Source organism: Pseudomonas paraversuta, from assembly GCF_904063065.1.
Classification (GTDB): domain Bacteria; phylum Pseudomonadota; class Gammaproteobacteria; order Pseudomonadales; family Pseudomonadaceae; genus Aquipseudomonas; species Aquipseudomonas paraversuta.
This window is the reverse complement of sequence record NZ_CAJFCL010000007.1, coordinates 1-114,898: the sequence shown is the minus strand read 5'-3', so window position 1 is coordinate 114,898 and position 114,898 is coordinate 1. Positions and strand designations below refer to the sequence as shown.

Below are 114,898 nucleotides of genomic sequence, written 5' to 3'. Positions count from 1 at the left end.
AAGCGGCGGTGAGGCCTTGATCACCCACTTCTACCGCATGATGCTCGCGGAACATCCCGAAGTCCGCTCGATGTTCAATCAGGCCAACCAGGCCAGTGGTGACCAGCCGCGGGCGCTGGCCACCGGGGTTTTGATGTATGCACGGCACATCGATCAGCTAGACCAGCTGGGCGATCTGGTGGCCCGCATCATCAACAAGCATGTTGCTCTGCAAATCCTCCCCGAGCATTACCCGATCGTCGGCAGCTGCCTGCTGCGGGCCATCGAAGAAGTGCTGGGCAGCGACATCGCGACTGCCCAGGTTCTGGCGGCCTGGGGCGCAGCCTACAACCAGCTGGCCGATATCCTGATCGGCGCCGAGGCTGCAATTTACGACGAAAAGGCTGCTGCGCCCGGCGGCTGGAGAGGCGGGCGTGAGTTCAAGCTGGTGTCCCGGGTTGAAGAGAGCTCGGAAATCACCTCGTTCTACTTCCGTCCGGTGGATCAACAGGCGATTCTGGATTGCGCCCCCGGCCAGTACATAGGCCTCAAGCTGATCATCGATGGTGAGGAAGTGCGTCGCAACTACTCACTGTCGGCCCTGGCCCGGGTCGGACGCTATCGCATCAGCGTCAAACGCGAGGCCGGTGGTGTGGTCTCGAACTTCCTGCATGACCGGCTGCAAGTCGGCGACACCCTGGAACTGTTCCCGCCGGCAGGCGAGTTCACCCTGACCCACAGCGAAAAACCGCTGGTATTGATCAGTGGCGGCGTGGGTATTACCCCGACCCTGCCGATGCTGGAAGCCGCGCTGGCCACCCGGCGCCCGATCCACTTTATCCACTGCGCGCGCAATGCCGATGTGCATGCATTCCGTACCTGGGTCGACGAGCTGGCAGCGCAGCACCCGCAGTTGCAGCGCTTCTACTGTTACGCCGAGCAGCATGCTGCGGCGGATCATGTCGGCCTGTTGACCGAAGACGTGCTGGCCCAGTGGTTGCCTGCCGATCGCGACGTGGATGCCTACTTCCTGGGGCCTAAAGGTTTCATGGGCGCGGTCAAGCGTCAGCTCAAGGCCCTGGGCGTGCCCCAGAGCCAAAGCCGCTACGAGTTCTTTGGCCCGGCAGCTGACCTGCAATAACCCTGGAATCGCGAAAATCTGCGGGAGCGAGCATTTGCTCTTGAAACAGCTCGCTCCTGCAGGGTGTCAGGGCGGGGCAGGGGCTTAACACTGGATTAATCTGCCTGCGCCACCGTCGCCGCTCCGTTCAGATACCTCCAGGCCGCAGGTCTGGGTGTAAACTGCGGGTTTTACACACTCAGGCTAAGGGAAGCGGGATGACGGAAGACATGATGCGATTGGGCCCGGAAAAGCGCTTTCTGGTCTTGTTGGGGCTGATCTGCCTGGCACTGATCGGCGGCGCGCTGTACATGCAAATCGTGCTCGGTGAGGCCCCTTGCCCACTGTGCATCCTGCAACGCTATGCGTTGCTGCTGATCGCGATCTTTGCCTTTATTGGCGCGGCGATGCCCACCCGGCGCAGCATGACGGTGTTTGAAGTGCTGGTGGTGCTCAGTGCCATTGGCGGAATCGTCGCTGCTGCACGCCACGTCTTTATTCTGGCCAACCCGGCGGTGAGCTGCGGGCTTGATGTGCTGCAACCGATCGTCGATGGCCTGCCCCTGGCGAGCATTTTCCCGCTGGGCTTTCAGGTCGACGGGTTCTGCTCCACGCCATACCCGCCGGTGCTGGGCCTGTCCCTGGCGCAATGGGCGCTGGTGGCCTTTGTGCTGACCGCGGTTCTGGTACCCCTGGGGATTTATCGCAATCGCAACAAGGCCGTTTGAATTAAACCCGCGCCGCCCCGTACTTCGGTCTTGAAGTGCGGGGCGTTTTTTGTCGCCGCTCAAATGTCAACAGCCTGTGATGAAGCCCCGCAAACAGGGGGTGCGACACTGCGACATATTGTCACGGATAAGTGGTCGCAGCCTGTGGCCGGAACTGATTCAGCGCTGAAAAAACCCTGCGCCGGGTACAACTGGCAACCGTCGATTTTCTGAGCGCGGGGGGGCTTGAAAAGGTCCCTTGGTGGCTCCATGAAAATCGCCTGTAGCCCTTTTTATTTGGGCGTTCAGGCGGGTTGGCAGTCATGGGGGCATGCGCTAAAAAGGGGCGCGTATCGACTGTGGCAATGACGTGCTACATGCCGCCGCAAAGGAGGTTTTCCGGCTCGCAGCGTAACAATAAGTAGGGATTGTTACCGTAGCCGAGAAGAATTATTTCTGGATGAGACATGGTTTATAGGGAGCTACCTAACTACAATCGCCCGCACTGAACGTCCAGCCTGCTCGTCCCTGAGCCCAAGCGGGAAGTTGAAGGGCGACTGGGCAGTTCATGACAGGCGTCCCATGCGACTCCCAGGTACTGGCAACCCTTCTAAGTTCCGCACCAAATGGAATTGGTCTGTAACAAGGCCATTGACCACGTATCGAATAAGAAACCACTGCTAACCCGGAATTTGCCTATCTGCCTGATGGTGATAGAGCAGGGCGACATGCAATTCCGGAAAAGAGCCAACCCTTGGCAGGGCGAAGTGTTGGCGAAAAAAACCAACTGCATTGTGCAAGCTGTTTTAGAGGTCGTGAGATGACTAAAAAAAGGTACCCCAGACTCCTTGGCTTATTGCCACTTTTCGGCACGTTGCTGCTGGGAGGTTGCAATTGGACATTGCTCAATCCGGTGGGGCAGGTCGGGATCGAAGAGAAAAATCTGATCATCACCGCAACACTGCTGATGCTTCTGGTCGTGGTTCCGGTCATTGCGATGACTTTTATCTTCGCCTGGAAATACCGTGCGTCGAACACCAAGGCGACCTACGCACCAAAATGGTCTCACTCCACCAAGATCGAAGTCGTGATCTGGACTGTACCTATCCTGATCATCATCGCCCTGGGCATCCTGACCTACAAGTCGACCCACGCGCTGGATCCATATCGTCCGCTCGAATCTGACGTCAAGCCGATTACCATCGAAGTGGTGGCAATGGACTGGAAGTGGCTGTTCATCTACCCGGAACAGGGTATCGCCACTGTCAACAAGATCGTGTTCCCGGCTAACACCCCGGTTAACTTCCGCGTCACTTCCGACACGGTCATGAACTCGTTCTTCATTCCAGGCCTGGGCGGTCAGATCTACGCCATGGCCGGTATGACCACCAAGCTGCACTTGATTGCCAACCACAACGCTGAGCTGGAGGGCATTTCTGCCAACTACAGCGGCGCTGGTTTCACGGGCATGAAATTCAAAGCGATCGCGACTTCTCAGGCTGACTTTGATGCCTGGGTAAGTGAAGTCAAAGCATCACCTAAACAGCTTGAACAAGCTGAATACGAAGCTCTGTCCAAGCCAAGTCAGAACAATCCCGTTGAGCTCTACTCCTCGTTCACCCCGAACCTGTTTCAGAAAATCGTCGACAAGTACGAAGGTATGAATCCAGGCAAGCCGGTGAAACACGAGAAGAAAGAAGTGGCCGGGACCGATGGGTTGGACACGAGTTCGAATTCAGCTGCCGGGGCAGAGGAGTAAACGATGTTTGGTAAATTAAGTTGGGAAGCGGTCCCGTTCCACGAGCCGATTGTCATGGTCACTATTGCCATGATCGCGCTCGGTGGTCTGGCACTGTTTGCAGCAATCACCTATTTCAAGAAGTGGACCTACCTGTGGACCGAATGGCTAACGTCAGTCGACCACAAGAAAATCGGCGTGATGTACATCATCGTCGCCATGATCATGCTTCTGCGCGGCTTTGCCGACGCCATCATGATGCGTACCCAGCTGGCCATGGCCACCGAGGGTTCGCCTGGCTACCTGCCGCCTGAACACTATGACCAGATCTTCACCGCTCACGGTGTGATCATGATCATCTTCATGGCGATGCCATTCTTCACCGGCCTGATGAACCTTGCAGTGCCGCTGCAGATCGGCGCGCGTGACGTGGCCTATCCGTTCCTTAACTCCCTGAGCTTCTGGCTGCTGGTGTCCGGCGTTGTGCTGGTCAACCTGTCGCTGGGCGTCGGCGAGTTCGCCAAAACCGGTTGGGTTGCCTATCCGCCACTGTCGGGCCTGCAGTACAGCCCTGGCGTGGGGATGGACTACTACATCTGGGCGCTACAGCTATCGGGGCTAGGTACGACGTTAACCGGGGTTAACTTCCTGGCGACCGTGCTGAAAATGCGTGCTCCTGGCATGAAGCTGATGGACATGCCGATCTTCACCTGGACCTGCACCTGGGCCAACGTCCTGATCGTGGCTTCGTTCCCGATCCTGACCGCTACCCTGGCACTGCTGACACTTGACCGTTACATGGATTTCCACATTTTCACCAGTGAACTTGGTGGCAATCCGATGATGTACGTCAACCTGTTCTGGGCGTGGGGTCACCCTGAGGTATACATCCTCATTCTGCCGGCATTCGGGATCTTCTCTGAAGTCATCTCGACCTTCACCGGCAAGCGTCTGTTCGGTCACCACTCGATGGTCTACGCCAGCGGCGCGATCTCGATCCTGGGCTTCATGGTCTGGCTGCACCACTTCTTCACCATGGGTTCGGGGGCCAGCGTCAACGCCTTCTTCGGCCTGGCGACGATGCTGATTTCGATCCCGACGGGGGTGAAGCTATTCAACTGGCTGTTCACCATCTATCAAGGTCGTCTGCGTTTCACCAGCCAGGTTCTGTGGACCCTGGGCTTCATGGTGACCTTCGCCATCGGCGGCATGACCGGCGTACTGCTGGCCATTCCGGGTGCTGACTTCGTACTGCACAACAGCCTGTTCGTAATTGCTCACTTCCATAACGTGATCATCGGCGGCGCAGTATTCGGCTACATCGCAGGCTTCAGCTTCTACTTCCCTAAAGCGTTCGGCTTCAAGTTGAACGAATCCTGGGGCAAGGCAGCATTCTGGTTCTGGATCTCGGGCTTCTTCGTCGCGTTCATGCCGCTCTATGCACTGGGCTTCATGGGCATGACCCGTCGTCTGAACGCCAGCACCAACCCTGAGTGGGTGCCTTACCTGTACGTGGCTCTGTTCGGCGCTGTACTGATCGCTATCGGTATCGCTTGCCAGCTGATCCAGCTGTACGTCAGCGTGCGTGACCGCAAGCTGCCACAGAACGCCTGCGAACACGGCGATCCATGGAATGGCCACACCCTGGAATGGTCGACTTCGTCGCCACCTCCTTTCTACAACTTTGCTGTCGTGCCACGCGTTGACACTATCGATGCGTTCACCGAAGCCAAGGAAAACGGCACTGCTTACCAGGCTCCGGCCAAGTACTCGCCGATCCACATGCCTAACAACACCGCTACCGGTGTGTACATGGGTGCTTTGCTGACCGTGTTCGGTTTCGCAATGATCTGGCACATCTGGTGGCTGGCCATCGTTGGTCTGGTTGGCACTGTCGTGGTCTTCGTTGCCCACGCTGCCCGTGACGACCAGGGCTATATGGTGCCGGTTGAGACCATCGAGCGTATCGAGGCCGAGCAGCACAAGCGTCTGGTAGCCGCCAAAGCAATCCCGGCTACCCGTGTTGAAACCAAGTTGGAACAGGCTTAAACCATGTCGAACTTAGCGACCACTGCTGGACACGCTCATGGTCACGACCATGAGCACGAGGAACACCACGACGCGGGCGAGACTACCGTATTCGGTTTCTGGCTCTACCTGATGACCGACTGCATTTTGTTCGCGTCGATCTTCGCGGTATATGCAGTTCTGGTTAACAACGTAGCGGGTGGCCCGTCGGGCCACGACATCTTCGAGCTGCCTTACGTACTGGGTGAAACCGCCCTGTTGCTGTTCAGCTCGATCACCTACGGCTTCGCCATGCTGGCGTTGTTCAAGGGCAAGAAACAGCAGGTATTGTTCTGGCTGGCCATGACGTTCCTGCTGGGCGCCGGCTTTATCGCCATGGAAATCAACGAATTCCATCTGTTGATCTCCGAAGGCTACGGCCCTAGCCGTTCAGGCTTCCTGTCCGGGTTCTTCACCCTGGTCGGTACCCACGGTCTGCACGTGACCAGCGGTCTGATCTGGATGGCGATCATGATGTATCAGGTGCAGAAAAATGGCCTGACGTCGACCAACAAGACCCGTCTGAGCTGCCTGAGCCTGTTCTGGCACTTCCTGGACGTGGTCTGGATCTGCGTATTCACCGTTGTTTACCTGATGGGGACTTTGTAATGGCTAACGCACATTCCGACGGCGCCAACCACGGCAGCGTGAAGTCCTACGCAATTGGCTTCATCCTGTCTGTAATCCTGACTGTCATTCCGTTCGGCCTGGTGATGTACCCAAGCCTGCCGAAAATGACCACCCTGGCGATCGTGCTGTTGTTCGCCGTGGTGCAAGTAGTTGTTCACCTGGTGTACTTCCTGCACCTGGACCGCTCGGCGGCACAACGCAACAACGTCACGGCGCTGGTATTTGCCGCGATGGTTATCGTTCTGCTGGTGGGCTTGTCCCTGTGGATCATGTTCAGTATCCACACCGAAATGATGGCGAAGTGAGGTAAAACCCGATGTCCTTCAAGCACTTTATCCAAATCACCAAACCGGGGATCATTTTCGGTAACGTGCTTTCTGTGGCAGGCGGGTTTTTCCTGGCCTCGAAGGGGCATTTCGATCTTGCCCTCTTCCTGGCCGCGGTAATCGGCACCTCCCTGGTGGTTGCGTCCGGTTGCGTGTTCAACAACTGCATCGACCGCGACATCGACATCAAGATGGACCGCACCAAGAACCGGGTACTGGTACAAGGTTTGATCTCCCTCAAGGTGGCATTGATCTACGCCACCTTGCTGGGGGTTGCCGGCCTGGTACTGCTGTATCGCGTGGCTAACCCGCTGGCGGCATTGTTCGCCGCGATCGGCTTCGTGATCTACGTCGGTCTGTACAGCCTGTACTTCAAGCGCAAGTCGGTTCACGGCACGCTCATAGGCAGTCTGTCGGGTGCAATGCCGCCGGTTATCGGCTACGTCGCAGTCAGCAATAACTTCGACATGGCCGCGCTGACCTTGCTGGTGATGTTCAGCCTGTGGCAGATGCCGCATTCCTACGCCATCGCGATCTTCCGCTTCAACGATTACCTGGCCGCATCGATTCCGGTGTTGCCAGTGAAGCGCGGGATCAAGGTTGCCAAGAAGCACATCCTGCTCTACATCCTCGCGTTCCTGATCGCGACCCTGATGCTCACCCTTGGCGGTTACGCCGGCATGAGCTACATGGCCGTGGCAGCTGCGATGGGCATGTACTGGCTGTACATGGCGTGGACCGGTTACAAGGCGGTCGACGACAAGGTCTGGGCACGCAAGCTGTTCGTGTTCTCGATCTTCACCATTACCGCCCTGAGCGTCATGATGTCCCTGGACTTCAAAGTGCCTGCTGAGTTGTTACTGACTTACGCGCACTGAGTTAGCCAGATCAAAAAAGCCCCGCCTTCGAAAGAAGAGCGGGGCTTTTTTTTGCCGCCGATTCCTGTGGCTCAGGGGTTTAACCGGGTTGCCGCATTATCGGCATAAGGCCGCAGCACGCTCAGCAGCAACCCGCTGGCCAGCAGGTAGCTGCTGGCACAGATCACCAGCGACCAGCGCAGCGCATCCACCCCCAGGGCGGGCGTCAGATGGTCGCTCAGTACCCCCACCGCCAAGGGCCCGAAACCCGCACCCAGGGCCATGATCCCGAAGTTATACAGGGCAATCATGGTCGCCCGGCGCTCAGGGGCGACCAGCTGGGCGATGGCGGTGTAGCTCGGTGCCATCCACCACATGCCGAACACTGACATGCCGAACATGAAGACAGCGGCTTGCGGTACTTGCAGCGCCCCCAGCGACCAGGGATTGCCCGCCGGGTAAAGGGCAAACGCAATGGCCATAGGGCAGGCGATCAACGCCCCGACAATGGGCACACCCAGTTGCCAGCGGCTGTCATGCCGGGCCAGGCCTGCGCTCAGCCAACCGCTGGAAAGTGAACCGATAACGGCCCCCGGCCCGGCAGCGAGGCCCATGATGATCCCGGCGTCCTTGAGGCTCAGGCCGTGGCTGCGCACCAGAAAGGCAGTGCTCCAGATGCTGAAGGCGTAACTGGCAAAGGCCAGCAGGGCTCCGGCCATGGCAATCCGGACAAAGGTTGTGCACTGCCAGGCGGCTCGCATCACCTGCATCAGGCTTTCATGGGGTAAGTCGGGGCGTGACTGGCTGGCTTTTTCCCAGAGTCCGCGCAACGGCTCGGTCGCCGTAAAGCGCAGCAGCACGGCGGCAATGATCCCCGGAACGGCCATCCAGATAAACGCTTCGCGCCAGCCGTGGTAATACGCAATCCAGGCTCCCAGGCTCATGCCCAGCAGGGCGCCGATGGGAGCACCGAGCATGAACACGCTGATGGCCTTGGATCGCTGCTGCGGTGGATACAGATCCACGATCATCGACATCGACGCGGCACCGCTGCCGGACTCGCCTACAGCGACACCGATGCGGGCCAGTGCCAGGCTCAGGAAGTTCCCGGAAAACCCGCAGAGCACGGCCATGACGCTCCAGAAAGCACAGCACCAGCCAATCAGATTGCGTCGGTTGCCACGGTCGGCGTAGCGTCCCAGGGGGATCGCAAACACACAGTAGATCAACGCAAAAGCCAGGCCGGTGAGCAGACCGATCTGGGTGTCGGAAACCTGAAACTCGGCCTTGACCGGTTCAATCACCACGCCCATGACCTGGCGATCAATCAGGCTGACAGCCGAAATCAGGAACAGCACAAACAAGGTGTAATGACGGCGAAATCCGCTGACCTGGGTGTTCATCATTTCAATCCTGTGCGGCAGTGTTGATGGTTGAGGGTGTTACAGCTGCGGGCGCCGACCGGCCCAGGGGCTGGCCAGTTCGAGTTGTCCGGCCAGTTGCAGCAACAGGTCTTCGCGGCACAGGCCAGCGGTAAACATCATGCCCACGGGCAAGCCCTCAGGGCTGGTGCCCAGCGGCACCGACATCGAAGGCTGGCCACTGACATTGGCCAGCACGGTGTAGCCGATGCTGGCGACGACACCCTGAATATAATCCCCATAGTCCTGGTCCAGGCTGGCGAGCCCCAGCTCGGGGGTGACACTGCTGGTGACCGGGCTGAGCAACAGATCGTAGTCGTTGAATACATGCTCCATGCCACTGCCGATCAGTTCAAAGGCGCGTCGCGCACGGTACAGGCTTTCAGCGCTGAGGGCGGTGGCGTCCGTCAGTAAATGACGACTGATACGCTCCAGCTCATGGGGGTGAAAGCTGCGGCCCAGCACCGCTTCGCGATCACGTACGGCGGCCAGCAGGGTTGCCGCACCGACAGTCCCGTGGGCGCTGTATAGCTGTTGTGAATCAATCGGCAGCGTCAAAGGCGTAACCCGGTGTCCGAGGCTCAACAGCAATTCAACAGTACTGTGCAGAATCGAGCGGATATCGGGGGCCAGTTCAATGCCGGTCATGGCCTGATCAACCACGCCAATGCGCAACGAACCGGGGGCTCGCCCCACGGCTTCGCTGAAACTCCCGGTCTGCGGTGCCAGCCAGTACGGGCTGCCATATTCGTGACCGTGGCTGGCATCCAGCAACAGCGCCGAATCGCGCACGCTGCGTGACACCACATGCCCGCAACTGGCACCGAACCAGCCTTCAAAGGCCTGTGGCCCCTGGGGGTTGCGGTAGCGGGTGGGCTTGAGGCCAAACACCCCGCAATAGGACGCCGGGATGCGGATCGAACCGCCGCCGTCGGTGGCGTGGGCCACCGGCACTATGCCTGCCGCCACGGCCGCTGCCGCCCCTCCCGACGAGCCACCGGCACTGTGGGCCAGGTTCCACGGGTTACGGGTCTGGCCCCACAGCGACGACTCGGTGGTGGTGCTCAGACCAAATTCGGGGCTGGCGGTTTTGCCGAAAATCAGCATGCCTGCGTCCTGATAGCGCTGGACGATGGTGCTGTCAAAGGTGGCAGGCGGGGCGTCTGCCAGTAGCCGCGAGCCATTGCTGGTCAGGGTGCCCCGCAGGTGGGTGTTCAGATCCTTGAGCAGCATCGGCACCCCGGCCAGAAGCCCCGAGCGTTCTGTACCGGTGGCACGGCGTGCCTGCAGGATCGTCGCGGCATGGTCGTCATGGCGCATGTTCACGGCGTTGATCTGCGGGTTGACTGCATCACAGCGGGCTTGCGCCCCATGGAGCAGTGCCTGGCCCGAGAGTTCGCCGCAGCGGACCGCTTCGGCCATGGCCGTGGCGTCCAGCGACAAGTAGTCAGCGGCGGATAATTGATTCACTTCAGTGCTCATGTTTTCTGGCCTCGCGAAAGGATTTCGCCCTGCAGGTGACGGGGCGAAATCAGGCTGCTATGGGCTGCGGTCCGGGTCTTAAAACAGGAAGTTCAGCGATTCCTGCCACAACAGGGCATCGGAATGAATCGGGGTAAATACCGGGTTTTTGGTATAGGTCAGGCCGCTGATCAAGTACACCCCGGGGATCAGCCGGGCGGCATAGGAGGCGGTCACGGCCAGGGTATAGGGCGCGCTTTCCTGGCCGTAGGCCCGGGTGGCTTTGCGTAAATCGTCGCTATAGTAACTTTTGGTCAGTCCCACGGCGGCCATGTCTGCGGGGCGGCTGGCGAACGGGCCGATGTTGAAGGCGCTGATCTGGAATGCCTTGTTGATGGCGTTGACCGAGTCGGGGGAGTAATCGATTTTGCTGTCCAGGTACCAGCCCCGTGCATCGCCGTAGGGCTTGCTGACCTGCACCGTTTCGGCCAGATACACCCCGTAGTTGTTGTCCGACTTCCTGGTGCTCAAAAACTCGGTGTACTCACTGCTGTTGTACATCGCTCCGGCCCGCAGCCACATGCCGTTGGTGGTCGGGGAGGCGGCCTGTTTGTAGCCGGCCTCGTTGATGAACAGGGCGCGGGCATCCTGCACGCTCAGGCGAAAGCCGCTGGGGTTGAGATCGATGTCTTTTTGAATGCCTTCGGGGCTGACGCTGCGGGTCACGGCGGTACTGTTGTAAAAGTGCAGCGACGGGTCGCGGACGATGACGTTGAAGGTGGGCGTCGGCTCGGTGGCGGACATTCCGACCTGGAACGGCACCACACTGCTGGGCCCCAGAGCGGCGGTGGACGCACTGCCACCCAGGGCCATGCCGTAGAACAACCGCACACCGGGGATAAAGCCGTATTCCAGCTCCAGCTGGTGGTCGAAAAAGGACTGGTTGATGGCAAACACCGACATGGTTTTGACCCGCGGGTTGGCCGGGGTGTAGGTCGAGTCCACCCAGTTGCCCGACAGCGTCAGCTGGGCATCGTTGGCAAAACCGATGCGGGTCAGGTCGTAGGTCAGGTACAGATTGACCGAGGTGTTGTAGCTGGGGTTCTGGCCGTTGTACACCTGGGGTTTTTCATTGTGGCCCAGCACGTCATAGGTGTAGCCGTTGTACGAGGTGGCGGTGAAGCCGATGCCGTGCTCGGCCAGTTCCTTGCGCAGCCCCCACAGTTCGGGGTTGATGCGTGCACAAACCGGCACGTTCTTGAATGACAGTTCGGCGCGGGTCAGGGTTTTTTCGTATTGCGCGCACGCTGGCGCTGCTGGAGTGTCAGCGGCCAGCGCGTGATGAGCAAAGGCTGTCGCGGCAACGCAGACGGCTAACGAAGACTTGGAGCACATAGTGTGAGGTTCCCATCCTTAAAATGTTTTCAGGACGACGCCAGGTGTGTGGTGGTCAGCATTAGTACTGCATTTTCACAACCAGCGGATGGGGCCAACGGTGAGTATCGATGAGGCCAGCAGCCAAGGCAAAATCTGTAGCCGCTGACCAGGCACGAGCCTGCGATAAGGGCCGCAGGCCCGGCAAAATTTCAGGGTCGCTGCGTAACCCATCGCAGCCTTGTGCCTCGTCAGCGATCAGCGCTGGGGAAAGTGTTGTTGTGGTGCAAGTCCCTCAGGAGCGCACAACCCCGGGGCGCCGGGCGTGGCTGTTGATGACCTGGCCCAATAGCTGGATCCCGGGCGCAATCAACTCCTGGGCAATGGAGCCAAATCCCAGGCGAATGCTCGGCCGGGTCAGGGTGTCGGGATCAAGGCAGAACGCATTGCCCGGATCAAACAGCACGCCTTTGGCCACGCCTGCGTAGTACAGGCTCAGCAGGTCATGCCGGCCCGCCAGTTTCAGCCACAGGGTAGCGCCGCCACTGGGCATGGCGAACTCGGCGTCGGGCAATGCTTCACGCAGTGCCCGGGTTACCGCGAGGGCGCGCAGCTGCAGGTTCTCCCGGGCCTGCTGCAACAGGCGGTCGTAGTGGCCTTGCTGAATAAACAGCGCTGCGGTGATCTGATTGTTGCCGGGGATTTGCCGAATCATCAGGCGTTGCAACTGACGCAACTGCTCGATGACGGGGGCGGGTGCCACGATGTAGCCGATGCCCAGCCCCGGTGACAGCAGTTTGGACAAACTGCTGAGATAGATCACCCGCTGCGCCGGGTCGATGGCCTTGAGGGCCGGCAAGGCGTGGCCGTCATATTCGGTTTCGGGGTCGTCATCGTCCTCGAACAGCACCTGGTCATGCCGTTGCGCATGTTCGAGCAGGGCCAGGCGTCGGGCCTGGCTCATGGTCACCCCGGTGGGGCACTGGTAGGCCGGCGTGCAGTACAGGTAGTCGCACTGTGCCAGGGCCGGGGAAATTTGCAGCCCCTGCTCGTCGACAGGCAAGGGCAGCACCTGGGCGCCATCGTGGGCAAAGGCATTGCGCGGATCGCGATAGCCGGGTTCTTCAACCCCGATGACGCTGCCCGGTCGGGCAAATAATCGCGCCAGCAAGTAAAAGCTCTGCTGACGGCCCAGGGTCAGCAGCACTTGATCGTGGGTCGCAGCGATTCCGCGGCGGGGCAACACGCGGCGAATCAACTGGTCGATCAACTGGCTTTCACCAACGTTCTCGCCTTCTTGCCACCAGCGATCCACCGCTTTGACCTCCAGGGCCTGACGGCTGCACTGGCGCCACTGCGAGAGCGGAAACTGCTTGGGATCGAACTGGCCGTAGATGAAGGGGTAGCGCACTTCGCGCCAGATCGGCGGGCGATCGGCCCACACTATTTCAGGCCCGGCGCGGTGCATGCGGGCAGACCAGTCCGGCGGCTGCGCTGTCGGGGCGGGCGAGGCCCGGGCCTGTTGCGTCGGGGTAATGGCCCCGCAAACAAAGAACCCGTCGCGGGGGCGTGAATCCACATACCCCTCGGCCACCAGTCGCTCATACACCAGCACCGCGGTGTTGCGCGAAACCCCGGTCAGCAGCGCCAGATCCCGACTCGACGGCAGGCGTGTACCGGCGGGCAAACGTCCCTCCAGCATGGCTGTGACAAAGGCGGTGCACAGTTGAACCTGCAGCGGTTCATCATGCTTGCGCACTTTGGGCAGCAGCTGGCGCCACATCAAATCATGCTGGCTGGAGCGCATGGGTAACCCTGGATCATTCGGCGGAACGCCACCCTAACCCAAGACTCTTTTGCAGCGCTATGGAGTCTTTGATCAGTTGCCCGTCACTGTGCACCCGGGCCTGCTCTGCGCGGTACCGGGTACGGTTTTCAGCGGCTTGCGCGAGTGATGCCGTTGAGTTGGTCGGTCAGCCGGCTGATGTACGGTCATGGTGGCCTGAATTGTTAGCCGTTGAATAATTACTGCCTTCGGTAAAGTTATTTCTATCGATATAAATTGAGGCACACTCGCCTCCTCATCGATCAAGGAGAAACCCATGAGCACCATTCACCGGCGCCGATCAGCCAGCGAAGGCGGTTACCCCTGTGGGGATGAAACCAGTGCGCGGATTATCGAAGCAGCGTTGAAGCTGTTCGGCGAGCAGGGTTACGAGGGTGCATCGACACGGGAAATTGCCGAGTTGGCAGGGGCCAATGCGCCTGCGCTCAATTACTATTTCAAAAGCAAGGAAGGGGTCTATAACGCCTGCATCGAACATATGGTCGAGCACATCTGGGACTTCCTGGCGCCGACCATCGAAGAGGCGCAGGCGCAACTGGGTGGCCGGCCCGACACTGAGCAGCTGATTGAAACCTTCTGCTCGATCCAGAGCAGAATTGCCGAGTTCATGCTGGTTTCCAACCGCACCAGCAGCTGGCGCAAATTTTATGCGCGCGAGCAGTCCGGGTTGGGGCCGAATGCAGGTGAAGAGGTGATCAACCAGCGCATTGGCCAGCGCATTATCGGTGTGACCAGTGGCATCATCTCGCGGTTGATGGGGCCGCAGGCGAGTCAGGAGGAGTGCATCCTGCGCTCCATGACCCTGACCGGGCAGTTGCTGCCATTCCACCTGACCCGTGCCAGCTCGCTCAGGGCGCTGGACTGGGATGTGCTGACGCCGAAGCGCTACGCCCTGTTGATGAAGATAGTGCACGAGCAGACCGTGGCCCTGTTGCGCGGCTTGGCGCGATAAAACCGCTGCAAACAAACGGGCATGCCCGCGCCGTCCTCTGCAGGAGCGAGCTTTTATCGAACCGATATTGATTGGCAAAAGAATGCAGTCTTCTTGAGACGCTCGCTTGAGCAGGGTTACAGGAATGATGTGGCGCTTACCCCCGGCCTTTCCACGGCACCAGTCTGCGCTCTAGCCAGCGCATCCCCAGGTCGAACAGCAGCGCCAGTACGCCGATCATCAGGATGCCCATGATCACCACGTCGGTGGCCATGAACTTGGACGCTGTGAGTACCATGAACCCCAGCCCTGCGGTGGCTGCGACCATTTCCGCCGCCACCAGGGTGGTCCAGCCAAAACCTATGGCGATGCGCATTCCGGTGAGTATTTCGGGCAACGCGGCGGGCAGGATCACGTACTTGAGCACCTGCCCCCGGCTGGCGCCCATCGAGTACGCCGCATGGATTTGCTCGATGGCCACCGACTTGACGCCGGCCCGGGCACTCAGCGCCAACGGGGCGAACATTGCGAGGTAGATCAACAGCACTTTCGAGCCTTCGCCGATGCCCATCCAGATCACCACCAGCGGCAGGTAGGCCAGCGGCGGCAAGGGTCGATAAAACTCCACCAGCGGGTCGAACACCCCGCGGGCGACCCGATTGACGCCCATCAAAATACCCACCGGAATCGCCGTCAACGCGGCCAGTGCAAAGGCGCCAAATACCCGCAAGGCACTCCAGCCTATGTGGGTCAGCAGGCTGGCATCGGCAAAACCGTCGCGACTGACATCCACGATTTGCGCCCATACCGCTTGCGGTGAGGGCAGAAACAACGGTTTGATCCAGCCGTTACGGGTGGCCAAGAACCACAGGGCGACTATCACGCAGACGGTGCCGAAGCTGAGCAGCAGACTTGAGCCGTTACCCGGGGCACCGTATTGCTCGCCCGGTCTGGCGGGAGCTGCGCGGCGCAGTTCGTTCAGGGTGCGCAGTACGGCATTGCGTTGTTTTTCATCTAGCAGGCTCATTACGCCGCCTCCTCATCACCGTGGATGATGCTCAGGATCTGCTCGCGCAGGGCAATAAAGTCAGGGCTGGATTTCACCGCGCGGGCATCCCGGCATTCGAGAAAACGCTGGCCGAAATCCACCGCGAATTCATGGGTGATACGCCCCGGACGCGGTGACATGATGATCAGGCGGGTGGCTATGAACAGCGCTTCTTCCACATCGTGGGTGATGAAAAACATCATCTTTTGCGTGCGCTGCCAGATCTCCAGAATCAGCTCCTGCAAGCGTTCCCGGGTCAGGGCATCCAGCGCCCCCAGGGGCTCGTCCAGCAACAGCATTTTCGGATCGTTGGTCAGGGCCCGGGCGATCCCGACCCTTTGCTGCATGCCGCCCGACAGTTGATACGTGGCGTGGTCGCGAAACTCCGCGAGCCCGGTCAATTGCAAAAAATGCATGGCCCGCTCATAGCGCTCGGCGCGGGCAATACCGCGCAACTTGAGGCCGAAGGCGACGTTGTCGATCACATTCAGCCACGGCAACAGCGCGTGCTTCTGGAACACCACGCCGCGCTCGGCACCGGGGCCGGTGACTTGATCGCGCAGCTCGGCGCCATGGATCCGTGCCGGCACCAGGCCGTGATAATCGCCCAAAGTAATCACGCCGCTGCTGGGTTGAATAAACCCGGCCATCAAATTCAGCAGCGTGGTCTTACCGCAACCCGAGGCGCCCAGGGCGACCACAAAATCTCCGGCGGCGATGTCCAGGTTGACCCCGGACAAGGCACGCACCGGCTGACCCTTTTGCTGTCCCGGATAGAGCACCGAAACATCATGGATTTTAAGGCTGAGGCTCATGGTGGATTCCTCTTTTGTTCGCTGAGTCATGTGGGAGCCGGCAAGCGCGCTCCCACAATCGGGTGACTGGTTTATTTGATGTTTTGCACAAATGCCGGGTTGATCGCCACGCTGTAGTCGGGCAACAGCGCCGGGATCTTCTTTTGCGCCTTGAGGAAGTCTGCGGTGGCTCCCAGGGCCTTGGCGGCCCCGCCGCCCAGCCACGCGGTACCTGCCTGTTCGCTGGCCAGCGGGAACCGGTACAGCGCCAGTACCTGCGGCACTTCTTCAGGTTTGGCACCGGATTGTCTGGCCACGTTGATCACCTGCGGCGAATCGGCGGTCCAGGTTTTTGGCGCGTTGACGTAACTGGCGGTACTGTCTTGCAGCACCTGGGTAAAGGCCTGCATGCCCGGGCCGTTTTCGGCAGCGAATTTTTTGTCCACCACCAGCCCGTCAAACGTGGCCTTGCCCCAGTGGGTCAACTGGCCGGACGTCAGCAGTACATGACCGCTCTGTTTGAGGCGGCCCAGTGCCGGGTCCCAGATAAACGCCGCATCGATATCCCCACGTTCCCACGCGGCCGGAATGTCCGAGGGTTGCAGGTTGATGACCTTGACCTTGCCGGTCAGGCCGAACTGCTCAAGGGCAAACAAGGCGTGAAAGTGGGTGGTCGAGACGAACGGCACCGCCAGGGTTTTGCCCGCCAGATCCTGGGGCGCGACGATGCCGCTGCCATTGCGCACCACCAGCGCCTCGGCGTCGGCGATGTTGTCGAGAATCCAGAACAGTTGCGCGTCCACGCCGCGACTCAGCGCCGCGGCAATCGGGCTGCTGCCGGCCACCCCGATCTGCACATCGCCCGAGGCCATGGCCAGCATCACGTCGCCGCCGCTGTCGAAGTTGCGCCACTTGATGTCCCAGCCGGTGGCCTTTTCGAAAGCTTGCCGGGCGATGGCGTCCTTCCATGGCGCAAACATGCTTTGCACGCCGATGGTGACGGTTTGCGCCTGGGCATTGACCGCCATACCCAGGGTCAGGGCGGTGAGCGGCAGCAACACCGCGCGACGAATCCATTTATTCAGGGGCTTGAGCATGGTGAGGCTCCGGGAAGGGGAAGGCGTTGTTTGAGTCAGCCCGATCTTAGGCGGCGGCCCGAAGCTTGCTTTAGATCCAGTTGCTGCAACCTGTGGTGCCAGAGGTCGTTGCAGGCCTTGCGGGGCAAGGGCTGTAGCGTATCGGGTGCGTCATAAGGGTGCGCCGGGGCAGGAGCTTGAGCCATGTTGGAGCGTTATTTCCGGCCCTTTGAAACCGGGCGCGGGTTACAGGAGCAACTGCGTGAGAGTCTGGTCAGCGCGATTCTGGACGGCGCCATGCCCCCCAGTGAGCCGATGCCGTCGTCGCGCAAACTGTGTGAACTGCTCAAGGTGTCGCGCAACACCGTGGTGCTGGTCTACGAACAGTTGGTACAGGACGGTTACCTGATCCCCTCGGATCGGCGCGGCTACTTCATTAACGAGAAGTACCTGCGTCAGCAACTCAACCTCAGCCTCAAGCCGGCCACCCGCAAGATTTTCGAGCGCCCCGATCACGCGCCGGACTGGGAGGCCCGCCTGCAAAGCAGCTCGTCGCGTTTGCGGGCCATTGTCAAACCGCGCAACTGGCGCGAGTACCGTTACCCGTTTATTTATGGCCAGGTCGAGGCTGACGAACAAACGGCTGCCCGCTGGCGTGACTGTTCGCGTATCGCCAGCACCGGCGCGCATATGCGCAGCTGGGTCGATGATCAGGTGATGCTCGACGATCCATTGCTGGTGGAACAAATCATCCAGCGGGTACTGCCCAGGCGCGGCATCAGCGTCTCGGCGCAAGAAATACTGGTGACCATCGGTACCCAGAATTCGCTGTACATGCTTGGACAACTGCTTGGCCGCCCGGGGTTGGTGATGGGGCTGGAAGAGCCGGGCTATGTCGATGCGCGCAATATTTTCGGCCTCAGCGGCTGTGAGCTGAAACCGCTGTGCATTGACCGTCAGGGATTGGTGGTCGATGCACAGCTGGATGGCTGCGAGATGCTGTTCTGTACCCCCAGCCATCAATCGCCCACCGGCGTGACCATGCCGCTGTATCGGCGCCTGGAGCTGATGGCCAGCGCCCGGGAGCGGGACTTTTTGATCATCGAAGACGACTACGAAAGCGAGCAGAATTTTTTGGGCAGTAACCATCCGGCGCTCAAGAGTTTTGATGACAGTGGCCGGGTGATCTATCTGGGCAGCCTCACCAAAAGCCTGTTGCCGGGGCTACGTTTGGGGTTTATTGCGGCCGATGCGGAGTTGATCCATGAGCTGCGTGCGCTGCGCCGCTACATCTACCGGCATCCGCCGTCGAATAACCAGCGTGCGCTGGCGCTGTTCCTGTCCATGGGCCATTACGATGCCCATGGGCGGCGCTTGCGTGACCGGCTGGCGCGTAAATGGCGGGTAATCAGCCGGGCGATGGCCGAACACCTGCCCGAGTTCAATGCCACCGGCATGGCGGGCGGGTCATCGTTGTGGGTTCGTTGCCCGCCGGGTGTCGATGCCTGGGTCCTGCAACGGCTGGCGGCCAGGCGCGGGGTATTGATCGAGCCGGGGGATATCCACTACCTGAGCGAACATCGCCCGCGCAATTGTTTCCGGCTGGGGTTTGGCGCGATTGCCCAAGAGCTGATCGAACCCGGGATTACCGCCCTGGGCGCGGCATGGCGGGAGATGAGCAGGAGCGAGCTTGCCTCGCGATGACGGCGGCGCGGTTTTGCAGAGGCAACGAGGTGATTGCATCGCGAGGCAAGCTCGCTCCTACAGGATGGGGGGGTTACAACTGCTCGCGGCCGAGGGTGCTTTGAGCACCGCGAACATCGCATCGGGGGGTGGTTTTGACATGCAGGCCGGCGTCATACAGCGCGCCCTGACTGTAGGAGCGAGCTTGCTCGCGAGCTCTTCGTTGCCGGCCTGAAAGGCTCGCGAGCAAGCTCGCTCCTACAGGGTTTAGGGTTACAACTGCTCGCGGCCGAGGGTGCTTTGAGCACCGCGAACATCGCATCCAGATCCACCCGCGAAGTTACGGCCGGCGTCATACAGCGCGCCCTAATTGTAGGAGCGAGCTTGCCTCGCGAGCTCTTCGTTGCCGGTCTGAAAGGCTCGCGAGCAAGCTCGCTCCTACAGGGTGGGGGTTACAACTGCTCGCGGCCGAGGGTGTCTTTGAGCACCGCGAACATCGCAGCCAGATCCACCCGCGAAGTTACGGCCGGCGTCATACAGCGCGCCCTGACTGTAGGAGCGAGCTTGCTCGCGAGCTCTTCGTTGCTGGTCTGAAAGGCTCGCGAGCAAGCTCGCTCCTACAGGGTGGGGGTTACAACTGTTCGCGGCCGAGGGTGTCTTTGAGCACCGCGAACATCGCATCCAGATCCACCCGCGAAGTTGCGGCCGGCGTCATACAGCGCGCCCTGACTGTAGGAGCGAGCTTGCCTCGCGAGCTCTTCGTTGCCGGCCTGAAAGGCTCGCGAGCAAGCTCGCTCCTACAGGGTGGGGGTTACAACTGTTCGCGGCCGAGGGTGTCTTTGAGCACCGCGAACATCGCATCCAGATCCACCCGCGAGGTCACCAGCGCCGGGGCGAAGATGATTGCATCACCGGTGGTTTTGACGTGCAGGCCGGCGTCATACAGCGCACGCTGGACCCGCGCGCCCTTGGCCCCTGGGGCTTCGCCTGGGGTCAGCTGAATGCCGCTGAGCAACCCGTAACCACGCAAATCGCTGACCTGGGGCAAGCCGCGCAAAGCGCTCAATGACTCCAGGAAATAAGGCGTCAGCTGCGCGCCTTTATTGAACAAGTCCTCATCACGGTAAATATCCAGCGCCGCCAATGCCGCCGCACAGGCCACCGGGTGCCCGGAGTAGGTATAACCGTGAAACAGCTCCGGCCCGGCGCCTTTGCTGGCGTTGATCACGGTGTCGTAGACCTGCTCGTCGACCGCCACTGCGCCCATCGGAATCGCGCCGTTGGTCAAGGCCTTGGCCATGGTGATGAGGTCGGGCCTGACCTCGAAACTCTGCGCCGCAAACCCTTGCCCGGTACGGCCGAAGCCGGTGATGACTTCATCGAATACCAGCAGGATTGCGTGCTTGTCGCAAATCTCGCGCAGGCGCTTGAGGTAGCCGGCAGGCGGCACATACACCCCAATGGAACCGGCAATCGGCTCAACGAAACACGCGGCTATGCTGTCGCCGCCATGCATGGCGATGATCCGTTCCAGATCGTCTGCCAGGTCTGCACCATGCTGCGGCTCGCCCAATTGATAGCGCTGATTTTCTTGCCAGGTATGACGCATATGACTGACGTGGGGCAGCCCGCCCGCCGCGAATGCCTGACGGTTGCGCATCATCCCGGACAGCGCCACGCCACCGAAATTTACCCCGTGATATGCCCATTCGCGGGACACAAAACGCGTGCGCTGGGCCTCGCCGCGAGCACGGTGATACGCCAGGGCGATTTTCATCGCGCTGTCCACCGACTCGGAGCCGGAGTTGGTGAAAAACACTTTGTTCAGGCCTTCAGGCAGCAGTTCGCTCAAGCGTTCGGCCAGTTCAAAGGACAACGGCGAAGCGCGCTGAAAGTGCGGGGTGAAGTCCAGGGTCAGCAACTGTTTGCAAACGGCTTCGGCGATCTCGCTGCGGCCATGGCCGGCGGCACTGCAGAACAGCCCCGAGCTGCCATCGAGCAACGCGCGACCTTCGCTATTCCAGTAGTGCACACCCTCGGCGCGGACAAACAATTGCGGGGCCCGCTGGAACTCGCGGTTATCGGTAAAAGGCAGCCATTGGTGATTCAGATTCATCGTCATGCGTATCACTCCTGAGGGGCAGTCCGGGTGTTCCAGTTGCTCGCAGACTAGGCACCGCAACAGCCGGTGACTTAGATCCAGACGGGCTTTTCGATGGAGCCAGTTCTGGCACCATCGAAAGCGCCGGCTGGCTCTAAGCCTGTGGGGGCGTGCTGACTACAGTGGCGCCATCGAGCACCCCGGAGCGGCGCATGAACCCTGAAACGAGTTGGGCCTTGAGCGCTCTCTGTGTGTTGGTGGCAGCGGTGGTACGCGGGCTGACCGGCTTCGGCTTTGCCGCCATCGCGGTGGTCGGGCTGGCGATGCTTGGATCGTTGCAGCAGGCGGTGCCACTGGTGTTGTTCCTGGAGGTCGCATCCAGCGTGATGCTGTTACGCAGTGCCTGGCGCGGGGCCAATTACCCCTTGCTCAGGCGTCTATTGCTGGCGGCGGCCTGCGGTGTGCCTTGCGGGATTTTGCTGTTGACCGGCAGCGACAGCCGCGGGCTGACGCTGGGGGTTTACGGGCTGGTGGGGTTGCTGGCGGTTCTGGGGCTGGCGCGGGTTCGCCTGCCAATGGGCGAGGGGCGGGCGGGGGCCTGGCTGGTGGGTGGCAGCAGCGGCGCGTTGATTGCCGCGTTCAGCATTGGCGGCCCACTGGTGGTGGCGTGGCTCAGCCATTGCGGGCTGCGGGCACAGGTGCTGCGGGCGACGCTGATCATGTTCTTTTTCGCTGTGGATATTGCTGCACTGGCGGGACTGGCGATGGCCTCGGCTATCCCTTCGGATACAGGCTGGCAAGCGCTGCAGATGTTGCCCGCATTACTGCTCGGGCTGTGGCTGGGCCAGCAATTGTTTTTGCGTATCGAGGCCGAACAGGCTGCCCGTTTTACTCAATGGCTATTGCTGTTACTGGCAGGCACAGGCCTGTTGGGGCGGGCGTGGTCCTGATTTTTTCCAGGGGGAAATTTATGCGATCGAGTGTTTTTATCACGGGTGCCACTTCCGGTTTTGGCGAAGCCTGCGCCAGGCGTTTTGCTGCCGCTGGCTGGGCGCTGGTGCTGACCGGGCGCCGCGCCGAGCGATTACAGGCGCTGGCGGATGAGCTGGGGGCGCAGACCGAAGTCCTGGCACTGGTGCTCGATGTCCGCGATCGCGACGCCATGCAACAGGCCATCGAACAACTGCCGCCGGCCTTCAACACCTTGCGCGGTCTGATCAACAACGCCGGTCTGGCCTTGGGCACCACCCCGGCCCAGCAATGTTCGCTGGATGACTGGGACACCATGGTCGACACCAATATCAAGGGCCTGCTGTACAGCACGCGCTTGCTGTTGCCGCGTCTGATTGCCCACGGCGCCGGAGCGGGAATCGTCAATCTGGGTTCGATCGCGGGTAACTGGCCATACCCCGGCAGCCATGTGTATGGCGCGAGCAAAGCCTTTGTCCGGCAGTTTTCCCTGAGCCTGCGTTGTGACCTGCAAGGCACTGGTGTGCGGGTGACCAATCTGGAGCCGGGGTTGTGCGAGAGCGAGTTTTCCCAAGTGCGCTTTGCCGGCGACCAGGCCCGGTATGACGCGTTATACACCGGCGCCCAGGCCATTCAGCCAGCAGATATTGCCGAGACGATTTTCTGGCTGCTCAACCAGCCGGCGCACATCAACATCAATAGCCTTGAACTGATGCCCGTCAGCCAGTCGTGGAGCAACTTTGCAATTGAGCGCGCTCAGGGCACGTGACGCTGGCCCCGGGGGCAATACAGCACTATGCCCAAGAGCCGTTTTGCTACCTGTCCGGCATCAGGAGTTCAACTAGGAAATATCCTAAAGACAGCCAGGAGTCCTTGCCATAGTGTGCCCGCAGGCTGGTTTCATTCAAAAAGCGGCACAGGTGGCAAACCACTCTGGAAGAGTGTTTGCAAACTTACCAGCCCGTCCCGTCAAGGAGGTACTTGCTTCAGTCAGCAGGTGCCGCTGTTGGTTTTTTTATCAATAAACAGCAAAGACATTGACGGATTAATTGCCTGTGAAGTCCTGTCTTATTCCTGGTCGTGGAGATAAAAAAATGTACGGATCCCTGGCAGAACAAGTACGTGAAACAGCGCAAACAGAACAATCAAAAGAGGACATGTTATTTGCCATTCTTGCTGGAATGACCGGTGTACATCCGGGAATGTCGGCCATAAACCTTGCACGAAGCTATATGAAAGTCTGTGCCGTCAGCGGGTTGAAGCTCAACCCTTACTTTGTCAAAGACGGCAATTCCCGACCCTCCCCTAAAACCGCAAGAATGCTTGCCAATCGCAATTTCAAGGGGTTGGGCGTTACGTCTACCAGTCTTGGACTGGCTGCATTGGCTCCTGCCATCTCGCCCGTTCCGGCTCCCTTCGCGGCCATCCGTCACGCGTCTGCAACCGCCTCGACCACCCTGCATCTACACCGGCTTTCAAGATTGCTGGCGTCCTGCCAACCATTTGCTGTTGGCGACGAACAGGTCGCCCATGCAATCAAATGGCTGCAACTGGCCATAGAAGTAAAGTTGGTAAAACTGGCATTTCGGGGAACAGAAACCGCATTGTCCACCACCTCGACTCTGCTCTCGTTTACCGGCATCGGGCTGGCTGGAAAGATCCCGATGATCATGATCAGCGTGCAACTTGAACTGGCCAGACAAGGGGTCAGTAATAAATATGCCGCCCTGTGCAAGATCGCGGCAATGGAACTGCAATGGGCCGCATTTCTCGAACAAAACAACAGTAACGCCGGTCTGCCGGAATTCAATTTCAACGCATCATCCCCGGCGGCCATGATCGAAAAACTCGAGCAGAGAAAAATGCTGCTGGGTGCGGCAATAACCGGCCAGGTGCGCAGCAGTGCGCTGGACGCCCGTACCGGCAACACCGGGTTAGGACCGGCAACTCTGATCATTAAAGAAATCATGGCCAAATACACCCTGCAAGGGCAGTTCTGCTCGGGGCACGACTATATGGCCATGATCAATGAGCCCGCAGGCTGGAATGCCATTGCGGCAAAGCTCATGAACATTTAAGACCGGCTTTCCAGGGTGTGTATTCAACCCCCTTGAACGTGCTGGTCATGCCTTGGGTGTCAGGGGTGAAGCCCGGCATGGGCCTGCAGGCGCGCAACGCGTTCCTGCAGGCAGTGCGGTGGTGAATCAGAACAGCCATTGAGCGCCGAGGGAGTAGCCGGTCTGGCTGCCCTCATCATTGCCAAGGCGGCCATTGATTTCGGCGTAAAGCCCCAGTTGCGGGGTGATCGCCAACTGGCTGCCGACCTGGGCCCGACCAAAGCTCTTGTCGACGCTGCCCAGTTTTGCCTCTCGGGCTTTTCCGTCCGCGAGGCTGGTCAACAGGATGTCGTCCAGACCTCCGTCACCCATTTCCCTGACCCAGGCAATGTCGCCGTACGGCTGCAGGCTCATGCCGGCCGGCAGGTCGAAACTGCCCCGTACACGCCAGCCGAGGCTGGCCTGCAGGGAGTCGAAACTTTGCTCCTCATAGGTAAGGGCAGTACGCAGCTGCTGTTTTTCGTGAAACTTGTCGATCCGGTAATGGCTGTAATCAAGCCCGGCGAAAGGACCGCTTTTGATTGGGCCGACGTCGAAGTCATAGCCGCCGATCACCCGCGCACCGAGGCTGAGGGCATCGGTTTCACCGGTCTGCTTCTGACTCAGCAGCACCGGGCCGCCGTTGGCCTGGATCAGCAGATTGCGCTTGCTGTCGAAGCTGCTGTGCCCGGCGCTCAGGTCGCCTGCCAGCCATGCCGGGCCGCCGTCGTTGAGCAAGGCATAGAGCGCCGCCTGCCAGCTGTCATTGTCGAGCTTGCCGCCATGCTCCAGCTTGTCGCGGCCATTGAGGTAACTGAGGCTGGCGCCCAGGGTCAGGCTCGGGGTCAATTGATAATCTCCCAGAGCATGCAGGCCCAGTCGACGGCCTTCGTGGAAGGGGCCACTGTCTGCGGTGTACTCGCCATCAATGCCTATTTCGCCATCAAAGGTGCCCGCCTCACGACTGGCCGACTGCAAGGTCAGCCAGCGCCGGTCCAGCAGGTTTACCTGAGTCTGGTGCTGACGTTGCAGGCTGTCCTGCATCGCACGGGCGACGGCCCCGCCAGACGCCGTTGACGCCATGAGGTCGGCATTGGTCAGCTCCAGCACCAGACGGCTGAGCAGGCGCGAATAGTCGCGCAGGCGCTGCTCGATACGTTCCTGGCCAAAGGCATCGGTGAGCACGGTTTCATTGTCTTTTTTGGGATCATGCCAGGTCGCTCCGCCCGGGATTGCCGGGTTGTCGGTCTGGGTGTAGCCGTCCATGTCCCCCAGTTCCCAGTTGGTGGCTTCGACGTAGAGCACCGGAATATTCAGTTTTTCAAAGGATTCGCCATCACTGCAGCAACCGGTGCCGGCAGGATAGGCCGCGTCCAGACCGGGGTTGGTGTGCAGGTCGATATTGAGCTCTTTGGCCAGCTTGAACGCATGTTCGCGCAGTGCCGCCAGCCCCGGATTGGTCGCACTGTTCTTGCCGGAGTGGGCATACATCATGTCGCCGGTGATCAGGCTGTCGAGGTTGATCATGGCCAGCATGTTGTTCTTCTGGCTGGTACTCAGGCTGTTCACAAAGGCCTTGGATCCTTGCAGGCCTTCTTCTTCGGCGCCAAAGCCGATCACCTGCAGCCCGTACTCCAGCGGCAGGCCGTTGAGATTGCGGGCGATTTCGGTGAGCACGCTGGCGCCCGAACCGTTGTCGTCGACCCCTTGCAGGGCAGGGCGACCGAAGTAGGTATCAAAGTGGGCGCCGACCACCACGTATTGCGGCAGTGTGCCCGGGGCATAAGCCACGACGTTTTGCGAGCTGCGACTGTTGTCGGCGCCCCAGGAAAAATCCTGGCGGGAGATGCTGTAGGCGTCGCCCATCCGGCTTTGCATCCAGTCGGCCGCCCCGGCGAAATTGGCCGTGCCCCGATAGCGGCCCGGGTAGTCATGAATCAGCGTGTCGAGGGTGTCACCAGCGTATTCGCCGTAGTCATGGGCCTGGCCTGATGTTGACAGCAGGGCGCCGGCAACGCTGACAGCGAGTGCGAGAGGTTTGATCACAACGTCTTCCTTGAGTTTTTCTTTTTGGATTGAGGCAATACGTCTAGACCATTTGCATGATGTGCGCCCTTTTATCGACTTCTTGAACAATTGACGCCCAGCGTTAAGGGTTCGTCGCCAATATGTAAAAGAGAACCGGTTTTGAATTGAAACCCAGCGCTGCGGCGGGCCGCGAATGCCCCGCAAGCGGGCAGCCCCTGGTGCAAGTGCTGCGAAAAGTAGCACGTAGATATCGATGCTTATCTGAAGGAGCTGGCTTGAAGACCGCGGCGCTGCCATCGCGGGCAAGCCCGCTCCCACAGGGGGATGGGCAGATTGCGATGCCTTTCTGTAGGAGCTGGCTTGCCAGCGAGCTCTGCCTTGAAGTCAGCAGCGCTGCCATCGCGGGCAAGCCCGCTCCCACAGAAGGAGGGGGCAGATTGCGATGCTGCTTTTCTGTAGGAGCTGGCTTGCCAGCGAGCTCTGCCTTGAAACCAGCGTCGCTGCCATCGCGGGCAAGCCCGCTCCCACAGTGGGAGGGGGCAGATTGCGATGCTGCTTTTCTGTAGGAGCTGGCTTGCCAGCGAGCTCTGCCTTGAAACCAGCGTCGCTGCCATCGCGGGCAAGCCCGCTCCCACAGGGGGAGGGGCGGGTTGCGATGCCTTTCTGTAGGAGCTGGTTTGCCAGTAATTCAGGCTGCGAGGTCTGGGATCTGCACTCAGAAATCTGCCTTGAGCGACATCACGAAGTTGCGCGGCTCGCCGTAGAAGTTGCCGAAGCCTTCGGTGCCGACGGTGGCGTAGTAGCGCTTGTCGAACAGGTTGTTGCCGTTAAGTGCCACGGACCAGGTGTCATCGATGCGGTAGCCGATGCGGCTGTTCCAGATCGCATAACCGGCCTGGCTGATGTCGATGCCGCTGATGGGCGAGACCCGGTAGTTGCTGCTCTGGGCATTGACTCCGGCGCCGACAGTGATGCGGTCCAGTGAACCGTCCAGGGCATAGTCGGCCCACACGCGCAGCAGGTGGCGCGGCACATAGGTGTTGTAGGCCAGACCATCCTGGTCGTCATTGGCATCTTCCAGAACCTTGGTCTGGGTGTAGGTGTAGCCGGCCAGCACTTGCAGGCGCTCAATGACTTCGCCACTGACTTCAGCTTCGAAACCTTGAGCCTGCACCTTGCCGGAGTTCTGTGAGCAAGTACTGTCCGGGCACAGCGGATTGTCCTGGGCCGCGTCTTTCTGAATGGTGCGGAACAGGTTGAAGGAACTGTTCAGGCGCCCGTCGAACCATTCGCCCTTGATCCCCACTTCATAGCTGGTGCCGATCAATGGCTTGAGGGTTTCGCCGTTGAGGGTTTTGTAGCCGCCCTGCGGGGTGAAGATGTCCGTGTAGCTGGCATAGGTGGTCAGGTTGTCGTTGAGGTCGAACAGTACGGCCGCGAACGGGGTGACCTGGCCGGTTTCGGTCGCTCTGGAACTGACTGGCGTGCTTTCGCCCTGGTACCAGGACTCGCTATCGCTGTCGGACTTGTACCAGCTCACGCGGCTACCCAGCACGAAGGTCAGCGGCTCGGCCAGCTTCAGGCGGGCCGTGGAGTAAAGACCGTATTGTTTGATCCTCATGTCCATCGGCCCGCCACGTGAGGCATTACTCAGGTAGTAGCTGTCATCAGGTTTGGGCAGGTGATGATCGGGGTTGAGTACATTCTGGCGCTGGGGCAGGACGGCCACGGCGTAAAAATCATCCTTGTGCGAACGGCTGGCGTTGGCGCCGATGGTCAACTCCTGCTCCAGGCCAAGTGCGTCGAATTTGCCGTTCAGGTAAGCGTCGAAGCCATAGTCGGTCTGGTCATAGTCATAGATGCTGCCCAGCATCAGGGTTTTGGTGCTGGTAGCGCCGACCGGTACCGAACCGCTGGGGAACGCGTATTCCATGTCCTGGGTGTTTTTTGAATAGACCCCCGCGACCTTCAGTGACCAGTCGTCATTGAGTTGCTGCTTGAGGTCGCCGAACCAGGTGGTGCGCTTGCTGCGCTGGTTGTTCCAGGCGGTGTTCAGGCAGGTTGAACGTTTGAGTTTCAGGTCGCTGCCATCGGCGTAGCGCGGCAGCCCGCCCCAGCAGGGGGTGGCGTCCACATCTTCATAAGCCAGGCCCACACCGAGGGTGGTATCGGGGCTCAGGTCAAAATCCAGGGCGCCATAGTAGATCTGGTCTTTGCGTGCGCCGATGTCATAGAAATACTGCCGGGTCTGTTGGGTGAGTACCGCCCGGCCGCGCAGGGTGCCGGAATCATTCAAGGGGCCGCCGGTATCAACCTGGCCCCGATAGTTGTCCCAGGTGCCTGCAGACAGTGACAGCTGGGTGTGAGGGGTGGATTCGCCGCGTTTGCGGATGAAGTTCACCGCCCCGGCCGTGCCGCCCGCGCCTTTCATCATGCCTGCGGCACCGCGCAGTACCTCGACCCGGTCGTAGATCGCCATGTCGCTGTTGAAGCTGTCGGCCTGGACGTAGCTGCTGCCGATGTCCAGCGGCACGCCGTCGTACTGGTACTGGCCGGTCATGCGAAAGCCCCGGGAGTAGAAGTACTTGCCACCCATGGGCGAGTCATAAACGGTAATGCCCGGAGTCTTTTCCATGACCTGTTCAATGGTGTTCAGGTTCTGGTCATCGAGCATTTTGCGGGTAATGACGGTAACCGATTGCGGGGTCTCTTTAAGGCTGTGTGAACCCTTGCCGATGGTCACCGCCTGTGCGGTGTAGGAGCCAGAGCCTTCGGTGGTGGCGTCGGTGCTGCGCTCGGTGATGCTGGTGACCCCCAGTTGCAATGCTTCGCCGGTTTGCGGTGCCGGTTCGACACTGAAGTTGCCTTGCCCGGTGATACGCAATTGCAAACCGCTGCCCCGCAGGGCGGCCTCCATGGCCTGTTCGGGCGACATGTGGCCGATCACCGCCGGCGCCTGTTTGCCCTGCACCAGCGCGGGTTCCAGCGACACGATCTGGCCGCTCTGACTGGCGATGGTGTTAAGGGTACTGGCCAGGTTGCCGGCCGGCAGATTGAAGCTCAGGTCTTGCGCCAGGGCAGGACTGGCCATGGTTGCCAGAGCAACGGCGAGGCAAAGGGTGTGGGGCCACGGGTTGAGCACGGCATTCTCCTGATCGTGTGAAAGTCTCAGGAGATAGGTGCGCCGAGAAAACAAAACCGGACACCGATGCGAACAATTATCAAAAAAAACTTTCCACGGCCGTTATACCGCCCCGATCAGAGTCAGCCATGGACTGTAACGATCCACACGAATTGGCAGGGTTTCAGCCAGTGCGGTGAAGGCCCGGTCGGGATCGTTGAGCGGGTACACACCCTGCACCCGCAGGCCGCGAACCTGGGGAGCAACCCGCACCAAACCACGGGTGTAAGGGCGCAGGGCCGCGACCACTTGCTCCAGAGGATCGTCCAGCACGTTCAGTTTGCCGTTAAGCCAGTCAGCGCGACGGCGCTGGTCACCCTCCACAGGGACGATTTGCCTGGCATACAGCAGGGCCGACTGACCTTCGTCCAGATTCAGGGACATGCCGTTGAACAGCTGTGCCTGCACGGAGTGTTGCAGCACCACCACCCGGCTTGCTGCAGGCTCCTGAGCCACCAGGAAGCGACTTGCCGAAGCGCGGATTTCACCTTCTGCGGTGCGTACGCAAAAGGGCCGGCCCGCATCCGCGGCCACCTCAATCACCAGCTCGCCGTGACGCAGAATCAGCAGCCGTTGCCGGTTATCGAACCTCAGGTCCACGGCACTGTTGGCGTTCAGGCGCAGGCGGCTGCCGTCAGCCAGGTTGAAGTCCTGGCGCTGACCACGGCCGGTGGACAGATCGGCCAGCAGCGAATTACCCATCGGGCTGCGCGCGCCTAGCCACAAACCGCCACCGAGCAGGCCCAGACCGGCAATAGCGCGCAGCGTGTCGCGCCGGGTTGTGTGGGGTTGCAAGAGCAACTGACGGGCTTCACCGGCTTGTCCGGGCAGCCGATCATCCAGTGAACGCAGAGGGCTGAAGGAGCCGCTGAGGCGCTGCTGCAATTTGTCCCAGGCCTGAGCATGTGCGGGGTCTTTGGCCAGCCAGGCGTTGAAGCGCTCTTGCAGCATTGCGTCGGGAGTGCCGGCGCGCAGTTGCACCATCCAGTCGATGGTCTGTTCGCTCACCGGGTCCAGCCGCTGCTTGCTCACAGGCCGGCCTCGCTCAGGTAACACTGGCGCAATGCCTGTTTCATGTAGCGGCTGACCGTGCGTTCGGACAGCCCCAGTTTTTGCGCAATTGCCACGTAACTCAGGCCGTCCAGCTGGCTGTAAAGAAAGGTGGCTTTGACGATCATCGGCAAGCCGTCGATCGCCCTGTCGATGGCAACCAGAGCTTCGATCAACTGCAACTGTTCTTCGGGGGACGGCGCCACGGCCTCGGGCAGCAAGGCCAGGCGATCGAGATAGGCGGTTTCCAGTTTGCGCCGACGGTGGCGGTCGAAAATCAGGCGCCGGGCAATGGTGGACAGGTAGGCCCGGGGCTGCTCAATGCTGTCCGGATCTACCCGCGCCGCCAGCATCTGGCAAAAGGTATCGGCGGCGGTGTCCTCTGCGTCGGCGTGATTACGCAGGCGGCGCTGAATATGTTGCAGCAGCCAGCGATGGTGGCTGCTGAAAAAGAAGCCCAGTTTTTGGGTCGCGAGAGGGTGCACCGGTCGGGTTTCCAGATGTGAGTGCGAATAGTTCTCAATATTAGCGGCCACATGATGGCCACTGCAATCGCAGACTTCTGTCAGGCAATCCAGAAATGGGTTGAGGGGGTGATTCAGGCTGCGATGCTTATCTGTAGGAGCTGGCTTGCCAGCGAGCTCGGCCTTGAAGACAGCGGCGCTGCCATCGCGGGCAAGCCCGCTCCCACAGGGGGGAGGGGCAGATTGCGATGCCGCTTTTCTGTAGGAGCTGGCTTGAAGTCAGCGGCGCTGCCATCGCGGGCAAGCCCGCTCCCACAGGGGGATGGGCAGATTACGATGCCTTTCTGTAGGAGCTGGCTTGCCAGCGAGCTTTGCCTTGAAACCTGCGGCGCTACCATCGCGGGCAAGCCCGCTCCCACAGGGGGAGGGGGCAGATTGCGATGCTGCTTTTCTGTAGGAGCTGGCTTGCCAGCGAGCTTTGCCTTGAAGACAGCGGCGCCGCCATCGCGGGCAAGCCCGCTCCCACAGAAGGAGGGGGCAGATTGCGATGCTGCTTTTCTGTAGGAGCTGGCTTGCCAGCGAGCTCTGCCTTGAAACCAGTGGCGCTGCCATCGCGGGCAAGCCCGCTCCCACAGTGGGAGCGGGCAGATTGCGATGCTGCTTTTCTGTAGGAGCTGGCTTGCCAGCGAGCTCTGCCTTGAAGTCAGCAGCGTCGTCATCGCGGGCAAGCCCGCTCCCACAGGAGGAGGGGGCAGATTGCGATGCCTTTCTGTAGGAGCTGGCTTGCCAGCGAGCTCTGCCTTGAAACCAGCAGCGCTGCCATCGCGGGCAAGCCCGCTCCCACAGGAAGAGTGGGCAGATTGCGAGGCTTATCTGTAGGAGCTGGCTTGCCAGCGAGCTCTCAGGGGGGCGAGGTGCTCAATAGGCAAAAGCGCTGCGGTGCTTTTGCACGAAATCTTCCCAGGTCACGGGCTGGCGGCCGGTGATGGCGGGGAAGTTGTCGAAGGTCTCTTCAACCCCGGGAATCTGCCGGGCCGCCATGCGCGTGAAGTTGTCGTGCACACAGGTCATGTAGGCCATTTCGGCTCCGGCCGCGCGCATGTTTTCCAGGAATACGTCAGGTGAATTCGCGTCGTAACGGAACGGCTGGCCCAGGACTCGGGTCATGATGGCGGCGATGTCGCCGTAGGACTGCACGTCGTAGCCCAGGCGGTAGGTCTTGCCGGCATGTTTGTGCGGGTGCAGCAAGGTTTGTGCGGCGACGCGGGCGACGTCTTCGCCATCCACCCAGCTGAAGCGTGCATCGCCGGTGTATTGCTCGATAACCCCCGCTTTCACTGCCTGGGTGCCGTCGTAGCTGAGCAGGTTCTGCATGAAGCATTCGGGGCGCAGGTGGGTGAACGAAAAGCCTGACCACTCGATGTAGCGCTCCACGAACTGGTGCCAGGCCCAGTGTCCGATGGTGGTGTCGTCCCGTCCGCAGGCACCCAGGTGAACGATGTGTTGCACGCCGGCTTTTTTCGCCTGGTCCACGAAGGCTTTGCTCTGGCGCAGCATGTCCACGGTGTAGCCCGTCACCAGGAACGCGCGATCGATACCTTGCAGGGCAGGGGCCAGGGTGTGTTCCTTGTCGAAATCCATAATCACCGTGCGAATGCCTTGGGCCTCGAAGGGTTTGGCCTTGGCCGGTGAACGGACGGCGGCCACCAGGGTGATGCTGTCGTCGGCCAGAAGGTTGCGCAGGGTGTCGCCGCCGATCTGGCCGGTGGCACCGGTGATCAGCACCGTTGGTTTTTGCGGGGTCATGGGAGCGCCTGTAGGTTGAGGAGTGGCATGGGCTCCAGTTTACTGGGGAAAAACGGTCGTATTTACGATACCTTTTACCGAATGACATGAATTCAGTTCACGAATACGAGGCGGGTATGTTTACTTCCGAGCGCCTGAAGGGCATCGATGTGTTTGTCTGCGTGACCGAAGCCGGCAGCTTCAAAGCTGCTGCCGAGCGCCTGAACCTGAGCCCTTCGGCCATCAGCAAAGGCATCGCCCGACTGGAGAGCCGGCTGGAGGTGCGCCTGTTCAATCGCACCACCCGGCGTTTGTCGTTGACCGATGCCGGGGCCGCGTTCTATCGGACCTGTACCGGGGTGCTGGCCGAACTGGAAGAGGCCGAGTTGTCCATGCAGGCGGAAAATACCGAGCCGCGGGGCCGACTGCGAATTGACCTGCCGGCAGCGTTCGGGCGTCTGCAGGCGTTGCCGGTGGTGCTGAAATTTGTGCAGCAACATGCGCTGTTGCTGCCGCACATTTCGTTTTCGGACCGCTTTATCGACCCGGTTGAAGAGGGGGTTGATATCGTCGTTCGGGTCGGTGGTTCGGATGTCTGGCCCGGTGCACTGGGGCATCGTTACCTGGGACGTGAGCGGCATGTGTTCTGCGCCGCCCCGGCTTACCTGAAGATTCACGGTACGCCGGTGACGGACCGCGACCTGGAGCATCATCAGTGTGTTGCCTATGGCCGGGCCGATGGCACGGTCAGCCCCTGGAGTTTTTCCGGCAATCGGCCCGGTGAGACCGAGCGCCGGGTGATGCCGGCCAAATACATCGTCGGTGATGGCGAAGGGCAGGTCATGACGGTGCTGGCGGGTTGCGGCATTGCGCAATTACCGACCTGGCTGATCAAGCAACAGCTGGCCGACGGGTCTTTGGTGCAGGTGCTGCCGCATCTGGCCAGCGACGGCCTGGCGATCAATCTGGTGTGGCCGAAAAGCCGCCAGGCTTTACCCAAAGTCAGCGCTTTGCTGGATGCCCTGGCGGCCGGGCTGATGCCCCTCGACCGGTAATGGCGGCAGCGACTACCGGTTTTCGGCTACAGCGGCAGCACCCTGTCGTGGATCACGCTTTTCATCACCAGGGTCGAGACCAGCCGTTGTACGTTGGGCAGCGAGGTCAGGCGCTCGTCGTACAGCTGCTGAAAGGCCTGCAGGTCTTTGGCGATCACTTGCAGCAGGTAGTCCGGGTCGCCGAACAGTCTTTGCGCTTCGATAATCTGTGGAATCTGCGGCAAGGCCGCCTCGAAGTCGGCGACGGCCTGGCGGGTCACTTCGCGCAACGTCACAAACACAATCGCAGAAAAGCCCAGGCCCAGTTCTTTCGGCGCCAGCAGGGCCCGATAGCCCAAAATCACCCCCGACTCTTCCAGAGCCCGCACCCGCCGATGACAGGGCGAGAGGCTCAGCCCGACCCGGTCCGCCAGTTCGGTGAGAGAAAGACGGCCGTCCCCATGCAGCTCCGCGAGAATCTTTCGATCAATTCGATCCACCTGGAAGAACCTTCTAATCTGGTCACTAATGATTGGGATAAACGAAAGATAATCCTATCAGCAAATCTCTAATCTTCTACTGAGCGCATTCGCTTCATTCGGCGCATTGCACAATCCCCCCGGCTTCGTAGAAGGCAGACACTCCGTGACTCTCAGCATCCTGGCCGCCTTTTGGGCGGTGTCGTTCCTGTTCATCATCACCCCCGGCGCCGACTGGGCTTACGCGATTTCAGCCGGTATTCGCGGCCGTCGGGTTGCGCCTGCGGTCGCGGGCCTGCTCTCGGGCCACTTGCTGGCGACCCTGGTTGTGGCTGCAGGGGTCGGCGCGTTACTGGCCAGGAGTCCGTTGATCATGTCGCTGCTCACCCTCGGCGGGGCCCTGTATTTGCTGTGGCTGGGCATCAGCATGATTCGCCAGCCGTCCACCCCCGAGGCCGGGCAGATGCAGGTGGCGGATTCATGGTTTCGCTGGGCCTGGAAGGGCACGTGCGTCAGTGGCATGAACCCCAAGGTATTTCTGCTGTTTCTGGCCCTGTTGCCGCAATTCACCGACCCGTTATCGACGTGGCCGATCCCGGCGCAAATCATCGCCCTGGGTTCATTGCATGCGGTGAGTTGCGCAGTGGTTTATCTGCTGGTGGGGTTCAGCGCCCAGGCGGTATTGCAGACCCGGCCGGGGGCGGCGAAAAAGGTCAGCCGGGTGTCCGGGACGGTGATGATCCTTATCGCGCTGGGACTGCTGGCGGAGCAGGTTTTGCGTTGAGCCTGTAAGATTGCCGGCGAGCCCGACCCTGACCCCGGAGTGTGGAACCGCCCATGAAACAAACAGCATTACTGAGCCTGGCCCTGATCCTCGCAACCGGATTCACCGGCACCGCTGTGGCGGCCGGGGATGCCGAGGCGGGAGCCAGACTGTTCAGCAAAACCTGTGGCGGCTGTCACAGCATTGGCGAAAACGCCCGGGGCGGGTTCGGGCCGCAGCTCAACGGCATAATCGGCCGGCCAGCCGGGACCACGGCGGACTACCAGTACTCCGAGGCGATGAAAAACTCGGGTGTGGTGTGGACGCGGGACAAACTGGCCGCGTACATCGAAGCCCCGAAGAAAGTGGTGAGCGGTACGCGGATGATTTTCTGGGGCATCAGTGACCCCGAGAAGATCGACAATTTGCTGGCGTACCTTGAGACCTTTCAGGGGCAGTGATCACTGAATATCTTTGAGGTAGTCCCTGAGGGTCAGCAGCGGGGCGTCGAGTTGTTCCAGCGTGCGGGCGTTTTTCACATCCAGGGACAGGCGCTCGAGCTCGCGGCCCATGGGCTTGTCGGTGCCGCCCAGGGCGTTCAGGGCCAGGCCCAGGCAGGCATCGAGCTTGGCTTGAATGGCGCCGATATCGCCCTTGCGCACCAGCAGGGCAAAGACCTCGCGCTCGTAGTCCGCCATGACCAGGTCGTCACGCAATATCGGGCTTGAGCCTTCGGTCTCGTAGGCCAGTTTCAGCGCGAAAAGGGCGACTGTTTCCAGTGGCAATTCCATGAAGCGGGTTCCTGTGCTGTGGAGCGGGGCGGCGATCATCGCTGTTCTGCCGGCGAAAAAAAAGCCTTGGCCCTGCGCACCCCTGAATCGGGCAGGCCCTCAGGGTGCGCCAGCCTCGGCCGGCTGCGAGCTTAGCCCCCACAACACATCCAGCACATGTTGCGTGGCCCGCTCGACATCGCCGTCACGGTGGGCAATCCCCAGTTGGCGCCACAACAGGGGCTGTAACGGGCGCATGGCGATCCGGCTGTCAGGCAGCGGGGTGCAGGCTTCATGGGGCAACAACGTGGCCCCATAACCGGCCGCCACCAGGCTTTTGATTGCATCGTTGTAGTTCAGTTGAATACGCGCTGCGGGCTGGTGCCCATCGCTGGCGAACCACTCCGCGGTGAGGCGTGAAAGCCGGGTGGTGTTGTCATTCAGGATCAAGGGCTGCGCTGCCAGCCAGGCGGGGGTCACTACCTGCGGGCATTCCCCGCGCGCCGGCAGGAAGGCCATGACCGGGTCGCGCCGCCAGGGCTTGATCCGCAATTGTTTGACCGGGGTCTGTGGCAGCGCCACCAGGCCGATTTCCAGAGAGCCTTCGGCCAGCCTGTGCAAGGTTTCCCGGGAGGTGAGCACGGCGACCTGCACATCGATAGCGGGATGATGTTGGCTCAAGGTCTCCAGCGCTTGCGGCAGCAATTGGGCGATGGCCCCGGTGGAGGCCCCCAGCCGCACGCGTCCGGCCAGCCCCTGCAGCTGTCGCTGCACGTCCTCAAGGGCCTGCTGCGCATCTGCCAGCAGACGCCGCGCGCGTTCCACCAGGGTGGCGCCAATCGCCGATGGCTGGACCCGGCCCCGGCTGCGGGATAACAGCCTGGCGCCTACTCGCGATTCCAGGTCGGCGATATGCAAACTGACCGTGGGCGGGGCCAGGTTCAGCACCCGGGCCGCCTCGGCAAACGAGCCCAGGTCGGCAATAGCCACCAGCGTGCGCAGCCGGTCCAGGCTGATTTCGCGCATGGATCATTCCTTGTTCAGAAAAACTGAAGTTAATCGTTTGGAAATTCAACTTTTCCTATCTTAGCCCCTGGCTGAAGATTGCCGCTCCTGATTTCCTGAGTTCGAGAGCATTCCATGGCAAGTCCTCTGATCTTCATCGACGGCGACCAAGGCACCACCGGGTTGCAAATTCATCAACGGCTACGGGATCGCCCCGACCTGCGTTTGATCAAGCTCGATCCCGAGCATCGCAAGGATGCCCGGCGTCGCGCCGAAATCATCAACGCCTGCGACATCGCGATTCTGTGCTTGCCCGATGACGCGGCACGGGACGCTGTAGCCAGCATCGAAAACCCTGGCGTACGGGTAATCGACGCAAGCTCGGCGCACCGTACCGATCCGCACTGGACCTATGGTTTCGCCGAGATGAACCCGCAACAGGCCCGGCGTATTGCCACGGCGCGGCGGGTCAGTAACCCGGGTTGTTATCCCACCGGGGCAATAGGGCTGCTGCGTCCGCTACTGGAGGCCGGTTTACTGCCTGGGGACTACCCGCTGACCATTAATGCCGTGTCGGGTTATTCCGGAAAGGGGCGGGCCGCAGTGGAGGAGTTTGAAGGGGAGGGTGCCACCGCAGGGGCAGCATTTCAGGTGTATGGCCTGGGGCTGGCGCACAAACATGTGGCGGAGATCCAGCAGCAAAGCGGCCTGCTGCAGCGGCCGGTATTTATCCCGGCCTATGGTGCTTTTCGCCAGGGCATCGTGCTGACCATACCTTTGCAACTGCGCTTGCTGGCGCCGGGGGTGGACGGGTTGCGGTTGCATGAATGCCTTGTGCAGCACTACGCCGCTGCGGCCCATGTTCAGGTGATGGCGCTGCAGGAGGCCAAAGCCTTGACCGGACTTGATCCGCAGGCGCTGAACGGAACTGATGATTTGCAATTGGTGGTGTGTGAAAACCAGCAGACCGGCCAGGTACTGCTGGCTGCCGTATTCGATAACCTAGGCAAGGGCGCTGCCGGAGCGGCGGTGCAGAACCTGGATTTGATGATGGCGGGGGACTAACGGAGGTTACCTGCAACTATTTTACGAGAGCGGAATGATCAACCCGGTGTCTGGATCACAGATTATCCTTCCTGTATTTATGCCCGGGATTGATTACCAGGTCTTTCGTCTGTTCGTCCAGTTCGCTGCTGTGATAGAGGTCCAGACATTTCAGAAAGTCGAAACGTACATCCTTGATTTCCGGTTCGACTAACGGGTTGTGGTAATTGCGCGCCAAATAACTATCGACCAGGGACTTGATAGCATCTGGCGCCCTTTCCAAGTCGTATTCGGTCCAGTCGCGTAATGCACTCACACTACTGCCGGCATCAATAGCAGCACTCTTGTTATTTTGGTAGGCGTTCGCGACACAGGTGGCCAGGATCATGTCTTTATAGTTCTGGGCATGGGGACGTGCCCCAGCGCCAGGAAAGCTAAACTGGCTGTTCTGTGCATGGCAAACTGACAGATAGAGGGCCAGGGCCGAAACAGTCAGGCCACCTCTCCAGATTATGTTCATGGCAAATTCCAAAAGTTAGCGCGGTCGGTGCTGTATCTCGCTTCTGGTTCATTGAAGTAACACTGGTCGTAGCAGATATTGCCATCGAATAGTGTTGCGTGGCCTTGAGCATCTGACCAGCCTGTAACTTCAAACAGGATCAGCCCCTTTCTACCGGCAAGGGATCCTCCACCAGTGGGCGGGTATTTCAGGATATCAGGTTGCCCCCAACGCTCCTCGAGGAATGCAACAAGATTCCTTACCCGGAAAAAATATTGGCGATTGTCCGCTCCTGATACTGTCTGTCCTGGAGTTTTTGGAATGTTCATGCCAGATTAATTAAAATTATAACTAATTCGAACGGCACAGGTATTACTCCAGCGCTGCTGGGGTATGGGGTTGTTGATATTCTTTTCAATATATCCACCAATTATTTGTGCAACTTTTGCGCCGGAGTTGACAGGGTCGTAAATTCGCTGTGAATCAGCCCAGGCAACAGAGAAAAAAGGTCGAGTCATTTGTTATCCTTGGTTTTTATTTGGTCAAGCCATGCGCAATGGCAATAGCTTTGTTCATTGAGGAAGAACCCTGTGTCGGCCGCTATTTATTGTTATGTAACCAGTAGATTCGGAGTCTAAATCAGCGGGATTTAACTTTATGTCGGTCCTTGTTTTCAACGCTTATGGTGGCGATGTATTTAAAGTTAAAGTCCATAGCGCTACTTGGCTTTCTGTCGGGTAAAGACATCCGCTGCGAATAACTCACTCTCTGCGCAATATGTAGAACAGCATTTCCAGGTGTGAATAAGCCATACATCAGGCTGATCCTATCTTTGGCTCGCTGTCGCTTTGTGCAGGGCGAATTGTCAAGTGTGCGCAGAGTTTCAGGGGCGAGTGGGTGGGGATAAAGCGCGGGCAGCGATCCATTCATGTTGTTGCTCCAGGGGTGTCAGCAGCGCTGCACCTTGATGCCGTAACCGTCGAAAATAAATCAGAGCCCTCTGAAAAATAGTCGTCCATTAAAAATTGCCACTGCGCTCCTCCAAGCCCTGATCAAAGCCATGTTCCAAGAGCATCAAGCGCTCTCGGCGACCACTCGCACCTGATTGCAATCTGGTAAGGCCAATTCATATTTTTTATAAATTGGTCTTGCCAATGTATTTTGCCGCGTGTAGTTTTCGAGCCGTGATCATCCAGGCGGCACTCACGCTGCACACAATAAGAGGAGATCCCCATGCCCTGTCTCCATCTCCCGTTGCTGCCGTTCCCCGCCCCCTGTCTCGCCTTGCCCATACCCCGTAGCCCGCGTGCTATTGCCGGAGAATAAAAATGCTGACTGTGATTTGTAACGAGCCGCGCTCGCTCACTGCTGTCCAGAGCCCGATACCCGCCCGCCAGCCCGGCGAAACCCTGATCCGGGTCAAGCGGGTGGGGGTGTGTGGCACCGACCTGCATATCTTCACCGGCAATCAGCCCTTCCTTGAATACCCGCGGGTCATGGGCCATGAGTTTTCCGGCATCGTTGAAGCCAGCGATGAAGGCAGTGGCCTGGTGGCCGGCGACGTGGTCTACGTGATGCCGTATATCTCGTGCGGCACCTGCATCGCCTGCAGCAAAGGCAAGACCAACTGCTGCACCCGGATCCAGGTACTGGGCGTGCACTGCGACGGCGCCTTTACCGAATACCTGAGCGTTGCCCATCAGTTCATCCACAAGGCTGACGGGGTGTCGCTGGATCAGGCGGCAATGATCGAGTTCCTGTCCATCGGGGCCCATGCCGTGCGTCGCTCGAACCTGCAGGCCGGGCAGCGGGTGCTGGTGGTCGGCACCGGGCCCATTGGCATGGCGGCGGCGATTTTTGCCGGGTTGCGCGGGGCCAGAGTCACGGTGCTCGACACCCGCGACGACCGTCTGGATTTTTGCCGCCAGCACCTGGGCATTCACGCCGCGGTGAAAATCGGTGAGGGCGACAAGGACGCTCTGGCCGACCTCACCGAAGGCGATTTTTATGACGTGGTGTTCGACGCCACCGGTAACGCCCGGGCCATGGAGCGCGGCTTCGAATTTATCGCCCACGGCGGCACCTACGTGATGATCTCGGTGGTGCGTGACTCGATCACCTTTTCCGACCCCGAGTTCCACAAGCGCGAAGCCACCCTGATGGGCAGCCGCAACGCCACCGTCGAAGACTTCCGCTATGTCGAGCAATGCCTGCGCGACGGCTTGATTCCCGACCGGGCCCTGAACACCCATCGCATAGCACTCAGCGAGGTGGTCAATCTGTTCCCCACTTTGCTGGACCCGCAGCAAGGCGTGGTCAAAGCCATTATCGAGTGCTAGGCGATGAGCGATAACCAATTCCCGCCGATCCTGCAGTTTGGCACCAGCCGCTTTCTCCAGGCCCATGTCGATCTTTTCGTGTCCCAGGCGCTGGAGCGTGGCGCGGCCCTGGGCCGTATTGCCGTGGTGCAGACCACCGACAGCCCGGCCAGCACTGCCCGCACCGCGGCGCTGGCCAGCGGCAAGCCGTACCGGGTGCTGATCCAGGGCATCGACCGGGGTCAGGTAGTCGAACAAAACCTCCAGGCTTCGGCGATCAGCCGCGCAGTGCATGCCGCCCAGCAGTGGCCGGCGCTGCGCCAGGGCTTTGTCGAACAGGTCCGGGTGGTGATTTCCAATACCGGTGACCGCGGTTATCTGCTGGACCCGCGGGACACTCCCGTGCTGCTCGGCGCCCAGGCCCCGGCGCCGATCAGCTTCCCGGCCAAACTTCTGGTCTTGCTCCACGATCGCTGGCAGCACAACCCGCACTCCACGCTGTCGCTGTTCCCCTGTGAACTGGTGGCGCGCAATGGCGATGTGTTGCGTGATCTGCTGGTGGGCCTGGCCCGCGGCTGGGCACTGGGCGACGCATTCGAGAGCTACCTGACGCAGAACTGCCGCTGGGCCAACTCGCTGGTGGACCGCATCGTTTCCCAGGCCCTTGAGCCGGTGGGCGCGGTGGCTGAACCCTATGCGCTGTGGGCGATCGAGCGTCAGGAGGGGTTGACGTTGCCCTGCAGCCACGAAGCCATTGTGCTGACCGATGACCTCGATCATTACGAGCGGCTAAAACTGTTCACCCTGAATCTGGGCCACAGCTATCTGGCCGAGCGCTGGCTCAGTGACGGGCGCCCCGAGCACGAGACTGTGTACCAGGCCATGCATAGCCCGGCACTGCGCGCCGATCTGGAAGCACTGTGGGCCAGCGAAGTGCTCCCGGTATTCGCCGCCCTCGGTCAGCTGGATGCCGCGCGGCGCTATGTCGACAGCGTGCGCGAGCGCTTCGCCAACCCGTTCTTGCAACATCGTCTGGCTGACATCGCCGCTAACCATAAAGACAAGAAACAGCGCCGCCTTCTGCCCCTGATCGAGCTCGCTGAGCAGGTTGCGCCAGGCCTTGAGCAACCGATATTACGGGCCGTCCTGCTCAGCCAGCATGAGCGGCGCACCAGAACCGTTGAGGATCCACCATGAACCTTGCAAGCTCATCCTTACTTGTACTGACCCCGGGAGATGACGTCGCCGTTGCCCGCGGCGACATCGCCAAGGGCCAGGAACTGTTCGCCGACGGCCTGGGCGTGACGGCGCTGGCCGATATTGCCTCGGGGCATAAAATCGCCCTGCGCGGTGTCGCCCAGGGGCAGCCGGTGCGCAAGTACGGGCAAATCATCGGCCAGGCCAGCGCTGCCTTGCGACCTGGCGACTACGTCCATGTGCACAACCTGCAGATGCCTGCGGCCAGTTCCACCCAGGCGCTGGCCAACGTCTATCAACCCACGGTTTATCACGCCGACGAGGCCCGGTTTGCCGGCTATGTACGTGCAGATGGCCGGGTCGGCACGCGCAACTACATCGGGGTGATTTCCAGCGTCAATTGCTCGGCCACGGTGTGTAAACAGATCGCTGCGACATTCGACGCCGGGCGTCTGCGCGATTACCCCAATGTTGACGGCGTGGTCGCCATCACCCATGGCAGCGGTTGCGGCATGGGCGCCAAGGGCGAGGGCATCGAGATCCTCCAGCGCACCCTGCGCGGCTATGCCGACCACGTCAATTTTGCCGGGGTACTGGTGATCGGCCTGGGCTGTGAAGTCAATCAACTGGCCCCGCTCATGGAGCAACTGGCCGATCGCCCGGCGTTGCTCAAGGCCAGCCTGGTGATCCAGGACGCCGGTGGCACCCGGGAAACGGTGCAGCGCGGGATAGTGCTGGTAGAGGCGATGCTCGACGGAGTCAACAGCCAGCAGCGCAGCAGCGTGTCGGCCAGACACCTCACCGTGGGTCTGCAATGCGGTGGCTCAGACGGATATTCGGGGATCAGCGCCAACCCGGCGCTGGGTGCGGCGGTCGACCTGGTGGTGGGCCATGGCGGCACCGCGATCCTCTCGGAAACCCCGGAAATTTATGGCGCCGAGCACCTGCTGACCGCCCGTGCTGCATCTGCGCAGGTTGCCGACAAGTTGATGAGCCGCATTCATTGGTGGGAAGACTATGTACGTCAGCATGACGGCGACATGAACAACAATCCGTCCCCGGGCAACAAGGCCGGGGGCATTACCACCATTCTCGAAAAGTCTCTGGGGGCGGTGGCCAAGGCCGGCGCGACGGGGCTGATGGCGGTGTATCAGTACGGCGAGGCGATTGAACAAAACGGCCTGGTGTTCATGGACACCCCGGGCTACGACCCGGTGTCGGCCACCGGTCAGGTGGCGGGCGGGGCGAACCTGATTTGCTTTACCACCGGACGCGGCTCGACCTATGGCTGCAAGCCGACACCGTCGCTGAAAATCGCCACCAATACCCGGCTGTTTCAACGCATGTCGCTGGACATGGATTTCAATGCCGGGGCGATTGTCGACGCTGAAGAGTCGGTGGCCGAGGCGGGGGCGCGTCTGTTCGAGCTGATGCTGGCAACGGCCTCTGGTCGCAAAACCTGCAGTGAAGAAAACGGGCTGGGCGACAACGAGTTTCTGCCCTGGCAAATCGGCGCGGTGATGTGACATGGGCCAACTCACCGAATCGATTGCAGTCGTTACCTGCGGCGAAGCCATGGGTCTGTTCAGCGCCCGGGATGACGGCAGCCTGCGCGAGGCCAAAGATTATGTGCGCGGCGCTGCCGGCGCCGAGTTGAATGTGGCCACCGGCCTGGCACGTCTGGGTTTTGGCGTCGGTTATATCAGCCGTCTTGGCAATGACACCCTTGGCCACTGGCTGGGCGATGTCATGGCCCGCGACGGCATTGATCACCGTTACACAGTGCTGGACCCCGCGCACCCCACCGGCCTGATGTTCAAGTCACGCCGTTCGGACGGCGGCGACCCCGACATCGAATATCACCGCAAAGGCTCGGCGGCCAGTCATCTGAGCCTGGCCGATTACCCCGGCGATTACTGCCGTGGCGCCAGGCATCTGCACATCACCGGTATCAGCCCGGCGCTGAGCGACAGCGTGCGCGAACTGATTTTTCATATGGCCGGCGATATGCGCGCGGCGGGCCGCAGTGTGTCGTTCGATCCGAATTTGCGCCCGCGGTTATGGCAATCCCAAGCCAGCATGGTGGCGTGCCTGAACGATCTGGCCGGTCTGGCTGACTGGGTCTTCCCCGGCCTGGCGGAGGGCCGGCTGCTGAGCGGCCTTGAACACCCGGCCGATATCGCCGGCTTCTACCTGGCCAAGGGCTGCTCGCTGGTGGTGCTCAAGCTGGGTGCCGAAGGTGCCTATTACGCAACCGCCAATGAGAGCGGCTACTGCCCCGGGTACCCGGTGAGCCGGGTGGTGGACACCGTGGGCGCGGGTGACGGTTTCGCCGTGGGCGTGATCAGCGCCTTGCTCGAAGGTCTCGGCGTCGCCGGGGCTGTGGCCCGGGGCAATCTCATCGGCGCCCGGGTGCTGGGCTTCCCGGGTGACAGCGATGGTTTACCCACTCGCGCTGAACTCGAGAGGTTTGCAGAACAGTTCTGACACCCGCAGTAAAGATGCCTGCAGGCATCCTGGATAACACCTACTCCAACAATAAGAAGAGGTACGCTCCATGAGTTATCAAGACCTGTATGACTCGCCCGCGCTGGCGAGTGGTGTAAAGAAAGCCGCTATCCGGCTCTTGCCGTTTCTCGCACTGATGTACGCACTGGCATTTATCGACCGGGCCAACGTCAGCTTTGCCAAGATTGCCTATCAGGCCGACACCGGTATCGGCGACGCGGCCTTTGCCCTGGGGGCGGGGATCTTTTTTATCGGCTATGCGCTGTTTGAAGTGCCCAGCAACCTGATCCTGCAGCGCGTTGGCGCGCGAGTGTGGATGGCGCGAATCATGGTCACCTGGGGGCTGGTCTCGGCGTCGATGATGTTCGCCAACAGCGAAACTTCGTTCTACGTGATCCGCTTTTTGCTGGGGGTTTCTGAAGCCGGGTTCATGCCCGGGATCATCCTGTACCTGACCTACTGGTTCCCGGCCAAACAACGCTCGCGGGCCATTGGCCTGTTCTACTTCGGGGTGCCGGTAGCGATGTTGATCGGCAGTCCGCTATCGGGCTTTATCCTCGATACCCACAACCCGTTCGGTCTGGCCAACTGGCAGTGGATGTTCGTGGTTGAAGGCCTGGCCGCCTCGGTGGTCGGGGTGATTGCGTTCTTCTATCTGGCGAGCCGCCCCGGCGATGCCAAATGGCTCAGCGCCGAAGAGAAGCACGCCATGAACACCGTCATCGAAGCCGAGGAAAAGGAGAAAGGCTGCAGCAGCCACAGCTCGATTTTTGGTGTACTCAAAGACAAGCGCGTGCTGATGTTTATCGCCATCTACTTCTGCGTGCAGATCGGCAACGCCCCCCTGGCGTTCTACCTGCCGGCCAAACTGGCTTCGACTCTGGACGGTCACGTCAACACCTCGGTCGGGCTGCTACTGATGATTCCCTGGCTGTGCACCATTGTCGCCATGCGCATTGCCACGGTGTACGCCGACAAGCACAACAACCACCGGCTGGTTGCCACCTGCATGCTTGCCGTAGGCACGCTGGCCTTCGCGTCGATTTCGGTGATCAATACGCCGGTGCTGACCCTGCTGGCGTTCTGTATCGCCATTCCCGGGCTGGTGGCCAGCCAGCCGGTGTTCTGGAGTCTGCCGACCCGCCATCTGGGCGGCACCAGTGCGGCCACCGGGATCGCCTTTATCATTTCCATCGGCAATCTGGGCGGCTTTGTTTCGCCGCAGATCAAGGCCTATGCCGATAGCGTGACGGGGACCAGCAGCACCGGCTTCCAGGTGGTGGCGGCGCTGTGTTTTGTCAGCGTGTTGTTGCTGATGTTGTTGAAGCGCACTCCGTCCCGGGTAGCGACTTACCCGGCGCCGGCGGATCTGACATCTAGTCGCTCGTAATCACGCCTTGACCTTCAAGGCCGGCCTGCACCCGCAGCTCGGCCTTGACCACCTCCATGGCCGCAGTGGGTACCCGGCCCTTGCGGCTGATCAGGCCGAATGGCATCAGGCGCGCCGAAACCGCGACCGGCAGCGCTGCCAGCACCCCCAGCTTGCTGTAGTACTCGACCAGCGACAGCGGCATCAAGGTAATCATGTCGGTCTGCTGGAGCAGCGCCACGGTCAGCATCGTCGAGGCTGTTTCGAGCTGGCTGGCGGGTGCCTGCACCTGGGCCTGGCGGAAAATCTGCTGGTAGATTTCCCGCAGCGGTGCCGGCTGCGATTGCACGATCCAGGGATAGCGGGCGAGTGTCTCCAGGTTCAGCCCGGTGCTGTGCTGCAACGGATGGCCGGTGCGCGCGACGATCTGAATCAGCTCCTCATCGAACTCCTCGAAGTTCAGTTCGTCGGTGGGCCTGCCCTGGGCGACACGGGCCACGACCAGGTCCAGCTGGTCGAGACTCAGGGCCTGCAGCAGTACGTCGCTGGTATCGATCACCACTGTGATGTTCAGCTTGGGGTGACGTCGGGTCAATTGCGCCAGGGCCCTTGGCAGCAGGTCGCCCGCCAGCGAGCCCATGGCGCCCAGGCGCAGGGTTCCGAGGTTGCCCGATTGCAGTGCGCTCATTTCTTCGTGCAGGCCGCTGAGATCGGCGAACACCAGTTGTGCATAACGAATCGCCGCCTCCCCCAGCTTGTTTGGCAGCAAGCCCTGATGGGTGCGGGTAAACAATGCCTCGCCCACCAGGTTCTCGAGCTCGTGCAGTGCCTTGGTCACCGCTGGCTGGGTCAGCGCCATGATTTGCGCGGTCTTGCGCAATGAGCCTTGTTCAGACACCACAAACAGCAACTGCAAATGGCGCATTCGCAGGCGGCTGCGCAACTGCTCGAGGGAGTTGATCATGGGGCTATTACCTGAGGTGATCGGTGTAGTCGAAACATTCAATTTCGCGTACTGGCAGCGCAGGACAGACTGCGCCCGCGGCACGAAAATAACATGAATAAGCCTGCTGCCAGCGGCAACGGCGCAGCCGGCTTCAATTTCAGGATAACCCCATGTCTACCCTCATTACCCAGGTCGCTGTACGTGACATTCGCTTCCCCACCTCCAAGAGCATGGACGGCTCGGATGCGATGAACTCGACGTCCGACTACTCCGCGACCTATGTCACCTTGCACACGGATTCGGACGATGGCCTGCAAGGCCATGGCCTGACCTTCACCATCGGTCGCGGCAACGATTTGTGCGTCGAAGCGGTCAAGGCCCTGGCCAAATTGTTCGTCACCGGCCGCACCCTGGAAAGCATCACCGACAACTTTGGCGCCTACTGGCATGAAATCGTTGCCGGTGACTGCCAGCTGCGCTGGGTCGGCCCGGAAAAGGGCGTGGTGCATCTGGCGACCGCGGCCATCATCAACGCGCTGTGGGACCTGTGGGCGAAGAAGGAGGGCAAGCCGGTCTGGAAACTGCTGGTGGACATGAGCCCCGAAGAGCTGGTGCGCTGTGTCGACTTCACCTTTATTACCGACGCGCTGACGCCCCAGGAAGCCATCGCAATGTTGCGTCGGGCGGCGCCGGGCAAGGCCGCGCGCGAACAGCAAATGCTGGATGAGGGTTACCCCGGTTACACCACCGCCGCCGGCTGGCTCGGTTACTCCGAAGAGAAAATGCGCCGCCTGGCCCGTGAAGCGGTCGAGGCCGGCTGGACGCATCTCAAGCAAAAGGTCGGGGCCGATATCGAGCAGGACATGCGCCGCGCGCAAATCCTGCGTGAAGAGCTGGGCTGGGATCGCAAGTTGATGATGGACGCCAACCAGACGTGGGACGTGGATCAAGCGGTGACCAACATGCGGCGGCTGGCCGAATTCGATCCCTGGTGGATTGAAGAACCCACCAGCCCGGACGATGTGCTTGGCCACGCAGCGATTCGCCAGCGTATCCATCCGATCGGTGTCGCCACCGGCGAGCACGCGCACAACCGGGTGATGTTCAAGCAGTTCTTCCAGGCCGCTGCCATGGATTTTTGCCAGCTCGATCCGGCGCGTCTGGGGGGCCTGAACGAAGTGCTGGCGGTGGTGCTGATGGCGGCCAAATTCGGCGTGCCGGTATGCCCCCATGGCGGCGGCGTCGGCCTGTGCCAGTACTCGCAGAACATTGTGCTGTTCGATTACATAGCGGTGTCGGCGTCCCTGGAAAAACGGGTACTGGAGTATGTCGACCACCTGCACGAAAACTTTCTCGAGCCGATCGTGATCCGCCGCGGGCGCTACATGCCGCCACAACAGCCGGGGTACAGCGTGACCATGAAGGAGTCCTCGCTGGAGCACTTTGAATACCCCAATGGTCCGCAGTGGCAAGACCAGCAATAGGCTCTGTACCCAATGCCGGGAAATGACTGTCAGGCTGGCGGCGAGGTTTCTGCTGCCCGCAGCGGGCTGTGTGATAGCCTTTGGCATCATTTCCCGGACTCTGCCTCGATGGTCTCCTCGTATCCTCCTTCAGAGCGCAAGCTCTATCAGAAAATTGCCGACCGGCTGCGTGAATACATCGTCCAGGGCGACTTCAAGGTCGGCTCGCGCTTGCCTCCCGAGCGCGATCTGACCCAGTTGCTGGGGGTGTCGCGGCCGTCGCTGCGCGAGGCGCTGATTGCCCTGGAAATCGAAGGCAGTATCGAAATCAGGATGGGTTCCGGGGTCTATGTGGCTGCGCGCCTGCAAGAGGGTGGCACACGCACCGTAACCCTCGGCGAGAGCCCCAACGAGTTGATGCAGGCCCGGGCGCTGATCGAAGGCGAAGCCGTGGTGCTGGCGTGCCTGCACGGGAAAAAAAGCGATTATCGCTACCTGCAGGACTGCATCGATGCCATGCGCGCGAGCATCGAAGCCAATCGTCCGCCCCTGGCTGACGACCGCAAGTTTCACCATCGGCTGGCAAAAATGACCGGCAACTCGGCGCTGGTGCGGATCATCACCTCGCTGTTCGATGAGCGCCACAGCCCGATCTCATCGCACCTCAGCGAGCATCTGGAAAACCCAGGCACCTGGGACGCCGCGGTGATCGAACACCAGGCGATCCTGCGGGCACTGGAATGCAAAGACGTGATCGCTGCCCAGACAGCCATGCGCCAGCATTTGCTGCGCTCCGAAGCGCGCTGGCTGGTGGCGCTGGAGGCGGAGTAAGCAGGCACTTCCAGGGTTTGCCCGGTGGTTACTTGAGTCCCCCATGCTGGTTGTGAGCGTTCCTCGTTACCAGCACGGATAGGGTTGGGAACCGGACCCTGCGCCAGCATTCAGCCGATCGACCTGTCTCCAGGTATTAACCCACCATGCCAATGCCTTCAGAATGACTGAGTTCATGGACACCCTTAAAATATTGGCTTGTTCATTTATTTGATGGACTTGTCCTTTTTTAAACTTGCAGGGCAGATGTTTGATGTTGTCGGGCGGGGTGCGCAGATCAATACGAGTGACCTCGGCTTTATGTTCATTGCCATAACGGGATGTTAAAAGTGCCAGTATCACCTTGAGGTCAGACAACTGGTCGGTCCATTGCACCCAGGCTTGTTTGATTTCGCCGTTGATACTGCGGTCATGGCGGGCGGCCAGAAAAGCCAGCGATTCATAGAGGTTCTGCGGAATACTCAATTCGAGTTTGTCAGCAGGTTCAACGTTAAATGCAGGGCTGGTATTCATGGTGCTTCTTCCTCCTTGAGTGTGGGGTATATTCCTAAGGCAACATTGTTTTTATTGGCGTCGCGGGTTAGAAAAGTCCGTTGCTAAAGCCGATAAGCAGCCGTCACCAACCCTTAAACTATCGAGTTTAAGGGTTGGTTTAAAATATAGTTAAATCAGTGTTATCGGTGTCGCCCATGCCCGTGCAAGGGGGCTGATTTTAGTTCTATTTTTATAACGGTTGTCCGGTTTTAGACTTGACTACTATAACTTAAGCCAAATAGTTAATCCAAACCTATCCATTTTTCTTGAACGGGTCGAGTCACTGTAGTTACCTGTCTGAGGCGCAGGGTTCAATGGCTTATTTAAAGGTAACATCAATATTCGCAGAGGCTCGAAAGGGGCCGACTTTCGGATTGGTATTAAGCCATTTCAAGCTCGCCAGAAAGTTTTTCCTGACGCTGGAGCCATTCACCAGTCCCATTTCCACGGGGGTATTCATCGGGATGAAGGTCATCGGCGTGTCTTGTTGTGACAGTAAAATTCCGAAGCCGCTGTCGCTGGTCGGCAGAATGGTCGTGGTGTCCTGCACGGGGTAAGTCGAGCTGAAACTGGCGTTCAATACCTGGCCCTGGCAGTCCTGGCCACTCTCCGGGCCCGAGGTGTCGGCAGTCACGGAAAAGGGCACCTGTTTCTCTATAAAACCGACCCGCGCATTCTGCCGCGGGATGCTGCCAAAGTTTACCGCCGAGCCATTATTGGCACTGACCGTTATTTTCGGATTGCAGGAGATGAAACGGATATTGCCCAACCCGGAAATATAAGCGTTGAAGTTACTGTCGGCGACATTATTAAGCCCGCCTACACCGTCGACCTGAAACAAGGAATAAGCACCGGTGTTGGTGATCTTGCCGCCCGCAGGCGGCGGTGCTCCCGTGGCCTTGATATAGATTGAATACGACACGGTAATACTGAGCGACTGTGCCGGGGATAAACATCGGCTGCCCTGTTTGCGGCAGCGGGTTCCGGGGCCGACATCCTGTCTCGCGGAATTGACCAATTTGTAATCGATGCTGTTGTAGTTGACCCCGACTTCAATTGAATTATGAATATTCTTCAAATTCATTTTAGGGTCCCAATACAGATAGGCATTTTCCCCGGCGGGTTTGTTTCGGTCATCCGTACACTGGAAAGTTGAAGTGAATGTCGGGGAACGCCACAACAAGGCGCCCGCTGCTGTATTGGCAGTCGAGACCCTGATTAACTGGGCCAGCACAATATCCTGGCGAATATTGCCGTTTTCTTTACATGACAAGGCATGGCTGCTCTGCGAGAACAGTCCCAACATGATCATCAACCCGGCAGCGAGCCCCGGACGGTTATGCTTCAACAAGAAAAACATGGACTTTCCTTTTATGGTGTTACGCAGACCAGCGAAAGTTCTTGATAGCCCGTGGCCTTTTCGCCCATGGGTTTCAACTCAGGCACCTGTAACGAGCAACTTTCGCTTGGGTCTTCTCCCCACTTGACCATCAACCGGTCACCTGCAGAGGCACCCGAGATGTAAATATCTCCGTTGGTGCCCACGGTGCCGCTGTTCTTGCCTGACGCGCTGAAAATACTGGCGCCCAGGGGCGGGGAGTCAGCGTCATTGATCTTGCTGTGTACCAGCAGGCTTTGGCCGGTATGGGTTTCAAACTTCACATGGGAAATGGCGCCACGTGTGGGCACTACATCTTTGGAGGCCAGGGGAATATCCAGGCCACTGCCAATGTCTTCGGTGCGCAGCGCAACACGGTTGTGGCGATACGGGGTGGCAGAGGTCATGACCGCATACCCGGAGCCGTCGATCGCCACGCCGGGCTGGTTTTCCAGACGCACGCCCTTGGCATCTTCGGCTTCAATCAACACGAAGGTGTTCTGCAGCGGTTGGGTCAGCGTGATCCCTCCCGGGTGGGCGACGATGCCGCCGGACACACCCAGCGAAGTTTGCTGATATTCGTTGCTGTAGCTGTAACCCGCGTTGATCAGGCCCTTGCTCCCCTGATAGCCGATGTTGGCCGAGGACGTCTGCCCGGAGTATTCGTCGTGTCCGGTCTGCACCACGTAATTGAGCCGGTTGTCGTCCAGTGCAGAACCACTCAGGCCAGTGCTGTAGGTGTTACCCGACTGCTTGCTGTGACCGACACTGAAGCTGGCATTCATGTCGGACGATTCCTTGCGCAAAAAGCTGAACGGAATCGAGACGGTCAGGTTGAGGCTGCGGTCCTTGTAACCATAGTTACTGCGGCTGTCCTGATAAAAAACCCCATAGCTGGTGTTTTTGTAGCTGCTGTTAAAGCCCGCTTGCAGGGTTCGATCCTCACCGCTGCCGCCCCAGTAAGACTGGTTGCTCAGGTTGGCATACAGGGTCGAACTGCCCCCAAGGCGCTGATTGACCGACAGTTCCACACGCTGGCGTTTATTGCCGAAGGTATCGGTGTAATAGGTGCGGCGACGGGACTCGGCCCAACCCGGAACGCCCAGGTTGTCATTGTCGTTTTCGTCGTAGTACTCGTTGCGGTAAGCCCCGTTTTCATAACGGTCGCGTTCGGCAACGGCGTCAGTGAAATCGTAATAACCCGAGGTCGAGTAACGGTAGCCGGCTATGCGAAACTCAGTGCCCAGGTTGTTCAGCGACTTGGAGTACAGGAAGCGCACGCTCTGCCCCTGCTTGCTGTCACCACTGGCCAGGTCGGTATCGGAAAAAGACGCGTCGACCGACACGGCGCCCCAGTTACCCAGGTTTTTACCCAGGCCGGCGACGGCCGAACGATAGTTCTGCGCCATCATCAGGCCGCCGTAGGGCGTGATGTCGTACGCCATCCCGGCGGACAAGGTGCCTTGTACAAAGTTGGGTTTATAGCGGGTGGTGCCATCGTGATACTTGCCCGCTGTCAGCTGATAGTCCCAGATCCCCTCCCGCAACATATTGGGTACTGAAGAAAAGGGCAGGCTGAAACTGCTTCTGGAGCCATTGGCTTCAATGACCGTGACATCCAGATTGCCGCTCAAAGTGCTCGGGTAAATATCGGTCAGGGCAAAGGGCCCAGGAGGCACATTGGTGCTGTAGATGGTGTAACCGTTCTGCCGGACTTCAACCCGGGCACTGGTCAGCGCTACGCCATGTACCACCGGGGCATATCCGCGCAGGCTCTCGGGCAACATGTCATTGGCGCTGGACAACTGCACGCCACGGAATTGAACACTGTCAAAAACGTTATTGTCGGTGTTGGTCTGACCGATCACCAGGCGGCTGCGCAAGGACACAATATCTGTTTGTGCCCAGGTCGAAATGTTATCGAAACTGGAGCCCGCACCCGATTGCTGGCTGAGCGTCGAGTTGTTGCGCAAACGCCAGTTGCCGAGATTGACCCCGCTGTTGAGGCTCAGGAACGAGTAGTCAGAGGTTTTGTCTGCCTGATTATTGCCATAGCGGTTGTGGCTGCCGTTGAAGTTGTAGTTAACAAAACCGGCATTGATGCCGCGGTCATACACCTTGGGTGAAATGGAGCCTTGTGCCCGTGGCGCCAGATACAGCTGCGGCACATCGATATCCAGGTGCTGCAGTGCCGCGTCATAGTTCAGCTTTGTGCCCGGAACTTGCTGGTTCAAGGCAAAGCAATCGCTGGCATCCTGCACTTGGCGGTCGCTGAGCTTGATGCCATAGCCCTGGTAGTCCTGTGCTGACAGGCACGGCACTATGGGCTGGTCCGGGGCCGCTTTCCTGAATTCGACATCGCGATGGTCAACACGCTGGCCATTCAAATAAATATCGAACGGATAGTGCCCGGGAAGGATGTCATCGCTGCCGGATAAAGCGCTGACCTGGGCGATAGAGTCGTTGCCACGGATAAAGGAGGTATTGAACTGTTCGGTGGCCATGGCAGCAGGAGAAAGCAAAAATGGCACAATAAAAAAATAACCTGCGCTGTGACCCATATTGGTGTTGCGTGCCAGCGTGGACGTTGCTGTTTTGTTGTGTACCACTTTGTGTATCCCCTGAATAACCTGACTCAATTTAACGAGACATTTTTAATCTCGGTATGGCCACCATAATTATTGATATAGGTAAACGACAGGCCATTGGCGGACTGAGCATCGGGTGGCAGTGTTATATTCAAACTGTCGTAAGGTTTCACCATGTCGGCATTGACTTTCCAGGTCTTGTCACCCTGGTTAAGTGTCAATACACCCAGGGTCACGTGCAGGGGGCCGTTATTAGTCACGATTAACTTCTGCCCTTGATGCTGCCACTTCAAGGCTTGCGCCTCAGCCTGCAAGTTGGTTTTTAACACCTCAGGGCGATAAAACAATTTAATCCGGGTGCGAATTGCAACTTGCAGCACGTTCTCCTGTTTCGGCGCCGGCGGAATTTCCTGTACGTTGATCCAGAACAACGATTCGCGATCCTGCGGTAATCCTTCGCCTGAATAGATAAAGCGCAAAATGGCGTCTTTATCCGGGGCCAGCTTTAAAATAGGGGGTGTCACAATGATCGGTATATTCTGCGGTACGCGACTCGCATCCCCCGTATCCAGCCAGCTTTGAACCATATAGGTCGCGTCGCTGTCATTATGGATAGAGAGTGATGTCGATTGATTTTCACTGTTATAAATAACCCGCGTTGCGTCCACCTGAATGCCAGCAAACGTGTTCGCGGAACAGGCGAGCAAAGCACACAAGAGTACTTTTTTCATAAAGGTTTCAGCGCTCGGAAATAGGCCGTCCTTGGCCAGTAATGCTCCAGCGGGTTTAATTACTTGTATTCGATAGAGAAGGTAGCGGTCGAGTTCGCCTGGCCGGCAGTCACCACGTCCTGGTAGGACTTGTAGCGGGCGCGCAGGTTGAATGTGGCAGAACCCGGGTTGGCGCCGTCAGCGGCAACAGTGACCAGCGCCGGGCTGGTAACATCCTGGCTGATTGGCAGCGTGGCGCCATTGTGGTCCAGGACTTCAATACCTACACCGGCTGCACCGCCGGTAACGGCCAGCAACTCAGGATGACCGGCAGGGGTGTTGCCATCAAAGCGCAAGGTGTAATCACCGGCTTCACACTTTTCCAGATTGATATCGAACGCTTTGGCACCGCTGGTGGAGCCTGAAGTCGGGAATGCTGTCGTCGGGTACTTGCCCAGGTAAACTTGCTTGTTTTGGTCACGATCTGAAACTTTACAGGTGGACTGTACGATTTCACCGGTAAAGGCAACATTGCCACTTGCAGCCACTGCAGTGTAAGCAGTAACGGACAGGCTCAGTGCAGCCAGGGACACTAGAATTTTTTTCATGTTTTATTACTCATCAAATAGAGAATCAAGTAAACAGCCAGCAGAACTGCCCGGAACAAACTCGTAACTAAGCGGTGATTGAATTCACAGAAAAACCAATAATCACCATGCGAGCGCGTTCAGCAATGGCAAGGGCCATTGCTTCCAGGAACTATCGATTACGCTGTGTGAGGTCGTTTAATGTCGAATAACACACTTCTGTGTGCTGATGGCATCAACATGTTTTATGACCGGGGAAGATTATTACCGGGGGCAAACTGTCGTGTCAATACAATGGCAGAGTTGCGGATTGTTTGAGGGGTTGTCGTTTTTTTGACGTTATATGTAATGCTGGATAATAATTTTTATCGGGAAGTTATAATTAAGACTCTTTTAAATCCCACATTGCATGAGCGTGATAAACAGAAAATCGTATGCTGGATAAGGCATTAGCTGCGGTGTTGGAACGATAGTGCAATTTGCCTGCAAGGTGCCGGATCGCCAAAAAATGGGCAGCTTTGAAAATTTGTTTGAGTGATTAATCGCTTTCAGGAGCGGTAATGGACGGCAATATTTTTTTCGCGGCCCGACAATAAACCCTCCAGACATGCAGCGCTGGATGATTAACCCTAGGTGCATTTGCGCGGATTTTCACGGGGCGTGCAGAAATACGCCAAGTGGCGCGGGATCAATCCTGGCCACGCAAGCCTGGCTGCATCGTAGAGGGTAGCGTTATCAATGCCATTCAGGGGTGAGGCTCACTGAGCCGCTGTGCATCTTCTTTTTTTCCGCAGGTACAGTCCACAAGCTTTTATCACGGTCGACATATATTGATTCTATCCCGCTCCGATCTAACAGCATTAAGCGTGCGCGACGCCCATGATTTGTGCGAACTGAAACGCCTCAATGCCCGGGTCAGCGGATACCTGAGTTCAGCTTCATCCCGGTGGTCAGCGATGAACAGGCAGCATAGGCCCCCGATGGTGGAGTCGATCAAAGACTCGCTACAGGGCGCAGGCGCAGAGCTCGGTGCCGCTGCACAGCAGTGTGAGTCCTGCTTGAACTTGATTGGCGGTTTCAGCTGGGGATATAGGGAGGAGGGGGGTACAGCGGATAGGGGCAGGCAGGGGTAGATCGTCAGGCACAAAAAAACCGGCTCGGGGGCCGGTTTCTCTGTGCTGCAAGTCCTGTAAGAAACTTGCAGTTGCTGCTGTTTGGTGCCCGAGGGAGACTGTAGTGTTCCAGTAAACTCAAGGCCTCCAGAGAGGTTTGCTGTTTCGGGATACACGCAGGGATACATGATCACGTTTGCTGCCCTAGTATGAGTCGTCTCGACAGCACCATTCAAACCTGTCTTCAAACTCTACCCTGCATCGTCTGACTGGATTGCTATGCCAGGGCAGGGGATATGCGGGCGACGACGCGTGTTAAGTATCCGCAATCAAGGCTGCATTCAGTGCCTGTCCAAGACTTATTATCAAACGCGCTTGTCGGGTGTATTCGGCCTCTAACGTAGGCCGAACCCACCGCTCGGTAAAATTTTCACCGTCATACTCAAAAGCAGAAAACTTCAAACCATGTGATGACGCGGCTTCGCCCGTGAGATCCAGTGAGTAGGGGGTAGTGACGATGCTGCGATGCTTCGAGTGATTTGTTAGTGCCGAGAGGTAGACGAAAGACTCGTGTTCAACCAGCTTTTTTAGTTGCTCCTTGACCGTTCCTTCTGGCAGCCGTTGGGAGACGGTACGGATCCCAATACGATGTGCGTCCAGAGTCTTTCCCTGATCTAGATTCATGCCGTATGCGTAATACAGGGTGTGGGCAAGGATATCGGCAACGCTGTGCATGCTCTGAACGCAGGCTGTGACGTGAGCGGCAGCTTGAAAACTCGCCCACCTGAACTCGCTGCTTGCATCTTCATCGGCCCCCATAATAAGGAGCATGATTGCCAGGTCACCATCATGTGCGCTTGTTGCTTCCTTCATTACGCGGAGGAATTCGTGATAGTGATAACTGGCAAAGTTTCTTCGCTGCTCAATTGAGTCAACTGACGGCGATATCGCTTTGCGTTGGCTTCGTCCATGACGGCTTTCAACTGCTGCCCTCAGCTGATTCAGATCCCATTTAGGCATGTGGCAAATCCTTGCAGTGTGATGTGTGATCCATATTGCCCGTTGACGATGGCAGATCCCAAATATCTGCCGGGGCCCCTGGAGGAAAGCGTCGCACACGGGGCAGGAAACCCGCGGGATTTTTTTAGCAGCAGGGCGCCCAGCTTATTGAAATTTCAATCGTTGAAGTTGAAAGGTATTGAAGAAAAGAGGAGGGGTAGGTCTTGGCCCGCAGCAGGGCATTGGATGTGTTGATGATAGTGAACACCTAGGTGGGTCAACTGGGTCAACCGGTCAAGTGTGGTCAACAAACTTTGGAACCCAGCCACTAACGATTTCGTGCGGGTTTCCTGCCCCGTGTCTAGTACTAAGAATCAGGGGCCCCCCGATTCTTTTGATGGATCGGGAAGGGCCTTCGCCCCTATCGCTGGAGGAGCCCTCGATAAGGGGCAGGGGGCTCTCAAAAACTATGTTACGAGTGTTACGGGTGTTACGACCATGCATAGGTAGCTGATTTTTAAGTGATTTCTATTTGTTACACAGCTCTGGGGCTTACTCAAAAGTAATGTTACAAGAGCAGCAGGTGTTACATTCGATTGCCACTCGTAATGGTTGCAATCGACCCGAGCCTGTTGTAGGCCTGAGCCGGTAATGTGCCAACAGTAATCTGTTGAAAGTCACCATTACCCAACTGTGTTTTACTAACGAAAGATGCACCTTCAGGGATTTTGCTGCCTGCGAATGTTGAAACTTGCGCGATTTCTAAGGGGCTTTGAAGCGTCGGCTATTTAGGTCACTATGCTTTCAACAATCGAGAGCTAAGGGCAGCATAAGCTGAGTATGATGGACGAGAACCCACCCGCAGGCACCGCAGGCGTTGAGGCACTAGCGACCGGTGGCGTCGCCGATATCCTGCAGACGAAGCCTCGAGAGGCACTACTGCCAGGTAATCGGGAGGTTATAACTGACCTATACGTCAGCAGAAATGTCGAAAACGAGCCTAAAGACTATGCGTTCAAGGTGTACGTTAGACTAAACGCGAAGAAACAAACGCTACGGAAGGTTTCCTTCCAGCACAGCGTTTTTGACGCTTGCTACTTCAATAACTGTAACTTCGATTCATGCGACTTTACCGGCTGCCGGTTCGTTGGCTGCAATTTTCATCAGTCCGCATTTTCCGGATGCAAGTTTGAATATGCGATCTTCGAGCGTTGTCAAATCGACGACGATATTCTTGAGAGAGAGGCACCGCGTGAGGAAAATTTGAAAATGCGGTTTGCCAGATCGCTTCGAATGAATTTCCAGCAAATCGGTGATGCCAAAGCTGTAAACAGGGCAATTTCGCTGGAGTTAGAGGCTACATCGAGATATCTGAAAATGTCTTGGTCATCCAGGGAAACATATTATCGTGATAAGTATCCGGGCTGGAAAAAGGTGCCACAGTTTATTAAATGGCTTGAATTCAGGGCGCTAGATGCGATTTGGGGTAACGGCGAGAATACACTTAAGCTGTTGCGGGCAATCGTAGTGGTTCATCTTCTAATAGCTTTCTACGATACCTATCAGTTCGGTAACCCTTGGGATCTGACGTCCTATTTAGCTAGCCTGGTGGCGTCACCTGGGGTGTTTTTCGGCATAGCCACACCACACTCTTACCCAATCTGGTTCTCCTCAATTGTTGCTGCTTCGCGCTTGGTTGGATTCGCCTTTCTCACAGCTATTCTCGTAAAACGGTTTGGACGGCGATGAATATGCACATTTACGCCTTCGGATCCGTCTGCCGAGGCGAGATCGACCTAGGGTCGGATATTGATCTGCTAGCCTGCGTCGACTGCTCAGCAGAGCAGGTTGATCGCGAAAAATATTCGGTGTATCGATATGAACGAGTTCAAGCTTTGTGGGAAGAGGGCAATCCATTTGCTTGGCACTTACATCTAGAGTCAAGGTTGCTTTTCTCGCCGGATGGTACGGACTTTCTAAGTGACCTTGGTAAACCCGCGCGTTACATCGGAGGTGACATAGACTGTATCAAATTCCGAAAGCTTTTCGACCGCTCTTATCACGAACTGAGCCAGTCTTCCAATAGTGCGACTTTTCACCTCTCTTGTATGTTCTTAGCCATTCGAAATTTCGCGACCTGTCATTCGCTTTCGCTTGGACAACCCATCTTCTCTAGAAAGTCTCCTCTGATGACTCAGCCATGCCTCGATATTGATTCTCAAGCATTCTCCATATTAATACGTGCACGATTATTATCGACAAGAGGTTATGGAGTAAATCTCTCGCATGAAGAAATTATTACCGCTACCAACGCAGTCTCGAATGTTCCACGTTGGATGGAAGCGTTACGGAGCAAGCATTCACCATGACTGAATTCAACAATCGAATTGACGCCCAGCGTGTAATTCTTAACCTTGTTAATCGAATTTTTTGGAAGGAAGAACTTTATGGCCTTTCTACTGGCGCAATCGATCGTTGGGTTCGTGTCAATGGAATTGATCCTCTAGACGATCTTCCGCGTGCAGTTCGTGAGTCGGCCACTAAGCTTTTTTTTCTAGCTAACAAAAGTCAGGAACAAGTTACGGATGAGTATCGTCTTCTGTCTGTTGAGGTTTTCGATTTGACTGAGCGAATCACTAGGTTTGTAGATGTTAAATTAGCACTATAGGCCAATTTACTTTGTAGTCACGAATAGAAGTAGGCCAGCTCCTGCCATTTAAGTATCAATTTGTTGTCTATAAAAAATAGTTCTCTAAAAAGGATTCTGAGGATGAAAGTCATAAACAGTCAGCGCATTTTTCGCTTTGCTGACAAAAGTGTAATACATATACCGTTTGGCTTATCAGGGTTCTATAAGTCTGTATTGGCAAATGAAGGTGCCGTTTTGGTTGTGAATGCAGACAAGGTAGTATGCATTAAATTAAACGATGCAGTAATTCAGGTATATCCTTACTACTGTAAAGCAATCAGTATTCCAGAACTTCCTCCCCTAACATTCTCGGTTGTGGTATCGGAGAAAGACAAAAAAGCGTGTACTGCCTTGATATCTAGGGTTCATTATCTCACCTCTCCTAATAGGGGGTTTTTTTTTGCTCTTAAGGATCGTGACGAAGTTGTTGCCTGCTGTATTCTCGATACTCTGAAGTTTGGTAATCCTAAAGGCAGGTACTATATAAACACATCGCTATGCGAAGATTTAAACATAAGTTTTGAAGGCTGGGGTGGTACTACTTCTGAAATCCATAATGCACTACAGAATCAGCTAGAATTGATTTGGGTTAGTCGTATTGCAAAAGCGCAAAAGTACAGTGATCACCATATTGGAACCCGTCTGATACAAGAGACATTAAAAGCTATCCCTGCAGTGCTACCTTTTCCAGTGAAGCATGTAGAAGTTATTCGTACCTGTGGAGTCGAAGACTCGCTATCACGTGACTTTTTAGAGTACGCAGGCTTCAACAAAATTAAGCTTAGAAATCAAAGTACGGTATCTTATAGTTCTAATGGCGATCTCTTCCCAAAACTTAAGCCTTGCGTAAAAATGTATTATTGGAAAAAAATAGAAAGTACGTCGGTCGTTGAAAACGCACGATTGTTCGTACCTTTATCACAAGATCCTTTTTTATGGTTTGCGAATAATAAAAAAACTTGGGAGCTACGCCGTGCACGTGGGCAATTCACGGAGCGTCATATATACCCGGGTAGGCCAGTAGAGCTGAGGCTGGGTTATAGCACAAATAAAAAACTTTGGGGTATGATTAATAAAGTAATTACAGGTGAATCCATTGAGTCCGTACTTGCAAAAATCGGAGACTTCCAAAGTGTTATACCTATAGCCTCTTCTCTAGCGGACGCCGCAGAGAAGGCGCGTACTATATTAAAAACCCCCAGTGATTCGTACATTGCATTTGAAATCACAGCCTTATTTAATCCGGATAACCTGACATGCCACGTATAATAATCAATGGATTAATCGAACTGTCCGAGGAATCAATCACTACAATTGAGAGTGTGTTTCTGTCAATTAGGCAGAATATCCTGGCCGGCAGTTTTGATAGCTACTCAAAAAAAATCATTGACCGTTTAAGTCCTGATATTCGTTATACTTTAGATCCGAGGTTTTTAGAAAATAAGTTTACTCACATTAGAGGGAAAGAATATTTTTTCGAGTTGATTATTCCTTCTCGCTACTTCCCCATCGGCTCTGGCGGAGATACACATCTCATTGACTCCATTGTGGGAGATATGTTTAGCATTTCAAATGCATCAATAAAGCGAATCCACATTAATGATGTTCAATGGAAAGAACTTGAGCATAACCTGATTTTAAAACGTACTCAGCCGCGCTCAATTCGAAACAATTTTAAGCTGGATGACTTTACCCCATTGCTAGGGTTTTCGGTAAAGCCCAGGCTTGGATTATCCAATGAAGACTTCAGAGTGCAGTGCATAGAAGCAGCGAAGCTTGGTTTCAATATAATTGAACCCGATACAAGAAAAATGCTTCTAAATGAGTACGACCTAGATTGGCATATCGAGCTCGCTAGTGAAGTCGCCAAACTCTACAAGCCGAGAGGTAATATATCGACATACTCTGTGAACTTGAGTAACTACTCGGGTAATCTGGAGCGCGCTATAGCGAAGCTGTCAACGGCTGTATCCAATTACCCTGTGACAGTCAAAATAGATGCTGGGCTTGACGCAATATCCAAGATAAAAAAAGTAAAAGAGCTGAACCCGGATATAATAATCACATCCTACCCGCTAATCAAGAAAGCCCTATCTCAACGTATTCCGGATGTTTTCTTCGATAAGTATTTATCTCAGTGCGGCGTAGATATAATGTACCCTGGTGGTTTTGTTGCCCTTCCAGGAAATAAGAGACACTACAATGCGACTGAGGACTTAACACTGTTGGCAGAATCTATAAATCGCTTTAGTAGTCACATTCAGAGGTCTCGCTTTATACCAACTATATCAGGTGGTATATCTACGGGTCTTTTACACTTGTATTACGAGCTTTATGGGCCGAAAGTTAGCCTCTTTCTTGGTGGTGCAGTTGCCACTAACAAAAATGGAGTGGAAGCCGGTGCTGAACTTTGTATGAAGGTTCTAGATTACGCTATTGACTGCAGAAAAAAGCTAGCAGCATATAACCTTAAATTGTCCAGCAAGAAAGACAAGCCGGCATACAAAACGCTTATGGATTTCCCTCTTTTAGATGCTGAAACGGTCAAGCAAATAAAGGATGAAACAGATTCGGAGTACATAATTCCAAGAGAGTTCATGGCTGCTAATAAGCTCAGTAACTTCACGCAAGCGAACTGGAACTACTGGACCGCAGACGATTCCGAGTTTGTTTAGAGGTTACTTATATGTTTGAAGCAATTGCCTCATATTTTGATTTTATGTCGAGTCAGCTTTCGCTCTTCGTAAATCCTTACCGAATTTGGTGTTTTTACGAACAATTTGGTTTGCGTACAATAATAATTCTTGTGAATAGCGGGATAGTCGCTTTCGCCTTGCCCAATATACTTGATCAGTCTGAATGTAAACTTGATAGAGATGCTTATATTAAGTCTCTCTTTGAGAGAAGACATCTCTGGATGATACGCAATAGCTGGGCTATGCTGATTTTTTCTACTTTTACAGTTTTAACGTATTTAGCAATTTGGAGCGCGGTTTCGGATTATAATATTTGTAATGCTAAAATAGTTAGACCTGATAGTCCTGCAAGATTTTCAGGCTTTCTAGCTGTTACGAATATCCTGGCCATAGTTATCGCTACGTTTGCATTAAGTCAAAAAATATTTTGTATGAAACATAAGCAATAGGTTTGCTTTGAGTAGGACCGCTCGTACATGCGCGGTCCAATGATTACTAGTGTCAGAAAGCGCCTATTTTAGGGAGTTAGCTTCCGGTCACAAGCTTTCATTTTAGACGCATATATGATACCTCAGGAGCATAGATTGTGATGAGTGAATAGAAGAACACTTCGAAGAGCGAGTGACTGAGGTGAAGCGCACAGTTAACATCAAGCATCGGGCAAATGGATAAGGAGTGATTTAAAATGGATTCGCGATTGATAAACATTGATTTTGATAAAAAACTTGTGCGAATTACTCCTGATGAGGTGCCGCCAGGAGTTAAAAGCTGGTACACGATTTTAGTCGGAAAAAATGGAATCGGAAAAAGTCGCCTTTTATCCTCTATCGCGCAAATTTCTATCGTGACCGAAGATTATTCTAAGGTTATCGCGGTATCTACTAGTCCCTTTGATAAATTTCCTAGTCCACGAAATAGATCCAATAATACTACTAAGGCTAACTATAGATACGTCGGAATGCGAACTGAGGGTATTTATCAGAGCTCTAATTCTGTATCTCTAATTTCATCTGCTGCAAAAGGACTGCTGGAGAAGCTAACTTCAGAAGATGGGACTCATAATCTCGCGGCAGTTTTTGACTCACTAAGTTTTCGTCCTGTTGCCGATTTTATTTTGAAGCCAGGTTATCTACGGAATAGTCGGGATACTTACGATATATCTAGAGTTGAGGGGACTAGCCTGGCAATTGAGCTTAGACGGCTAGAGCGCGAACATTCAATAGAGGTTGACGAGCGTTATTTTGAACTTCTGGAGAATTTACATTATGGTCGACTACTTGAAGTCCTAGACGCAATGGTTACAGTTAATAATATTTTGACTAAAAGAAAGGCAATTGAGCTAAAAGCTGATTTTTCCAAATCTACACTAAATTTTGGTAACTATCAGGCTAGTAAACCCATAATATTATCCGTCTTGGTCCTTCTTGAAGTAGGGCTGATGCGGCTGATGGATTTTACATTAGATAAATTTGGTTTTGGCCAGCTATCTCTAAAAAAAGCCAGTTCGGGCGAACAATGTTTGTTGGTGCTAATTTTGGGTATTTCGGGGCACATAACGGATAACTCACTAATTCTTATTGATGAACCCGAGATAAGCCTGCACCCGAGATGGCAAGAAGAGTTCATGGAACTGCTCACCTCATCCTTCGCCAGCTATCATAACTGCCAGTTCATCATCGCAACTCACTCCCCTCAGATAATAGCTAGATTACGAGGTCGCGGTTGCTACATTGCTTCCTTGTCTCGCGGTGTGCTATACGACGCAGAAGAGTTCCACGATAAGTCAGCAGATTTTCAACTGGCAGAGTTATTTGATGCTCCTGGTATTATGAATGAGTATATTTCTCGTCTTGCTTTTAACCTTCTAGCAAAAGTAAAGCACAGTAAAGAAGTAACGCTATCCTCTCAGGCGGATTTGTCACGACTTTTACAATTTAAAGAACAACTCGATGAGAGCGATCCGGTAAAAGAATTAATTCTATCCGTTGCTATGCTATGTGAACACTATGCCGTTAATTGAAAAGCCCTTAGCATTTAGCGATGCATCGTCTGTGATCGTCGAACAGAAAAAAGCTTCGCCTAACTACTCGCATACAAGTTGGGGCGATGATGTGCTACAGCCCGTTCGAAGAGAAATTCGAGAGTACTATCGGACTGTTCAGCGGCTTACGTGCGTCTACTGTTTAGGGCCGATCTCATCATATTCAGCATTTGGAGCGCAAATTGAGCATATTGTTCCAAAATCCCAGTATCTTGATTTTATGTTTGAACCTAAGAATATGTGTGTAATATGTCCTGACTGTAACGAGTTCAAGTCCAGTCGAGAGGTATTAGTAAAACCAGTATTGGCGGCGAGCAGAGTAAATTATCCTAAAAATCCTTTGTTGTTCAGAATTGTTCACCCTCATTTCGACTCATATGAAGAGCATATTGCCAAGTTCAATCGTCTCTACGTGGAATGCTCAGACAAGGGTGGTTACACAATTTACATATGTAATTTAAACCGTTTCTATAGAAAGTTTGGGCGCTGCGACGAACTAGTTGACGATGTGAGCTTGGCAGAACAATCTGAAAGTTTCTTTGAAAAAGGCATTGTTCCTGAGTCTCCCCCTAATGGTAGTTAATTTTTTCTGAGAAGTGATCTCAGGCAATCGAGCCATTTGATCATTAGCTAGAGTATTTCGACGTCAAGAACACATTCGCCCATTGCGTCCACTCGCCAAAACAGGTGGGCGCATAAAGTTTTTCCACTCCCGTCTGGCGCTCAAGCTGGCGGTTTTTCAAGCCGTGGAGTCTCTCTCCACCGGAGGTCCGTATCCATATAACTCACTACCAGCTTGACTTAATCAGAAGGGAAACTCACCGTTAGATAAGACCCGAAACCCCGATGGATTTAGTAGCTTCGAGCTCCGTGCCGAAACATGAAGGTCGCCAGTGCATTGAATCGCTGTTTTTTGCTTATGCGCATTTACAGCATGCATGTACTCGTCAGGCCCCACTTGAATAGACACATGCTTTTCAGTATCTCCAATCATCGTCGTTACTGTGATGGTACCCGCCTCGTCATTCAATGGCCTGTCCAATCGTTTTATAGAGCCTATGATAGTTCGCGCTGGCAGTACATAGTTATCTTTGTAATAGGCTGACGCGTCCGCGATTTTGGCGATGGTCTCACAATCAAATCTATATTTTTTTATTCTTGAAATGGTTTGATGGCAATGTGATGGGGTAATTGAAATTTCAAAACCGCGCTTCTTTTCTGCACCACTGAGTCCTATAAGTGCATCACACATATTGGAGCTTGCTCCGCTAGCAACTGCTGCATCAAATACGGTGAGGTCCCCAATTGTCGAAAATTTATCGACTGCAAGGGTCAGAGCCTCAAGACCAGACGCCAAATTAGAAGTGACGATATTTGACAATGGAACATCTTCAAAAGACTTCTGGTCGCTCTGTATTGGCCCAGTCGGAGCGATTATATTCACAATATAGCTACCAACTTCTGTTTGCCCCAAGCGGAGCGAATCAATGTATGCCTTCACTTCTGGCGATCGTTTCCCCATAAAGTGCCGTCTCTTAAACGCTGTAGACATCACCGCAGAAGCCATTAGATCACGTGCGCGTATATTTAAGAGTACACCATCATTAATTGGAATAGTTCCAGCATCAACATCATCGTGAAATACACGTATTCGGACTAGATCGGAAAAGTAACCCATAACCTCTTTTAATACAGTTATAGGTGATCGAACCTCAAATATTGACATGGAAATTACTGCATCTACCATGCGATCTGCGAAGTCTTTAGAAGTAGCGGAACTAGGTAGTAAGATTTCCGCATCGGCTTGGTCGGGGCTGGATCTATGCCATATTGACGCTAGCCCTTTGAAGTCTCCGTCGCGAAACCAGCCATGGGACAGCATGTAAGACTCCATTTGTGCTGGAGTTATATCGCGAAGAAGCTTGGCAAGTTCATCCCGTATCATGCGCTTTCCCCGTCGCTAGCCAGCGTTAACAGGTGTCGCAAGCTTGTGGTGGTTAGCCGCTGTGAAAGTGGTATCTCAACGGTAACGGATGAGATGTTGTTAGTGTTCGGGAAATCCCTGAGTGAGAGCCAATAGCAGATATTATGCAGAGCCATGTGCGAGGAGTGATGTTTCACCCACAACTCATCGTCTTCCGGTATCAATAGCACAACGAGGTAACGCGGACAAATCACGTTACCGCCGCGAAGATCGTCAAAATTTTTGCGAGATAGAGGGAATTTTATAACATTTCCAGAAACCAAGTTCTGAGAGGTACATTTCAGCTGCAACTGGACCATGGGGTTCCGAAGCATGCCAGTAAATCCCTTACCCGAAAGTTGGATATCGATACTGTCGTCATCAACCATAAGCTGACTTGGGTTAAGTCCAGCTTGGGCTGCCATTGCGTGCAAATACGCAATATTGAACTGCTCTTTTTTCTTGCCTGCATCCATACGATATCAACTCTATCATTAGTACCCCGAGGGGTGAGCTTTCCTTTTCCTCAGACTTTAGCGGAAACAAACTAGATCGGCTTCGATTTTTCAGACGCTCCTGTTCGATTGAGGCCAGTTGCAAAGGCCTTGAATCGGAAAAAATCGCCGTTTTAAAAAATTTTCCAAAAGTATGGAAATTTTTGGTGAAGGATTGTAGGGCTGTTGGCAGATATTTGAAGCTCAGGCTAAGGCGGAAGCCTAGGGGCTTCCACCTTAGTGTTAGCCCCGTTTTTTCAGTTGTTTTTCTATGATACTAATCTCTGCGTTGATTGCTGCAATCGTCATGGTTTCTATGTTTGTAGTCTTCCCAGACTTCGGTTTTACGAGATTGATCAGTCCGTTCAGGTGGGATTTTCTTGCTTTCAGGGTATCTGAATAACTGTTTTTGCTTTGTATTGCAGCGTTCATGGTTGAGCCTCTTGGGGGATCGAAACGGCCCTGGATTAGGCCGTTTCGGGAGATATGAGGGGTTACATTGCAAGGACGTCCTGGACGGTGTACTTGTAAGAGCGTTCCGACAAATCACTACTATCCCAGCTATAGAATCGTTCGCCTTCTTCAGGAAGCTGTAGCTTCCTTAGGCTGATTTGATCGCGATCTATCAGTCGATACGCAGCCCAGAGCTTGCCTCCCATATCCAAAAGCTCCTTGGCTTTTTCGTTCCATTGTTCTTCCAGCACTGTATGAGCTAGGAGCAGGGCCTGCCTTTCAATCGCCTTATATTCCCTTTTTGCCTCGACGATGTGTTGATCAACGATGATCAGCTCCTGCTCCAGTGCGGCAATAATCAGATGTTGGCGACGATTATGCTCGGCTGCAGTTGCGAGGTTTTTTGCATGCTTTTGCGCGTCCGCATCGGCTTTTTTTTCACCCTCGGTGTCGCCCCATGCCACGGCCTGAGCATAGGCGGTTGCTGCATCGGTTTCTGCTTGACGGGCTTTTGCCATGTCCTCGTTTGCTTGCTGTTGAATTTGTTTCAAACGGGTACTGAGGCTGTCCCGTTTTTCATTTAGTTCTTGCTCGTCGGCTTTCCAGTTATCCATCGACTCGGTGTAGCCCGCCATCAGGGTTTCGTGATTAACGAGCTTCTCGCGACGAGCAATCTGATTGCTCAGAATGTTGGCTTGAAGCTTTCGAGAGTCATAAGGGATTTTCAGTTCGTTGTACTGCTTCCGGATTTCATATTCGCGAGCAGCGTCCATTACCTCGCTGCCCTCCAATAGCACTTCCAGAGGAGACATACCTGTATAGAGTTGTTCGGCTTCGCTCAGGTGTTCGTCGCGGTAGATTTTCAGCTTTTCGATTTCATCCAGCAGATGACGTCTTTTTTCGCACTGCTCAGTTTTTTCACTGGTGTCAGAAATAGGCTCTGCAAGGTTTGTGATCTCAAGGCTTTCCTGTTTATTGCTCTGTAGTTCACGTTGTTGGGTGGATGCTTGGAATTCGTTCACGTCTCTAGTTCCTTTCATATTTGATTTGGGATTGGATGAGCGGCTGGCGAGGCCGGGAATGAGCCGGCGCTACCTCGAACAATGGGTTGCCGTCAGGCAGCCCTGGCCTCGCTCTCATCCGTCCCCGGAACCGTATTTACGATGTAGCAGCGCTGCGGCCCTAGGCCCGGCAGGCGGACAAGGCTAGACGCCTTACCGTCGCTTCCCGGCTCGAGCACGCCACGACGCAGCAGCTCCTTGTTCACGGCATTGATGTTCATGCCTTTAAATACTTCGGAGCGCCACGCCTCGGGCAGCACGTAGTAGGTGTTGGTGGTATGCAGCTCGTCGCCCAGGCCATGCTCCAACGATTTGCGAAAGCCCAACCGGTCGATGGTGCGCGGGCCGTGCTCGTCGATCTTGGCGGCGGCGGATTCCCAGCGCGTGAAGCGGCTTTCACCGAAGCGTTCGATGACTTGGCGCAGCCGAGCAACGATGGCATCGCCTTCATAGTTACCGGCGCCGCCGCGTTCATTCAGCCATGCGTTGAGGCAGACACGGGCTGCTGTGGTCGCGGTGCCGTCAGGCCAACCGGTGATGCCCAATGCGGTAGCGAGCTCACCAGCTGCAGCCGCAAGGCCAAAGCGAAGGGCTGCGCGATGGGCCTGACCACTCGCTGAGGCGGGCAGGGATTTGGCAATAAACCCTTCAAGCGTGCGGCGCAGGATGATCGCCCAGCCGTGCATTTTTCCGGGCTCGCACAGCGCTGCTAGAAAGGCTGTGAGCGGTGTGCCGTAGTATTTGGCCACTCGGGCTTTGAGTGCGTCAGAAAGGGCGGCAGCGTCCTCAAAACCATTCAATACGTCGAACATGCCGAGCCCTTTACTAGCATCTGCAGGCACCGCGAGCATGCGTACTTCCATGCCTGCTTTGAGCTCTTTGTTGGCTTCGGCCATGTGTTGCGCCAAAGTTTTTTCGCCTGTGGATAGAAACAGTAGGCGCCACTCCTGAACCTGTCGGCCCGCTTGGCCACGATCGTTAGCGCGGGCTTTCCCGGTGCCGTTGCCGAGCATGTACACGGTTTCGCCAATGATGCGGGGGTCACACATGCCGATTTCGTCGAGTACCAGGAGGCCGTCCGAGTGCGCGGCTGCTATGGACTCCAGTGCATTATCGGTCGAACGCCATGACCGCACCAAGCGGGGCCCTCCGTAGATCGAGGCAGCGACTTGCAGGTGTGTCGTTTTACCGCCCGAGCTGTCGCCGTACAGGTGAAAGCCGCCTGATTCATGACCAAGCATGTGCAGCAGTGGCCCAGCAAACGCCACGCTGGCCACAAATGCCAAGCGATGATTGCCAACGCACAAGGCGCCGATTTGCTCTTGCCACTGCTCCAAGGTGCCTGCCTCACTTATAGGCGGCAGTTGGGCGCCTGCTTCATAGAAATGTAGGTGCTCAGCGTGGGAACCAACTTGCTGCTCTGGCAGTAGAAAGGCGCTGTCGTGCCAGCCCAGTCGTGTGACCAAGCGTGCGCGCTGTGCGCTGTCGAATCCTTGGAAGTAGCTCTGCAGATCGTTACGCGCATTGCGGCTGGAGCGTGTGCCAGCAAGGCGCAACCCCATATCTACCAGAGGGCCTAGAACGTCTTTTCCGAAGTCGCCGGTCATGGTGCGCGCCGGAATGTTCCAGCGTTTTTTTGCGCCATCGGGGTCGTCAAACTCGACCAGCAATCCCCAGTTATGACCTTTGGCATCGCGGGTGCGAGCGAGGATTTCCAGTGGTGAGCAAACAGGGCGTGACTCGCCATCTTCACCGGAATAAAACACCCCTTCGTGAGTCAGGCGAAAGCCGCTGGGTAGAGTGTCGGTTTTGGGTTTCGAGGCACGCTTTGCCGGTGTTTTTACCTTGGGTTCTACAGTCGGAGCAGGCGCAGTACCAAACAGTTCGCCAGTGCACTCCAACTCGGCAATGTGGCTCGACGTCCAGCCTTTGGCGAGTGCGTCCGCGGCATCGTCGCCTTGCTCCCACATGCCGCCCTTGGTGAAACCGGGCAGGCCATTTTTGAGGGTGGGTTTGCGTTTGAAGTTTTCCAGCGCAATTACGCGAACTGACTCGGCGCCAATTGCTTCCAGTTTTTTAGCAACGGCATCCATGCAGGTTGTACCGCTCGGGTCGTTATCGGGCCACAACACGACAGTGCGATTTTTGAGAGGGGACAGGTCAACTTTGTGCCAGGCATTCGAGCCATTTGGCCAGCAGGTAGCCACGTAAGCTGGGAAGAGTTCGGCGGCAGCATCTGCAGCCTTTTCACCTTCGCACAGCACCACTGTTGCACCTGCTTGCAGGCTGAGTTCGTGCAGTCGAAGCAGTGGGCGAGGTTCGGCCAAGCCTTGCCAGCGCCATTGAGTAGTTTGGGTATCGGAGCTCTGGCACCACGTTAGCGGGGCGAAGACTTTCTTGGGCTTGCCGTCTTCGTCTGTGCCGAGGTCAAAGCGATAAAGCACCATAAGGGGCTGGCCCTGAGTATCGCGATAGATCCAGACTTTGGATGGCGCGTCGTGCTGCCGATGCTTGGCAGGGCACTTATTCATGGCCTCCGCTGGGATCGGTTGAATTGCTTTCCACTCAGGTGCTGGGCTTTTAGTCGGTGCTGGTTTTGATGGCGAATCCTCAGCGTTCAGCCGAAGCAGATCCGCAAGTTTGTTGCAGGCCTCTACGTCCGTGCCGCCATCCAGGTAGCGCACCAAATCAATCAGATCGCCGCCTTTATCGCCGGTCGCAAAATCAGCCCAGGTGCCTTTGCTCAGATTGATTTTGAGTGAGCCTGCGCGCTTGTCGGTGCGGGTTGGATTGGGTGCTGTGTATTCCTTACCGCCGTCTACACGCTTGCCGTTGGGTAGCCATTGAGTGAGTACGCGATCAATGTTGCGCAGAGCTGCGGCTTTGACTTGGGCAAAAGTTGGGCGGCGTGAATTACCTTTTGGGGGAGTATTCATTTTGCACCCCCAGAGGAATCACTCTGGTTCGATGCCGTATCAGCATGCATGGCCAGCGTTCTGATTAAGCCAAGCGTGCCGCGAACATCCCAAAGCACGGACGCGATGATGTGGTTGGAGAGGCGAGGGGTGTCACCTTCAAAGTGATCTTCCAGTAGGGTCAGCACAGACGAGGCGCGATCAATGGCGCAGGTGATGGCGTCAATCGGGATACCGGCTTCGGCCTCTTTGCTGACGCACAGGAGGTCTTCGGGCAGGGCGAAGCTCAACAGGCTTTTCATCGAGCACCCCCTGCAGATTCGAGGGAGCGAGCTTTGGACATGTGAGCGTTGTAGCGGGCGAGACGTGTAGCGAGGCTGGAGTTTGCGTGTAAAGCGGCGAGAGCCATTGCTCGATGAGCTGCGGCGCGATTTTTGAACGGATTGAGGGCGTGCATCTGGCGAAACTCCTATTGTTGAGGAGCTGCCACGTTCGTTACCAAGCGAATGGGTGGCAGCTGTACGCAGGTTGGTAAACCGGGACAATAGGAACCCGGCAGACCCGAAGGTCTCCCACGCACAGCCGCCATAAAACGAATATGCGGACGCAAAAAAAGCGCCTGCAATCGAGATGGGGGCGCTGTTGCGCCTATTGTTCAACGGGTTACCAAGCCCGGTCACTGATTTTGCAGCGACGGCGAGAGAGTACCGTCCCATTTTGGAAAGTGCAACCGTGTGGAGGTCTTGCGCATTTTTTCGAAGCGGCATAAATTGAGCTGGCATGTAGATATACCTCAACGCCTCCGGATCGCTCCCGGGGGCGTTTTCGTTTCAGGCATGGATTTCGTGACGCAGATGCAGAATTGGAACGATGCTTTCACTGACCATTTGGCGAGCTTCGTGATAGGCGTAAAGCTTCTCTGGCTCATCAAGGGCGACTGCGCCAAAGCGTTCTGTGTGCAGGATCAGCACGCACCAAACACCGTCGGGCCAGCTCACTACTATCAATGCACGGCCCAGTGCTTCATGGCGTCGACGCAACCGTTCAAAACGAGTGATAAGGGATGCCGAAAAGCCGATTTTTCGCAGCACTCGGAATGGCCAGATGGTTACTTTTAGAGGATGGCCCATATCTATGCGGCCTCACCGTCACGAGCAGCGATACGGGCGCGAGTCCAGCTCTGAACTTCCCCTAGTACCCAAGCAACAGGTGCGCCGCGGGCATTGCTATTACTTAGTTTTACTGGAGTAGGGAAGCCGCTTTCGGGTTGCTGCATAAGCTTGTAGATGGTGGGGCGAGCAAGGCCTACGATGGCCATTACTTCGGTGATTCGGATCAAGGTTGTCCCTGGATCGCGGAGAGAAAGGGCTTTTGATTTTGGAGTGAGATAGTCCGTCATAGCTGTGCCTAGCAAGTGAGAGTCAGCACAGGGTACGAACGCAACGGAAAGCAAACATGGTTTGCTTTCCTGGCTATTCATTTTAATTTAGGAAAGAAATTACCCTCGTCGACGTACTTTCGAATAGTCGGTTTAGATGCAATGCCATCCGCATGAAGGGCTTTCACGAGTTCTGTTTTTGTGCTTTGGGCATTGGCTTGAAGGTGCCGCTTGGCTGACTTTATGATCCTGTCCTTTAAATCCTGAGATTCTTGCTGTTTCACAGAGTCAGGAGATTTATTGCCTTTGCCAGCTGCACTTGACCGTAACGAGGCTTTGGAAGAGAACGCAGTGCTTACGATGTCGTGCAGTACGCTTGAAACATTGAATCCCTTAACCGAAACATCGATGTTTTCAATTTGCTGATAAAGGCCAGCCAATTGAAGGGCGTTTTCAGCATCCCCTTTTCTGATGGCGAATTGTTCCCGGGCATAGATTTCCAGGCCGCTGTTGAGATCTCTTTGTCTCTCAACTAGGTCTAGGTATTCCCGCGAAGGCATCATTTTCAATTGTTCAATTAGCTCTGCGTCGATCCCCTCGACGATGATTTCGAGGTTGAAAAGCCAGTTGGCCAAGATCTCCACTGCTTCCACGCTGTAGACCAGTGCCACGGTTGCAGTGAGCTGTGAATCAGTCGCAGGGTGATCAACGCCTATGACATTGCGAACAGTCCTTGGAAGGGATGCTGCCTGCATAAAGCTGGCTTCTTGCACGATCACGTCGCGAAGATGAAATACTGATTGGATCGTGGACTCGGCATATTCTGTATAGCTTCCTTCGTCGAGCCAGAACGAGGTGGCCATGTTGATTACATCAAATGCCTCATAGAAGTGATCGTAGAATTGGGGGTAAAGCGCTAGCTTGTGCACAGCTGCTTCAGCTTCGTCCATATCCCAAAGTAAGTACTTCACGTTGTAGCCTGCAATCTCTAGATCATCAGTATCCACGCCAAATTCGAAATTCATTCAGATTGCCCCGAGCCCCATTTTTGAGCATGAAACCAGCGATAGAAGTGTCGGGGTGTGAGCACCTGCAGGTAGGTTTGTGAGCTGCTGCTGTTACACAGATTGGGCGCGTTACACGTTGCTGAGTTTGTGTGTGTAGAGAGTGTTACGAATAAAAAATCCTTTATTTTCATGTGCATGGTTGTTTTCGTTACACGAGTTACACACGTAACACCGGATTTTATGGAAGGTAGGGGTTGTATATTCATATCGCTTTCCCGAAGTCTGCGTGCACCACATTCCCAGCGCTCAGCTCTTCAAGGTGGTCGGCGTACCACTGCATCATTTTGATTCGGTTATCGAGATACTGGGCCTTGTTGTAAACCCCGGAGATGCCTTGTTCTTTATGTGCCAGTTGAGCCTCCACATGCTCTTTTGGCCAGCCATGCTCCCTCAGGAGTGTGCTCGCGGTGTGTCGAGTGCCATGACCTACAAGACGACCTTTGTAACCAATAGTGGAGAACACTTTGTTAATAGTGTTTTCGCTGATGGTCGGGTTCTTCGCGCCGACTCCTGGGAATAGCCACCTACTACGACCTGTTAATGCCTGTAGCTCCTTCAGTGCCTCTATAGCTTGCTTGGGTAGAGGGCTGACAAAATCCCTGCGCATCTTCATTTTCTCTGCCGGTGTGGTCCACAGGGCTTTTTCAAGGTCGATTTCTTTCCACTCAGCAAAGCGGACCATGCCCGGTCTTGAGGCTGTCCACAGGCAAAGCCATGCCGCTGTGCGAGCGGTGAGTCTGCTGGGGGTGTTTTTGAGTGCCTGAACAAACTCACCCAGCTCGTGCTCGAGGAGGTGAGGGTGTTGCTGAGTCTTGGGAGCTTGCGCGGCAATATCCCGCAAGCGGCTCCCCGGATCGTTCTCTGTCAGTCCCAAGCCGATGGCCCGGCCAAAGATCTGATTGATCCAGGTGCGGCATTTCTCGGCAACGTTGTGGGCGTCACGAGCCTCAATGCTGGCCTGCAGCTCGGCGCAATCGGTGCGGGTGATGTCGTCGAGAGGTTTGTCGCCAAGTGCCGGGAGTATGTCTTTGTCGAGGTAGGTGCGGATCTTGTTGAGGGTGGAGGGTGCCAGGCCTTTTTCTTCTTTGGCCTTGAGCCATGCGTCAGCGGCTGCGCGAAAAGTGCGGGCTTTGGCAATGTCGATGGCAGCTTTGGCAGAACGTTTCTGTTCCAGAGGGTCGGCACCGCTACTCACTACTTTGCGTAGTTCAGCAGCTTTCTCTCGTGCCACGGCACCACTGACCTCTGGATAACCCCCGAGCCCCATCCAGGCCCAATTGCCCGCCGGACGTTTGTAGCGCAGTTGCCAGGATTTGCCGCCGTCAGGCTTTACCCGGAAGTAGAGACCGCTCCCATCAAGCTCTCGATATTCTTTTGACTCTGCCTCCAGCCCGGCCAGCGTGGTATCGGCCAGAGGGCGGCGCTTGATGTCTGCGCGCTTCATCCTTGTATCCCAAAGTTCGGTATTTTTCTCAGGATACAAGTGGGGATACAGGGATACAACGGATAGGGGTAGACAGGGGTAGATCGTCAGGCACAAAAAAACCGGCTCGGGGGCCGGTTTCTCTGTGCTGCAAGTCCTGGTAGAGACTTGCAGGTACTGCTATATGGTGCCCCGAGGGAGACTCGAACTCCCACTTCTTGCGAAAACGGATTTTGAATCCGCCGCGTCTACCAATTCCGCCATCAGGGCTCAATGGCGGCGAAGTATAGAGATGAGGTTTAGGTCGGTCAACAACTTATTGGTCTATTTTTACTAAGTCCGTTAAACTTCCCGGCCCTGCTAGACGAAACCTATCATGCGCGTTGCTGACTTTACTTTCGAGCTCCCTGATTCACTCATCGCACGCCATCCTTTGGCGGAGCGCCGCAACAGTCGCCTGCTGACCCTGGATGGGGAGAGCGGGGCACTGGCACATCGTCAATTCACTGATTTGCTTGAGCATTTACGCCCGGGCGATCTGATGGTGTTTAACAATACCCGGGTAATTCCTGCTCGCTTGTTCGGCCAGAAGGCCTCGGGCGGCAAGCTGGAAATTCTGGTTGAACGGGTGCTCGACAGTCATCGGGTACTGGCGCATGTGCGCTCCAGCAAGTCGCCGAAACCAGGGTCGAAAATCCTGATTGATGGCGGCGGCGAAGCCGAGATGCTGGCGCGCCACGATGCGTTGTTCGAGCTGGGCTTTGCCGAGGAGGTTTTGCCTCTGCTGGACCGCGTCGGGCATATGCCGTTGCCACCTTATATCGACCGTCCGGATGAAGGTTCGGACCGCGAGCGCTATCAGACGGTGTACGCCGAGCGCCTCGGTGCGGTCGCGGCACCGACGGCGGGGCTGCACTTCGATGAGCCGTTGATGCAGGCGATTGCCGCCAAGGGCGTCGAGACTGCGTTCGTGACCCTGCACGTAGGTGCCGGTACGTTCCAGCCGGTGCGGGTCGAGCGTCTTGAAGATCACCATATGCACACTGAATGGCTGGAAGTCGGCCAGGATGTGGTGGATGCCGTGGCGGCGTGCCGTGCACGGGGCGGGCGGGTGATTGCGGTGGGTACGACCAGCGTCCGTTCGCTGGAGAGTGCTGCCCGCGATGGCGTGCTCAAGCCGTTCAGTGGCGATACCGATATCTTTATCTTCCCGGGCCGGCCGTTCCATGTGGTCGATGCCCTGGTGACCAATTTCCATTTGCCTGAATCCACGCTGCTGATGCTGGTTTCGGCGTTCGCCGGTTATCCCGAAACCATGGCGGCCTATAAGGCTGCGGTTGAGCATGGGTACCGCTTCTTTAGTTACGGTGATGCAATGTTCATCACCCGCAATCCTGCGCCGACGGCTCCTGCCCCGGCCCCTGAGGATCAAGCATGAGCAACTGTCGTATGTCTTTCGAGCTGCTTGCCACTGATGGCAAGGCTCGTCGCGGTCGTCTGACCTTTCCCCGCGGTGTGGTCGAGACCCCGGCCTTCATGCCGGTCGGTACCTACGGCACGGTCAAGGGGATGCTGCCGCGCGATATCGTCGATACCGGCGCGCAGATGATTCTGGGCAACACCTTTCACCTGTGGTTGCGTCCTGGCACTGAAGTGATCAAGAAGCACGGCGACCTGCACGATTTCATGAAGTGGCAAGGTCCGATCCTGACCGATTCGGGTGGTTTCCAGGTGTTCAGCCTGGGCGCCATGCGCAAGATCAAGGAAGAGGGCGTGACCTTTGCTTCGCCGGTTGATGGCGCCAAGGTGTTCATGGGGCCGGAAGAGTCGATGCAGGTCCAGCGCGATCTGGGCTCCGACGTGGTGATGATTTTTGACGAGTGCACGCCGTACCCGGCCGATGAAGACGTGGCGCGTGTTTCCATGGAGCTGTCGTTGCGCTGGGCCCAGCGTTCCAAGATTGCCCATGGTGACAACACGGCGGCCTTGTTCGGCATCGTTCAGGGCGGCATGCACCAGAACCTGCGCGAGCGTTCGCTCGAAGGCCTGAACAAGATCGGTTTTGATGGCCTGGCCATCGGCGGTCTGTCGGTGGGCGAGCCCAAGCACGAAATGATCAAGGTGCTGGATTACCTGCCCGGGATGATGCCTGCTGACAAACCTCGTTACCTTATGGGAGTTGGCAAGCCGGAAGATCTGGTTGAGGGTGTGCGCCGCGGTGTGGACATGTTCGATTGCGTGATGCCAACCCGCAATGCCCGCAACGGGCATCTGTTTATTGATACCGGTGTAATCAAGATCCGTAACGCGTTTCATCGCCATGATGATTCGCCGCTGGATCCGACCTGTGACTGCTATACGTGCCAGAACTTCTCCCGCGCTTATCTGCATCATCTGGACAAGTGCGGCGAAATGCTGGGGAGCATGCTCAATACCATCCATAATTTGCGGCACTATCAGGTGCTCATGGCTGGTTTGCGCGAGTCTATTCAACAGGGTACATTGGCCACCTTTGTCGACGCCTTCTATGCCAAGCGCGGGCTGCCTGTGCCGCCCTTGGACTGAGTTTCGGACCTTTAAGAAACAACATTGCAACTGGAGTGCTTAATGAGCTTTTTCATCTCTTCCGCTTTCGCGGACGCTGCTGCACCTGCCGCTGCTGGCCCTATGGGTGGCGGTTTTGAATGGATTTTCCTGGTCGGCTTCCTGGTCATCTTCTATCTGATGATCTGGCGTCCACAGGCCAAGCGCGCCAAAGAGCAGAAAGCCCTGTTGGGTAACCTGCAAAAAGGTGACGAGATCGTAACTACTGGCGGTATCGCCGGCAAAATCGTCAAAGTTTCCGATGCGTTCGTTGTGATTGAAGTGTCGGACACTGTTGAACTGAAAATTCAGAAAGGCTCTGTTGCAGCCACGTTGCCTAAAGGCACGCTGAAAGCGATCTAAAGTTTCAACTTTTAACAATCGACGGGGCGCGCAAGGCGCCCCGCGTTTTAAGCGGGCGGCGTGATTGATGCTGAACAAATACCCTCTGTGGAAATACATTCTGATCCTGGCTGTGCTGGCGATCGGTTTTATTTATTCCGCTCCCAATCTGTACCCTGATGACCCGGCAATCCAGATTTCGGGTGCGAGCACGGCTTTGCAGGTCAGCCAGGCTGATCTGGATCGTGCAAGCAAGGCACTGACCGATGCAGGCATTGAAGTCAAGGCAGCCTCTTTGGCCCAGGGCGGCAAAGGTGGTTTGTTGCGTCTGGTCAAGAAAGACGACCAGCTACCCGCCAAGGATGTGGTGCGCAAGGCTTTGGGTGACGACTATGTCGTAGCGCTCAACCTGGCACAGACCACGCCGCAATGGTTGCGTAGTCTGGGTGCTCACCCGATGAAACTGGGTCTGGACTTGTCTGGTGGTGTGCACTTCCTGCTGGAAGTGGACATGGATAAAGCCGTCGATGCACGTATGAAAGTGTACGAAGGCGATGTCAAAAGTCTGCTGCGTAAAGAGAAGGTGCGTTATCGCAGCCTGCCGCAACTCAATGGCGCCATTCAGTTGGGTTTCACTGATGAAGCGGTCCGTGAGCAAGCGCGTAGTCTGATTCGCAAGAACTTCAATGACTTTGACGTAACCACAGCCGATCTCAATGGTCAGCCGGTTCTGCGTCTGGCGATGACCCCGGCCAAGCTGGCGGAAATCCGTGAGTATTCCATCAAGCAAAACCTGACAACGGTCCGTAACCGGGTCAACGAGTTGGGTGTTGCCGAGCCTCTGGTTCAGCGTCAGGGTGCCAACCGCATCGTGGTTGAACTGCCGGGCGTGCAAGACACCGCCGAAGCCAAGCGTATTCTGGGCAAGACGGCCAACCTTGAGTTCCGTCTGGCAGCAGAGCCGGGCGCTTCCAAAGCCACTTCCGAGACGTTCGAATTCCGCGAAGGCAATCGTCCTGGCGCGCAAATCGAGCGCGGTCTGATCATCACCGGTGACCAGGTGACAGACGCTCAGGCAGGCTTTGACGAGCACGGTCGTCCACAGGTGAACATCAAGCTTGATGGTCATGGTGGCGAGCTGATGAGTCGTTCGACCCGCAGCAACGTGGGCCGCAGCATGGCGGTAATCTTCATCGAGCAGCGCCCGGTGACGACTTACACCAAGCAAGTGGTCGACGGTGTCGAGAAGGACGTGCCGACCCAGACGTTCAAGGAAGACAAGAAGATCATCAGCCTGGCGACCATCCAGTCGCCACTGGGCAGCCAGTTCCGGATTACCGGTCTGAATGGCCAGGGTGAGGCTTCCGAGCTTGCCTTGCTGTTGCGTGCCGGTGGTCTGGCAGCGCCAATGTACTTCGCTGAAGAGCGCACCATTGGTCCGAGCCTGGGTGCTGACAACATCACCAAGGGTATCGATGCATCGCTGTGGGGCATGCTGTTCGTGTCGATTTTCATCATTGCCATCTACCGTTTCTTCGGTGTGATTGCGACGGTGGCGCTGGCGGGCAACATGGTCTTGCTGCTGGCTCTGATGTCGGTGCTGGGTGCAACCCTGACCCTGCCGGGGATTGCCGGTATCGTCTTGACCATGGGTATGGCGGTCGATGCCAACGTGCTGATCTTCTCGCGGATTCGTGAAGAGATCGCCAATGGCATGACGGTGCAGCGAGCGATCAATGAAGGCTTCAGTCGTGCATTTACGGCGATTGTCGACTCCAACCTGACAACTCTGCTGGTTGGCGGGATTCTCTTTGCCATGGGTACCGGGCCGGTCAAAGGCTTTGCGGTGACCATGTCCCTCGGGATCTTTACCTCGATGTTCACGGCCATTATGGTGACCCGCGCAATGGTCAACCTTGTGTACGGCGGTCGGGACTTCAAGAAGTTGTGGATTTAAGGGGCTGCCATGTTACGTACAATCAACTTCATGGGCGTTCGCAACGTTGCGTTCGGCGTCACTGTAGTACTCACCGTGCTGGCTTTGTTCAGCATGTTCCACAAGGGCATGAACTACGGCCTGGACTTCACTGGCGGTACGCTCATCGAGCTGACCTACGAGAAGCCGGCAGATCTGACCAAGGTGCGTACCGAGCTTGCCTCGGCAGGCTTCCATGACGCTGTAGTACAGAGCTTTGGTGCTACCACCGACCTGCTGGTGCGTATGCCTGGCGATGATCCGTTGCTGGGCAACAAGGTTGCAGCGGCTCTGGGGCAGGCCGATACGGCTAACCCTGCGGTCATCAAGCGCGTTGAGTTCGTGGGCCCGCAAGTGGGTGAAGAACTGCGCGACCAGGGCGGCCTCGGCATGCTGATGGCGCTGGGCGGCATCATGCTGTACCTGGCCTTCCGCTTTCAGTGGAAGTTCGCGGTGGGCGCGATCGTGTCTCTGGTTCACGACGTGATCGTGACCATGGGCGTGCTGTCGTTCTTCCAGATTACCTTCGACCTGACGGTGCTGGCGGCGGTGCTGGCCATTATTGGCTACTCGCTCAACGACACCATCGTGGTATTCGACCGGGTACGGGAGAACTTCCGGGTGCTGCGCAAGGCCAGCCTGATCGATAACATCAACATCTCGACCACGCAAACCCTGTTGCGCACCATGGCGACCTCGATCTCCACCCTGTTGGCGATCGCGGCACTGCTGATCTTCGGTGGCGATAACCTGTGGGGCTTCTCGATCGCGCTGTTCGTGGGCGTATTGGCGGGTACTTACTCGTCGATCTACATCGCCAACGTGGTGCTGATCTGGTTGAACCTGAGTGCCGAGGATTTGATTCCTCCTGTTGTGACCGACAAGGAGATCGATGACCGTCCATAACGGTTAATCATCTTCGAGTTGTTACCTAAAAAGGCGCGAGTATTGAACTCGCGCCTTTTTTTGTGCTCCAAGGCTGGGATTAGCGTGGGATTTTTCCCATCTGTGATGGTTTGGAGGTTCAAGTGAACAAGTCTTTGCTGGTAGGTGCTGTTTTAGGTGCGGTGGCTGTGACCGCCGGGGGCGCTTTTGCCACCTACACCCTGGTTAAAGGCCCTGAGTCTGCGCAGGTATTGGCTGTTCAGCCGGTCACGCAACAGATCAAGACACCGCGTGAGGTGTGCAAGGATGTGACTGTGACGCGTCAGGCGCCGGTCAAGGATCAGCATCAGATCGTCGGTAGCGTACTGGGTGCAGTCGCTGGTGGTTTGCTGGGTAATCAGGTGGGCGGTGGTAACGGCAAGAAGATCGCCACGGTGGCCGGTGCGGTCGGTGGTGGCTATGCCGGTAACAAGGTTCAGGAAGGCATGCAGAACCGCGATACCTATACCACGACGCAAACGCGCTGCAACACGGTCAACGACATCAGCGACAAGGTTGTCGGTTATGACGTGCGTTACTCGCTGGATGGCAAGGAAGGCAAGGTGCGGATGGATCATGAGCCGGGCAATGAAATTGCCGTCGACAAGCAGGGCAAGTTGATTCTGAATTAATGCCACTGTCGGGGCGGGCTGTTCAGCGGAGCATTGCGGATATCGAGTCTGCTGGTATGTAGCTCGCTCCTGCAGGTATCCGGAGTCCGGTCAAAGGTTGGCCAGGTCTTTGTTGGAATGGCAGTCAAAAAAAAGCACCCCGAAGGGTGCTTTTTTTATGCGCGGAGTTCGCTTAGCGTTTCAGCGAGGCCGGCAGGTGTGGCTGGATTGCGGTCAGTACAGCTTTGAAGCACTTGGTGTTGCCGGCAACGATGTGGCCTTTTTCAAGGAAATCGTGGCCGCCGGTGAAGTCGCTGACGAGACCGCCGGCTTCCTGGATCAGCAGGGCGCCTGCTGCCATGTCCCACTCGGACAGGCCCGACTCCCAGAATGCGTCATAACGGCCGGCTGCAACGTAAGCCAGGTCCAGGCTGGCAGCACCGGCGCGGCGGATGCCGGCAGTCTGGCCAACCAGGCTGCGGAACATGCCCAGGTAGTTATCCAGGTTGTCCATCTGGTTGTCGCGGAACGGGAAGCCGGTACCCAGCAGGGCGCCATCAAGGCTGGTGCGACCGCTGACACGCAGGCGGCGACCATTGAGCTGGGCGCCACGGCCACGGCTGGCGGTGAATTCTTCCTGGCGAACCGGGTCGAGAACCACTGCGTGCTCAAGGCGGCCACGGTATTTGCAGGCGATGCTTACGGCGAAGTGTGGAACGCCGCGCAGGAAGTTGGTGGTGCCATCCAGCGGATCGATGATCCACAGGTAGTCTTCACCTTCACCGCTGCCTGGGTGCATGCCGGTTTCTTCACCGCGGATGCCGTGTGTCGGGTAGGCCTTGCGCAAGGCGTCGATGATTTTCTGTTCAGCAGCACGATCGACTTCAGAGACGTAATCCTTGGCGTCTTTTTCGTCGACCTTGATGGTATCCAGGCGCTCGATGGAGCGGAAAATCAATTCACTGGCGCTGCGGGCGGCGCGCAGCGCGATATTCAGCATGGGCTGCATGGACGTTTCACCTAGGTCGTTAAAGAAAGCCGAATATTCTATCAGAAAAGTTCAGTAGATGAAGGTTTGCATTAGCTTTCGTAGCTTATGGCGTTTCGCTTAGGTAAGATTTGCTCCCTTTTGTTGGCCTGTGAGCGCTTCCTTTGCTGCCTAATATTCGTGTCGTTCTGGTCAATACCAGTCATCCCGGGAACATCGGCGGTGCTGCGCGTGCCATGAAAAACATGGGATTGTCGCGGCTGGTTCTGGTGGAGCCCAGGTTGTTTCCACACCATGAGGCTGATGCCCGGGCGTCGGGGGCGGGTGACATTCTTGAAAATGCACAAGTCGTTGCCACCCTGGAAGATGCCCTGGTGGGTTGTAATCTGGTGCTGGGCACCAGTGCCCGTGATCGTCGTATCCCCTGGCCGCTGCTGGACCCGCGCGAGTGCGGGCAGAAAGTGGTGGAAGAAGCGGGGCAGGGGGCTGAAATCGCCCTGGTGTTCGGTCGTGAAGATTCCGGCCTGACCAATGAAGAGCTGCAGCGTTGCCACTTTCATGTGCATATCCCTTCGGACCCCGAATTCAGCTCTCTGAATCTGGGTGCTGCCGTGCAGGTCTTGAGCTACGAGATCCGCATGTCATGGCTGGCGGCTCAGGGTCAGCCGAGCAAAATCGAAAAAGAGGAAGTGGCTTCCACTAAAAGTGGCGAGCTGGCGACCATGGATGAGCTGGAGCGCTTCTATGAGCATCTGGAGCAGACCCTGGTGGCCATCGAGTTCATGGATCCGGAAAAACCGCGTCACCTCATGGCGCGCTTGCGCCGACTGTACGGGCGCAGCTCGGTCAGTCGTGCAGAAATGAACATTTTGCGTGGCATTCTCACCGAAACCCAAAAAGCAGCTCGTGGCGAGTTGCTCAAGCGCAAGGATTAATGATGTTCGAGCGTCTGCGTGAAGATATCCAGAGTGTGTTTCATCGTGATCCTGCTGCGCGTAATGCTTTTGAGGTGTTGACCTGCTACCCGGGCATGCATGCCATCTGGATTCACCGCTTGTCCGCTTTGCTGTGGGGGGCTGGCTGGAAATGGCTGGCTCGGCTGGTGTCGAACTTCGGGCGCTGGCTGACCGGGATCGAGATTCACCCGGGGGCCAAGGTGGGGCGTCGGTTTTTCATCGACCACGGCATGGGTATCGTCATTGGTGAGACGGCTGAAATCGGCGACGACGTGACCCTTTATCAGGGTGTGACGCTGGGCGGCACGAGCTGGAACAAGGGCAAGCGCCATCCGACTCTGGAAAACGGGGTTGTGGTGGGGGCGGGGGCCAAGGTTCTTGGTCCGTTTACCGTGGGTGCCGGAGCCAAGGTTGGCTCCAATGCCGTGGTGACCAAAGAGGTGCCTGCCGGGGCGACGGTTGTCGGGATCCCGGGGCGCATCATCATCAAGAGCGACGATGAGGCACAAGCCAAGCGCAAGGCCATGGCGGAGAAGATTGGCTTTGATGCTTACGGTGTCGGCGAGGACATGCCGGATCCGGTGGCGCGGGCCATTGGTCAGTTACTGGATCATCTGCAGGCGGTCGACGGCAAGCTTGATGGCATGTGCGGGGCGCTCAAGGATCTGGGCAGCACTTATTGCGCTCAGGACCTGCCGCAGCTGCGCGAAGAGGACTTCGCCTGCGTCAAGGACAAGGATCAAGGCAGGGCGGTCTAGGTCTTGCTTTGACCCCTGGGGAGCTGGTCTGGTGACGCTGCGCTGAGCAGTCGCCGGCCTCTGGGGCCCCGGGGTCTTGCGCGTCAGGTCTTGATGCCTCATGTGCCATTACGCCGCATACCCTGCTACAATGCGCGCGCTGTTTTGCGGGTAATCCCGACTAAAGTACTAGGTCTAATACTTGACTTAAATAGTCGGGAATAGCATACTCGCCTCCATTCCGAATTCCGTGGTACCTGTCCATGAGACTGACTACAAAAGGCCGTTACGCCGTTACTGCAATGCTTGATTTGGCGTTGCACGCACAGCACGGGCCGGTGTCCCTGGCTGATATTTCCGAACGCCAGGGCATTTCCCTATCCTACCTTGAGCAACTGTTTGCCAAGTTGCGCCGCAGCAGTCTGGTTTCCAGTGTGCGTGGCCCGGGCGGCGGCTATCAGCTGTCGCGCGACATGCAGGGTATTCAGGTAGCCCAGGTTATCGATGCAGTGAACGAGTCCGTCGATGCCACGCGTTGCCAGGGGCTTGGCGATTGCCATGCCGGCGACACGTGCCTGACCCACCATTTGTGGTGCGACCTGAGCCTGCAGATCCACGATTTTCTCAGCGGTATCAGCTTGGCTGATCTTGTCACTCGCCGTGAGGTACAAGAAGTAGCCCAGCGTCAGGATCAACGCCGCTGTAATGGCAAGGCGCCACACCTGGATAAGATCGAAGCGTCCGCCGTCGAGTGATTGCATAAAAACGACGGTGCGCCAGCCAGCCTGATTTAGGAGATAGTCCATGAAATTGCCAATTTACCTCGATTATTCAGCCACTACCCCGGTTGATCCGCGTGTTGCTCAAAAAATGAGCGACTGCCTGCTGGTTGACGGCAACTTCGGTAACCCGGCGTCGCGCTCCCACGTATTTGGCTGGAAGGCTGAAGAAGCGGTGGAGAATGGCCGTCGTCAGGTCGCCGATCTGGTTAACGCCGACCCGCGTGAAATTGTCTGGACCTCCGGTGCAACCGAGGCCAACAACCTGGCGATCAAGGGTGCCGCGCATTTCTATGCCACCAAAGGCAAGCACCTGATCACCGACAAGATTGAACACAAAGCCGTCCTCGACACCATGCGTCAGCTGGAGCGCGAAGGCTTTGAAGTGACCTATATCGAACCGGGTACCGACGGTCTGGTAACGCCGGCCATGGTTGAAGCGGCCATGCGTGATGACACCATCCTGGTTTCGATCATGCACGTGAACAACGAAATCGGCACCGTCAACGATATCGCCGCCATTGGTGAGCTGACTCGCTCGCGCGGCGTGTTGTTCCATGTCGATGCGGCCCAGTCCACCGGCAAGGTTGAAATCGACCTGGCAAAACTGAAAGTCGACATGATGTCCTTCTCGGCTCACAAGACTTACGGTCCTAAAGGTATCGGCGCACTTTATGTAAGCCGCAAGCCTCGCGTACGTATCGAAGCTGCCATGCACGGCGGCGGTCATGAGCGCGGCATGCGTTCGGGCACCCTGGCTACCCACCAGATCGTGGGCATGGGCGAAGCGTTCCAGATCGCCAAAGAAGAAATGGCCGCCGAGAACATCCGGATCAAAGCCCTGAGCGACCGTTTCTTCAAGCAGGTTGAACACCTTGAAGAGCTGTACGTCAACGGCAGCATGACCGCCCGCGTACCGCACAACCTGAACCTGAGCTTCAACTATGTTGAAGGCGAGTCGCTGATCATGGCGCTCAAGGATCTGGCCGTGTCGTCCGGCTCGGCCTGTACCTCTGCTTCCCTTGAGCCGTCCTACGTGTTGCGCGCCCTGGGCCGTAACGACGAACTGGCACACAGCTCGATCCGCTTCACCTTCGGTCGTTTCACCACTGAAGAAGAAATTGATTACGCCGCGCAGAAGGTTTGCGAGGCTGTTACCAAGCTGCGCGCACTGTCGCCGCTGTGGGACATGTACAAAGACGGCATCGACATTTCGAAAATCGAATGGGCGGCGCACTAACAATTTAAGTCGCCACAGGCAGGCGCTGTAAACGCAGCGAACAGCAGCATTGCAGCGTCTCAAGAGCGACTCTCTGATGAGTGAGGATTAGTACCATGGCTTACAGCGAAAAGGTCATCGACCACTACGAAAACCCGCGCAACGTCGGCAAGATGGACGCGGAAGACCCGGATGTCGGCACCGGCATGGTGGGTGCACCGGCGTGCGGCGACGTGATGCGTTTGCAGATCAAGGTCAACGAGCAGGGCATCATTGAAGATGCCAAGTTCAAGACCTATGGTTGCGGTTCGGCAATCGCTTCCAGCTCCCTGGCAACCGAGTGGATGAAGGGCAAGACTCTGGATGAAGCAGAGACCATCAAAAACACTCAGCTGGCTGAAGAGCTGGCCTTGCCACCGGTAAAAATTCACTGCTCGGTACTCGCAGAAGACGCCATCAAGGCAGCTGTTCGCGATTACAAGCAGAAGAAAGGTTTGATCTGATCCGTTTGCCCGCTGCCAGCAATGGCGCGGGCAGGGTGATGATACTGGCGATTCGTAAGGAGTCCTGATGGCTATCAGCATGACAGAAGCGGCGGCCCGGCATATTCGTCGTTCCCTTGACGGGCGCGGCAAGGGTGAGGGGATTCGTCTGGGTGTTCGCACTACGGGCTGTTCCGGTCTCGCCTATGTGATGGAGTTCGTTGATGAGGTCGGCAGTGAGGACCAGGTGTTTGAGAGTCATGGCGAAAAGGTGATCATCGATCCCAAGAGCCTGACCTATCTCGACGGTACCGAACTCGATTTCACCAAGGAAGGGTTGAACGAAGGCTTCAAGTTCAACAATCCCAACGTGCGCGGTGAATGTGGCTGCGGCGAAAGCTTCAACATCTGAGGCTACTCGTGGGCACTCCTTGTCATTTCGCATTATTTGAACTGCAGCCGAGCTTCACGCTGGATCTCGAGCAGTTGGCCACGCGCTACCGTGAGTTGGCGCGTGGTGTGCATCCGGATCGATTTGCTGATGCTTCCGAGCGTGAGCAACGACTGGCGCTGGAGCAATCCGCCAGCCTCAACGAGGCCTACCAGACGCTCAAAAGCCCACCCAAGCGCGCGCGTTACCTGCTTGCGATGAATGGGCGTGAGATGCCGCTGGAAGTCACGGTGCATGATCCCGAGTTTCTGATGCAGCAGATGCATTGGCGCGAAGAGCTTGAAGACTTGCAGGACAGCGCCGATATGGCAGGTATTGCTGCATTCAAGCGTCGGCTCAAAGCCGCTCAGGATCAGTTGAACGACAGCTTCGCTGCTTGCTGGAATGATGCAGCGCAGCGCGAACAGGCCGAGCGCCTGATGCGCCGCATGCAGTTCCTCGACAAGCTCACTTACGAAGTGCGCCAGTTAGAAGAGCGCCTCGACGATTAACCCAGTGCCGCCACGGTTGCACGCCTGATATACAGATAAGTCCTGATTACGATGGCCCTACTGCAGATCGCCGAACCCGGCCAAAGTCCTCAACCGCACCAGCGACGTCTGGCTGTGGGGATCGACTTGGGCACTACCAATTCGCTGGTCGCTGCTTTGCGCAGCGGTCTTTCCGAGCCGCTGGCCGATGCTGACGGCAAAGTCATCCTGCCGTCTGCGGTGCGTTATCACGCCGATCGCATCGAGGTGGGCGAGTCTGCCCGTCTGGCGGCTTCCAGTGATCCTTTCAATACCGTGCTGTCGGTCAAGCGCTTGATGGGTCGTGGTCTGTCCGACGTCAAGCAATTGGGCGAGCAGCTGCCTTATCGCTTTGTGGGCGGTGAGTCGCACATGCCGTTCATTGACACCGTGCAGGGCCCGAAAAGCCCGGTAGAGGTGTCAGCCGACATTTTGAAAGTACTGCGCGAGCGTGCTGAAAAAACCTTGGGCGGAGAATTGGTAGGGGCGGTGATCACCGTGCCGGCTTATTTCGATGACGCTCAGCGTCAGGCCACCAAGGATGCGGCGCGACTGGCCGGGCTCAATGTCTTGCGCCTGCTCAACGAGCCGACTGCTGCTGCCGTGGCGTACGGTCTTGACCAGCACGCTGAAGGCGTGGTCGCCATCTATGACCTGGGTGGCGGTACTTTCGATATCTCGATCCTGCGTTTGACCGGCGGTGTGTTTGAAGTCCTGGCCACTGGCGGCGACAGCGCCCTGGGCGGCGACGACTTTGACCATGCGATTGCCAGCTGGATTGTCGAGCAGGCAGGTTTGTCGGCGGATCTCGATCCGGGCACCCAGCGCCAATTGCTGCAAATTGCCTGCGCTGCCAAAGAAGGTCTGACCGATGCTTCGTCCGTATCTGTCGCTTATGGCGACTGGCAGGCCGAGCTGACCCGTGAAGCTTTCGATGCCCTGATCGAGCCGATGATTGCCCGCAGTCTGAAGGCTTGTCGCCGTGCTGTACGTGACTCCAATATTGAGCTTGATGAAGTTCAGGCGGTGGTGATGGTCGGTGGTTCGACCCGCGTGCCGCGTGTGCGCGAAGCGGTTGCCGAAATGTTCGGTCGTCAGCCATTGACCGATATCGACCCCGATCAGGTGGTCGCCATTGGTGCTGCGATTCAGGCCGACACCCTGGCCGGTAACAAGCGTGATGGTGGCGAACTGTTATTGCTGGACGTGATTCCGCTGTCGCTCGGTCTTGAGACCATGGGCGGCCTGATGGAGAAGGTCATTCCGCGCAACACCACAATTCCGGTGGCTCGTGCGCAAGACTTCACCACCTATAAAGACGGCCAGACGGCCATGATGATCCATGTGCTGCAGGGCGAGCGCGAGCTGATCAGTGATTGCCGCTCCCTGGCGCGTTTTGAATTGCGTGGCATTCCACCCATGGTGGCCGGTGCCGCCAAAATCCGCGTTACCTTCCAGGTCGATGCTGATGGTTTGCTCAATGTGACGGCCCGCGAGCTGGGGTCGGGTGTCGAGGCAACCATTCAGGTCAAGCCGTCCTACGGTCTGACCGATGGTGAAATCGCCAAAATGCTCAAGGATTCGTTCCAGTACGCCAGTGACGACAAGGTCGCACGGGTGTTGCGTGAGCAGCAGGTCGATGCTCAGCGTCTGATCGAGGCGGTACAGGCGGCGCTGGATGTTGATGGCGATCGTTTGCTGGACGCCGAAGAGCGGATGGTCATCGAACTGCAAATGCAGGAACTGGCCCAATTGTTGAAAGGCACCGATGGTTATGCCATCGAGCAGCAGACCAAGCGTCTGTCGCAAGTGACCGATGCCTTCGCTGCCCGGCGCATGGACTTGACGGTTAAAGCCGCCCTGTCGGGACGCAACTTGAATGAAATCGAGGAATAACTGATGCCGCAGATCATTTTTCTGCCACACGCCGAGCATTGCCCGGACGGTATGGTTGTTGAGGCTGAGACCGGCAAAACCATTCTCGAAGTGGCCCACGACAATCACATCGAAATCGAAAGCGCGTGCGGCGGTGTTTGCGCCTGCACCACTTGTCACTGTGTGATTCGTGAAGGCTTCGACTCCCTCAATGAGGCTGACGAGCTGGAAGAAGATTACCTCGATCGGGCCTGGGGTCTGGAAGCGACCTCGCGCCTGAGCTGTCAGGCCCGGGTTGGCACTGAAGACATCACGGTCGAAATTCCGAAATACTCGCTCAACCACGCCGCCGAAGCGCCGCACTGATAAGGAATTGTCATGAGCCTTAAATGGGTTGATGTGCAGGAAATCGCGATACAACTGGCCGAAGCCCACCCGGATGTCGATCCGCTGACGGTGAATTTCGTCAAGCTGCGCAACCTGGTCATGGCGTTGCCTGAGTTCGATGACATCCCTGATCGTGGCGGCGAGAAGGTCCTCGAAGCCATTCAGGGCTTGTGGATCGAAGAAGCTGACTAAACTTGCAACGCGCGTAATTATGAAATACCCAAGAACCCGCGTATAATTCGCGGGTTTAATTTTTCGCTTAAATCACTGTTTCTGGAGTTACACCATGGCTGTTCAACGCACTTTCTCCATCATCAAGCCTGACGCTGTTGCAAAAAACGTTATCGGCGAGATCACCACCCGTTTTGAAAAAGCCGGCCTGAAGGTTGTAGCTTCCAAACTGAAGCAACTGTCCAAAGCTGAAGCTGAAGGCTTCTACGCTGAGCACAGCGCTCGTGGCTTCTTCGGCGACCTGGTTGCTTTCATGATCTCCGGTCCGGTTGTTGTTCAGGTTCTGGAAGGCGAAAACGCCATCGCTCTGAACCGCGAACTGATGGGCGCTACCAACCCTAAAGAAGCAGCTGCCGGCACTATCCGTGCTGATTTCGCTGAATCCATCGACGCTAACGCTGTTCACGGTTCCGACTCTGAAGCAGCTGCTGCTCGCGAAATCTCCTACTTTTTCGCAGCTACTGAAGTAACCACTCGCTAAGTATTGGCTCGTGAGTGAGGGTGAAGACATGATTGCAACGACTGGCAAAACAAACCTGCTGGGCCTGACTCAGCCCCAAATGGAGAAATTCTTCGACTCAATCGGGGAGAAGCGTTTCCGTGCCGGTCAGGTCATGAAGTGGATTCACCACTTTGGCGTCGATGATTTCGACGCCATGACTAACGTCAGCAAGGCCTTGCGCGACAAGCTCAAGGCCATTGCTGAGGTTCGTGGACCTGAAGTCGTCAGCGAGGACATCTCCACCGATGGCACCCGTAAATGGGTGGTTCGTGTCGAGTCCGGCAGCTGCGTCGAAACCGTTTACATTCCCCAGGGCAAACGTGGCACTTTGTGCGTTTCGTCCCAGGCAGGCTGTGCCCTGGATTGCAGTTTCTGCTCCACCGGCAAGCAAGGTTTCAATAGCAACCTCACCGCCGCCGAAGTAATCGGCCAGGTGTGGATTGCCAACAAATCCTTTGGCAGCGTCCCGGCAACCGCCGACCGTGCCATCACCAACGTGGTGATGATGGGCATGGGTGAGCCGCTGCTGAACTTTGACAACGTGATTGCCGCCATGCATCTGATGATGGATGACCTGGGCTACGGCATCTCCAAGCGCCGGGTGACACTGTCTACCTCGGGCGTGGTGCCGATGATCGATGAGCTGGCCAAGCACATCGACGTTTCCCTGGCGTTGTCGCTGCATGCACCCAACGATGCATTGCGCAGCCAGTTGGTGCCGATCAACAAAAAGTACCCGCTCAAAATGCTGCTTGAGTCCTGCCGTCGCTATATGTCGACCCTGGGCGAGAAGCGTGTCTTGACCGTTGAGTACACCATGCTCAAAGACATCAACGACCACGTCGAACATGCCGTGGAAATGATCGAGTTGCTCAAGGATACCCCTTGCAAGATCAACCTGATCCCGTTTAACCCGTTCCCGCATTCGGGCTATGAGCGTCCAAGCAATAACGCCATTCGCCGTTTCCAGGATCTGCTGCATCAAGCCGGTTATAACGTGACAGTGCGTACCACTCGCGGTGAAGACATCGACGCTGCTTGCGGCCAGTTGGTCGGTCAGGTCAATGACCGTACCCGTCGTAGCGAGCGCTGGGTTGCCGGGCACGAGCAGAGCGGCGAAGGCGATGTAACGCAAAATGCTTCGCCGGCTCCCTGAGAGAGGACATCCATGATCCTGCGCGCCGCGCTTTCTTTTGGCTTGCTCAGCTTTTTGGCTGGCTGTGTGTCATCGGGCGGCTCAAACCCGATGACCACTGACAAGGGGCGTAACGCGGCGCGCGAGGCATATGTTCAACTGGGGCTGGGTTATCTTCAGCAGGGGATGACCGAGCAGGCCAGGATCCCCTTGAGTAAAGCCCTGGAACTCGACAAGACTGATCCGGACACCAATGCTGCCCTGGCATTGGTGTTTCAGTCCGAGCAGGAGTTCGAACTGGCCGGGCAGGCCTTTCGCACAGCACTGCGTGCGCGGCCGGACGATGCCCGGATCCTGAATAACTATGGCAGCCTGCTTTTCGGGCAGCAGCGTTATCAGGAGGCCCATGATCAATTCCACAAAGCCCTGGCCGACAACCTTTATCCCGAGCGTTCGCGCATCTACGAGAACCTGGGGGTCGCTTCACTCAGGCTGGGGCAACGGGATGCAGGTCGCCAGCAGCTCGAAAAAGCCTTGCGCCTGAATCGTCAACAACCCCGTGCACTGCTCGAAATGGCTGAGTTGTCTTACGAAGACAGGCATTATGTGCCCGCACGTGACTATTACGATCGTTTTAGCCTGCTTAGCGGGCAAAATGCACGTAGTCTATTGCTCGGTGCGCGACTGGCGAGTGTTTTCGACGAGCGCACCCCAACTGCCAATTATGGCCAGCAACTAAAACGACTCTATCCCGGCACGCCGGAATATCAGCAATACCTGTCGGAGCAATGATGAAAGCGGCGCAACCCGAAGTTCTAGCAGCGACTCGTGTCAATCCCGGTGAGACTCTGCGTCAGGCCCGTGAAAACAATGGATGGACGTTGGCTGAAGTCGCCTTGAAACTCAATCTCACGGCCAGTTCCCTGAGCAACCTTGAGACCGGGGCGTTCGACAAGCTGCCAGGCCATACTTTTGCGCGCGGTTACATCCGTGCCTATGCCAAATTGCTTGGCATGGATCAGACCAGCCTGGTCCATGAGTTTGATTTGTACACAGGGACTGATGCCAATGGCAGCAACGTGCACAGTCTTGGCCGGATTGAAGAGCCTGTGCGGGTTTCCCACACCATTTTGCGTATTGTCAGCCTGCTGTTGCTGATCGCCGTGATAGGTGGCGGTTTCATCTGGTGGCAGGACCAGACGTCCATGCGCGCCAAGGACCTGATCGGTCTGGCTCCGGAACACGTCGAAGTTGAAGGTGCTGACGGTACGACCCGGATTCACCCGCTCGACGAGCCGGAAGACCAGGCAGTGGCAGAAGCCAAGGTCGAAGGCGAGACGCCTGTGGCGACTGATCCTGCTGCGCAGCAGGCCGGGACAGATGCGCCGGCATTGCCGGTTACGCCTGTAACGCCTGCCGCTACGCCAGCCCCTGTTGCCCCGACCCCGGTTGTGCCGGCACCTGTTGCAGTCCCTGATGCGGCGGCGCCCGCGGCACCGGTTGCAGGCACTGGCAGGGTCAATCTGCAATACACCGCCGATTGCTGGACTCAAGTCACCGATGGCACCGGCAAAGTGCTGTTTGGTGGTCTGAAGCGCAAGGGCGAGAATCTTGAAGTGAGCGGCAAGCCTCCACTGACCCTGCGTCTGGGCTATGCCCGTGGCGCACAGGTGACCTACAACGGTCAGGCTGTGGATGTGGCTCCTTTCACCAGTGGCGAGACTGCTCGCCTGAAGTTAGGTCAATAAGTCATGCACGGCGAATCACCAATCAAACGTCGCGAATCGCGAAAAATCTGGGTTGGCTCGGTGCCAGTAGGTGGCGATGCCCCTATTGCCGTACAGAGCATGACCAACAGTGACACCAATGACGTGGCTGCGACTGTTGCCCAGATCAACCGGCTGGAAGCCGCAGGCGTCGATATCGTGCGCATTTCCGTGCCCGATATGGATGCAGCCGAAGCTTTTGGTCGCATCAAGCAACTGGTCAAGGTGCCCCTGGTTGCCGATATCCACTTCGATTACCGGATCGCCTTGCGCGTGGCCGAACTGGGTGTGGACTGCCTGCGGATCAACCCGGGCAACATCGGTCGCGAAGACCGTGTGCGTGCAGTGGTTGATGCTGCCCGTGATCGCGGTATTCCGATCCGTATCGGGGTCAACGCCGGTTCGCTGGAAAAAGACCTGCAAAAGAAATACGGCGAGCCGACGCCTGCTGCTCTGGTTGAGTCGGCACTGCGTCACGTTGAGCACCTCGAACGCCTGAATTTCAGGGACTTCAAGGTCAGCGTAAAGGCCTCGGACGTATTCATGGCGGTTGAGGCCTATCGTTTGCTGGCCAAGGAAATCGTCCAGCCGCTGCATTTAGGTATCACCGAAGCCGGCGGTTTGCGTTCAGGCACAGTGAAATCTGCCGTGGGCCTAGGTATGCTGCTCGCCGAAGGGATTGGCGATACTATTCGCATCTCTCTGGCGGCAGACCCGGTCGAGGAAGTAAAAGTCGGTTACGACATCCTCAAGTCCCTGCACCTGCGCTCGCGTGGCATCAACTTTATTGCCTGTCCAAGCTGCTCGCGGCAGAACTTCGACGTGGTGAAAACCATGAACGAACTCGAAGTGCGGCTTGAAGACCTGCTGGTACCGCTGGATGTGGCGGTGATCGGTTGTGTGGTCAACGGCCCCGGCGAGGCGAAAGAAGCCCATGTGGGCTTGACCGGCGGTACACCGAACCTGATTTACATCGACGGCAAGCCGTCGCAGAAGTTGACGAATGAAAATCTGGTGGATGAGCTCGAAAGGCTGATCCGGCAGAAAGCGGCCGAAAAGGTCGAAGCTGACGCAGCAGTTATCGCGCGCGGCTAATCAAACGAATAAAGGATTTTCTGTGAGCAAGTCTTTGCAAGCCATTCGTGGCATGAACGACATCCTGCCTGAGCAGACGCCTCTATGGCGCTACTTTGAGAGCACGGTCTCGCGTTTGCTGGATAACTACGGTTACAAGCAAATCCGCATGCCTATCGTTGAATTCACCGAGCTGTTCAAGCGCTCGATCGGTGAAGTGACCGATATCGTCGAAAAAGAGATGTACACCTTCGAAGACCGCAACGGCGATTCGCTGACTTTGCGTCCCGAAGGTACGGCTGCCTGCGTACGTGCGGTGCTGGAACACGGCATTACCGGTGGTGGCCAGGTTCAAAAGCTGTGGTACATCGGCCCCATGTTCCGCCACGAGCGCCCGCAAAAAGGCCGCTATCGCCAGTTCCATCAAATCGGGGTTGAAGTATTCAACCTGGATGGTCCGGACATCGATGCCGAACTGATCGTGCTCACCTGGCGCCTGTGGGGCGAACTGGGTATCCGCGATGCGGTCACGCTTGAGCTCAACAGCCTGGGCACCAGCGAAGCCCGTGCACGTTATCGTGCCGCGCTGGTCGAATACCTGTCCTCGCGTCTGAGCGAGCTTGACGAAGACAGCCAGCGTCGCTTGAAATCCAACCCGCTGCGGGTGCTCGACAGCAAGAACGCCGATACCCAGGCGGTTCTGGTTGATGCCCCGAAGCTGGTGGATTACCTGGACGAAGAGTCCCGTGTGCACTTTGAGGGCCTCAAGGCGCGCCTGGATGCTGCCGGGATTCCTTACGTGATCAACCCCAAGCTGGTTCGCGGGCTCGATTACTACAGCAAAACCGTATTTGAGTGGGTCACTGACAAACTCGGTGCCCAGGGCACCGTGTGTGCCGGTGGTCGTTATGACGGTCTGGTCGAACAGATGGGTGGCAAGCCCACCACGGGCGTCGGTTTTGCAATGGGTATCGAGCGCTTGATCCTGCTGCTCGAAACCCTTGAGCAAGTCCCGGCAGAAATCGCACGTCAGGTTGATGTTTACCTGTGTGCTTTCGGTGAGGCTGCTGAACTGGCTGCCCTGACGTTGAGCGAAGGTGTTCGTGATCAACTGCCAAACCTGCGCTTGCAGATCAATGCCGGCGCTGGCAGCTTCAAAAGCCAGTTCAAGAAGGCCGACAAGAGCGGTGCGCTGTATGCACTGATCCTGGGTGACGACGAATTGGCCCAGCAAGTAGTAGGCGTCAAACCCCTGCGTGGCCAGGGCGAACAACAAACGATTGCCTGGGATGCTCTTGCCGAGCACTTGGCCACCTGCATCGTGCAGGGTTGAAGCTGTAAAACAGCCGAATTAGCGAATAAGGAGTGTTGGGGTGTCGAGTAACGATGATGATCAGCTGGGCGAGTTGAAAGACTGGTGGCAGCGTAACGGCAAACCCCTGGTTACTGGCGCCCTGCTGGCACTGGTGGTAGTGGCTGGCTGGCAGCTTTGGCACAAATATCAGAGCAATCAGTCGCAAGGCGCGTCGATGCTCTACCAGCAATTGCTTGAGGCCACCCTCACGCCTGACGGTCAGCCCGATGTGGCCCGTGTGGCGGATCTGGCCAGCAAGTTGAAAAACGAATACGCAGGTACGGCCTACGCACAGTTTGGCGGTCTTTTCGTGGCCAAGGTTGCAGTGGACAACGGCAAGCTTGATGACGCCGCCACCGAGCTGAAAATCATTGTCGACAAACCGGCGAATTCGACCCTGGGTGAAGTGGCGCGTCAGCGTCTGGCTCAGGTTCTGGCAGCCCAGGGCAAAGTTGACGATGCCCTGAAGTTGCTCGAAGTCGATTCCGACAAGGCATTCCTGGCCAGCCGTGAAGAGCTGAAGGGCGACTTGCTGGTTCAGCAGGGTCGCACTGACGACGCACGCAGCGCCTACGAAAAAGCCAAAGCAGCGCTCTCCGATGAAGCGGCTGTCGGTGGCTTACAAATCAAGCTCGACGACCTTGCCAAAGGAGATGCGTGAAGTGATGCGTTGGAAACATGCGGCATTGCTGGCTCTGGTCATTTTGGCCGCGGGTTGCAGCAGCAACAGCAAAAAAGAACTTCCGCCAGCCGAGCTGACTGACTTCAAAGAAGAAGTCGTTCTGCAAAAGCAGTGGGATCGCTCGATCGGTGACGGTCAGGGTAAGACCTACAACATGCTGGTTCCGGCTGTTGAAGGTAATACCATCTACGCGGCTGACGTGACCGGTGTAGTGATGTCCTTGGACCGCATGAACGGCGACGTTCAGTGGAAGAAAGACCTCGAACTGCCTGTTTCTGGCGCCGTAGGTGTTGGCTATGGCCTGGTGATGCTCGGTACCTTGCAAGGTGACGTAGTAGCCCTAGACGCCAGCACGGGTGAAGAAAAATGGCGCTCTCGTGTTAACAGCGAAGTGCTTGCTCCACCACAGACCAACGGTGACATCGTCGTGGTGCAAACCCAGGACGACCATCTGGTAGGTCTGGATGCTTCAACCGGTGACCAGCGCTGGATCTACGACAGCACGCCAGGTGTTCTGACCTTGCGTGGTACCGGTGCACCGCTGGTAACCAACCACCTGGCAATTGCCGGTCTTTCGACCGGTAAAATCGTTGCCCTTGATACTCGAAACGGCGTGCCGGTGTGGGAGCAACGTGTTGCCATCCCGCAAGGCCGTTCGGAACTCGAGCGTATCGTCGATATCGACGGTGGTCTGCTGCTGTCCGGTGGCACGCTGTATGTTGCCAGCTACCAGGGCCGCATGGCAGCACTGGAGATGGAATCCGGCCGCGTGCTCTGGCAGCGTGATGCTTCCAGTTATGCAGGTGTCGCACAAGGTTTTGGTAACGTCTACGTCAGTCTGGCGTCCGGTACTGTTGAAGCCATCGATGAACGTTCGACCACTGCACTATGGAGCAACGACGCTCTGGCCCGCCGTCAATTGTCGGCTCCGGAAGTCTTCTCCAGCTATGTGGCAGTCGGTGACATGGAAGGCTATCTGCACCTGCTAAGCCAGGTCGATGGTCGTTTCGTGGGCCGTACCCGCATAGACAGTGATGGTCTTCGGGCGCGTCCGCTGGTGGTCGGTGACATGATTTACGTGTTTGGTAACAGCGGCAAACTGGAAGCCCTGACCATTCGCTAAGGCGTCTATGCTTGAGGCTCTAGGGTCTCAGGCAGCCTTGCCCTGGCAAGGCTTGCGGCACATTTGTGCTGTTCCGAACTCTGGCCGCTGCCTTGCAGCGGCTTTTGTATTTTCTGAAATAACGAAGTGGAGAGCCGCATGGTTCCCGTAATCGCCCTGGTGGGCCGACCTAACGTCGGCAAGTCCACCTTGTTCAACCGCCTGACCAGGACTCGCGACGCCATCGTCGGCGACTTGTCCGGTCTGACCCGTGATCGCCAATACGGTGAGGCCAAGTGGCAAGGGCGTTCCTACATTCTGGTCGACACCGGCGGTATCTCCGGTGACGAGCACGGTATGGACGAAAAGATGGCCGAGCAGTCGCTGCTGGCTATCGAAGAAGCTGACGTCGTTCTGTTCCTGGTAGATGCAAAAGCGGGTTTCACAGCCGCTGACCAGATGATTGGCGAACACCTTCGCAAACGTAACAAGCGCTCGTATGTTGTCGCCAACAAGGTCGACAACATCGATCCTGAATTGGCGCGTGCAGAATTTGCCCCCTTGGGTATGGGCCATGCGATTCCGATCGCCGGTGCCCATGGTCGTGGTATCACCCAGATGCTGGAAATCGCCCTGAGCGACTTCCCGAAAGATCCGGAAGAGGAAGAAGAAGGCGAAGCCGAAGTCGTTCTTGAAGGTCAGGAAGCCAAGCGCATCCCGGGCCCGAGCGAAAAAGACGGGATCAAGATCGCCATCATCGGTCGGCCTAACGTTGGTAAATCAACGCTGGTCAACCGCATGCTGGGTGAAGACCGGGTTATCGTTTATGACGAGCCGGGCACCACGCGCGACAGTATCTACATCCCGTTCGAGCGTAACGACGAGAAGTACACGCTGATCGACACCGCGGGTGTGCGCAAGCGCGGCAAGATCCACGAAGAAGTAGAAAAATTCTCCGTGGTCAAAACCCTGCAGGCCATCAAAGACGCCAACGTGGTGATCTTTGTGATGGATGCCCGCGAAGGCGTGGTCGACCACGACCTCAACCTGTTGGGCTTTGCGCTGGAGGCCGGTCGGGCTCTGGTCATCGCGATCAACAAGTGGGACGGCATGACGCCGAGCGAGCGCGAGTTCGTCAAGGTCGAACTGACCCGTCGCCTGTTCTTTGTCGACTTCGCCGACATCCACTTCATCTCGGCGCTGCACGGCACGGGCGTAGGTAACCTGTACCAGTCGGTGCAGAACTCCTTCAAGTCAGCGGTTACCCGCTGGCCGACCAACCGTCTGACCCAGATCCTGGAAGACGCAGTTGGCGAGCACGCGCCGCCGATGGTCAACAACCGCCGGATCAAGTTGCGCTATGCCCACCTGGGTGGTGCCAACCCGCCGATTATTGTGATCCACGGTAACCAGGTCGAGAAGGTTCCAAAGTCTTACGTCCGTTATCTCGAAAACACCTACCGTCGTGTCTTGAAGCTGGTCGGTACGCCGATCCGCATCGAGTTCAAAGGTGGCGAGAACCCGTACGAAGCCAACAAGAACTCGCTGACCGACCGTCAGGTCAACAAGAAGCGCCGCATGATGTCGCACCACAAGAAAGCCGAGAAGAAGCGCAAAGACAAGCGCTGATCCGCAACCTCTTGTCGCAGCGAAAAAGGGCCTTGATCGGCCCTTTTTCGTGTCTGGGGTTTGGGCTATCCTCGATGGGTCCTGTGCCGTAGTCAGAGCCGGGAACATCACAGGGAACGGCCATGATTACCAGCAAGTTGCCGAATGTCGGCACCACTATTTTCACGCGCATGTCGCAGCTCGCGACTGAAACCGGCGCGCTCAACCTGTCTCAGGGGTTTCCTGACTTCGATGGCCCGCAAGCCTTGCGCGATGCGGTGGGACATCACATCGCCAGTGGCCACAATCAATACTCGCCCATGACCGGCTTGCCTGCCTTGCGGGTGCAGGTCGCGGCGAAAATTGCCCGTAGTTACGCTGTGCAAGTCGATGCCGACAGCGAGGTAACCATCACCCCCGGTGCCACCCAGGCCATCTTCTGTGCGATTCAGGCGGTGATTCACCCCGGTGACGAGGTCATTGTGTTTGACCCGTGCTACGACAGCTACGAGCCTTCGGTCGAGCTGGCCGGTGGCTGTTGTGTCCATGTGCAACTGGGGCTGGCTGATTTCTCCATCGACTGGCAGAAGCTCGAAGACGCACTGACGCCCCGCACTCGCATGATCATCCTCAACAGCCCGCATAATCCTAGCGGCGCCTTGATCAGCCGGGCCGAGCTGGACCAGTTGGCTGCGCTGATTGCGGACCGCGATATCTACATCATCAGCGATGAGGTGTATGAGCATCTGGTGTTCGATGGCGTGCCCCATGTCAGTGTTTTGTCCCATCCCGAGCTGTACCATCGGGCCTTCGTTGTCAGTTCCTTCGGCAAGACCTATCACGTCACCGGCTGGAAAACTGGCTACGTGGTGGCGCCAGCGGCCCTGACGGCAGAGCTGCGCAAGGTCCATCAGTACGTCAGCTTCTGCGGAGTTACCCCTTTGCAGTACGCACTGGCCGACTTCATGGAGGCCCACCCCGAGCATGTTGAAGAACTGCCGGCGTTTTACCAGGCCAAGCGCGACTTGTTTTGTGATCTGTTAAGCCCGTCGCGCTTTACCTTTAAGCCGGTGGCCGGGACCTATTTCCAGTTGGTGGACTATTCCCTTATTCGTCCGGACCTCAATGACGTCGACATGGCCCTATGGCTGACCCGTGAACACGGGGTGGCGTCAATTCCGGTTTCGGTGTTCTACCAGACCCCGCCCCCAGGGCAGCGTCTGGTCCGCCTGTGTTTTGCCAAACGCGAGGAGACGCTGCGTGCAGCAGCAGAAAAACTATGCGTGATCTAAGTGGGTTACCCGATTTAACCGTTGCCCTGGTGCAGACCACATTGGCCTGGCACGATCGCGAGGCCAATTTTGCGCACTTTGACGAGTTGCTCGAACAGGCGCGGGGGGCAGACCTGGTGGTCTTGCCCGAGATGTTCACAACCGGCTTCAGCATGGAGTCCAAAACCCTGGCGGAGCCCGAGCACGGTCCCACCAGCAAGTGGTTGCAGGCCCGGGCCAAGGATCTCGATGCGGTGGTCACAGGCAGCGTGATTGTGCGGGCCGCTGACGGCAGCCATCGCAATCGGCTGTTGTGGGCACGCCCGGATGGCGAGGTGCTGCATTACGACAAGCGTCACTTGTTTCGCATGGCCGGAGAGCACGAGCACTTCACGCCGGGTGAGCGTCAGGTTCAATTCGAAGTGAAGGGCTGGCGTGTTCGCCCGCTGATTTGTTACGACCTGCGCTTTCCGGTGTGGAGTTGCGACCCCCACGATACCGATCTGCTGCTGTATACAGCCAGTTGGCCGGGTGCGCGACGGCTGCACTGGAACCGGTTACTGCCAGCGCGTGCCATCGAGAACCTGTGCTATGTGGCAGCGGTTAACCGGGTGGGGACGGACGGCAAGGGCATGGTTTATACCGGTGACAGTCATGTCTTTGACTTTCAGGGCGAGTCGCTGCTCAGTGCCGGCGAAGCGGACGGGGTATTTCAGGTATGCCTGACGGCGGGTGAGCTGGCGGCCTACCGCGAGCGCTTCCCGGCCTATCTGGATGCGGATACCTTCGATCTGCACTAAACGGCACCTGCAGGAGCGAGCTCTGCGCATTGAAAAGCTCGCGCCTGCAGAGGGTTGAACATCCGGCACAAAAAAGCCCCCAAGGTTTTTACACCTTGGGGGCTTTTGCGTTTCAGGCCGGCGGCTTTAAGCAGCCTTGGCTTCTGCTTCACTCAGCGAGCGGTTCAGGGCGCTGAACAGGGCCTTAAAGCTGGCGGTGGTGATGTTTTCATCAATGCCCACACCGTGCACGGCACGCTCACCATTGACTCGCAACTCGATATAGGCCGCTGCCTTGGCATTGGTGCCAGCGCCGATAGCGTGCTCGTTGTAGTCCATGATCTCGGCTTTCACCGGCAGGCCTGCCACCAGCGCTTCCAGCGCGCCGTTGCCTTTGCCGCTCCAGCGCAGGTTGGTCTCGCCAGCGCCCTTGGCAGAGATTTCAACTTCTACCGCGCTATGGCCGTTCTCTTCCTGCAGCTTGTGGCTGACCAGTGCGTAAGGGGTGTTGGCCTGCAGATATTCGCTGTGCAACAAGCTGTGGATCTGCTGGGCAGTCATCTCCAGACCCAGGCGGTCGGTTTCGCGCTGAACCACCTGGCTGAACTCGATCTGCATCCGGCGCGGCAAGCTGATGCCGTATTCCTGCTCCAGCAGGTAAGCAATACCGCCTTTGCCTGACTGGCTGTTGACCCGGATCACGGCTTCGTAGCTGCGGCCAATGTCAGCCGGATCGATCGGCAGGTATGGAACTTCCCACAAGGCATCCGGTTTTTGCTGAGAGAAGCCTTTGCGAATCGCATCCTGGTGCGAGCCGGAGAACGCGGTGTGCACCAGATCGCCCACATAGGGGTGACGCGGGTGGACCGGGATCTGGTTGCACTCTTCGACGACCTTGCGCACGCCATCGATGTCCGAGAAGTCCAGCCCGGGGTTCAGACCCTGGGTGTACATGTTCAGGGCCACAGTCACCAGGTCGACGTTACCGGTACGTTCGCCATTGCCGAACAGGCAGCCTTCAACCCGATCAGCCCCGGCCATCAAGCCCAGCTCGGTAGCGGCAACGCCGGTGCCGCGGTCATTGTGGGTGTGCAGGCTGATCAGCACGCTGTCACGGCGATTGATATGACGGCCGAACCATTCGATCTGGTCGGCATAGATGTTCGGAGTGGCGCACTCAACGGTGGCAGGCAAGTTGAGGATCATCTTGTGCTCGGGCGTCGGGTTCCAGACCTCGATCACTGCGTCACAGACTTCCTTGGCGAACTCCAGTTCGGTGGCGCTGAAGGTTTCGGGCGAGTACTCGAACGTCCAGTGGGTTTCAGGCTGCTGAGCGGCATATTTGACGAACAGCTTGGCAGCGCTGACGGCGATCTCTTTGATGCCTTCCTTGTCCTGGTTGAACACGATGCGGCGGAACGCCGGGCAAGTCGCGTTGTACAAATGAACGATGGCCTTTTTCGCCCCGCGCAGGGATTCAAAGGTGCGTGCAATCAAGTCTTCACGGCCCTGGGTCAGCACCTGAATAGTGGTGTCGTCCGGGATGTGGCCGTCTTCGATCAAGCTGCGCACGAAGTCGAAGTCGGTCTGGGATGCGGCCGGGAACGAAGCCTCAATCTCTTTAACGCCAACACTGACCAGGGTCTTCCAGAAGCGCAGCTTCTTTACCGCATCCATCGGCTCGATCAGCGACTGGTTGCCGTCGCGCAGGTCGGAGCTGCACCAGATTGGCGCGCTGGTGATGGTTTTCGATGGCCAGGTACGGTCAGGCAAATCAATGACCGGGAAGGCGCGGTACTTGGAAGAAGGGTCTTTGAGCATGGTCATCAGGCAATCCTTATTTTGCTTGCCGACTATCAAGAGGCGGCCAGCCGAAGAAATACAAAGCACAAGGGCGAGGCACCGCGATTAGCTTTGCAGTCGTGCGCTGACGAGGCAAAGGCTGCGGTGTTGACGAAGCAGAATGAGGGTGTGAGAGGTTTTCATGACTTCAACCCTAACCATTGGGCTGGAAGATGGCAAGCGACGAAAAAACATTGAGAGAACTGCTCGAATATGGTCAATATTCGAGCATTTATTGCGGTTACTTATCGCTGTGGTAATTATTATTGCGCGGGTTGGCGACTGTAAGGCGTCTGATGCTGCGAGCAGCCGCCTCTTGCAAGGGCCGGATCAGGGTTGGAACGCACCAATGAAAATCGCCGGATCGACCCGGGCATCGTTCAGGCTGACATTCCAGTGCATGTGCGGACCGGTAGCACGTCCGGTCGAGCCCACTTTGCCCACCACATCACCCCGTGCCAATTGCTGGCCCACCTTGGTGTCGATCTTCGACATATGGCAGAACATGCTGATAAACCCCTGGCCATGGTCAACAAAGACGGTGTTGCCGTTGAAGAAGTAATTGCCGATCAGAATCACTTTGCCAGCGGCAGGGGTCTTGATCGGGGTGCCCGCGGGCACAGCGAAGTCCAGTCCCGCATGGGGATTGCGTTCTTCGCCGTTGAAGAAGCGACGCACGCCGAACTTGCTCGACAGCGGCCCGTTGACCGGTTTGTCCAGCAACAGGTTGCTCGGCGTATTGGGGCTGAACGTGCGGTACGCCTTGAGCTGCACTGCCAGTTCGTTGTCGATACGCTTGATGTCATCCGGGTTCGGATTGACCTGGCGCTTGTTCTTCAGGGTAATGCGCTGTTCAGGGTATTTCTTGCTGCCGACCGTGAAACTCAGGTCACGTCCGGCGGAGCTGATCTGCTGGGGGCCGGGCTTTACGGTCAAGGGGATACCGACGATCGCTCGCCATGTGTCTTGCTCCTTGACCACCAGCACCGGCTTGCCTTGATAGCTGGCTTTGGGGGGCTGGGCGCCGGTGCCCAGTTCAATGACGGCAACTCCGCCCGGTACCGGCTTGTTCAGCAAGCGGGTGATGTAGCTGTCGGCTGCGTGAGCGTTACAGGTCAGACACAGCAGCAATAGTGCAGAGAGAAAACGCGGCATCGATCAATCCAGTAATGAAAGGGTGACAGGCGTGAGGTGGTTGTCCTCCACGCGTACAAGCAACTGGCCTTCGCCCAGCCTGGCCTGCAAGCGCTGGCCGGGACGGGTTTGTGTGGCGCTGCGGATGGCGTTGCCGCGTTCATCCAGCAAGATGCTGTAACCCCGGCCCAGGGTGGCCAGCGGGCTCACCACATGCAAGGTCTGGATCTGGCTTTGCAGTTGCAGGCGCCGGCTTTTGAGGCCTTCACCCATGGCCCGTTGCAAGCGCTCGGCCAGGCTGTCCAGGCGCTGGCGCAACAGGGCCAGTTGCCGGCCCGGATGCTGCGCTGCCAGCCGCGTTTCGAGCCGGATCAAGCGTTCGCGACGGGTATTGAGGCTGCGCTCAAAGGCGCGGCGCATGCGCATGTCCAGGTCATCCAGGCGCTGGGCCTGCTGGCGCAGCCGCTCGCCCGGGTGGCGCAGGCGGCGGGCCAGACCATCCAGGCGCAGGCGGTCACGCATCAAGCGGTCGCGGATACGCATCACCAGACGTCGATGCAGGCTGTCGATACGCCGTTGCAGGTCGCTGGAGTCCGGGGCCAGCAACTCCGCGGCAGCCGATGGCGTTGGCGCGCGCACGTCGGCGACAAAGTCGCTGATCGAAACATCGGTTTCGTGCCCGATCGCACTGACGATAGGGGTGACGCAGGCATCCACGGCGCGGGCCACGGCTTCTTCGTTAAAACACCACAGGTCTTCCAGCGAGCCGCCGCCACGGGCCAGGATCAGCGCGTCGAACCCCCGGGCATCGGCTAACTTGAGTGCCCGGACAATTTGCGCCGTGGCTTCTCGGCCCTGTACCGCGGTGGGAATCAGGGTCAGCTCAACTTGCGGCGCGCGGCGGCGGAACACGCTGATGATGTCGCGAATCACCGCTCCGGTAGGTGAGCTGATAATTCCGATCCGTTGCGGATGAGCCGGCAAGGGCACCTTGCGCTCGGCACTGAACAGGCCTTCGGCGCCGAGTTTTTCTTTCAGAGCATCGAAGGCCAGTCGCAGCGCGCCATCGCCAGCCGGCTCAACCGTATCGAGAATCAACTGGTAATCACCGCGGCCTTCAAACAGCGAAACCTTGCCGCGCACCTTTACTGCCAGGCCATCCTTGAGTGCCTGGCGCACCCGGGCTGCGTTATTGCGAAACAGTGCACAGCGCACTTGGGCGCCGCTGTCTTTGAGGGTGAAGTAAACATGGCCGGAGGCCGGGCGGGCGAGGTTGGAGATTTCGCCCTCTACCCAGATGTTGCTGAACACGTCTTCGAGCAAGACCCGCGCCCGGCCATTGAGCTGGCTGACAGTCAGGACTTCTCGGTCGAGGTTGAGTCGTGCAAAAGGATCTTTAATCATGCGCGCCATCATAAGGGTGGATTGTTATCACTGCACCTGTCTGGTTAAAGTCGCGCCACTAAAACAAGGATGAAAAGCCATGGACTTGCCTTTTACCGGTGCCGAGTGGGTGTTGATCGAGCTGGGCATTGCTCTGGCCTATATCGTGTTCGGAGTCGCGGGGTTTGGCACGGCGTTGGTGGCCGGACCGATTTTGATCCTGTGCCTGCCGTTATCGAAAATCATCCCGTTGCTGGTACTGCTGGATTTTGTCGCGGCCTTTGGCAACTGGCTGCCCGCGCGACGTGATGTAGCCCGCCCCGAATTGTTGCGATTGTTGCCGTGCATGGCGCTGGGCTGCACGGTCGGGGTAGTGTTTTTGCTCAATCTGAAGTCAGATCTGTTGTTGCTGTTGATGGGTATTTTCATTACCGCCTATGCGATTTATAGCTTGGCAGTGACGGTGCGCCCGGGTCGGGTAGCTGCAGGCTGGGCTATTCCCACCGGTATTACGGGCGGTCTGTTTGGTGCGTTGTTTGGCAGTGGCGGCTTTCTATACGCGCTGTATCTGAATGCGCGCTTGCCCAAGGATGCTGCGCGGGCAACGCAAAGTGCGTTGATCAGTTGCAGCACAATGGTGCGCCTGGGCCTGTTTGTGATTGCTGGCGTCTATGCCGATGGTGCGCTGCTGTTGCTTGCCGCTTGTCTGTTACCGGCGATGGCGCTGGGCTTGTGGATCGGTCGCCGATTGACCCGCAAATTGTCTCGCGAAGCCTTTGTGCGGCTGGTCACATGGCTGGTACTGGCCAGCGGGATTGCGTTGATTGCGCGTTATCTGAGTGCTTGACCTGCCACGGTGAGGCATTAAGCTGCGCACCAAACGCTATCTCCTGTGGGGGCTGGCTTGCCGGCGATGCAAACTGCCCGGTTTATGGCTTGAGCGCGATGATGCCATCACGTGCTAGCCCGGCTCCCGCAGGTTATGTGTGCTGCTTCCATCTCACGTACATGTGCCGTACCCATGAATTCGCAAAGCATCATCGTTCCCAGAATATCCACCTTGCCGGTTCACGAACCCCGGGCCCGGGCCATCGTGCGCTGGCTGGTGCGCAAGAACATCATTGAGCAAGAGCTGAGCACCTGTGGCCGCGGCGGCAGCCGTATGGCCTACGCCATCGCGCCGGGCGCCGCCAGTGTGGTGCTGCATCCTGAAGCGCTGCCGTTCGGTCAGCCGGTCAATGGTCTGGAAATCATCACCAAGCGCTGCATCTACACCCCGGCCAAGGGGTTTCTCGAAGAGGCAGGCTGTGCCGAATGCCGCAAGGAAGTCGGTGAAGCGCTGTTCGAAAGCCTGGAAGAGTGGATGCCGGGCCGAACCGACAACTTCATTTGTCCGCTGTGCGCCCATGAAGATGACATCAACGGTTTTCTGTTCCTGCAGCCGTGCGCATTCTCCAATCTGGGCTTCATTTTCAACAACTGGGCCGAGGCGGGCTTCAAACAGAGCTTCCTCGACGAATTCGCCGACTGGCTCGACCAGCCGGTGGCGTGGGTCAAGGTCGAGCTCTGAAGCTGTGGGAGCTGACTTGCCAGCGATAGCATCACTGAGCTGGCTCTGCCCTCCGGGCTGTCTGAATCGCCGGCAAGCCGGCTCCTGCAGGAATCAAGGCCGCACTATCATCTGGAATCTGCCCTGGGAGTCAATAAATCATGGCCTTTAGCGCAAAACTCTCTAAAGGTTTCCGTTGAGAGATGAAGGTGTTTTGAGTACAATAACGCGCTTCCATTTTCCCGCTCGGGAGCCCCAGCGATGCTGCGTATCAGCCAAGAAGCACTCACATTCGATGACATCCTTCTCGTCCCCGGTTATTCCGAGGTTCTCCCGAACGAAGTCAGCCTTAAGACTCGTTTGACCCGTGGCATTGAACTGAATATTCCTCTGGTTTCCGCTGCAATGGACACCGTGACTGAAGCCCGTCTGGCAATCGCCATGGCTCAGGAAGGCGGTATCGGCATCATCCACAAGAACATGACCATCGAGCAGCAAGCTCACGAAGTGCGCAAAGTGAAGCGCTACGAAGCCGGTGTGGTTAAAGAACCCATCACTATCGAAGCCGATGCCACTGTTCGCGAACTGTTCGAACTGACCCGCCTGCACAACATCTCCGGCGTTCCTGTACTGCACAATGGCGACCTGGTCGGCATCGTGACGTCCCGTGACGTGCGTTTCGAAAACCGTCTGGAAGCCACCGTTCGTGAAGTGATGACGCCTAAAGAGCGTCTGGTCACGGTCAAGGAAGGCGCCGACAAGAACGAAGCCCGCGAGCTGTTGCACAAGCACCGCATCGAGCGCGTACTGATCGTCGACGACAAATTTGCCCTTAAAGGCATGATGACCGTCAACGACATCGAAAAAGCCAAGGCTTACCCGCTGGCCAGCAAGGACGACCAGGGTCGTCTGCGTGTAGGCGCGGCAGTGGGAACCGGCAAAGACACCGCCGACCGTGTTGCCGCCCTCGTGGCTGCAGGCGTTGACGTGGTGGTTGTCGATACCGCGCACGGCCACTCCAAAGGCGTGATCGACCGTGTTCGCTGGGTCAAGCAAACCTTTCCTGAAGTACAGGTAATTGGCGGCAACATCGCCACTGGCGCTGCTGCCCTGGCCCTGGCTGAAGCCGGTGCCGATGCGGTCAAGGTCGGTATCGGTCCTGGTTCGATCTGCACCACCCGTATCGTTGCCGGTGTCGGCGTGCCGCAAATCAGTGCCATTGCCAATGTAGCCGCAGCCCTTGAAGGCAGCGGTGTACCATTGATCGCCGACGGCGGCATCCGCTTCTCGGGTGACCTGTCCAAGGCCATCGTCGCCGGTGCATCCTGCGTGATGATGGGTTCGATGTTTGCCGGTACTGAAGAAGCACCGGGCGAAATCGAGCTGTACCAGGGCCGTTCTTACAAGGCCTACCGCGGTATGGGTTCGCTGGGTGCGATGTCGCAATCCCAGGGTTCCTCCGACCGTTACTTCCAGGACTCCTCTGCGGGTGCCGAGAAGCTGGTGCCGGAAGGCATCGAAGGTCGCGTGGCGTACAAAGGTTCTTTGACCGCAATCGTGCACCAACTGATGGGCGGTCTGCGTTCTTCGATGGGTTACACCGGCTGTGCCGACATCGAACAAATGCGCACCAAGCCCGAGTTTGTACGCATCACCGGCGCCGGTATGGCTGAATCCCACGTCCACGACGTGCAGATCACCAAGGAAGCGCCAAACTATCGCGTAAGTTGATAGTGATCGCATCCGGGTCAAAACCCGGGTGCGATACGAATTAAGTCACCGGGGCTGTTTGATTCAGCCCCGTGTCGTTTCTGAAATTAATCGAGATTTTGTCATGGCCCTCGACATTCACGCTCACCGTATCCTGATTCTGGACTTCGGTTCCCAGTACACCCAGCTGATCGCCCGTCGCGTGCGCGAAATCGGCGTTTACTGCGAACTGCACCCGTTCGACATGAATGACGCAGCGATCCGCGAATTCGCACCTAAAGGCATCATCCTTGCCGGTGGCCCGGAATCCGTGCACGAAGCCGACAGCCCGCGCGCGCCACAAGCCGTGTTTGACCTGGGCGTACCGGTTTTCGGTATCTGCTACGGCATGCAGACCATGGCCGAGCAACTGGGCGGCAAGGTTGAAGGTTCCGAGCTGCGCGAGTTCGGTTATGCCCGCGTAGACGTAGTCGGCAAAAGCCGCCTGCTCGACGGCATTGAAGACCACATCGACGCTGACGGCCTGTTCGGTCTGGATGTGTGGATGAGCCACGGTGACAAGGTCACCAGAATGCCATCCGACTTCCACATTCTGGCCAGCACCCCGAGCTGCCCGATTGCCGGCATGTTCAACGATGCCCGCGGCTACTACGGCGTGCAGTTCCACCCGGAAGTGACCCACACCAAGCAAGGCGGCCGCATCCTGTCGCGCTTTATCCTCGACATCTGCGGCTGCGAAGCCCTGTGGACGCCGTCGAAAATCGCTGAAGACGCGATCGCCAACATCCGCGCCCAGGTCGGCACTGACAACGTATTGCTCGGCCTGTCCGGCGGCGTTGACTCTTCGGTGGTGGCGGCATTGCTGCACAAGGCGATCGGCGATCAGCTGACCTGCGTATTCGTGGACAACGGCTTGCTGCGTTTGCACGAAGGTGAGCAGGTAATGGCCATGTTCGCCGAGAACATGGGCGTTAAAGTGATCCGCGCCAACGCGGCGGACCAGTTCCTGAACAACCTGGCTGGCGAAAGCGATCCGGAGAAAAAGCGCAAGATCATCGGCCGTACCTTCATCGACGTGTTCGATGCCGAATCCTGCAAGCTGGACAACATCAAGTACCTGGCCCAGGGCACCATCTATCCGGACGTGATCGAGTCGGCTGGCGCCAAAAGCGGCAAGGCTCACGTCATCAAGTCGCACCACAACGTGGGCGGCCTGCCGGACGAGATGAACCTCAAACTGGTCGAGCCTCTGCGCGAACTGTTCAAGGACGAAGTCCGCCGTCTGGGTCTGGAACTCGGCCTGCCGTACGACATGGTCTACCGTCACCCGTTCCCGGGCCCGGGTCTGGGCGTGCGCATCCTGGGTGAAGTGAAGAAGGAATACGCCGACATTCTGCGTCGTGCTGACCACATATTCATCGAAGAGCTGCGCAAGGCCGACTGGTATCACAAAGTCAGCCAGGCATTCGTGGTGTTCCAGCCGGTGAAATCGGTTGGCGTGGTAGGTGATGGCCGTCGTTACGCCTGGGTTGTAGCCCTGCGTGCCGTTGAAACCATCGACTTCATGACCGCGCGTTGGGCACACCTGCCTTACGAGCTGCTTGAAACCGTCAGCGGTCGCATCATCAACGAAATCGAAGGCATCTCCCGCGTTACTTACGACGTGTCGAGCAAGCCGCCGGCAACGATTGAGTGGGAATGATTGGACGTCCGGCACTGACCGGCACCAACTAGCAAGAAACACCCTGAAGCCCGCGTAATTGCGGGCTTTTGGTTTTTTGGGTCTGGCAAGTTCTGGCAGCTTTGTGCATCGCCAAGCACCGTGTTTATGTGGCATGGTACGGGGCATTGACTGAGCCAAATGCCATGCTCGGTGTTCGATACCATGTCGCCTTTGTGGGTAAGGGCATGGTATCAAGACTCATAATCCACCCGGTTTTATTGGGTTTTCTCGCGGTTTTGGGTGTGTTTCTGAGCATGGTATTTTTTGAACGGAATTCGCGAGCCTCATGCTGACCGATACCAAGCTACGTAATCTCAAACCGAAAGAAAAACTCTACAAAGTGAACGACCGTGATGGACTTTACGTAGCTGTCACGGCTGCGGGCGCAATCTCGTTTCGCTACAACTACTCCATCAATGGACGACAGGAGACGATCACGTTTGGTCGCTATGGTGTAGGTGGAATCACGCTTGCAGAAGCGCGAGAGCGGCTTGGTGAAGCCAAAAAGATGGTTGCGGCTGGCAAGTCACCTGCCAAGGAGAAAGCCCGTGACAAGGCACGTAGCAAGGGAGCAGAAACGTTTGATGCCTGGGCCGAGAAATGGCTTCGCGGGTATCAGATGGCTGACTCGACCCGTGATATGCGGCGCTCTGTTTATGAGCGTGAGCTGAAACCGAAGTTTGGTAATCAGAAGCTGGTGGAAATCAACCATGAGGACCTGCGAGCGCTGACCGATGCAATCGTGGAGCGAGGTGCTCCAGCAACGGCGGTGCACTCCCGTGAGATCGTAATGCAGGTTTTCCGATGGGCGATTGAGCGTGGCCAGAAGGTCGAGAACCCGGCCGATCTGGTACGTTCTGCGAGCATCGCTAAATTTGAGCCTCGTGACCGCGCTTTGGGTCCAGACGAAATCGCGTTGATGTACCAGTACTTGGACCGTATCGGCACCGCCTCCTCCGTGAGAGCGGCGGCTAAACTGCTGTTGCTCACCATGGTTCGAAAAAGTGAGCTGACCAACGCCACCTGGGATGAGATCAATTTTAGTGAAGCCCTGTGGACCATTCCGAAAGAGCGGATGAAGCGACGCAACCCCCATTTGGTGTTCTTGTCTCGGCAGGTGCTGGATTTCTTCATCGCGTTGAAGACGTTTGCCGGTGGTTCAGAATACGTCTTTCCTTCCCGGTACGATTCTGATCTGCCAATGAGTACCGCAACCATCAATCAGGTACTGACGCTGAGCTATCGGCTCGCGCAGAAAGAAGGGAAGCCGCTGAGTAAGTTCGGACCGCATGATTTGAGACGGACAGCTAGCACGCTGCTGCACGAGGCGGGCTACAACTCAGACTGGATTGAGAAATGTCTTGCACACGAGCAGAAGGGTGTTAGGGCTGTCTATAACAAGGCCGAGTATCGAGAGCAGCGTACTGCGATGTTACAGGACTGGGCCGATATGATTGATGAGTGGACAGCCAATCGGCCCCGTTCGGGCGACGGTTACAGATAATCAAGTTAGAGCTTCGGTCGTTTTTATCTCATTGCCTGTTTTCGCCCCCGTCGCTTGATGGCGGCAGAAACTGCTTGGCGTGATACGCCAAGTTGGCGGGCGATTTCCGCTTGATTCGTAATGCCTTGGTTTAACAAATCATCCATTGAGCTTGTTGGTGACTTGAGTGCCTGGAGCTGGTTATAGGCATTTTTCCTGACTTCTGCCCATGTCTCGATATCCCACCTAGGGAGGACGGCAGCTCCTTGGGACCAGATTTTTTCAATTAAATCCTCATACTCTAGTGTGAACCTCCGGTCGCGCTGGTAAGCGCGGCGAGCTTCATCGCTACGCCGCGGATTGTGAACTTCACAGTAGAGTTTACTCGGTCTCGCTGCGCCCTCGGGATGGGCCGGTAGGGCTGAAGGCCGCAGTAATTCGCCGTGGCGTGCCCAAGTAGAAACCAGCATTCGGCGCTCCACATGCTCACGGAATGCTGCGACCGAAAAGTCCCCGCGCAACTCCTGCATGTCGCAGTATCTCCCCAGCATGCGCGGGGGTTCGTACTTGCCGAACTCTCCCTTCAATGCTCGTTCATAGCGAGCCACCAAGGTATCGGTTTTTTTCCGGGCTTCTGTACGAATAGATTCTGTTAGCGGCACTGCTTTGATATTTCCGCGTTTTAGACGCTTGAAGACCTTTGGCGCCGCCATGCTGATCGCATATTCGGTAGATCGCCAGCATAGCTCGCAGAAGCACCACTCGTAGTGGTTGCTCAACTTCGCACGGATGCGATCAGACGATGTATCGCTTTCTCTAACCAGCACTTTCAGAAGCGGATCGTATGTGCTCGACGCTTTTTCATATTTTCCCATCGCCCGATGATAGCTCTGGATGACAACTAAATTCTAACTTTTTTGCGTCCTGATTCTGGCGTTAGAAGGCATTGTCAAGCATCTGATAACTCTGAAGGAAAGTGACCTCATGGAGAACAAGCCAAAGAGTAAGACGCTCATCAACCGCAAGAAATTGCACGCGATGATCCCGCTTGCTGAGCGCACCATCTACAACATGGAGCAGCGGGGCGAGTTCCCGCGCCGTATCGCACTAACCAGTCGGAACGTTGCGTGGGATCTGACTGAAATCGAAGAATGGATTGACGCGCGCAAATCGTCGGGCACTCACGCTATTCGCCCAGGAATGGGGGTTTAGCCGTGGCGAGTGATGTACTGGCGGTGTCCGGGAATGAACCGCTTGTGCTGAGTTTTATGCTGCCGGTTGTAGATGGATCTGAACTTGATTGCGGGATGAGCTGTTGGCATGCATCGCGTCATATGCTGGGCCAATCCCTTGACTAGCGGCGGCCATGGGCAACTTCTAGTTGGCAGTCTGTTGTCACGGATCGAAGAAAATCACGCCGCGTACCGCAAGAAGCTGGAGGCCGCAGCACTTCCGGGCGAGTCGATTAGGGAAATAGAGGAGCGACTGCGTACCGAAGAAAAAAAGAGGCCTCCACGCCAGGATCTGCCAACGCCAAGGTCGCCAGTTGCAGCTAAAAAGGCGATACCTTGCCCGCGTGAACACGAAAGGCAGGCTGATTCCGTTGTACCTTCGCGGTACGAAGTAAGCGCCCGCGATAGCCGCAGCATGATGGATGTGGCTGTGTTCCGAATATCCAAGCAGAAAAAACGGGCGGGAGAAATCAGCCGCTACAACCTTTCAGACGGTTACGTCGAGGTCACAGCTGGCCCATATGGCATGGCGTCAATTTGGGATTATGACATCGTGCTAATGCTGATTTCTTATCTAACAGAGGCTATGAATCGCTACCGAGAAGGGAAGGGTGAGAAGCCGTGTCGTGTGTTCAAATCGCACGTGTCTGACATTTTGAAATTCTGCCGGAAGGGCGACGGAAGCCGCCAATTTAAAGAAGTAGAGGGTGCTCTAGATCGCCTCAAAGGTACGACTATCAAAAGCGTGCGGGAAAGCTCCCCACGAAACGGTAAGCGCAGCATGCGGGAGGTAGAGTCCGAGGGATTGATTAGCCACTATCGCGTAATTTCGCGTACTGACACCGGCAAGGTGGCCAGTGTCGAGATTGAGGCACCTAACTGGATATATCGGGAAGTCACTTCGGGGGCAAAGCCGGACATTCTGACAGTGCACCCTGATTATTTCCTGATCGAATCGGGAATAGGGCGTTTTGTCTACCGATTGGCGCGCCGTGCCGCAGGTAAAGACGATGCAAAGTGGGCATTTAAAACTCTATATGCGCGTAGCGGCAGCACCGGGACGCTCAAAAAGTTCTCGGAGAACCTGCGCAAGGTCATCGCAACAGATGATTTACCCGAGTACGGCTTGGTGGAAGAAGTTGGCCTGAGTGGGCCGCAGCTTGTAATGATGCGTCGATCAGATAAGAAAATACTGAAATAAGGTCCCTAATAGACGGTACTCCAGAACACTAAAGGCCCGGAGATGGCCATTTTTCCGTTTGAATGTGTACTCCTGTGGATAGACCGTCTATTGGGGGCCATTCACCGTCCATTAGGGGCTGATCCACCGTCTATTAGGGGGCGCATTGTAGTGGTCAACTCATCCCGGACACGGTTTTGAGTTTTTCTTCCGTTTTCGCTGGGGCCAATCCATCGTTAAATTGATGAGGTCGGATCCAGTTGTAGTGATGCATCAGGTACTGGCTAATATCTC

At 57.1% G+C, this 114,898-nt stretch carries 104 protein-coding genes, 1 tRNA gene and 1 pseudogene (1 of these 106 cut by a window edge); 65 read left to right on the top strand and 41 right to left on the bottom strand.

Features of this window, described 5'->3' with window-relative positions:
- The 7 genes from hmpA to cyoE all read left to right on the top strand — a co-directional run.
- Positions 1–1,120, top strand: partial view of an NO-inducible flavohemoprotein gene (gene hmpA, locus JQ845_RS15510; RefSeq protein ID WP_003443551.1) — the 3' portion only. 53 nt of this gene lie to the left of the window's left edge; 1,120 of the gene's 1,173 nt are visible here — the last part of the coding sequence; its start codon lies beyond the left edge, outside the window; its stop codon occupies positions 1,118–1,120.
- Between the two features lie 197 nt (positions 1,121–1,317).
- Complete coding sequence (locus tag JQ845_RS15505; protein WP_003443547.1) at positions 1,318–1,827, top strand: disulfide bond formation protein B; 510 nt, start codon at positions 1,318–1,320, stop codon at positions 1,825–1,827.
- 799 nt (positions 1,828–2,626) lie between these two features.
- Positions 2,627–3,565: a ubiquinol oxidase subunit II gene (gene cyoA, locus JQ845_RS15500; protein ID WP_003443541.1), complete on the top strand. Its 939-nt coding sequence runs from the start codon at positions 2,627–2,629 to the stop codon at positions 3,563–3,565.
- A 3-nt stretch (positions 3,566–3,568) separates the two neighbouring features.
- Positions 3,569–5,593 (top strand): cytochrome o ubiquinol oxidase subunit I, encoded by a 2,025-nt coding sequence (gene cyoB / locus JQ845_RS15495; RefSeq protein WP_003443538.1) that lies wholly within the window; start codon positions 3,569–3,571, stop codon positions 5,591–5,593.
- A 3-nt stretch (positions 5,594–5,596) separates the two neighbouring features.
- Entirely contained in the window at positions 5,597–6,220 is a 624-nt protein-coding gene (locus JQ845_RS15490; protein ID WP_003443536.1) for a cytochrome o ubiquinol oxidase subunit III, read from the top strand.
- A complete protein-coding gene (cyoD, locus tag JQ845_RS15485) occupies positions 6,220–6,546 on the top strand; it encodes a cytochrome o ubiquinol oxidase subunit IV (RefSeq protein WP_003443534.1) in 327 nt (108 codons plus the stop codon). The genes JQ845_RS15490 and cyoD overlap by 1 nt, the downstream gene beginning before the upstream one ends.
- Before the next feature lie 11 nt (positions 6,547–6,557).
- A complete protein-coding gene (cyoE, locus tag JQ845_RS15480) occupies positions 6,558–7,445 on the top strand; it encodes a heme o synthase (RefSeq protein WP_003443531.1) in 888 nt (295 codons plus the stop codon).
- Positions 7,446–7,516: 71 nt separating this feature from the next.
- Here cyoE and JQ845_RS15475 read toward each other — a convergent pair whose 3' ends face one another.
- The 4 genes from JQ845_RS15475 to pdxR (JQ845_RS15460) form a co-directional block, all read right to left on the bottom strand.
- On the bottom strand, positions 7,517–8,830 hold the full coding sequence (locus tag JQ845_RS15475) for a spinster family MFS transporter (protein WP_236010217.1): 1,314 nt from the start codon (positions 8,828–8,830) through the stop codon (positions 7,517–7,519).
- A 36-nt stretch (positions 8,831–8,866) separates the two neighbouring features.
- Positions 8,867–10,327: an amidase gene (locus tag JQ845_RS15470; protein ID WP_203009231.1), complete on the bottom strand. Its 1,461-nt coding sequence runs from the start codon at positions 10,325–10,327 to the stop codon at positions 8,867–8,869.
- A 78-nt stretch (positions 10,328–10,405) separates the two neighbouring features.
- Complete coding sequence (locus tag JQ845_RS15465) at positions 10,406–11,701, bottom strand: carbohydrate porin (RefSeq protein ID WP_203009230.1); 1,296 nt, start codon at positions 11,699–11,701, stop codon at positions 10,406–10,408.
- Positions 11,702–11,975: 274 nt separating this feature from the next.
- The gene (gene pdxR, locus JQ845_RS15460; protein WP_010655589.1) at positions 11,976–13,487 is read right to left on the bottom strand and encodes a MocR-like pyridoxine biosynthesis transcription factor PdxR; all 1,512 of its coding nucleotides are present in this window, start codon (positions 13,485–13,487) and stop codon (positions 11,976–11,978) included.
- 295 nt (positions 13,488–13,782) lie between these two features.
- Here pdxR (JQ845_RS15460) and JQ845_RS15455 point away from each other — a divergent pair, with 295 nt between their 5' ends.
- Complete coding sequence (locus JQ845_RS15455) at positions 13,783–14,478, top strand: CerR family C-terminal domain-containing protein (protein ID WP_003443517.1); 696 nt, start codon at positions 13,783–13,785, stop codon at positions 14,476–14,478.
- 136 nt (positions 14,479–14,614) lie between these two features.
- On the opposite strand, the gene JQ845_RS15450 is transcribed toward JQ845_RS15455, so the two are convergent.
- The 3 genes from JQ845_RS15450 to tauA all read right to left on the bottom strand — a co-directional run bounded on the left by JQ845_RS15450 (position 14,615) and on the right by tauA (position 17,396).
- A complete protein-coding gene (locus JQ845_RS15450) occupies positions 14,615–15,484 on the bottom strand; it encodes an ABC transporter permease subunit (protein WP_003443516.1) in 870 nt (289 codons plus the stop codon).
- Complete coding sequence (locus JQ845_RS15445; protein ID WP_203009229.1) at positions 15,484–16,320, bottom strand: taurine ABC transporter ATP-binding protein; 837 nt, start codon at positions 16,318–16,320, stop codon at positions 15,484–15,486. The genes JQ845_RS15450 and JQ845_RS15445 overlap by 1 nt, the downstream gene beginning before the upstream one ends.
- 71 nt (positions 16,321–16,391) lie before the next feature.
- Entirely contained in the window at positions 16,392–17,396 is a 1,005-nt protein-coding gene (gene tauA / locus JQ845_RS15440) for a taurine ABC transporter substrate-binding protein (protein WP_203009228.1), read from the bottom strand.
- A gap of 183 nt (positions 17,397–17,579) precedes the next feature.
- On the opposite strand from tauA, the gene pdxR (JQ845_RS15435) reads away from it, so the two are divergent.
- Positions 17,580–19,079, top strand: coding sequence for a MocR-like pyridoxine biosynthesis transcription factor PdxR (pdxR, locus tag JQ845_RS15435; protein ID WP_161719027.1), 1,500 nt, complete (start codon positions 17,580–17,582; stop codon positions 19,077–19,079).
- 790 nt (positions 19,080–19,869) lie between these two features.
- Here pdxR (JQ845_RS15435) and aptA read toward each other — a convergent pair.
- The gene (aptA, locus tag JQ845_RS15430; protein ID WP_003443488.1) at positions 19,870–21,180 is read right to left on the bottom strand and encodes an omega-aminotransferase AptA; all 1,311 of its coding nucleotides are present in this window, start codon (positions 21,178–21,180) and stop codon (positions 19,870–19,872) included.
- A gap of 191 nt (positions 21,181–21,371) precedes the next feature.
- Here aptA and JQ845_RS15425 point away from each other — a divergent pair, with 191 nt between their 5' ends.
- From JQ845_RS15425 to JQ845_RS15415, 3 genes are all read left to right on the top strand, one after another.
- Positions 21,372–22,109, top strand: coding sequence for a sulfite exporter TauE/SafE family protein (locus JQ845_RS15425; RefSeq protein ID WP_127196091.1), 738 nt, complete (start codon positions 21,372–21,374; stop codon positions 22,107–22,109).
- Between the two features lie 20 nt (positions 22,110–22,129).
- Entirely contained in the window at positions 22,130–22,897 is a 768-nt protein-coding gene (locus JQ845_RS15420; RefSeq protein WP_127196092.1) for an SDR family oxidoreductase, read from the top strand.
- Between the two features lie 325 nt (positions 22,898–23,222).
- Positions 23,223–24,206 carry a hypothetical protein gene (locus JQ845_RS15415; RefSeq protein WP_177412964.1) on the top strand — a complete coding sequence of 328 codons (984 nt, stop codon included), beginning with the start codon at positions 23,223–23,225 and terminating at the stop codon, positions 24,204–24,206.
- A gap of 126 nt (positions 24,207–24,332) precedes the next feature.
- On the opposite strand, the gene JQ845_RS15410 is transcribed toward JQ845_RS15415, so the two are convergent.
- From JQ845_RS15410 to JQ845_RS15390, 5 genes are all read right to left on the bottom strand, one after another.
- Positions 24,333–26,270, bottom strand: coding sequence for an autotransporter domain-containing protein (locus tag JQ845_RS15410; RefSeq protein ID WP_127196093.1), 1,938 nt, complete (start codon positions 26,268–26,270; stop codon positions 24,333–24,335).
- A 697-nt stretch (positions 26,271–26,967) separates the two neighbouring features.
- Positions 26,968–29,394, bottom strand: a complete 2,427-nt coding sequence (locus JQ845_RS15405) for a TonB-dependent siderophore receptor (RefSeq protein ID WP_003443482.1) — start codon at positions 29,392–29,394, stop codon at positions 26,968–26,970.
- 102 nt (positions 29,395–29,496) lie between these two features.
- Positions 29,497–30,465, bottom strand: a complete 969-nt coding sequence (locus JQ845_RS15400) for a FecR domain-containing protein (RefSeq protein WP_010655598.1) — start codon at positions 30,463–30,465, stop codon at positions 29,497–29,499.
- The gene (locus JQ845_RS15395) at positions 30,462–30,968 is read right to left on the bottom strand and encodes a sigma-70 family RNA polymerase sigma factor (RefSeq protein ID WP_003443479.1); all 507 of its coding nucleotides are present in this window, start codon (positions 30,966–30,968) and stop codon (positions 30,462–30,464) included. The genes JQ845_RS15400 and JQ845_RS15395 overlap by 4 nt, the downstream gene beginning before the upstream one ends.
- A gap of 897 nt (positions 30,969–31,865) precedes the next feature.
- On the bottom strand, positions 31,866–32,753 hold the full coding sequence (locus tag JQ845_RS15390) for an SDR family oxidoreductase (protein ID WP_203009227.1): 888 nt from the start codon (positions 32,751–32,753) through the stop codon (positions 31,866–31,868).
- Between the two features lie 116 nt (positions 32,754–32,869).
- On the opposite strand from JQ845_RS15390, the gene JQ845_RS15385 reads away from it, so the two are divergent.
- A complete protein-coding gene (locus JQ845_RS15385; RefSeq protein WP_003443475.1) occupies positions 32,870–33,787 on the top strand; it encodes a LysR family transcriptional regulator in 918 nt (305 codons plus the stop codon).
- 26 nt (positions 33,788–33,813) lie between these two features.
- On the opposite strand, the gene JQ845_RS15380 is transcribed toward JQ845_RS15385, so the two are convergent.
- Positions 33,814–34,266 (bottom strand): Lrp/AsnC family transcriptional regulator, encoded by a 453-nt coding sequence (locus JQ845_RS15380; RefSeq protein WP_029612224.1) that lies wholly within the window; start codon positions 34,264–34,266, stop codon positions 33,814–33,816.
- A gap of 145 nt (positions 34,267–34,411) precedes the next feature.
- Here JQ845_RS15380 and JQ845_RS15375 point away from each other — a divergent pair, with 145 nt between their 5' ends.
- A complete protein-coding gene (locus JQ845_RS15375; RefSeq protein WP_160626809.1) occupies positions 34,412–35,029 on the top strand; it encodes a LysE family translocator in 618 nt (205 codons plus the stop codon).
- Positions 35,030–35,082: 53 nt separating this feature from the next.
- Complete coding sequence (locus JQ845_RS15370; RefSeq protein WP_003443457.1) at positions 35,083–35,469, top strand: c-type cytochrome; 387 nt, start codon at positions 35,083–35,085, stop codon at positions 35,467–35,469.
- Here JQ845_RS15370 and JQ845_RS15365 read toward each other — a convergent pair whose 3' ends face one another.
- Positions 35,470–35,799, bottom strand: coding sequence for a hypothetical protein (locus JQ845_RS15365; RefSeq protein ID WP_003443445.1), 330 nt, complete (start codon positions 35,797–35,799; stop codon positions 35,470–35,472). It abuts the gene before it with no gap.
- A 99-nt stretch (positions 35,800–35,898) separates the two neighbouring features.
- A complete protein-coding gene (locus JQ845_RS15360) occupies positions 35,899–36,804 on the bottom strand; it encodes a LysR family transcriptional regulator (protein WP_203009226.1) in 906 nt (301 codons plus the stop codon).
- A gap of 114 nt (positions 36,805–36,918) precedes the next feature.
- Between JQ845_RS15360 and argC the strand changes: the two genes are divergently transcribed.
- A complete protein-coding gene (gene argC / locus JQ845_RS15355; RefSeq protein ID WP_203009225.1) occupies positions 36,919–37,848 on the top strand; it encodes an N-acetyl-gamma-glutamyl-phosphate reductase in 930 nt (309 codons plus the stop codon).
- 55 nt (positions 37,849–37,903) lie between these two features.
- On the opposite strand, the gene JQ845_RS15350 is transcribed toward argC, so the two are convergent.
- Together JQ845_RS15350 and JQ845_RS15345 are read right to left on the bottom strand one after the other, a co-directional pair.
- Complete coding sequence (locus tag JQ845_RS15350; protein ID WP_203009224.1) at positions 37,904–38,347, bottom strand: type VI secretion system amidase immunity protein Tai4; 444 nt, start codon at positions 38,345–38,347, stop codon at positions 37,904–37,906.
- Positions 38,344–38,844: pseudogene (locus JQ845_RS15345) on the bottom strand (type VI secretion system amidase effector protein Tae4). The gene JQ845_RS15350 and the pseudogene JQ845_RS15345 overlap by 4 nt, the downstream one beginning before the upstream one ends.
- Positions 38,845–39,654: 810 nt before the next feature.
- Here JQ845_RS15345 and JQ845_RS15340 point away from each other — a divergent pair.
- The 5 genes from JQ845_RS15340 (at position 39,655) to JQ845_RS15320 (ending at position 45,739) form a co-directional block, all read left to right on the top strand.
- A complete protein-coding gene (locus JQ845_RS15340) occupies positions 39,655–40,665 on the top strand; it encodes a zinc-binding alcohol dehydrogenase family protein (RefSeq protein WP_003443440.1) in 1,011 nt (336 codons plus the stop codon).
- A gap of 3 nt (positions 40,666–40,668) precedes the next feature.
- A complete protein-coding gene (locus JQ845_RS15335) occupies positions 40,669–41,841 on the top strand; it encodes a mannitol dehydrogenase family protein (protein ID WP_203009223.1) in 1,173 nt (390 codons plus the stop codon).
- Positions 41,838–43,367 carry a UxaA family hydrolase gene (locus JQ845_RS15330; protein ID WP_203009222.1) on the top strand — a complete coding sequence of 510 codons (1,530 nt, stop codon included), beginning with the start codon at positions 41,838–41,840 and terminating at the stop codon, positions 43,365–43,367. The genes JQ845_RS15335 and JQ845_RS15330 overlap by 4 nt, the downstream gene beginning before the upstream one ends.
- Before the next feature lies 1 nt (position 43,368).
- Complete coding sequence (locus JQ845_RS15325) at positions 43,369–44,328, top strand: sugar kinase (RefSeq protein ID WP_203009221.1); 960 nt, start codon at positions 43,369–43,371, stop codon at positions 44,326–44,328.
- 70 nt (positions 44,329–44,398) lie between these two features.
- On the top strand, positions 44,399–45,739 hold the full coding sequence (locus JQ845_RS15320) for an MFS transporter (RefSeq protein WP_203009220.1): 1,341 nt from the start codon (positions 44,399–44,401) through the stop codon (positions 45,737–45,739).
- Here JQ845_RS15320 and JQ845_RS15315 read toward each other — a convergent pair.
- Positions 45,726–46,682, bottom strand: coding sequence for a LysR substrate-binding domain-containing protein (locus JQ845_RS15315; protein ID WP_203009219.1), 957 nt, complete (start codon positions 46,680–46,682; stop codon positions 45,726–45,728). The genes JQ845_RS15320 and JQ845_RS15315 overlap by 14 nt on opposite strands.
- 152 nt (positions 46,683–46,834) lie before the next feature.
- Between JQ845_RS15315 and JQ845_RS15310 the strand changes: the two genes are divergently transcribed.
- Together JQ845_RS15310 and JQ845_RS15305 are read left to right on the top strand one after the other, a co-directional pair.
- Positions 46,835–48,148: an L-fuconate dehydratase gene (locus JQ845_RS15310; protein WP_010655607.1), complete on the top strand. Its 1,314-nt coding sequence runs from the start codon at positions 46,835–46,837 to the stop codon at positions 48,146–48,148.
- A 108-nt stretch (positions 48,149–48,256) separates the two neighbouring features.
- The gene (locus JQ845_RS15305; protein WP_003443407.1) at positions 48,257–48,958 is read left to right on the top strand and encodes a FadR/GntR family transcriptional regulator; all 702 of its coding nucleotides are present in this window, start codon (positions 48,257–48,259) and stop codon (positions 48,956–48,958) included.
- Between the two features lie 66 nt (positions 48,959–49,024).
- Here the strand turns inward: JQ845_RS15305 and JQ845_RS15300 are convergent, their stop codons facing one another.
- The 6 genes from JQ845_RS15300 to JQ845_RS15275 all read right to left on the bottom strand — a co-directional run bounded on the left by JQ845_RS15300 (position 49,025) and on the right by JQ845_RS15275 (position 56,887).
- Positions 49,025–49,471, bottom strand: coding sequence for a hypothetical protein (locus JQ845_RS15300; RefSeq protein ID WP_003443405.1), 447 nt, complete (start codon positions 49,469–49,471; stop codon positions 49,025–49,027).
- A 340-nt stretch (positions 49,472–49,811) separates the two neighbouring features.
- A complete protein-coding gene (locus tag JQ845_RS15295; RefSeq protein WP_003443404.1) occupies positions 49,812–50,852 on the bottom strand; it encodes a fimbrial protein in 1,041 nt (346 codons plus the stop codon).
- Positions 50,853–50,863: 11 nt separating this feature from the next.
- Positions 50,864–53,401: a fimbria/pilus outer membrane usher protein gene (locus tag JQ845_RS15290; RefSeq protein WP_236010216.1), complete on the bottom strand. Its 2,538-nt coding sequence runs from the start codon at positions 53,399–53,401 to the stop codon at positions 50,864–50,866.
- A gap of 104 nt (positions 53,402–53,505) precedes the next feature.
- The gene (locus JQ845_RS15285) at positions 53,506–54,189 is read right to left on the bottom strand and encodes a fimbrial biogenesis chaperone (protein WP_203009217.1); all 684 of its coding nucleotides are present in this window, start codon (positions 54,187–54,189) and stop codon (positions 53,506–53,508) included.
- A 59-nt stretch (positions 54,190–54,248) separates the two neighbouring features.
- Positions 54,249–54,776, bottom strand: coding sequence for a fimbrial protein (locus tag JQ845_RS15280; protein ID WP_003443401.1), 528 nt, complete (start codon positions 54,774–54,776; stop codon positions 54,249–54,251).
- A 1,406-nt stretch (positions 54,777–56,182) separates the two neighbouring features.
- Positions 56,183–56,887, bottom strand: a complete 705-nt coding sequence (locus JQ845_RS15275; RefSeq protein WP_203009216.1) for a hypothetical protein — start codon at positions 56,885–56,887, stop codon at positions 56,183–56,185.
- Positions 56,888–57,706: 819 nt separating this feature from the next.
- Here JQ845_RS15275 and JQ845_RS15270 point away from each other — a divergent pair.
- The 8 genes from JQ845_RS15270 to JQ845_RS15235 all read left to right on the top strand — a co-directional run bounded on the left by JQ845_RS15270 (position 57,707) and on the right by JQ845_RS15235 (position 64,875).
- On the top strand, positions 57,707–58,615 hold the full coding sequence (locus tag JQ845_RS15270; RefSeq protein WP_203009215.1) for a pentapeptide repeat-containing protein: 909 nt from the start codon (positions 57,707–57,709) through the stop codon (positions 58,613–58,615).
- Positions 58,612–59,235: a nucleotidyltransferase domain-containing protein gene (locus JQ845_RS23315; protein WP_203009214.1), complete on the top strand. Its 624-nt coding sequence runs from the start codon at positions 58,612–58,614 to the stop codon at positions 59,233–59,235. The genes JQ845_RS15270 and JQ845_RS23315 overlap by 4 nt, the downstream gene beginning before the upstream one ends.
- Entirely contained in the window at positions 59,232–59,534 is a 303-nt protein-coding gene (locus JQ845_RS15260; RefSeq protein ID WP_203009213.1) for a hypothetical protein, read from the top strand. Before JQ845_RS23315 ends, JQ845_RS15260 begins: the two co-directional genes overlap by 4 nt.
- A 102-nt stretch (positions 59,535–59,636) precedes the next feature.
- Positions 59,637–60,824, top strand: coding sequence for a hypothetical protein (locus JQ845_RS15255; protein WP_203009212.1), 1,188 nt, complete (start codon positions 59,637–59,639; stop codon positions 60,822–60,824).
- On the top strand, positions 60,812–62,230 hold the full coding sequence (locus tag JQ845_RS15250; RefSeq protein ID WP_203009211.1) for a hypothetical protein: 1,419 nt from the start codon (positions 60,812–60,814) through the stop codon (positions 62,228–62,230). The genes JQ845_RS15255 and JQ845_RS15250 overlap by 13 nt, the downstream gene beginning before the upstream one ends.
- Before the next feature lie 11 nt (positions 62,231–62,241).
- Positions 62,242–62,700 (top strand): hypothetical protein, encoded by a 459-nt coding sequence (locus JQ845_RS15245; protein WP_203009210.1) that lies wholly within the window; start codon positions 62,242–62,244, stop codon positions 62,698–62,700.
- 236 nt (positions 62,701–62,936) lie between these two features.
- Positions 62,937–64,271, top strand: coding sequence for an AAA family ATPase (locus JQ845_RS15240; RefSeq protein WP_203009209.1), 1,335 nt, complete (start codon positions 62,937–62,939; stop codon positions 64,269–64,271).
- The gene (locus tag JQ845_RS15235; RefSeq protein WP_203009208.1) at positions 64,258–64,875 is read left to right on the top strand and encodes an HNH endonuclease; all 618 of its coding nucleotides are present in this window, start codon (positions 64,258–64,260) and stop codon (positions 64,873–64,875) included. The genes JQ845_RS15240 and JQ845_RS15235 overlap by 14 nt, the downstream gene beginning before the upstream one ends.
- Positions 64,876–65,097: 222 nt before the next feature.
- On the opposite strand, the gene JQ845_RS15230 is transcribed toward JQ845_RS15235, so the two are convergent.
- From JQ845_RS15230 to JQ845_RS15180, 11 genes are all read right to left on the bottom strand, one after another.
- The gene (locus JQ845_RS15230; protein WP_203009207.1) at positions 65,098–66,237 is read right to left on the bottom strand and encodes a hypothetical protein; all 1,140 of its coding nucleotides are present in this window, start codon (positions 66,235–66,237) and stop codon (positions 65,098–65,100) included.
- A complete protein-coding gene (locus JQ845_RS15225) occupies positions 66,234–66,731 on the bottom strand; it encodes a DUF4365 domain-containing protein (RefSeq protein ID WP_203009206.1) in 498 nt (165 codons plus the stop codon). Before JQ845_RS15225 ends, JQ845_RS15230 begins: the two co-directional genes overlap by 4 nt.
- Positions 66,732–66,992: 261 nt before the next feature.
- Entirely contained in the window at positions 66,993–67,181 is a 189-nt protein-coding gene (locus tag JQ845_RS15220; RefSeq protein WP_203009205.1) for a hypothetical protein, read from the bottom strand.
- A gap of 62 nt (positions 67,182–67,243) precedes the next feature.
- Positions 67,244–68,086, bottom strand: a complete 843-nt coding sequence (locus JQ845_RS15215) for a chromosome segregation protein SMC (protein WP_203009273.1) — start codon at positions 68,084–68,086, stop codon at positions 67,244–67,246.
- 230 nt (positions 68,087–68,316) lie between these two features.
- Positions 68,317–71,199, bottom strand: coding sequence for a DUF927 domain-containing protein (locus JQ845_RS15210; protein WP_203009204.1), 2,883 nt, complete (start codon positions 71,197–71,199; stop codon positions 68,317–68,319).
- On the bottom strand, positions 71,196–71,480 hold the full coding sequence (locus JQ845_RS15205) for a hypothetical protein (RefSeq protein WP_055102046.1): 285 nt from the start codon (positions 71,478–71,480) through the stop codon (positions 71,196–71,198). Before JQ845_RS15205 ends, JQ845_RS15210 begins: the two co-directional genes overlap by 4 nt.
- Positions 71,481–72,008: 528 nt before the next feature.
- The gene (locus JQ845_RS15200) at positions 72,009–72,308 is read right to left on the bottom strand and encodes a hypothetical protein (RefSeq protein WP_203009203.1); all 300 of its coding nucleotides are present in this window, start codon (positions 72,306–72,308) and stop codon (positions 72,009–72,011) included.
- A 2-nt stretch (positions 72,309–72,310) separates the two neighbouring features.
- The gene (locus JQ845_RS15195; protein WP_048351130.1) at positions 72,311–72,577 is read right to left on the bottom strand and encodes a helix-turn-helix transcriptional regulator; all 267 of its coding nucleotides are present in this window, start codon (positions 72,575–72,577) and stop codon (positions 72,311–72,313) included.
- A gap of 77 nt (positions 72,578–72,654) precedes the next feature.
- Complete coding sequence (locus tag JQ845_RS15190; protein ID WP_203009202.1) at positions 72,655–73,581, bottom strand: hypothetical protein; 927 nt, start codon at positions 73,579–73,581, stop codon at positions 72,655–72,657.
- 244 nt (positions 73,582–73,825) lie between these two features.
- Entirely contained in the window at positions 73,826–75,067 is a 1,242-nt protein-coding gene (locus JQ845_RS15185; RefSeq protein WP_203009272.1) for a tyrosine-type recombinase/integrase, read from the bottom strand.
- A 164-nt stretch (positions 75,068–75,231) separates the two neighbouring features.
- Positions 75,232–75,316, bottom strand: a tRNA-Leu gene (locus JQ845_RS15180).
- A gap of 106 nt (positions 75,317–75,422) precedes the next feature.
- Here JQ845_RS15180 and queA point away from each other — a divergent pair.
- The 6 genes from queA (at position 75,423) to JQ845_RS15150 (ending at position 81,502) form a co-directional block, all read left to right on the top strand.
- Positions 75,423–76,484, top strand: coding sequence for a tRNA preQ1(34) S-adenosylmethionine ribosyltransferase-isomerase QueA (queA, locus tag JQ845_RS15175; protein WP_003443400.1), 1,062 nt, complete (start codon positions 75,423–75,425; stop codon positions 76,482–76,484).
- 11 nt (positions 76,485–76,495) lie between these two features.
- Positions 76,496–77,611 (top strand): tRNA guanosine(34) transglycosylase Tgt, encoded by a 1,116-nt coding sequence (gene tgt / locus JQ845_RS15170; RefSeq protein ID WP_003443399.1) that lies wholly within the window; start codon positions 76,496–76,498, stop codon positions 77,609–77,611.
- A 42-nt stretch (positions 77,612–77,653) separates the two neighbouring features.
- Positions 77,654–77,992: a preprotein translocase subunit YajC gene (gene yajC, locus JQ845_RS15165; protein ID WP_003443398.1), complete on the top strand. Its 339-nt coding sequence runs from the start codon at positions 77,654–77,656 to the stop codon at positions 77,990–77,992.
- Positions 77,993–78,059: 67 nt separating this feature from the next.
- Positions 78,060–79,928 carry a protein translocase subunit SecD gene (gene secD / locus JQ845_RS15160; RefSeq protein ID WP_003443396.1) on the top strand — a complete coding sequence of 623 codons (1,869 nt, stop codon included), beginning with the start codon at positions 78,060–78,062 and terminating at the stop codon, positions 79,926–79,928.
- Positions 79,929–79,937: 9 nt separating this feature from the next.
- Entirely contained in the window at positions 79,938–80,852 is a 915-nt protein-coding gene (gene secF / locus JQ845_RS15155; protein WP_003443393.1) for a protein translocase subunit SecF, read from the top strand.
- 122 nt (positions 80,853–80,974) lie between these two features.
- Positions 80,975–81,502, top strand: a complete 528-nt coding sequence (locus JQ845_RS15150) for a glycine zipper 2TM domain-containing protein (protein WP_003443390.1) — start codon at positions 80,975–80,977, stop codon at positions 81,500–81,502.
- A gap of 172 nt (positions 81,503–81,674) precedes the next feature.
- Here the strand turns inward: JQ845_RS15150 and suhB are convergent, their stop codons facing one another.
- Entirely contained in the window at positions 81,675–82,490 is an 816-nt protein-coding gene (suhB, locus tag JQ845_RS15145; protein WP_003443386.1) for a type III secretion system regulator SuhB, read from the bottom strand.
- Positions 82,491–82,633: 143 nt separating this feature from the next.
- Here suhB and trmJ point away from each other — a divergent pair, with 143 nt between their 5' ends.
- The 21 genes from trmJ to JQ845_RS15040 all read left to right on the top strand — a co-directional run bounded on the left by trmJ (position 82,634) and on the right by JQ845_RS15040 (position 101,389).
- Complete coding sequence (gene trmJ, locus JQ845_RS15140) at positions 82,634–83,404, top strand: tRNA (cytosine(32)/uridine(32)-2'-O)-methyltransferase TrmJ (protein WP_003443383.1); 771 nt, start codon at positions 82,634–82,636, stop codon at positions 83,402–83,404.
- Positions 83,405–83,406: 2 nt separating this feature from the next.
- A complete protein-coding gene (gene cysE, locus JQ845_RS15135; protein WP_203009201.1) occupies positions 83,407–84,183 on the top strand; it encodes a serine O-acetyltransferase in 777 nt (258 codons plus the stop codon).
- 242 nt (positions 84,184–84,425) lie between these two features.
- Positions 84,426–84,917, top strand: a complete 492-nt coding sequence (iscR, locus tag JQ845_RS15130) for a Fe-S cluster assembly transcriptional regulator IscR (RefSeq protein ID WP_003443378.1) — start codon at positions 84,426–84,428, stop codon at positions 84,915–84,917.
- A 49-nt stretch (positions 84,918–84,966) separates the two neighbouring features.
- Complete coding sequence (locus JQ845_RS15125; protein WP_003443375.1) at positions 84,967–86,181, top strand: IscS subfamily cysteine desulfurase; 1,215 nt, start codon at positions 84,967–84,969, stop codon at positions 86,179–86,181.
- A 95-nt stretch (positions 86,182–86,276) separates the two neighbouring features.
- Entirely contained in the window at positions 86,277–86,663 is a 387-nt protein-coding gene (gene iscU, locus JQ845_RS15120) for a Fe-S cluster assembly scaffold IscU (RefSeq protein ID WP_003443374.1), read from the top strand.
- A 67-nt stretch (positions 86,664–86,730) separates the two neighbouring features.
- The gene (gene iscA, locus JQ845_RS15115; protein WP_003443371.1) at positions 86,731–87,054 is read left to right on the top strand and encodes an iron-sulfur cluster assembly protein IscA; all 324 of its coding nucleotides are present in this window, start codon (positions 86,731–86,733) and stop codon (positions 87,052–87,054) included.
- Between the two features lie 8 nt (positions 87,055–87,062).
- Positions 87,063–87,584 (top strand): co-chaperone HscB, encoded by a 522-nt coding sequence (gene hscB, locus JQ845_RS15110; protein WP_003443369.1) that lies wholly within the window; start codon positions 87,063–87,065, stop codon positions 87,582–87,584.
- Positions 87,585–87,635: 51 nt separating this feature from the next.
- A complete protein-coding gene (gene hscA, locus JQ845_RS15105) occupies positions 87,636–89,498 on the top strand; it encodes a Fe-S protein assembly chaperone HscA (protein WP_003443367.1) in 1,863 nt (620 codons plus the stop codon).
- A gap of 3 nt (positions 89,499–89,501) precedes the next feature.
- Positions 89,502–89,843: an ISC system 2Fe-2S type ferredoxin gene (gene fdx, locus JQ845_RS15100; protein WP_003443365.1), complete on the top strand. Its 342-nt coding sequence runs from the start codon at positions 89,502–89,504 to the stop codon at positions 89,841–89,843.
- Between the two features lie 12 nt (positions 89,844–89,855).
- On the top strand, positions 89,856–90,056 hold the full coding sequence (gene iscX, locus JQ845_RS15095; RefSeq protein ID WP_003443363.1) for a Fe-S cluster assembly protein IscX: 201 nt from the start codon (positions 89,856–89,858) through the stop codon (positions 90,054–90,056).
- A 94-nt stretch (positions 90,057–90,150) separates the two neighbouring features.
- Entirely contained in the window at positions 90,151–90,576 is a 426-nt protein-coding gene (gene ndk / locus JQ845_RS15090; RefSeq protein ID WP_003443361.1) for a nucleoside-diphosphate kinase, read from the top strand.
- Positions 90,577–90,604: 28 nt separating this feature from the next.
- Positions 90,605–91,753: a dual-specificity RNA methyltransferase RlmN gene (gene rlmN / locus JQ845_RS15085; protein WP_003443359.1), complete on the top strand. Its 1,149-nt coding sequence runs from the start codon at positions 90,605–90,607 to the stop codon at positions 91,751–91,753.
- A 12-nt stretch (positions 91,754–91,765) separates the two neighbouring features.
- Complete coding sequence (gene pilW / locus JQ845_RS15080) at positions 91,766–92,524, top strand: type IV pilus biogenesis/stability protein PilW (protein WP_010655613.1); 759 nt, start codon at positions 91,766–91,768, stop codon at positions 92,522–92,524.
- Positions 92,524–93,480 carry a RodZ domain-containing protein gene (locus JQ845_RS15075; RefSeq protein ID WP_203009200.1) on the top strand — a complete coding sequence of 319 codons (957 nt, stop codon included), beginning with the start codon at positions 92,524–92,526 and terminating at the stop codon, positions 93,478–93,480. The genes pilW and JQ845_RS15075 overlap by 1 nt, the downstream gene beginning before the upstream one ends.
- Positions 93,481–93,483: 3 nt before the next feature.
- Positions 93,484–94,593 carry a flavodoxin-dependent (E)-4-hydroxy-3-methylbut-2-enyl-diphosphate synthase gene (gene ispG, locus JQ845_RS15070; protein ID WP_003443351.1) on the top strand — a complete coding sequence of 370 codons (1,110 nt, stop codon included), beginning with the start codon at positions 93,484–93,486 and terminating at the stop codon, positions 94,591–94,593.
- A gap of 22 nt (positions 94,594–94,615) precedes the next feature.
- Complete coding sequence (gene hisS, locus JQ845_RS15065) at positions 94,616–95,905, top strand: histidine--tRNA ligase (RefSeq protein ID WP_003443349.1); 1,290 nt, start codon at positions 94,616–94,618, stop codon at positions 95,903–95,905.
- Between the two features lie 40 nt (positions 95,906–95,945).
- A complete protein-coding gene (locus JQ845_RS15060) occupies positions 95,946–96,587 on the top strand; it encodes a tetratricopeptide repeat protein (RefSeq protein ID WP_003443347.1) in 642 nt (213 codons plus the stop codon).
- Positions 96,580–97,731 (top strand): outer membrane protein assembly factor BamB, encoded by a 1,152-nt coding sequence (gene bamB, locus JQ845_RS15055; RefSeq protein WP_029612229.1) that lies wholly within the window; start codon positions 96,580–96,582, stop codon positions 97,729–97,731. Before JQ845_RS15060 ends, bamB begins: the two co-directional genes overlap by 8 nt.
- A 138-nt stretch (positions 97,732–97,869) precedes the next feature.
- Positions 97,870–99,339, top strand: a complete 1,470-nt coding sequence (gene der, locus JQ845_RS15050) for a ribosome biogenesis GTPase Der (protein WP_003443342.1) — start codon at positions 97,870–97,872, stop codon at positions 99,337–99,339.
- A gap of 122 nt (positions 99,340–99,461) precedes the next feature.
- Positions 99,462–100,610, top strand: coding sequence for a pyridoxal phosphate-dependent aminotransferase (locus JQ845_RS15045; protein ID WP_203009199.1), 1,149 nt, complete (start codon positions 99,462–99,464; stop codon positions 100,608–100,610).
- Positions 100,598–101,389: an amidohydrolase gene (locus JQ845_RS15040; protein ID WP_003443339.1), complete on the top strand. Its 792-nt coding sequence runs from the start codon at positions 100,598–100,600 to the stop codon at positions 101,387–101,389. The genes JQ845_RS15045 and JQ845_RS15040 overlap by 13 nt, the downstream gene beginning before the upstream one ends.
- Before the next feature lie 126 nt (positions 101,390–101,515).
- Here JQ845_RS15040 and leuA read toward each other — a convergent pair whose 3' ends face one another.
- The 3 genes from leuA to xseA all read right to left on the bottom strand — a co-directional run bounded on the left by leuA (position 101,516) and on the right by xseA (position 105,748).
- On the bottom strand, positions 101,516–103,195 hold the full coding sequence (gene leuA, locus JQ845_RS15035) for a 2-isopropylmalate synthase (RefSeq protein WP_003443338.1): 1,680 nt from the start codon (positions 103,193–103,195) through the stop codon (positions 101,516–101,518).
- 345 nt (positions 103,196–103,540) lie between these two features.
- Positions 103,541–104,365 carry a peptidoglycan DD-metalloendopeptidase family protein gene (locus tag JQ845_RS15030; RefSeq protein ID WP_003443337.1) on the bottom strand — a complete coding sequence of 275 codons (825 nt, stop codon included), beginning with the start codon at positions 104,363–104,365 and terminating at the stop codon, positions 103,541–103,543.
- A gap of 3 nt (positions 104,366–104,368) precedes the next feature.
- Positions 104,369–105,748, bottom strand: coding sequence for an exodeoxyribonuclease VII large subunit (gene xseA, locus JQ845_RS15025; RefSeq protein WP_003443336.1), 1,380 nt, complete (start codon positions 105,746–105,748; stop codon positions 104,369–104,371).
- A 79-nt stretch (positions 105,749–105,827) separates the two neighbouring features.
- Here xseA and JQ845_RS15020 point away from each other — a divergent pair, with 79 nt between their 5' ends.
- The 5 genes from JQ845_RS15020 to JQ845_RS15000 all read left to right on the top strand — a co-directional run bounded on the left by JQ845_RS15020 (position 105,828) and on the right by JQ845_RS15000 (position 112,213).
- Positions 105,828–106,574 (top strand): sulfite exporter TauE/SafE family protein, encoded by a 747-nt coding sequence (locus JQ845_RS15020; RefSeq protein WP_003443335.1) that lies wholly within the window; start codon positions 105,828–105,830, stop codon positions 106,572–106,574.
- Between the two features lie 174 nt (positions 106,575–106,748).
- Positions 106,749–107,297, top strand: a complete 549-nt coding sequence (locus tag JQ845_RS15015; protein WP_003443334.1) for a hypothetical protein — start codon at positions 106,749–106,751, stop codon at positions 107,295–107,297.
- A 240-nt stretch (positions 107,298–107,537) separates the two neighbouring features.
- The gene (guaB, locus tag JQ845_RS15010) at positions 107,538–109,007 is read left to right on the top strand and encodes an IMP dehydrogenase (protein ID WP_003443333.1); all 1,470 of its coding nucleotides are present in this window, start codon (positions 107,538–107,540) and stop codon (positions 109,005–109,007) included.
- A 103-nt stretch (positions 109,008–109,110) separates the two neighbouring features.
- Positions 109,111–110,688: a glutamine-hydrolyzing GMP synthase gene (gene guaA / locus JQ845_RS15005; protein WP_203009198.1), complete on the top strand. Its 1,578-nt coding sequence runs from the start codon at positions 109,111–109,113 to the stop codon at positions 110,686–110,688.
- 307 nt (positions 110,689–110,995) lie between these two features.
- Positions 110,996–112,213: a tyrosine-type recombinase/integrase gene (locus JQ845_RS15000; protein ID WP_003443327.1), complete on the top strand. Its 1,218-nt coding sequence runs from the start codon at positions 110,996–110,998 to the stop codon at positions 112,211–112,213.
- 23 nt (positions 112,214–112,236) lie between these two features.
- Here JQ845_RS15000 and JQ845_RS14995 read toward each other — a convergent pair whose 3' ends face one another.
- Entirely contained in the window at positions 112,237–113,067 is an 831-nt protein-coding gene (locus JQ845_RS14995; protein ID WP_003443326.1) for a helix-turn-helix domain-containing protein, read from the bottom strand.
- 109 nt (positions 113,068–113,176) lie between these two features.
- On the opposite strand from JQ845_RS14995, the gene JQ845_RS14990 reads away from it, so the two are divergent.
- Positions 113,177–113,404: a helix-turn-helix transcriptional regulator gene (locus tag JQ845_RS14990; RefSeq protein ID WP_003443325.1), complete on the top strand. Its 228-nt coding sequence runs from the start codon at positions 113,177–113,179 to the stop codon at positions 113,402–113,404.
- A 108-nt stretch (positions 113,405–113,512) separates the two neighbouring features.
- The gene (locus JQ845_RS14985; protein WP_003443324.1) at positions 113,513–114,625 is read left to right on the top strand and encodes a replication initiator protein A; all 1,113 of its coding nucleotides are present in this window, start codon (positions 113,513–113,515) and stop codon (positions 114,623–114,625) included.
- Positions 114,626–114,898 lie beyond the last annotated feature (273 nt).

What these genes read in the sequence shown, in the direction of transcription:
- JQ845_RS15505 (WP_003443547.1), top strand. Translation starts at nt 1,318, where the DNA reads ATGACGGAAGACATGATGCGATTGGGCCCGGAAAAGCGCTTTCTGGTC.
- cyoA (WP_003443541.1), top strand. Translation starts at nt 2,627, where the DNA reads ATGACTAAAAAAAGGTACCCCAGACTCCTTGGCTTATTGCCACTTTTC.
- cyoB (WP_003443538.1), top strand. Translation starts at nt 3,569, where the DNA reads ATGTTTGGTAAATTAAGTTGGGAAGCGGTCCCGTTCCACGAGCCGATT.
- JQ845_RS15490 (WP_003443536.1), top strand. Translation starts at nt 5,597, where the DNA reads ATGTCGAACTTAGCGACCACTGCTGGACACGCTCATGGTCACGACCAT.
- cyoD (WP_003443534.1), top strand. Translation starts at nt 6,220, where the DNA reads ATGGCTAACGCACATTCCGACGGCGCCAACCACGGCAGCGTGAAGTCC.
- cyoE (WP_003443531.1), top strand. Translation starts at nt 6,558, where the DNA reads ATGTCCTTCAAGCACTTTATCCAAATCACCAAACCGGGGATCATTTTC.
- JQ845_RS15475 (WP_236010217.1), bottom strand. Translation starts at nt 8,830, where the DNA reads ATGATGAACACCCAGGTCAGCGGATTTCGCCGTCATTACACCTTGTTT.
- JQ845_RS15470 (WP_203009231.1), bottom strand. Translation starts at nt 10,327, where the DNA reads ATGAGCACTGAAGTGAATCAATTATCCGCCGCTGACTACTTGTCGCTG.
- JQ845_RS15465 (WP_203009230.1), bottom strand. Translation starts at nt 11,701, where the DNA reads ATGTGCTCCAAGTCTTCGTTAGCCGTCTGCGTTGCCGCGACAGCCTTT.
- pdxR (WP_010655589.1), bottom strand. Translation starts at nt 13,487, where the DNA reads ATGCGCTCCAGCCAGCATGATTTGATGTGGCGCCAGCTGCTGCCCAAA.
- JQ845_RS15455 (WP_003443517.1), top strand. Translation starts at nt 13,783, where the DNA reads ATGAGCACCATTCACCGGCGCCGATCAGCCAGCGAAGGCGGTTACCCC.
- JQ845_RS15450 (WP_003443516.1), bottom strand. Translation starts at nt 15,484, where the DNA reads ATGAGCCTGCTAGATGAAAAACAACGCAATGCCGTACTGCGCACCCTG.
- JQ845_RS15445 (WP_203009229.1), bottom strand. Translation starts at nt 16,320, where the DNA reads ATGAGCCTCAGCCTTAAAATCCATGATGTTTCGGTGCTCTATCCGGGA.
- tauA (WP_203009228.1), bottom strand. Translation starts at nt 17,396, where the DNA reads ATGCTCAAGCCCCTGAATAAATGGATTCGTCGCGCGGTGTTGCTGCCG.
- pdxR (WP_161719027.1), top strand. Translation starts at nt 17,580, where the DNA reads ATGTTGGAGCGTTATTTCCGGCCCTTTGAAACCGGGCGCGGGTTACAG.
- aptA (WP_003443488.1), bottom strand. Translation starts at nt 21,180, where the DNA reads ATGACGATGAATCTGAATCACCAATGGCTGCCTTTTACCGATAACCGC.
- JQ845_RS15425 (WP_127196091.1), top strand. Translation starts at nt 21,372, where the DNA reads ATGAACCCTGAAACGAGTTGGGCCTTGAGCGCTCTCTGTGTGTTGGTG.
- JQ845_RS15420 (WP_127196092.1), top strand. Translation starts at nt 22,130, where the DNA reads ATGCGATCGAGTGTTTTTATCACGGGTGCCACTTCCGGTTTTGGCGAA.
- JQ845_RS15415 (WP_177412964.1), top strand. Translation starts at nt 23,223, where the DNA reads ATGTACGGATCCCTGGCAGAACAAGTACGTGAAACAGCGCAAACAGAA.
- JQ845_RS15390 (WP_203009227.1), bottom strand. Translation starts at nt 32,753, where the DNA reads ATGACCCCGCAAAAACCAACGGTGCTGATCACCGGTGCCACCGGCCAG.
- JQ845_RS15385 (WP_003443475.1), top strand. Translation starts at nt 32,870, where the DNA reads ATGTTTACTTCCGAGCGCCTGAAGGGCATCGATGTGTTTGTCTGCGTG.
- JQ845_RS15370 (WP_003443457.1), top strand. Translation starts at nt 35,083, where the DNA reads ATGAAACAAACAGCATTACTGAGCCTGGCCCTGATCCTCGCAACCGGA.
- JQ845_RS15365 (WP_003443445.1), bottom strand. Translation starts at nt 35,799, where the DNA reads ATGGAATTGCCACTGGAAACAGTCGCCCTTTTCGCGCTGAAACTGGCC.
- JQ845_RS15360 (WP_203009226.1), bottom strand. Translation starts at nt 36,804, where the DNA reads ATGCGCGAAATCAGCCTGGACCGGCTGCGCACGCTGGTGGCTATTGCC.
- argC (WP_203009225.1), top strand. Translation starts at nt 36,919, where the DNA reads ATGGCAAGTCCTCTGATCTTCATCGACGGCGACCAAGGCACCACCGGG.
- JQ845_RS15350 (WP_203009224.1), bottom strand. Translation starts at nt 38,347, where the DNA reads ATGAACATAATCTGGAGAGGTGGCCTGACTGTTTCGGCCCTGGCCCTC.
- JQ845_RS15340 (WP_003443440.1), top strand. Translation starts at nt 39,655, where the DNA reads ATGCTGACTGTGATTTGTAACGAGCCGCGCTCGCTCACTGCTGTCCAG.
- JQ845_RS15335 (WP_203009223.1), top strand. Translation starts at nt 40,669, where the DNA reads ATGAGCGATAACCAATTCCCGCCGATCCTGCAGTTTGGCACCAGCCGC.
- JQ845_RS15330 (WP_203009222.1), top strand. Translation starts at nt 41,838, where the DNA reads ATGAACCTTGCAAGCTCATCCTTACTTGTACTGACCCCGGGAGATGAC.
- JQ845_RS15325 (WP_203009221.1), top strand. Translation starts at nt 43,369, where the DNA reads ATGGGCCAACTCACCGAATCGATTGCAGTCGTTACCTGCGGCGAAGCC.
- JQ845_RS15320 (WP_203009220.1), top strand. Translation starts at nt 44,399, where the DNA reads ATGAGTTATCAAGACCTGTATGACTCGCCCGCGCTGGCGAGTGGTGTA.
- JQ845_RS15315 (WP_203009219.1), bottom strand. Translation starts at nt 46,682, where the DNA reads ATGATCAACTCCCTCGAGCAGTTGCGCAGCCGCCTGCGAATGCGCCAT.
- JQ845_RS15310 (WP_010655607.1), top strand. Translation starts at nt 46,835, where the DNA reads ATGTCTACCCTCATTACCCAGGTCGCTGTACGTGACATTCGCTTCCCC.
- JQ845_RS15305 (WP_003443407.1), top strand. Translation starts at nt 48,257, where the DNA reads ATGGTCTCCTCGTATCCTCCTTCAGAGCGCAAGCTCTATCAGAAAATT.
- JQ845_RS15300 (WP_003443405.1), bottom strand. Translation starts at nt 49,471, where the DNA reads ATGAATACCAGCCCTGCATTTAACGTTGAACCTGCTGACAAACTCGAA.
- JQ845_RS15295 (WP_003443404.1), bottom strand. Translation starts at nt 50,852, where the DNA reads ATGTTTTTCTTGTTGAAGCATAACCGTCCGGGGCTCGCTGCCGGGTTG.
- JQ845_RS15285 (WP_203009217.1), bottom strand. Translation starts at nt 54,189, where the DNA reads ATGAAAAAAGTACTCTTGTGTGCTTTGCTCGCCTGTTCCGCGAACACG.
- JQ845_RS15280 (WP_003443401.1), bottom strand. Translation starts at nt 54,776, where the DNA reads ATGAAAAAAATTCTAGTGTCCCTGGCTGCACTGAGCCTGTCCGTTACT.
- JQ845_RS15275 (WP_203009216.1), bottom strand. Translation starts at nt 56,887, where the DNA reads ATGCCTAAATGGGATCTGAATCAGCTGAGGGCAGCAGTTGAAAGCCGT.
- JQ845_RS15270 (WP_203009215.1), top strand. Translation starts at nt 57,707, where the DNA reads ATGATGGACGAGAACCCACCCGCAGGCACCGCAGGCGTTGAGGCACTA.
- JQ845_RS23315 (WP_203009214.1), top strand. Translation starts at nt 58,612, where the DNA reads ATGAATATGCACATTTACGCCTTCGGATCCGTCTGCCGAGGCGAGATC.
- JQ845_RS15260 (WP_203009213.1), top strand. Translation starts at nt 59,232, where the DNA reads ATGACTGAATTCAACAATCGAATTGACGCCCAGCGTGTAATTCTTAAC.
- JQ845_RS15255 (WP_203009212.1), top strand. Translation starts at nt 59,637, where the DNA reads ATGAAAGTCATAAACAGTCAGCGCATTTTTCGCTTTGCTGACAAAAGT.
- JQ845_RS15250 (WP_203009211.1), top strand. Translation starts at nt 60,812, where the DNA reads ATGCCACGTATAATAATCAATGGATTAATCGAACTGTCCGAGGAATCA.
- JQ845_RS15245 (WP_203009210.1), top strand. Translation starts at nt 62,242, where the DNA reads ATGTTTGAAGCAATTGCCTCATATTTTGATTTTATGTCGAGTCAGCTT.
- JQ845_RS15240 (WP_203009209.1), top strand. Translation starts at nt 62,937, where the DNA reads ATGGATTCGCGATTGATAAACATTGATTTTGATAAAAAACTTGTGCGA.
- JQ845_RS15235 (WP_203009208.1), top strand. Translation starts at nt 64,258, where the DNA reads ATGCCGTTAATTGAAAAGCCCTTAGCATTTAGCGATGCATCGTCTGTG.
- JQ845_RS15230 (WP_203009207.1), bottom strand. Translation starts at nt 66,237, where the DNA reads ATGATACGGGATGAACTTGCCAAGCTTCTTCGCGATATAACTCCAGCA.
- JQ845_RS15225 (WP_203009206.1), bottom strand. Translation starts at nt 66,731, where the DNA reads ATGGATGCAGGCAAGAAAAAAGAGCAGTTCAATATTGCGTATTTGCAC.
- JQ845_RS15220 (WP_203009205.1), bottom strand. Translation starts at nt 67,181, where the DNA reads ATGAACGCTGCAATACAAAGCAAAAACAGTTATTCAGATACCCTGAAA.
- JQ845_RS15210 (WP_203009204.1), bottom strand. Translation starts at nt 71,199, where the DNA reads ATGAATACTCCCCCAAAAGGTAATTCACGCCGCCCAACTTTTGCCCAA.
- JQ845_RS15205 (WP_055102046.1), bottom strand. Translation starts at nt 71,480, where the DNA reads ATGAAAAGCCTGTTGAGCTTCGCCCTGCCCGAAGACCTCCTGTGCGTC.
- JQ845_RS15200 (WP_203009203.1), bottom strand. Translation starts at nt 72,308, where the DNA reads ATGGGCCATCCTCTAAAAGTAACCATCTGGCCATTCCGAGTGCTGCGA.
- JQ845_RS15195 (WP_048351130.1), bottom strand. Translation starts at nt 72,577, where the DNA reads ATGACGGACTATCTCACTCCAAAATCAAAAGCCCTTTCTCTCCGCGAT.
- JQ845_RS15190 (WP_203009202.1), bottom strand. Translation starts at nt 73,581, where the DNA reads ATGAATTTCGAATTTGGCGTGGATACTGATGATCTAGAGATTGCAGGC.
- JQ845_RS15185 (WP_203009272.1), bottom strand. Translation starts at nt 75,067, where the DNA reads ATGAAGCGCGCAGACATCAAGCGCCGCCCTCTGGCCGATACCACGCTG.
- queA (WP_003443400.1), top strand. Translation starts at nt 75,423, where the DNA reads ATGCGCGTTGCTGACTTTACTTTCGAGCTCCCTGATTCACTCATCGCA.
- tgt (WP_003443399.1), top strand. Translation starts at nt 76,496, where the DNA reads ATGTCTTTCGAGCTGCTTGCCACTGATGGCAAGGCTCGTCGCGGTCGT.
- yajC (WP_003443398.1), top strand. Translation starts at nt 77,654, where the DNA reads ATGAGCTTTTTCATCTCTTCCGCTTTCGCGGACGCTGCTGCACCTGCC.
- secD (WP_003443396.1), top strand. Translation starts at nt 78,060, where the DNA reads ATGCTGAACAAATACCCTCTGTGGAAATACATTCTGATCCTGGCTGTG.
- secF (WP_003443393.1), top strand. Translation starts at nt 79,938, where the DNA reads ATGTTACGTACAATCAACTTCATGGGCGTTCGCAACGTTGCGTTCGGC.
- suhB (WP_003443386.1), bottom strand. Translation starts at nt 82,490, where the DNA reads ATGCAGCCCATGCTGAATATCGCGCTGCGCGCCGCCCGCAGCGCCAGT.
- cysE (WP_203009201.1), top strand. Translation starts at nt 83,407, where the DNA reads ATGTTCGAGCGTCTGCGTGAAGATATCCAGAGTGTGTTTCATCGTGAT.
- iscR (WP_003443378.1), top strand. Translation starts at nt 84,426, where the DNA reads ATGAGACTGACTACAAAAGGCCGTTACGCCGTTACTGCAATGCTTGAT.
- JQ845_RS15125 (WP_003443375.1), top strand. Translation starts at nt 84,967, where the DNA reads ATGAAATTGCCAATTTACCTCGATTATTCAGCCACTACCCCGGTTGAT.
- iscU (WP_003443374.1), top strand. Translation starts at nt 86,277, where the DNA reads ATGGCTTACAGCGAAAAGGTCATCGACCACTACGAAAACCCGCGCAAC.
- iscA (WP_003443371.1), top strand. Translation starts at nt 86,731, where the DNA reads ATGGCTATCAGCATGACAGAAGCGGCGGCCCGGCATATTCGTCGTTCC.
- hscA (WP_003443367.1), top strand. Translation starts at nt 87,636, where the DNA reads ATGGCCCTACTGCAGATCGCCGAACCCGGCCAAAGTCCTCAACCGCAC.
- fdx (WP_003443365.1), top strand. Translation starts at nt 89,502, where the DNA reads ATGCCGCAGATCATTTTTCTGCCACACGCCGAGCATTGCCCGGACGGT.
- iscX (WP_003443363.1), top strand. Translation starts at nt 89,856, where the DNA reads ATGAGCCTTAAATGGGTTGATGTGCAGGAAATCGCGATACAACTGGCC.
- ndk (WP_003443361.1), top strand. Translation starts at nt 90,151, where the DNA reads ATGGCTGTTCAACGCACTTTCTCCATCATCAAGCCTGACGCTGTTGCA.
- rlmN (WP_003443359.1), top strand. Translation starts at nt 90,605, where the DNA reads ATGATTGCAACGACTGGCAAAACAAACCTGCTGGGCCTGACTCAGCCC.
- pilW (WP_010655613.1), top strand. Translation starts at nt 91,766, where the DNA reads ATGATCCTGCGCGCCGCGCTTTCTTTTGGCTTGCTCAGCTTTTTGGCT.
- JQ845_RS15075 (WP_203009200.1), top strand. Translation starts at nt 92,524, where the DNA reads ATGAAAGCGGCGCAACCCGAAGTTCTAGCAGCGACTCGTGTCAATCCC.
- ispG (WP_003443351.1), top strand. Translation starts at nt 93,484, where the DNA reads ATGCACGGCGAATCACCAATCAAACGTCGCGAATCGCGAAAAATCTGG.
- bamB (WP_029612229.1), top strand. Translation starts at nt 96,580, where the DNA reads ATGCGTGAAGTGATGCGTTGGAAACATGCGGCATTGCTGGCTCTGGTC.
- der (WP_003443342.1), top strand. Translation starts at nt 97,870, where the DNA reads ATGGTTCCCGTAATCGCCCTGGTGGGCCGACCTAACGTCGGCAAGTCC.
- JQ845_RS15045 (WP_203009199.1), top strand. Translation starts at nt 99,462, where the DNA reads ATGATTACCAGCAAGTTGCCGAATGTCGGCACCACTATTTTCACGCGC.
- JQ845_RS15040 (WP_003443339.1), top strand. Translation starts at nt 100,598, where the DNA reads ATGCGTGATCTAAGTGGGTTACCCGATTTAACCGTTGCCCTGGTGCAG.
- leuA (WP_003443338.1), bottom strand. Translation starts at nt 103,195, where the DNA reads ATGACCATGCTCAAAGACCCTTCTTCCAAGTACCGCGCCTTCCCGGTC.
- JQ845_RS15030 (WP_003443337.1), bottom strand. Translation starts at nt 104,365, where the DNA reads ATGCCGCGTTTTCTCTCTGCACTATTGCTGCTGTGTCTGACCTGTAAC.
- xseA (WP_003443336.1), bottom strand. Translation starts at nt 105,748, where the DNA reads ATGATTAAAGATCCTTTTGCACGACTCAACCTCGACCGAGAAGTCCTG.
- JQ845_RS15020 (WP_003443335.1), top strand. Translation starts at nt 105,828, where the DNA reads ATGGACTTGCCTTTTACCGGTGCCGAGTGGGTGTTGATCGAGCTGGGC.
- JQ845_RS15015 (WP_003443334.1), top strand. Translation starts at nt 106,749, where the DNA reads ATGAATTCGCAAAGCATCATCGTTCCCAGAATATCCACCTTGCCGGTT.
- guaB (WP_003443333.1), top strand. Translation starts at nt 107,538, where the DNA reads ATGCTGCGTATCAGCCAAGAAGCACTCACATTCGATGACATCCTTCTC.
- guaA (WP_203009198.1), top strand. Translation starts at nt 109,111, where the DNA reads ATGGCCCTCGACATTCACGCTCACCGTATCCTGATTCTGGACTTCGGT.
- JQ845_RS15000 (WP_003443327.1), top strand. Translation starts at nt 110,996, where the DNA reads ATGCTGACCGATACCAAGCTACGTAATCTCAAACCGAAAGAAAAACTC.
- JQ845_RS14995 (WP_003443326.1), bottom strand. Translation starts at nt 113,067, where the DNA reads ATGGGAAAATATGAAAAAGCGTCGAGCACATACGATCCGCTTCTGAAA.
- JQ845_RS14990 (WP_003443325.1), top strand. Translation starts at nt 113,177, where the DNA reads ATGGAGAACAAGCCAAAGAGTAAGACGCTCATCAACCGCAAGAAATTG.
- JQ845_RS14985 (WP_003443324.1), top strand. Translation starts at nt 113,513, where the DNA reads ATGCATCGCGTCATATGCTGGGCCAATCCCTTGACTAGCGGCGGCCAT.